Source organism: Sphingobium cupriresistens (genome assembly GCF_004152865.1).
Lineage (GTDB): Bacteria > Pseudomonadota > Alphaproteobacteria > Sphingomonadales > Sphingomonadaceae > Sphingobium > Sphingobium cupriresistens.
Genome location: NZ_SEOO01000003.1, coordinates 57672 through 169562, shown reverse-complemented (window position 1 = coordinate 169562; position 111891 = coordinate 57672). Strand labels below are relative to the sequence as shown.

Annotated in this window: 110 protein-coding genes and 1 tRNA gene (2 of these 111 running past the window's edge); 53 read left to right on the top strand and 58 right to left on the bottom strand. The window is 65.8% G+C overall.

Annotated elements, in window-relative coordinates:
- A protein-coding gene (locus EWH12_RS03320) for a MotA/TolQ/ExbB proton channel family protein (RefSeq protein ID WP_201785468.1) crosses the window boundary here: on the bottom strand, window positions 1-609 show its 5' portion. 147 nt of this gene lie to the left of the window's left edge; the window shows 609 of its 756 coding nt (coding positions 1-609); the start codon lies at window positions 607-609; its stop codon lies off the left edge, out of view.
- Window positions 610-681: 72 nt separating this feature from the next.
- Entirely contained in the window at window positions 682-1344 is a 663-nt protein-coding gene (locus EWH12_RS03315; protein WP_066599698.1) for an energy transducer TonB, read from the bottom strand.
- A gap of 254 nt (window positions 1345-1598) precedes the next feature.
- Between EWH12_RS03315 and EWH12_RS03310 the strand changes: the two genes are divergently transcribed.
- Entirely contained in the window at window positions 1599-2471 is an 873-nt protein-coding gene (locus EWH12_RS03310; RefSeq protein ID WP_207212351.1) for a hypothetical protein, read from the top strand.
- 102 nt (window positions 2472-2573) lie between these two features.
- A complete protein-coding gene (locus tag EWH12_RS03305) occupies window positions 2574-3893 on the top strand; it encodes a homoserine dehydrogenase (RefSeq protein WP_129925705.1) in 1320 nt (439 codons plus the stop codon).
- A 5-nt stretch (window positions 3894-3898) separates the two neighbouring features.
- Here EWH12_RS03305 and EWH12_RS03300 read toward each other — a convergent pair whose 3' ends face one another.
- Window positions 3899-4330: a hypothetical protein gene (locus tag EWH12_RS03300; protein ID WP_242495937.1), complete on the bottom strand. Its 432-nt coding sequence runs from the start codon at window positions 4328-4330 to the stop codon at window positions 3899-3901.
- Window positions 4331-4471: 141 nt separating this feature from the next.
- Here EWH12_RS03300 and glpX point away from each other — a divergent pair, with 141 nt between their 5' ends.
- Window positions 4472-5485 (top strand): class II fructose-bisphosphatase, encoded by a 1014-nt coding sequence (glpX, locus tag EWH12_RS03295; RefSeq protein ID WP_129925731.1) that lies wholly within the window; start codon window positions 4472-4474, stop codon window positions 5483-5485.
- 21 nt (window positions 5486-5506) lie between these two features.
- Here the strand turns inward: glpX and EWH12_RS03290 are convergent, their stop codons facing one another.
- The 7 genes from EWH12_RS03290 to EWH12_RS03260 all read right to left on the bottom strand — a co-directional run bounded on the left by EWH12_RS03290 (window position 5507) and on the right by EWH12_RS03260 (window position 14153).
- The gene (locus tag EWH12_RS03290; protein ID WP_129925704.1) at window positions 5507-5884 is read right to left on the bottom strand and encodes a MerC domain-containing protein; all 378 of its coding nucleotides are present in this window, start codon (window positions 5882-5884) and stop codon (window positions 5507-5509) included.
- Window positions 5885-5960: 76 nt separating this feature from the next.
- Window positions 5961-7742, bottom strand: coding sequence for a sensor domain-containing diguanylate cyclase (locus EWH12_RS03285; protein WP_129925703.1), 1782 nt, complete (start codon window positions 7740-7742; stop codon window positions 5961-5963).
- A gap of 74 nt (window positions 7743-7816) precedes the next feature.
- Window positions 7817-9301 (bottom strand): glycerol kinase, encoded by a 1485-nt coding sequence (locus EWH12_RS03280; RefSeq protein WP_129925702.1) that lies wholly within the window; start codon window positions 9299-9301, stop codon window positions 7817-7819.
- The gene (locus EWH12_RS03275; protein WP_129925701.1) at window positions 9298-10803 is read right to left on the bottom strand and encodes a glycerol-3-phosphate dehydrogenase; all 1506 of its coding nucleotides are present in this window, start codon (window positions 10801-10803) and stop codon (window positions 9298-9300) included. Before EWH12_RS03275 ends, EWH12_RS03280 begins: the two co-directional genes overlap by 4 nt.
- Window positions 10804-10886: 83 nt before the next feature.
- Entirely contained in the window at window positions 10887-11297 is a 411-nt protein-coding gene (gene clpS / locus EWH12_RS03270; RefSeq protein ID WP_066599673.1) for an ATP-dependent Clp protease adapter ClpS, read from the bottom strand.
- Window positions 11298-11416: 119 nt separating this feature from the next.
- Window positions 11417-12274, bottom strand: coding sequence for a phasin family protein (locus tag EWH12_RS03265; protein ID WP_066604824.1), 858 nt, complete (start codon window positions 12272-12274; stop codon window positions 11417-11419).
- 139 nt (window positions 12275-12413) lie between these two features.
- Window positions 12414-14153, bottom strand: coding sequence for a PHA/PHB synthase family protein (locus EWH12_RS03260; protein ID WP_129925700.1), 1740 nt, complete (start codon window positions 14151-14153; stop codon window positions 12414-12416).
- 143 nt (window positions 14154-14296) lie between these two features.
- Between EWH12_RS03260 and EWH12_RS03255 the strand changes: the two genes are divergently transcribed.
- The 3 genes from EWH12_RS03255 (at window position 14297) to EWH12_RS03245 (ending at window position 16726) form a co-directional block, all read left to right on the top strand.
- A complete protein-coding gene (locus EWH12_RS03255) occupies window positions 14297-15508 on the top strand; it encodes an LL-diaminopimelate aminotransferase (protein WP_066599661.1) in 1212 nt (403 codons plus the stop codon).
- A 175-nt stretch (window positions 15509-15683) separates the two neighbouring features.
- On the top strand, window positions 15684-16175 hold the full coding sequence (locus EWH12_RS03250; RefSeq protein ID WP_066599657.1) for a DUF2721 domain-containing protein: 492 nt from the start codon (window positions 15684-15686) through the stop codon (window positions 16173-16175).
- Window positions 16172-16726 carry a (2Fe-2S)-binding protein gene (locus EWH12_RS03245; RefSeq protein WP_129925699.1) on the top strand — a complete coding sequence of 185 codons (555 nt, stop codon included), beginning with the start codon at window positions 16172-16174 and terminating at the stop codon, window positions 16724-16726. The genes EWH12_RS03250 and EWH12_RS03245 overlap by 4 nt, the downstream gene beginning before the upstream one ends.
- On the opposite strand, the gene EWH12_RS03240 is transcribed toward EWH12_RS03245, so the two are convergent.
- From EWH12_RS03240 to EWH12_RS03230, 3 genes are all read right to left on the bottom strand, one after another.
- Entirely contained in the window at window positions 16711-17523 is an 813-nt protein-coding gene (locus EWH12_RS03240; protein WP_129925698.1) for a DODA-type extradiol aromatic ring-opening family dioxygenase, read from the bottom strand. The two genes, EWH12_RS03245 and EWH12_RS03240, sit on opposite strands and share 16 nt — an antisense overlap.
- A 72-nt stretch (window positions 17524-17595) precedes the next feature.
- Window positions 17596-20160 (bottom strand): HWE histidine kinase domain-containing protein, encoded by a 2565-nt coding sequence (locus EWH12_RS03235; protein ID WP_129925697.1) that lies wholly within the window; start codon window positions 20158-20160, stop codon window positions 17596-17598.
- A complete protein-coding gene (locus EWH12_RS03230; protein ID WP_408021482.1) occupies window positions 20153-20692 on the bottom strand; it encodes a biliverdin-producing heme oxygenase in 540 nt (179 codons plus the stop codon). The genes EWH12_RS03235 and EWH12_RS03230 overlap by 8 nt, the downstream gene beginning before the upstream one ends.
- A gap of 277 nt (window positions 20693-20969) precedes the next feature.
- Here EWH12_RS03230 and EWH12_RS03225 point away from each other — a divergent pair, with 277 nt between their 5' ends.
- The 3 genes from EWH12_RS03225 to EWH12_RS03215 all read left to right on the top strand — a co-directional run bounded on the left by EWH12_RS03225 (window position 20970) and on the right by EWH12_RS03215 (window position 23280).
- Window positions 20970-21848, top strand: a complete 879-nt coding sequence (locus EWH12_RS03225) for an RcnB family protein (RefSeq protein WP_242495936.1) — start codon at window positions 20970-20972, stop codon at window positions 21846-21848.
- Window positions 21849-21974: 126 nt separating this feature from the next.
- Complete coding sequence (locus tag EWH12_RS03220; protein ID WP_129925696.1) at window positions 21975-22649, top strand: prolyl hydroxylase family protein; 675 nt, start codon at window positions 21975-21977, stop codon at window positions 22647-22649.
- Between the two features lie 160 nt (window positions 22650-22809).
- Window positions 22810-23280: an RcnB family protein gene (locus tag EWH12_RS03215; protein WP_066599640.1), complete on the top strand. Its 471-nt coding sequence runs from the start codon at window positions 22810-22812 to the stop codon at window positions 23278-23280.
- 192 nt (window positions 23281-23472) lie between these two features.
- On the opposite strand, the gene EWH12_RS03210 is transcribed toward EWH12_RS03215, so the two are convergent.
- Window positions 23473-25068 carry a lysine--tRNA ligase gene (locus EWH12_RS03210; protein WP_129925695.1) on the bottom strand — a complete coding sequence of 532 codons (1596 nt, stop codon included), beginning with the start codon at window positions 25066-25068 and terminating at the stop codon, window positions 23473-23475.
- 129 nt (window positions 25069-25197) lie between these two features.
- Here EWH12_RS03210 and EWH12_RS03205 point away from each other — a divergent pair, with 129 nt between their 5' ends.
- From EWH12_RS03205 to EWH12_RS03195, 3 genes are read left to right on the top strand one after another with little or no spacing between them, the layout of a single operon-like run.
- The gene (locus EWH12_RS03205) at window positions 25198-25572 is read left to right on the top strand and encodes a PilZ domain-containing protein (protein WP_066599637.1); all 375 of its coding nucleotides are present in this window, start codon (window positions 25198-25200) and stop codon (window positions 25570-25572) included.
- A 54-nt stretch (window positions 25573-25626) separates the two neighbouring features.
- Entirely contained in the window at window positions 25627-28395 is a 2769-nt protein-coding gene (locus tag EWH12_RS03200; RefSeq protein WP_129925694.1) for an ATP-dependent DNA helicase, read from the top strand.
- Window positions 28392-28934 (top strand): SixA phosphatase family protein, encoded by a 543-nt coding sequence (locus tag EWH12_RS03195; RefSeq protein ID WP_129925693.1) that lies wholly within the window; start codon window positions 28392-28394, stop codon window positions 28932-28934. The genes EWH12_RS03200 and EWH12_RS03195 overlap by 4 nt, the downstream gene beginning before the upstream one ends.
- On the opposite strand, the gene pip is transcribed toward EWH12_RS03195, so the two are convergent.
- Window positions 28931-29872: a prolyl aminopeptidase gene (pip, locus tag EWH12_RS03190; RefSeq protein WP_129925692.1), complete on the bottom strand. Its 942-nt coding sequence runs from the start codon at window positions 29870-29872 to the stop codon at window positions 28931-28933. The two genes, EWH12_RS03195 and pip, sit on opposite strands and share 4 nt — an antisense overlap.
- A gap of 92 nt (window positions 29873-29964) precedes the next feature.
- Between pip and EWH12_RS03185 the strand changes: the two genes are divergently transcribed.
- The 3 genes from EWH12_RS03185 to EWH12_RS03175 all read left to right on the top strand — a co-directional run bounded on the left by EWH12_RS03185 (window position 29965) and on the right by EWH12_RS03175 (window position 34083).
- Entirely contained in the window at window positions 29965-30633 is a 669-nt protein-coding gene (locus EWH12_RS03185) for a 2OG-Fe(II) oxygenase (protein WP_242495935.1), read from the top strand.
- A gap of 181 nt (window positions 30634-30814) precedes the next feature.
- Window positions 30815-33577 (top strand): TonB-dependent receptor, encoded by a 2763-nt coding sequence (locus tag EWH12_RS03180; protein ID WP_129925690.1) that lies wholly within the window; start codon window positions 30815-30817, stop codon window positions 33575-33577.
- Window positions 33578-33654: 77 nt separating this feature from the next.
- A complete protein-coding gene (locus EWH12_RS03175; protein ID WP_129925688.1) occupies window positions 33655-34083 on the top strand; it encodes a response regulator in 429 nt (142 codons plus the stop codon).
- A gap of 104 nt (window positions 34084-34187) precedes the next feature.
- Here the strand turns inward: EWH12_RS03175 and EWH12_RS03170 are convergent, their stop codons facing one another.
- From EWH12_RS03170 to dnaN, 3 genes are all read right to left on the bottom strand, one after another.
- A complete protein-coding gene (locus EWH12_RS03170) occupies window positions 34188-34388 on the bottom strand; it encodes a hypothetical protein (RefSeq protein ID WP_066599610.1) in 201 nt (66 codons plus the stop codon).
- 113 nt (window positions 34389-34501) lie between these two features.
- The gene (locus EWH12_RS03165) at window positions 34502-37114 is read right to left on the bottom strand and encodes an EAL domain-containing protein (protein WP_165363560.1); all 2613 of its coding nucleotides are present in this window, start codon (window positions 37112-37114) and stop codon (window positions 34502-34504) included.
- A gap of 98 nt (window positions 37115-37212) precedes the next feature.
- Window positions 37213-38325, bottom strand: coding sequence for a DNA polymerase III subunit beta (gene dnaN, locus EWH12_RS03160; RefSeq protein ID WP_066599604.1), 1113 nt, complete (start codon window positions 38323-38325; stop codon window positions 37213-37215).
- Between the two features lie 172 nt (window positions 38326-38497).
- Here dnaN and EWH12_RS03155 point away from each other — a divergent pair, with 172 nt between their 5' ends.
- The 3 genes from EWH12_RS03155 to EWH12_RS03145 all read left to right on the top strand — a co-directional run bounded on the left by EWH12_RS03155 (window position 38498) and on the right by EWH12_RS03145 (window position 40812).
- Window positions 38498-38998 carry a hypothetical protein gene (locus EWH12_RS03155; protein ID WP_066604819.1) on the top strand — a complete coding sequence of 167 codons (501 nt, stop codon included), beginning with the start codon at window positions 38498-38500 and terminating at the stop codon, window positions 38996-38998.
- Window positions 38999-39044: 46 nt separating this feature from the next.
- Window positions 39045-40307: a dual-specificity RNA methyltransferase RlmN gene (gene rlmN, locus EWH12_RS03150; RefSeq protein WP_129925685.1), complete on the top strand. Its 1263-nt coding sequence runs from the start codon at window positions 39045-39047 to the stop codon at window positions 40305-40307.
- Window positions 40308-40389: 82 nt separating this feature from the next.
- Complete coding sequence (locus EWH12_RS03145) at window positions 40390-40812, top strand: hypothetical protein (protein WP_066599595.1); 423 nt, start codon at window positions 40390-40392, stop codon at window positions 40810-40812.
- A gap of 69 nt (window positions 40813-40881) precedes the next feature.
- On the opposite strand, the gene EWH12_RS03140 is transcribed toward EWH12_RS03145, so the two are convergent.
- On the bottom strand, window positions 40882-41391 hold the full coding sequence (locus tag EWH12_RS03140) for a porin family protein (protein ID WP_066599593.1): 510 nt from the start codon (window positions 41389-41391) through the stop codon (window positions 40882-40884).
- A gap of 362 nt (window positions 41392-41753) precedes the next feature.
- On the opposite strand from EWH12_RS03140, the gene EWH12_RS03135 reads away from it, so the two are divergent.
- From EWH12_RS03135 to EWH12_RS03105, 7 genes are all read left to right on the top strand, one after another.
- A complete protein-coding gene (locus EWH12_RS03135; RefSeq protein WP_129925683.1) occupies window positions 41754-42473 on the top strand; it encodes a cytochrome b/b6 domain-containing protein in 720 nt (239 codons plus the stop codon).
- Complete coding sequence (locus tag EWH12_RS03130; protein ID WP_129925681.1) at window positions 42470-43216, top strand: molybdopterin-binding protein; 747 nt, start codon at window positions 42470-42472, stop codon at window positions 43214-43216. Before EWH12_RS03135 ends, EWH12_RS03130 begins: the two co-directional genes overlap by 4 nt.
- A gap of 31 nt (window positions 43217-43247) precedes the next feature.
- Window positions 43248-44489 carry an SAM-dependent methyltransferase gene (locus EWH12_RS03125; RefSeq protein WP_066599586.1) on the top strand — a complete coding sequence of 414 codons (1242 nt, stop codon included), beginning with the start codon at window positions 43248-43250 and terminating at the stop codon, window positions 44487-44489.
- 112 nt (window positions 44490-44601) lie between these two features.
- Entirely contained in the window at window positions 44602-44898 is a 297-nt protein-coding gene (locus EWH12_RS03120) for a hypothetical protein (protein WP_066599583.1), read from the top strand.
- 72 nt (window positions 44899-44970) lie between these two features.
- On the top strand, window positions 44971-45393 hold the full coding sequence (locus tag EWH12_RS03115; protein ID WP_066599578.1) for a DUF350 domain-containing protein: 423 nt from the start codon (window positions 44971-44973) through the stop codon (window positions 45391-45393).
- A 4-nt stretch (window positions 45394-45397) separates the two neighbouring features.
- A complete protein-coding gene (locus EWH12_RS03110; RefSeq protein ID WP_129925680.1) occupies window positions 45398-46231 on the top strand; it encodes a S1 family peptidase in 834 nt (277 codons plus the stop codon).
- Between the two features lie 53 nt (window positions 46232-46284).
- Window positions 46285-46575, top strand: coding sequence for a DUF3297 family protein (locus EWH12_RS03105; protein WP_129925678.1), 291 nt, complete (start codon window positions 46285-46287; stop codon window positions 46573-46575).
- A gap of 38 nt (window positions 46576-46613) precedes the next feature.
- Here EWH12_RS03105 and EWH12_RS03100 read toward each other — a convergent pair whose 3' ends face one another.
- The 4 genes from EWH12_RS03100 to EWH12_RS03085 form a co-directional block, all read right to left on the bottom strand.
- Entirely contained in the window at window positions 46614-47369 is a 756-nt protein-coding gene (locus EWH12_RS03100; RefSeq protein WP_129925676.1) for a CHAP domain-containing protein, read from the bottom strand.
- A 150-nt stretch (window positions 47370-47519) separates the two neighbouring features.
- Window positions 47520-48050, bottom strand: coding sequence for a CHAP domain-containing protein (locus EWH12_RS03095; protein WP_129925675.1), 531 nt, complete (start codon window positions 48048-48050; stop codon window positions 47520-47522).
- 108 nt (window positions 48051-48158) lie between these two features.
- Window positions 48159-49229: a DNA replication/repair protein RecF gene (gene recF, locus EWH12_RS03090; RefSeq protein ID WP_129925673.1), complete on the bottom strand. Its 1071-nt coding sequence runs from the start codon at window positions 49227-49229 to the stop codon at window positions 48159-48161.
- Window positions 49230-49294: 65 nt separating this feature from the next.
- Complete coding sequence (locus tag EWH12_RS03085) at window positions 49295-49783, bottom strand: hypothetical protein (RefSeq protein ID WP_242495934.1); 489 nt, start codon at window positions 49781-49783, stop codon at window positions 49295-49297.
- Window positions 49784-49903: 120 nt separating this feature from the next.
- Here EWH12_RS03085 and EWH12_RS03080 point away from each other — a divergent pair, with 120 nt between their 5' ends.
- Window positions 49904-50311 (top strand): VOC family protein, encoded by a 408-nt coding sequence (locus tag EWH12_RS03080; RefSeq protein ID WP_066599553.1) that lies wholly within the window; start codon window positions 49904-49906, stop codon window positions 50309-50311.
- Complete coding sequence (locus tag EWH12_RS03075) at window positions 50308-50838, top strand: peroxiredoxin (RefSeq protein WP_066599550.1); 531 nt, start codon at window positions 50308-50310, stop codon at window positions 50836-50838. The genes EWH12_RS03080 and EWH12_RS03075 overlap by 4 nt, the downstream gene beginning before the upstream one ends.
- Window positions 50839-50877: 39 nt before the next feature.
- Here EWH12_RS03075 and EWH12_RS03070 read toward each other — a convergent pair whose 3' ends face one another.
- Together EWH12_RS03070 and EWH12_RS03065 are read right to left on the bottom strand one after the other, a co-directional pair.
- The gene (locus EWH12_RS03070) at window positions 50878-51792 is read right to left on the bottom strand and encodes a dienelactone hydrolase family protein (protein WP_129925671.1); all 915 of its coding nucleotides are present in this window, start codon (window positions 51790-51792) and stop codon (window positions 50878-50880) included.
- 37 nt (window positions 51793-51829) lie between these two features.
- Window positions 51830-52252 carry a gamma-glutamylcyclotransferase family protein gene (locus tag EWH12_RS03065; protein WP_129925670.1) on the bottom strand — a complete coding sequence of 141 codons (423 nt, stop codon included), beginning with the start codon at window positions 52250-52252 and terminating at the stop codon, window positions 51830-51832.
- A 324-nt stretch (window positions 52253-52576) separates the two neighbouring features.
- Between EWH12_RS03065 and EWH12_RS03060 the strand changes: the two genes are divergently transcribed.
- Window positions 52577-52762 carry a PspC domain-containing protein gene (locus EWH12_RS03060; protein WP_066599544.1) on the top strand — a complete coding sequence of 62 codons (186 nt, stop codon included), beginning with the start codon at window positions 52577-52579 and terminating at the stop codon, window positions 52760-52762.
- A gap of 332 nt (window positions 52763-53094) precedes the next feature.
- Here the strand turns inward: EWH12_RS03060 and EWH12_RS03055 are convergent, their stop codons facing one another.
- Complete coding sequence (locus tag EWH12_RS03055; protein WP_129925669.1) at window positions 53095-53835, bottom strand: DUF72 domain-containing protein; 741 nt, start codon at window positions 53833-53835, stop codon at window positions 53095-53097.
- Window positions 53836-53963: 128 nt separating this feature from the next.
- Here EWH12_RS03055 and EWH12_RS03050 point away from each other — a divergent pair, with 128 nt between their 5' ends.
- Window positions 53964-54200: a DUF2061 domain-containing protein gene (locus tag EWH12_RS03050; protein ID WP_066599540.1), complete on the top strand. Its 237-nt coding sequence runs from the start codon at window positions 53964-53966 to the stop codon at window positions 54198-54200.
- Between the two features lie 6 nt (window positions 54201-54206).
- Here the strand turns inward: EWH12_RS03050 and EWH12_RS03045 are convergent, their stop codons facing one another.
- The 3 genes from EWH12_RS03045 to recJ all read right to left on the bottom strand — a co-directional run bounded on the left by EWH12_RS03045 (window position 54207) and on the right by recJ (window position 56947).
- Window positions 54207-54878, bottom strand: coding sequence for a peptidylprolyl isomerase (locus EWH12_RS03045; protein WP_129925668.1), 672 nt, complete (start codon window positions 54876-54878; stop codon window positions 54207-54209).
- 126 nt (window positions 54879-55004) lie between these two features.
- Window positions 55005-55079 (bottom strand) — tRNA-Glu (locus tag EWH12_RS03040).
- Between the two features lie 101 nt (window positions 55080-55180).
- A complete protein-coding gene (gene recJ, locus EWH12_RS03035; protein WP_129925667.1) occupies window positions 55181-56947 on the bottom strand; it encodes a single-stranded-DNA-specific exonuclease RecJ in 1767 nt (588 codons plus the stop codon).
- 139 nt (window positions 56948-57086) lie between these two features.
- On the opposite strand from recJ, the gene EWH12_RS03030 reads away from it, so the two are divergent.
- Complete coding sequence (locus EWH12_RS03030; protein WP_129925666.1) at window positions 57087-59219, top strand: autotransporter assembly complex protein TamA; 2133 nt, start codon at window positions 57087-57089, stop codon at window positions 59217-59219.
- Window positions 59219-63439 (top strand): translocation/assembly module TamB domain-containing protein, encoded by a 4221-nt coding sequence (locus EWH12_RS03025; RefSeq protein WP_129925664.1) that lies wholly within the window; start codon window positions 59219-59221, stop codon window positions 63437-63439. Before EWH12_RS03030 ends, EWH12_RS03025 begins: the two co-directional genes overlap by 1 nt.
- Window positions 63440-63487: 48 nt before the next feature.
- On the opposite strand, the gene EWH12_RS03020 is transcribed toward EWH12_RS03025, so the two are convergent.
- From EWH12_RS03020 to dapA, 8 genes are all read right to left on the bottom strand, one after another.
- Complete coding sequence (locus EWH12_RS03020) at window positions 63488-63946, bottom strand: hypothetical protein (RefSeq protein WP_129925662.1); 459 nt, start codon at window positions 63944-63946, stop codon at window positions 63488-63490.
- A 76-nt stretch (window positions 63947-64022) separates the two neighbouring features.
- A complete protein-coding gene (locus EWH12_RS03015) occupies window positions 64023-64802 on the bottom strand; it encodes a transglutaminase-like domain-containing protein (RefSeq protein WP_066599525.1) in 780 nt (259 codons plus the stop codon).
- Between the two features lie 380 nt (window positions 64803-65182).
- Window positions 65183-66256, bottom strand: a complete 1074-nt coding sequence (gene recA / locus EWH12_RS03010) for a recombinase RecA (RefSeq protein WP_066599522.1) — start codon at window positions 66254-66256, stop codon at window positions 65183-65185.
- A gap of 123 nt (window positions 66257-66379) precedes the next feature.
- Window positions 66380-66736 (bottom strand): response regulator, encoded by a 357-nt coding sequence (locus tag EWH12_RS03005; protein WP_066599520.1) that lies wholly within the window; start codon window positions 66734-66736, stop codon window positions 66380-66382.
- Window positions 66737-66821: 85 nt separating this feature from the next.
- Window positions 66822-69206 carry a hybrid sensor histidine kinase/response regulator gene (locus tag EWH12_RS03000; protein WP_207212350.1) on the bottom strand — a complete coding sequence of 795 codons (2385 nt, stop codon included), beginning with the start codon at window positions 69204-69206 and terminating at the stop codon, window positions 66822-66824.
- Between the two features lie 70 nt (window positions 69207-69276).
- On the bottom strand, window positions 69277-69870 hold the full coding sequence (locus EWH12_RS02995) for a DUF2062 domain-containing protein (protein WP_066599516.1): 594 nt from the start codon (window positions 69868-69870) through the stop codon (window positions 69277-69279).
- A complete protein-coding gene (gene smpB / locus EWH12_RS02990) occupies window positions 69867-70349 on the bottom strand; it encodes an SsrA-binding protein SmpB (RefSeq protein WP_066599515.1) in 483 nt (160 codons plus the stop codon). The genes EWH12_RS02995 and smpB overlap by 4 nt, the downstream gene beginning before the upstream one ends.
- Window positions 70350-70410: 61 nt before the next feature.
- Entirely contained in the window at window positions 70411-71289 is an 879-nt protein-coding gene (gene dapA / locus EWH12_RS02985) for a 4-hydroxy-tetrahydrodipicolinate synthase (RefSeq protein ID WP_066599514.1), read from the bottom strand.
- A gap of 147 nt (window positions 71290-71436) precedes the next feature.
- On the opposite strand from dapA, the gene EWH12_RS02980 reads away from it, so the two are divergent.
- Window positions 71437-73488 carry a lytic transglycosylase domain-containing protein gene (locus EWH12_RS02980; protein WP_422917712.1) on the top strand — a complete coding sequence of 684 codons (2052 nt, stop codon included), beginning with the start codon at window positions 71437-71439 and terminating at the stop codon, window positions 73486-73488.
- Window positions 73489-73679: 191 nt separating this feature from the next.
- Window positions 73680-74165, top strand: coding sequence for a transcription elongation factor GreB (greB, locus tag EWH12_RS02975; RefSeq protein WP_066599510.1), 486 nt, complete (start codon window positions 73680-73682; stop codon window positions 74163-74165).
- Window positions 74166-74314: 149 nt separating this feature from the next.
- Here the strand turns inward: greB and EWH12_RS02970 are convergent, their stop codons facing one another.
- Complete coding sequence (locus EWH12_RS02970; protein ID WP_066599508.1) at window positions 74315-75184, bottom strand: LysR family transcriptional regulator; 870 nt, start codon at window positions 75182-75184, stop codon at window positions 74315-74317.
- A 107-nt stretch (window positions 75185-75291) separates the two neighbouring features.
- On the opposite strand from EWH12_RS02970, the gene bla reads away from it, so the two are divergent.
- Complete coding sequence (gene bla, locus EWH12_RS02965) at window positions 75292-76173, top strand: subclass B3 metallo-beta-lactamase (protein ID WP_129925658.1); 882 nt, start codon at window positions 75292-75294, stop codon at window positions 76171-76173.
- Window positions 76174-76215: 42 nt separating this feature from the next.
- On the opposite strand, the gene EWH12_RS02960 is transcribed toward bla, so the two are convergent.
- From EWH12_RS02960 to aspS, 4 genes are all read right to left on the bottom strand, one after another.
- Complete coding sequence (locus EWH12_RS02960; RefSeq protein ID WP_066599506.1) at window positions 76216-76401, bottom strand: hypothetical protein; 186 nt, start codon at window positions 76399-76401, stop codon at window positions 76216-76218.
- A 65-nt stretch (window positions 76402-76466) separates the two neighbouring features.
- Entirely contained in the window at window positions 76467-77780 is a 1314-nt protein-coding gene (locus EWH12_RS02955) for a methyl-accepting chemotaxis protein (protein ID WP_129925656.1), read from the bottom strand.
- A 74-nt stretch (window positions 77781-77854) separates the two neighbouring features.
- Window positions 77855-78637 carry a polyphosphate kinase 2 family protein gene (locus tag EWH12_RS02950; RefSeq protein WP_066599502.1) on the bottom strand — a complete coding sequence of 261 codons (783 nt, stop codon included), beginning with the start codon at window positions 78635-78637 and terminating at the stop codon, window positions 77855-77857.
- A 108-nt stretch (window positions 78638-78745) separates the two neighbouring features.
- Window positions 78746-80530 (bottom strand): aspartate--tRNA ligase, encoded by a 1785-nt coding sequence (gene aspS / locus EWH12_RS02945; protein WP_129925654.1) that lies wholly within the window; start codon window positions 80528-80530, stop codon window positions 78746-78748.
- A gap of 127 nt (window positions 80531-80657) precedes the next feature.
- On the opposite strand from aspS, the gene rnd reads away from it, so the two are divergent.
- From rnd to EWH12_RS02930, 3 genes are read left to right on the top strand one after another with little or no spacing between them, the layout of a single operon-like run.
- Window positions 80658-81824 carry a ribonuclease D gene (rnd, locus tag EWH12_RS02940; RefSeq protein WP_129925728.1) on the top strand — a complete coding sequence of 389 codons (1167 nt, stop codon included), beginning with the start codon at window positions 80658-80660 and terminating at the stop codon, window positions 81822-81824.
- Between the two features lie 10 nt (window positions 81825-81834).
- A complete protein-coding gene (locus tag EWH12_RS02935) occupies window positions 81835-82146 on the top strand; it encodes an I78 family peptidase inhibitor (RefSeq protein WP_422917709.1) in 312 nt (103 codons plus the stop codon).
- A 35-nt stretch (window positions 82147-82181) separates the two neighbouring features.
- Entirely contained in the window at window positions 82182-82565 is a 384-nt protein-coding gene (locus tag EWH12_RS02930) for a nuclear transport factor 2 family protein (RefSeq protein WP_129925653.1), read from the top strand.
- A 16-nt stretch (window positions 82566-82581) separates the two neighbouring features.
- On the opposite strand, the gene EWH12_RS02925 is transcribed toward EWH12_RS02930, so the two are convergent.
- From EWH12_RS02925 to coxB, 9 genes are all read right to left on the bottom strand, one after another.
- Entirely contained in the window at window positions 82582-83451 is an 870-nt protein-coding gene (locus tag EWH12_RS02925; RefSeq protein WP_129925651.1) for an RsmD family RNA methyltransferase, read from the bottom strand.
- Window position 83452: 1 nt separating this feature from the next.
- A complete protein-coding gene (gene thrC, locus EWH12_RS02920; protein ID WP_129925649.1) occupies window positions 83453-84853 on the bottom strand; it encodes a threonine synthase in 1401 nt (466 codons plus the stop codon).
- A 44-nt stretch (window positions 84854-84897) separates the two neighbouring features.
- The gene (locus EWH12_RS02915; protein ID WP_066599494.1) at window positions 84898-85545 is read right to left on the bottom strand and encodes an SURF1 family cytochrome oxidase biogenesis protein; all 648 of its coding nucleotides are present in this window, start codon (window positions 85543-85545) and stop codon (window positions 84898-84900) included.
- An 85-nt stretch (window positions 85546-85630) separates the two neighbouring features.
- Window positions 85631-86461 (bottom strand): cytochrome c oxidase subunit 3, encoded by an 831-nt coding sequence (locus tag EWH12_RS02910; RefSeq protein ID WP_129925647.1) that lies wholly within the window; start codon window positions 86459-86461, stop codon window positions 85631-85633.
- A gap of 42 nt (window positions 86462-86503) precedes the next feature.
- On the bottom strand, window positions 86504-87079 hold the full coding sequence (locus EWH12_RS02905; RefSeq protein WP_129925646.1) for a cytochrome c oxidase assembly protein: 576 nt from the start codon (window positions 87077-87079) through the stop codon (window positions 86504-86506).
- Window positions 87079-87207, bottom strand: a complete 129-nt coding sequence (locus EWH12_RS22865; protein ID WP_269076421.1) for a hypothetical protein — start codon at window positions 87205-87207, stop codon at window positions 87079-87081. Before EWH12_RS22865 ends, EWH12_RS02905 begins: the two co-directional genes overlap by 1 nt.
- A complete protein-coding gene (locus tag EWH12_RS02900) occupies window positions 87204-88112 on the bottom strand; it encodes a heme o synthase (protein WP_066599489.1) in 909 nt (302 codons plus the stop codon). Before EWH12_RS02900 ends, EWH12_RS22865 begins: the two co-directional genes overlap by 4 nt.
- Window positions 88113-88215: 103 nt before the next feature.
- Window positions 88216-89898, bottom strand: coding sequence for a cytochrome c oxidase subunit I (ctaD, locus tag EWH12_RS02895; RefSeq protein ID WP_066599484.1), 1683 nt, complete (start codon window positions 89896-89898; stop codon window positions 88216-88218).
- Between the two features lie 15 nt (window positions 89899-89913).
- A complete protein-coding gene (gene coxB, locus EWH12_RS02890; protein WP_066599480.1) occupies window positions 89914-90927 on the bottom strand; it encodes a cytochrome c oxidase subunit II in 1014 nt (337 codons plus the stop codon).
- Between the two features lie 285 nt (window positions 90928-91212).
- Here coxB and pyrE point away from each other — a divergent pair, with 285 nt between their 5' ends.
- The 6 genes from pyrE to EWH12_RS02860 all read left to right on the top strand — a co-directional run bounded on the left by pyrE (window position 91213) and on the right by EWH12_RS02860 (window position 95385).
- On the top strand, window positions 91213-91794 hold the full coding sequence (pyrE, locus tag EWH12_RS02885; RefSeq protein ID WP_129925645.1) for an orotate phosphoribosyltransferase: 582 nt from the start codon (window positions 91213-91215) through the stop codon (window positions 91792-91794).
- 5 nt (window positions 91795-91799) lie between these two features.
- Window positions 91800-92528, top strand: a complete 729-nt coding sequence (locus EWH12_RS02880; protein WP_129925644.1) for a pyridoxine 5'-phosphate synthase — start codon at window positions 91800-91802, stop codon at window positions 92526-92528.
- Window positions 92529-92541: 13 nt separating this feature from the next.
- Window positions 92542-92943, top strand: coding sequence for a holo-ACP synthase (acpS, locus tag EWH12_RS02875; RefSeq protein WP_066599471.1), 402 nt, complete (start codon window positions 92542-92544; stop codon window positions 92941-92943).
- Between the two features lie 41 nt (window positions 92944-92984).
- Window positions 92985-93869 carry a signal peptidase I gene (lepB, locus tag EWH12_RS02870; protein WP_242495932.1) on the top strand — a complete coding sequence of 295 codons (885 nt, stop codon included), beginning with the start codon at window positions 92985-92987 and terminating at the stop codon, window positions 93867-93869.
- A gap of 20 nt (window positions 93870-93889) precedes the next feature.
- Entirely contained in the window at window positions 93890-94975 is a 1086-nt protein-coding gene (locus tag EWH12_RS02865) for an AI-2E family transporter (RefSeq protein WP_129925642.1), read from the top strand.
- 74 nt (window positions 94976-95049) lie between these two features.
- Window positions 95050-95385, top strand: a complete 336-nt coding sequence (locus EWH12_RS02860) for a hypothetical protein (RefSeq protein ID WP_129925641.1) — start codon at window positions 95050-95052, stop codon at window positions 95383-95385.
- Between the two features lie 77 nt (window positions 95386-95462).
- Here the strand turns inward: EWH12_RS02860 and EWH12_RS02855 are convergent, their stop codons facing one another.
- Complete coding sequence (locus EWH12_RS02855; RefSeq protein ID WP_129925640.1) at window positions 95463-96050, bottom strand: FKBP-type peptidyl-prolyl cis-trans isomerase; 588 nt, start codon at window positions 96048-96050, stop codon at window positions 95463-95465.
- A gap of 88 nt (window positions 96051-96138) precedes the next feature.
- Window positions 96139-96345, bottom strand: coding sequence for a 30S ribosomal protein S21 (rpsU, locus tag EWH12_RS02850; protein ID WP_006957190.1), 207 nt, complete (start codon window positions 96343-96345; stop codon window positions 96139-96141).
- Window positions 96346-96570: 225 nt separating this feature from the next.
- Here rpsU and EWH12_RS02845 point away from each other — a divergent pair, with 225 nt between their 5' ends.
- Complete coding sequence (locus tag EWH12_RS02845; RefSeq protein ID WP_129925639.1) at window positions 96571-97329, top strand: class II aldolase/adducin family protein; 759 nt, start codon at window positions 96571-96573, stop codon at window positions 97327-97329.
- Window positions 97330-97342: 13 nt separating this feature from the next.
- Here EWH12_RS02845 and EWH12_RS02840 read toward each other — a convergent pair whose 3' ends face one another.
- On the bottom strand, window positions 97343-98278 hold the full coding sequence (locus tag EWH12_RS02840; RefSeq protein ID WP_129925638.1) for a toll/interleukin-1 receptor domain-containing protein: 936 nt from the start codon (window positions 98276-98278) through the stop codon (window positions 97343-97345).
- Here EWH12_RS02840 and EWH12_RS02835 point away from each other — a divergent pair.
- Window positions 98277-98963, top strand: a complete 687-nt coding sequence (locus tag EWH12_RS02835; protein ID WP_129925637.1) for a hypothetical protein — start codon at window positions 98277-98279, stop codon at window positions 98961-98963. The two genes, EWH12_RS02840 and EWH12_RS02835, sit on opposite strands and share 2 nt — an antisense overlap.
- A gap of 17 nt (window positions 98964-98980) precedes the next feature.
- Here EWH12_RS02835 and EWH12_RS02830 read toward each other — a convergent pair whose 3' ends face one another.
- Window positions 98981-100606, bottom strand: a complete 1626-nt coding sequence (locus EWH12_RS02830; protein WP_129925636.1) for a caspase family protein — start codon at window positions 100604-100606, stop codon at window positions 98981-98983.
- Between the two features lie 196 nt (window positions 100607-100802).
- Between EWH12_RS02830 and EWH12_RS02825 the strand changes: the two genes are divergently transcribed.
- The 8 genes from EWH12_RS02825 (at window position 100803) to EWH12_RS02795 (ending at window position 108997) form a co-directional block, all read left to right on the top strand.
- Complete coding sequence (locus tag EWH12_RS02825) at window positions 100803-101426, top strand: hypothetical protein (RefSeq protein WP_066599452.1); 624 nt, start codon at window positions 100803-100805, stop codon at window positions 101424-101426.
- On the top strand, window positions 101423-103045 hold the full coding sequence (locus EWH12_RS02820) for an SUMF1/EgtB/PvdO family nonheme iron enzyme (RefSeq protein ID WP_129925635.1): 1623 nt from the start codon (window positions 101423-101425) through the stop codon (window positions 103043-103045). The genes EWH12_RS02825 and EWH12_RS02820 overlap by 4 nt, the downstream gene beginning before the upstream one ends.
- 63 nt (window positions 103046-103108) lie before the next feature.
- Window positions 103109-104020 (top strand): hypothetical protein, encoded by a 912-nt coding sequence (locus tag EWH12_RS02815; protein ID WP_066599444.1) that lies wholly within the window; start codon window positions 103109-103111, stop codon window positions 104018-104020.
- A 27-nt stretch (window positions 104021-104047) separates the two neighbouring features.
- Window positions 104048-105616, top strand: a complete 1569-nt coding sequence (locus EWH12_RS02810) for a C1 family peptidase (RefSeq protein ID WP_129925634.1) — start codon at window positions 104048-104050, stop codon at window positions 105614-105616.
- Window positions 105617-105624: 8 nt separating this feature from the next.
- Entirely contained in the window at window positions 105625-106578 is a 954-nt protein-coding gene (locus EWH12_RS22600; RefSeq protein WP_242495931.1) for a hypothetical protein, read from the top strand.
- Between the two features lie 87 nt (window positions 106579-106665).
- Window positions 106666-107751, top strand: a complete 1086-nt coding sequence (locus tag EWH12_RS22595) for a RyR domain-containing protein (protein WP_242495930.1) — start codon at window positions 106666-106668, stop codon at window positions 107749-107751.
- Entirely contained in the window at window positions 107739-108506 is a 768-nt protein-coding gene (locus EWH12_RS02800; RefSeq protein WP_129925633.1) for an ABC transporter permease, read from the top strand. The genes EWH12_RS22595 and EWH12_RS02800 overlap by 13 nt, the downstream gene beginning before the upstream one ends.
- The gene (locus tag EWH12_RS02795) at window positions 108503-108997 is read left to right on the top strand and encodes an ATP-binding cassette domain-containing protein (RefSeq protein ID WP_129925726.1); all 495 of its coding nucleotides are present in this window, start codon (window positions 108503-108505) and stop codon (window positions 108995-108997) included. Before EWH12_RS02800 ends, EWH12_RS02795 begins: the two co-directional genes overlap by 4 nt.
- Here the strand turns inward: EWH12_RS02795 and EWH12_RS02790 are convergent.
- The 3 genes in view from EWH12_RS02790 to EWH12_RS02780 are tightly spaced (at most 44 nt apart) and all read right to left on the bottom strand, a layout consistent with a single transcriptional unit that may run on beyond the window.
- Window positions 108955-109545 carry an ABC-type transport auxiliary lipoprotein family protein gene (locus EWH12_RS02790; protein ID WP_129925632.1) on the bottom strand — a complete coding sequence of 197 codons (591 nt, stop codon included), beginning with the start codon at window positions 109543-109545 and terminating at the stop codon, window positions 108955-108957. The two genes, EWH12_RS02795 and EWH12_RS02790, sit on opposite strands and share 43 nt — an antisense overlap.
- Window positions 109542-110531, bottom strand: a complete 990-nt coding sequence (locus tag EWH12_RS02785; protein ID WP_129925631.1) for an MlaD family protein — start codon at window positions 110529-110531, stop codon at window positions 109542-109544. Before EWH12_RS02785 ends, EWH12_RS02790 begins: the two co-directional genes overlap by 4 nt.
- Window positions 110532-110575: 44 nt before the next feature.
- Window positions 110576-111891, bottom strand: the end of a protein-coding gene (locus tag EWH12_RS02780) for a hydantoinase B/oxoprolinase family protein (RefSeq protein ID WP_129925630.1). Its footprint extends 2263 nt past the window's final position; only the last 1316 of its 3579 coding nucleotides appear in the window; the start codon falls outside the window, past its right edge; the stop codon is at window positions 110576-110578.

Below are 111891 nucleotides of genomic sequence, written 5' to 3'. Positions count from 1 at the left end.
ACGCTGCAGGAAGTTGTAGGCGAGCACCGCGGGAACGGCGACGGCCAGACCCAGGGCGGTCATGATCAGCGCTTCACCGACCGGGCCGGCGACGGCGTCGATCGAAGCCTGACCGGCAGCGCCGATCTTGATGAGGGCGCGGTAGATGCCGATAACGGTACCGAACAGACCGATGAACGGCGAGGTCGAACCGACCGTCGCGAGGAAGGCGAGGCCGCCACCGAGCGACGAGTTGATCGCGGCTTCCGAACGAGCCAGCGAGCCGTGCAGCCAGTCATGCGCTTCGACCGGATCCTTCAGCTTGCTGTGCTCTTCCTGGGCCTTGATGCCGTCGTCGACGATCTGCTTGTAGGCCGAGTTCTTTTCGAGCTTGGCCGAGGCTTCCTTGAGCGAACCGGCGCGCCAGAAGGTCGCACGGACCTTCTTGCCCTGATTGATCACCTTCTGCTGTTCGATCAGCTTGGTGAAGAGGACGTAGAAAGTACCGACCGACATGGCGCACAGGATGAGGAACACGGTCCAGGCGATCGTGCCGCCCTGTTCCAGAGCTTCCATAAGGCCATAGGGGTTTTCCGGCTTGGGAGCCGCAGCTGCGAGATACATCAACATGTTCAAGACTTCCCTCTCAATGAGATCAAGCTAGGGCGAGGCGGCGCCGAGCGCGCGCCTGCCCGATCAGGATTATTCCGGCAGACGCCAGGTGATACGCCCGTTGTAGGTATCGGGCATCTCCGCGCCATCAGAACCCTTCGCCGGCTTGAAGCGCGCACGCCTCGGCAGCAGACGGCAGGTCGCCTCGTCGAGATCGGCATGGCCGGTCGACTGAGTGATGGTGCAGTTGGTCACCCGACCATCAGCGCCGATTTCCAGCCGGAAACCGGCCGTTCCAGAGCGTTCTTCGCGCTGGGCGCGGCTCGGATAGTCGGCATCGCTGAGCCAACCGCCCGGCGAGCTACGCGGCGAAGCGCGCGTTGCAGCCTGAGGCGGCGGCGGCGGTGCAGCCGGCGGCGGCGGCGGCGCAGCGACCGGAACCGGATTGAACACCGGCGGGGGCGTCCGAACGGTCTGAATCGGCGGCGCAGGCGCTGGGGTCTGCACAATCGGCGGCGGGGCCACGACCGGCGGCGGCTCGACCGGCTGGTCTGGCGGCGGCGGTGGCGGCTCCTCGTCCGGTGGTGGCGGTTCCTCCTTCACGTCGATCACGTTCAGCTGTTCTGCCGCCTTTTTGACATATTTCATGCCAAGACCGGTGACGAAGGCATAGCCAAGAACAGCGTGAATCAGGGCGACGATGACGATCGAGACAGTCCGACTCGATCCTTGCGAGTGGTCAGCATAGGCCATTCGGCAACGACACTCCTTAACTCATCTTACCAGTGGTTTATACAAAATCAGCCAAAAACGACCCAAGCCGACCGAGCTACCCCAATCGCCTTTGGCCCCTGCCCGTTCATTTGCTACCGCGCAAACTCCTATCGCGACGCATCGTGGCACGCAAACGCTTTATCGATTTGTTCATTTGCGGTTACCATTTCATATCGGAATGACTTGCCTGTGACATCCTTGCCACTGGCCAAAAACATAGGACGAAGCTGACGATGAAATCCGCCATCCGCCTGCGCCATTTGGGATTGCTCTGCCTCATTTCCGCCGCATCTCCCGCGGTTTTTCCCGCCTTTGCTCAAAGCGGGAAGATGGTAACGCAATCACCCACCGCCCGCTCCGGCCTGTCCTATGCCGACATTGTGGACCTGGCGGACAGAGCGCCGCTAGTGGCCAATGTGCGTATTCGCAACATCATCGCACTCAAGTCAGAACAGGCCGGATCGGTCCCGGCGGGCCATAAAAGGCTGTATGTCGAGGCCGATGTGACGGGGCTGATTCGTGGTGAAGCGGGGATCGCGCCGCTTGTAACCTATCTCTACGACGCCCCGCTCGACGCGCGGGGCAAGATCGCCAAGCTCAAAAAGGCGCAGGTCATCCTCTTCGCCCGTCCAGGCGGGCGCCCCGGCGAAATCCAGTTGATCGCGCCCGATGCCCAAATTCCCGCCACCCCCGCCGAAGTCGACCGGGTCAAGGCGGTGCTGTCGGCGCTGGTCGCGCCCCATACGCCGCCGCGGATTCTGGGCCTGGGCGACGCCTTCCATGTCGCCGGCACGGTCGCGGGCGAAGGCGAGACGCAGATTTTCCTGCGCACCGAAAATGGCGATCCGGTATCCCTGTCGATTCTGCGTCGTCCGGGCCAGGCCCCGCATTGGGCGGTGGCCCTGGGCGAGATTATGGATGAAGCCGCCCGCGCGCCGGAACCGGGCACCCTGCTCTGGTATCGGCTGGCCTGCACATTGCCCGCCACCCTGCCTCCTCGCGCTGTCCGCAGCCTGTCGGTTCAGGACGCCGAGGCCGCACGCGCGGACTATGGCGTGGTGATCGCCGCGCTTGGCCCCTGCGGGCGGACGCGCGCCACGTCGTGATTCGGGGAAGGCGCGAGCGACGCCGCGCTTTTCCTTGGACAGTTTCGCGCGGGCGGCTATCAGCGCGGCGTTCATCAGCCGCAAAAAGGAAGATACGCCGCCATGACCAATCTGCACCGCCATGCCCCGCTGCGCGTCGCGCTTGTCGGCCTCGGCACGGTGGGCGGAGGGGTGATTCGGCTGCTCAACACCAATGGCGACCTGATTGCGCGCCGCGCCGGCTGCCCGATTCAGATCGTCGCCATCTCCGCGCGCGACCGGAACAAGGATCGTGGCGTCGATCTGTCGCCCTATGAATGGGTGGACGACATGACGACGCTCGCCACGCGCGACGATGTCGATGTCGTCGTGGAACTGATCGGCGGCGCGGATGGCCCCGCCCTCACCTTGGCGCGCCAGTGCCTGACCTTGGGCAAGCCCTTCGTCACCGCCAACAAGGCGATGCTGGCGCATCATGGCCTGGACCTCGCCCGGCTCGCCGAGACGGGCGGCACCGCGCTGAAATATGAGGCCGCAGTCGCCGGCGGCATCCCTGTCATCAAGGGGATGCGCGAAGGTGCCGCCGCCAATGAGATCAGCCGCGTATACGGCATCCTCAACGGCACCTGCAATTATATCCTGACCACGATGGAGAAGGAAGGCCGGGGGTTCGACGAGGTGCTGAAGGAAGCGCAGGATCTGGGCTATGCCGAGGCCGATCCGAGCTTCGACATCGACGGCGTCGATGCCGCGCACAAGCTGACCATCCTCGCCAGCCTCGCCTTCGGCACCGAACTGGATTTCGACGCGGTCGCGACCACCGGCATACGCCACGTCATCGCCGCCGACATCGCCGAAGCCGCTGCGCTGGGCTTCCGCATCCGCCTGGTCGGCATGGCGCAGAATGGGGACACCCGTAGACCAGGGGGAGGCCTGTTCCAGCGCGTCCACCCGATGCTGGTGCCGCTCGATCATCCGCTCGCCCATGTCGATGGATCGCTGAACGCCGTGGTGGCGGAAGGCAATTTCGTCGGCCGCCTGTTCTTCCAGGGCCGGGGCGCGGGCGATGGTCCGACCGCTTCCGCCGTGGTCGCCGACCTGATCGACGTCGCCCGCGACGAATATGGCGACGCCTTCGCCATGCCGGTCGCCGCCCTGACGCCGCAGAACAGCGCAGACGCCGGCGCGCGAATCGGTCGCAGCTATCTGCGCTTCAAGGTGCAGGATCGCCCAGGCGTGCTGGCCGAGATCGCCGCCGCCACCCGCGACGCGGGCGTATCGATCGAAAGCATGATCCAGCGTGGCGCCAATCAGGACGATGGCGTTCTGGTCGCCATCGTCACCCATGCCGGCGAAGAGCGCTGCGTGCACGAGACGCTGGAGCGACTGGCGGGGTCCGACAGCCTGCTCGACACGCCCATGGTCATGCATATTCTCGACTGATATGCCTAATGCCGCCCGGCGCCCTGGATGCGTTCGGGCGGCGGTGGCGACAGGTCGGCATCGGGATCGACGATCGCCTGCACGCCCCTGGCCAGCGCGCCGATCATCTGGAACACCGGCAAGCCGCCAGTGCAGCCGGCGCCCTGTCCGCCGACCACGCCGCAACTGCCCTGTCGTACGGCGACGGCCGAGGCGCGCGGCGCTTCTCCCCGCAACGGCGCGGCGCCGCCATCGCTGGCACGGGGTAAAGGCAGCCGCTCGCGCGCATTGCGCTCCGCCCGCGTGCCGCACACCACGATCGCATCACCGCTGCGGTCGCACGGACGGACTGCCTGCGTCTTGGCCCGGTAGGCGGCCATCAGCGCATCCTCGCCTGTATCCTGCGCATGAGCGGACGATGCCATCGCCAGCGGGGCGAAAAGGAGGAACCGGGTCATGATGCCAGAAAAGCAGCCAATCATGGCCGCATCATGTCGCGGCCAATCGTTGCGCCATGGATCATGGCTCCGGCCTCCTCGCTCGACAAGAACCGACGAGACGCCTATCGGATCGATCGATAAAAAAGGCAGAGGAAAATGATGGTGCAGGCAAGCTCGACTCTGGATCGCGTCCTGGTGCTCGAAATGGTCCGCGTCACCGAAGCGGCCGCGATCGCCGCATCGAAGCTGATCGGCCGCGGCGACGAAAAAGCGGCCGACGCCGCCGCCGTGGAAGCGATGCGCCTCGCCTTCAACGACCTTTATATGGACGGCACCGTCGTCATCGGCGAAGGCGAGCGGGACGAAGCGCCTATGCTTTATATCGGCGAGAAGGTCGGCAACGCCATCGGCACCGGGCCGCGGATCGACATCGCGCTCGATCCGCTCGAAGGGACCACTATCACCGCCAAGGCCGGTCCGAACGCCCTGGCCGTGCTGGCCATTTCGGAAGAAGGCGGCCTGCTCAACGCGCCCGATGTCTATATGGAAAAGCTGGCGATCGGCCCCGGCTATCCCGACGGCACGATCGACCTCAAACAGTCGGTGCGGGAGAATGTCGAATCGGTCGCCCGCGCCAAGGGCGTCGATCCGCACGAAATCATCGTCTGCGTGCTGGACCGGCCCCGCCACGAAAAGCTGATCGGCGAACTGCGCGCTATCGGTTGCGGCATCATGCTGATCCCCGACGGCGACGTCGCCGGGGTCATCGCCACCACCGACCCGGAAACCACGATCGACATCTATATGGGATCGGGCGGCGCGCCAGAAGGGGTGCTCGCCTGCGCCGCGCTGCGCTGTGTCGGCGGCCAGTTCAAGGGCAAGCTGCTGTTCCGCAACGAGGATGAGAAAGGGCGCGCCCGCAAATGGGGCATCACCGATCTCGAAAAAATCTATGACCTCAATGAACTGGCGAAGGGCGACTGCATCTTCGCCGCGACCGGCGTGACCGACGGCTCGCTGCTCGACGGAGTCAAGCGCCTGCCCGGCGGCAAGCTGACCACCGAGAGCGTGGTGATGCGCGCCAGCACCGGCACCGTGCGCTGGGTGAAGGGCGAGCATCGGATCGACACAAAAGCCGCTGAACGAAAAAAGGGAGCCATTCAGACTCCCTGACCTCACATATTGCAGCCGATTCTAACGGCCGGCGCGATGGTTGAGGTCGTGGCCCAGCGCCAGGATGCCGACGCCGATCAGCGTATAGACGCCTTCCTGCAACCCATGGTCCATGGTGAGCGCGCCGGCCATCACCCCCAGCCCCAGCGATCCGATCGCCGCGGGCATCATATAGCCATGGACCAGCGCGCCATGGCCCAGCGCCACCGCGCCCAGCAGGATCGCCAGCACCAGCCCGGCTTCGTGGAATATAGGGCTGTCGAACATGCCCCCCGCCGATGCCAGCAGGCCCAATATCACCGCCGTGGCGAAGCAATGGGCGACGCACAGCCCCGACAGCGCGATCGCGATGCGATCGATCCGGCCGCTCAACAGGGCATGGCGCAAGGTCAACTTCATGGTCGCGATTACATAGGCCAGCCGACCGTAAGTTACAACATAACATTGTAATTTTTCCGCGGGATCGCGCGGCCGATCAGGCCGCCAGACGCAGGCAGTTGCGGCCGCTATGCTTGGCGCGATAGAGCGCCTTGTCCGCCGCCTCCAGCAGCGTCGAACGGTCCGACGCGCCATCGAGCGCGACCAGCCCGGCGCTGAATGTCACGCTGATCGCCAGCGACGCGCCAACGGCGATCGGCTCGTCCAAGATGGCGCGCAGCCGTTCGCACATCATGCTGGAGCGGTCGATGTCGCTGTCGAGCAGCAGGATGGCGAATTCCTCGCCGCCCAACCGGCCGATGCTGTCGCCCGCCCGCAGGCCGGGCCGCAGCCGTTCGACGAAGGCGCTCAGCACCCGGTCGCCCGCGCCATGGCCGTAGCGGTCGTTGACCGATTTGAAATGGTCGATGTCGATCAGCAGCAAAGACGAACGGGCGCCGGAGGCGGCGCGCGCGATCTCGTGATCCAGCTTGTCCAGAAACGCCCGGCGGCTATCCGCCCCGGTCAGCGAATCGCGCGCCGCGACCTGTTGCAGCGCGCGTTGGCGCGCCTTGTGCCGCGACATGTCGCGGATCATGCTGACGACGCCACTTGGCAGGCCGCGCTCGTCGATCATGGCGCGGCTCACCATTTCGCACCATTCCAGCCCGTCGGTCGTCACCAATGGCCGGAATTCGACCTTCTGCGCCGTACCCGGCTGCTCCAGCGCGCGCCGATGGGTGGCGATCACCACGGCCCGATCCTGCGGATCGACCAGGTTGGCGGCGGCCTGTCCCAACAGCAATTCGGGCGCGCAACCAATCTGCTCGGCGGCGGACAGCGATGCATATTGGATGACGCCATCGATGCTGATGTTGAGCACCACGTCGCCGCTATATTCGGCCATCGCGCGATAGCGCGCCTCGCTCTGCTGCAACATCTGGAACAGCCGCTTGCGCGCCGCCAGCTCTACCGCGACGGGCATACACAGCAGGAAGCTGAGCGCGAGATAGAATTGGAAGAACTGAATGCGCTCGCCGGGCGACCCGACGACCCATGTCAGCGGGCCGATCCCGGCCATCGTGGCGCCACCGCCGATCGCCGCCAGCAGGATGACCGCCGCCGCCGATCCCATATGACCGACGCGGAACGCGATCAGCATCAGCGGCAGGAGCGGCGCGAACAGCAAGGGATAACGCGCCCAGAAAAAAACATGCACGGTCGTAAGCGCGAACAGGCCGAGCAGTAGCACCGCTTCCAGCTTGGCGCGGGACGATGCCTCATCCATCCACCGCCGAAATTCGCCCTGAAACGCCATGATCAGGATCGGCGCGCAGGTCAGCCCTCCCAGCACATGGCCGGTATACCATTGCACGAAGGAGGGCCAGAAGGACACCGACGTCAGGGCCGAGGCGACCAGCGCCGCGGCCAGACCAGCGACGATATTGGCCACGCCGCACAGCGAGACGACGAAGACGATCAGCGGCCGGATGGCGCCGATCACCAGCCGGTCGATGACGAACCAGCGACACATGACCGCCACGATCAGCGATTCGGCGATATTGATCGCCGCCATGGGCACGGCCGCCGCCGGTCCCATGCCTACCCAGGCGGTCGCCGCCGCGCTGGCGACCCCGCAGGCGATGACGGCACGAGGCCAATGCGCGACCCGCGAAGTCAGCAACTGCGCCATCAGAAAAGCATTGGCGCACCAGATAAACGCCAATCCGCCCTCGAATCGGGACAGCATCAGGGCCAGCGACGCCACGACGAAATAAACGCAGCCGGTCACGACCGGTGCGATCCATAAGGAAGGTTGGCGAAGGGCGGTATGCGGCATGTCGCTGGCGATGCTAGGCGTTCATCGTTAATATTTGCTCACGATCGCCGTGTCGCCATGGAGGAAAACAGCCGCTAATCCGTAGCGGCTCCCTGCGCCGCCTGCGCCAATAACGCGCGCCACCCCGCCAGCCTTTGCGCCCGTACCGGCGCGGCGAGAACGGGCGCGAATCGCATCCCTGTCGCCGCCATGCCAGCCGCCGCGGCCAGCGAGGGGAACAGGCCGGCCCCGACCCCCGCCAGCATGGCCGCGCCCCGCGCCGTCGTCTCCACATCGCCAGGCCGTTCGACGGTCAGGTCCAGCATGTCGGCCACGTCCTGCGCGATCCAGTCATTGGCGCTCATTCCGCCATCGATCCGCAGCGACCGCCAGGGCGCGCCATCAGCGGCAAAGGCGGCAGCGAGGTCATGCAGCTGATGCGCCATCGATTCGAGCGCTGCCCGGACGATATGCGCCCGGCCGGCGCCATGGGTCAGCCCGACGATCATGCCGGTCGCCTCCGGCCGCCAGTGCGGCGCGCCCAGGCCGGACAAAGCGGGCAGCAGGAAGACGCCGCCATTGTCGGGCACGGAACGGGCGATCGCATCGGTATCGGCCGCCGCCGCGATCAGGCCGATCCGGTCGCGCAGCCACTGGATCAGACTGCCCGCGACGAAGATCGATCCCTCCAAGGCATAGTGGCGCCGCCCCGCTATCTGATACAATATCGTGCCCAGCAGCCGCTGGGCGGACGTCGGCGCCGCCTCCCCCACCGGCGCCAGCACGAAAGCGCCAGTGCCCAAAGTCGCCTTGACCGCGCCCGGCGCCAGGCATCCTTGCCCGATGGTCGCCGCCTGCTGGTCCCCCGCCAGCCCGCAGACCCGGATCGGCCCACCCAGCCATTCCGGCAGGGTCGCGCCGAAATCGCCCGCATTATCGACGATCTCCGGCAACGCCGCCTGCGGGACGCCGAACAGGGCGCACAGATCCCTATCCCATCCCGCCCCGTCAAGCGCCATCAACTGCGTCCGGCTGGCATTGCCGGCGTCGCTGATATGCAGCCCGCCGGTCAGCTTCCACACCAGCCAGCTTTCGACCGTGCCCAGCGCCAATCCGTCCCCGGCCGCCGCGACATCGGGGCGGTGGTCGATCATCCAGCGCATCTTGGTCGCGGAGAAATAGGGGTCGATGACCAGGCCGGTGCGCCGCTGGACCAGCGGCTCATGACCCGCTTCCCGCAAGGCCGCACAGTGATCGGCCGTGCGCCGGTCCTGCCACACGATCGCCCGGCCGATCGGATCGCCCGTCCGCCGGTTCCAGGCGACCGTCGTTTCGCGCTGGTTCGCGATGCCGATCGCGGCGACCCGGTCCGCGCCACCGGCCCGATCCACCATCCGCCGGGCGCAGGCCAGCGTGCGGGTCCAGATTTCCGCCGCATCATGCTCGACCCAGCCGGGCTGCGGATAATATTGGGTCAGGTCCGCCTGCGCGGTCGCAATCCGCGCGCCGTCGGGGGCATAGAGCATGGCGCGGGTCGATGTCGTGCCCGCGTCCAGCACCAGCAACAGCCGCTCGCTCATAGCCTCTCCTCCAGCCACCGCTCCAGCCGATCGACCTGCGCCCGGTCCAGCCGCAGCCCCAGCTTGCTGCGCCGCCACAGCATGTCCTCACTGGTCTGCGCCCATTCACGGGTCACCATATGCGCCGCCTCCGCTTCCGTGAAGCCATGGCCGAAGTCCAAACCCAGCGCCGATGCATTGCGGGCCGCCCCCAGCCAGACCCGCGCCTGGGTGCCGTAGGCGCGTGCGATCCGGTCAACCGTGGCGGACGCCAGAAAGGGATAGTCGCGCGCCAGACCGGCGGTCAGGTCCGCAAGGCCGGTCATGGGAAAGTCGCCGCCGGGCAAGGGCGCATGGGCGGTCCAGTCGCCACCCTGCAACATCGGCAGATGGGGCTTGAGTAGATTGACCGCCTCCGCCGCCAGATGACGATAGGTGGTGATCTTGCCGCCGAAGACGCTCAGCAGCGCTGGCGCGCCAGCCCCCCCGTCCAGTTCCAGGCGATAGCCGCGCGTCGCCGCTTCGGGCCTCGCCGATCCGTCATCGACCAGCGGCCGCACCCCGGCATAGGACCAGACGACATCGGCCGGCGCGATCGATCGCGCGAAATAGCGATTCGCGCCCTCGCACAGATAGGCGATCTCCTCGGCGCTTGCGGCCACATGGTCCAGCCCGCCGTCATGATCGCGGTCGGTCGTGCCGATCAGCGTGAAGTCGCGTTCATAGGGGATGGCGAAGAAGATGCGGCCATCGGGCAGTTGGAAGAAATAGGCGAAGCCGTGATCGAACAGGCGCGGCACGACGATATGCGATCCGCGCACCAGCCGCATATGCCGGTCGGTCGGCCGTTCGGCGCGGTGGAGCAGGTCCAGCACGGCCGGCCCGGTGGCGTTGACCGCCGCGCGGGCGTGGACAGTCTCTTCCCCGCGCTTCGACCGCGTCACGATCCGCCAATGGCCATCGGCGCGCGCCAGGCGGATGACGGTCGTCCGGGTGCGCACGTCCACGCCTCGATCAGCGGCATCGCGCGCATTGAGCACGACCAGCCGGGCGTCGTCGACCCATCCGTCGGAATAGCAATAGCCCGGCCCGAATCGGGCCTTCAACGCCACGCCCGCCGGATGGCGACGCAGGTCGATCGCCTGCGTCGCGGGCAAAGCGCGACGGCCGCCTATATGGTCGTAGAGGAACAGGCCCAGCCGCAGCATCCAGCGCGGCCGCAGCCCCTTGGTCCAAGGCAGGACGAAACGCATCGGATGGATGATATGCGGCGCGATGGCCCAGAGCCGCTCGCGCTCGGCCAGCGATTCGCGCACCAGAGCGAACTCGCGATGCTCCAGATAGCGCAGGCCGCCATGGATCAGCTTGGTGGATGCCGACGATGTGCCGCTGGCAAGGTCGCCCTGTTCCAGCAACAGCACGCGCGCGCCGCGCCCGGCCGCGTCGCGGGCGATGCCACAGCCATTCACCCCGCCGCCAATGACGGCCAGGTCATAGATGTCGGCTCTTGGCGCGTCGCTCACGCCTGCCGGTGTAGGATGGGCAGGCGCGCGAGGGAACCGCGAAAACTATGCCCGCTCAAGAACCGATTAACGCTTGGCCCCGGTCAGGCCTTTTCCAGCGTGCATTGCAACGGATGCTGGTTTTGCCGGGCGAAATCCATCACCTGGTTCACCTTCGTCTCGGCGACCTCATAGCTGAAAATGCCGCATACGCCGACGCCCCGCTGGTGGACATGCAACATCACCCGCGTCGCTTCCTCCATGTCCATGCGGAAGAAGCTTTGCAGCACATGCACGACGAACTCCATCGGGGTATAGTCGTCATTGAGCAGCAACACCTTGTAGAGCGAAGGCTTTTTGGTGCGGGTGCGCGTCCGGGTGGCGATTCCGACGCTGGGACCGCCTGGCCCCTCGCCCTGATCGTCCGGATGCTGGCCGGCCATCGCAACGGGGCCTGCATGGGATGTGGTAAGGCTGTTCATGATGCTCAAGGATATGGCGATTTGCCGCGCCATGGCAAGGGGCCGAAAAGCCCATCCGGCCGGTAGGACGATATTTCAGCGTTATGGCAAAGGGGCGCCGCTTCCGTGATGGAAGTGACGCCCCTTTGCTACGATAGGGAAAGCGTGGCCGATCAGGCGGCCAGCGACTTCACCTTGTCGGTCACCAGCGTCACGCGCGCGGTCAGCGGCTGAGCGATGTCACCGGCCAGCTTCATCATCGCTTCGCTGCTCTTGGCGGCTTCCTTGGTGAACTCGTCGAAGCTGCTCGAAAACATCTGGCTCTGCAACTGGAAGAATTCGGTCGGCGTCTTGACGGTCGAGAAGGTCTTGAACGACGCGGTCGCCTTTTCAAAATTCTTGCGGCTGTAATCGACGGCTTCCTGGCCCATGGTCTCCATGGCCTTGGCGGCGATCTTGCCGGACTCGACCAGCGCTTCGACATTGCCCTTGGCGATGTCGCTCAGCTCTTCAATCGCCTTGGTCGATTTCTCGACGCTGGCCTTGGCCTTCTCGTTCATGTCGGCATAGGCCGTTTCGAACTTGGCTTTGGTGTCTTCGGCGAACTTCTTACCGGTTTCGATGACATCGTTCATGATCTTGGTTCCTTCTGCGGGCAGCGGCTGGGTCGCAATGGTTTCGGCCTTGGCCAGGCTCTCTGTAATTTCGGGTTCGGGCGCGGCGTCCACCGCCGTCGACGCGGCGGCGATCGCGACGGGATCAACCTGTTCGGTCGGGATCTCGGCAGTTGACGAAGGCGTCGGAGCGGGCGTCGGCGTCGGCGTGGGGGCAGGCGTCGGCGTGGGCTCTTTCTGCGGATTGGTGTCAATCGGCTTCACCGCGGCCGAAACCGCTTTTTTGGGCGCGGGCTTCTTTTCAGCCGCGCCACCGATCGCCGCTTCCGCCGCCTTGAGCGCCTCGCTCGCCGACAGGGTCGACGAACCGGGCTTGGCAAGCGGGCTGCTCTTCGGGGTCTTTGGGGTAACAGCCATGACCATCCTCCGTTTGTTGCAGTGCACAATAAGGGTTTTGAAAGCGCCTTGCAAGGCTTATTGTGCACCGCAACAAAATTGAAACGGACGGTTGGACGGCTTTTCGGCACTATTGGCCGAAAAGCTTATATTATGGAACTTAGCGCGCCTTTACGTAGCGTCCGGGCGCATCTTCGATCGCCTTGAGACGGCCTTTCCCCGGCTGCCGCGCGCCCTTGGCCGGCACCGTGCGCGAATCACCCCGTTCGATCCAGGCGCGCCAATCCGGCCACCAGCTTCCCTTGGTTTCCTTCGCCATCGCCAGGAAATCCTCCAGCGTCGGCTGCGCCTCGTCCGCCACCCAATATTGATATTTGTTCGCTGCGGGCGGATTGATGACCCCGGCGATATGTCCAGACCCCGCCAGCAGGAACCGCACCGGGCCGGACAGATTTTCCGTCAGCTTCCATACGCTTTCCAGCGGGGCGATATGGTCCTCCCGTCCGGCCTGCACATAAGCGGGGGTCTGGATCGTCTTGAGGTCGATCGGCGTACCGTCCACGCTGATGGCGCCGGGCGCGACCAGCAGATTGTCGCGATACAGCCGGGTCAGATAATCCTTGTGCCAGCGCGCCGGCAGGTTGGTCGTGTCGCCATTCCAATAAAGCAGGTCGAAGGGCGGATAATCCATGCCCAGCAGATAATTGTTGACGACATAGTTCCAGATCAAGTCGCGCCCGCGCAGCAGGTTGAACGTGACGGCCATATAGCGCCCGTCCAGAAATCCGCCCGACGATAGCTGATCCACCAGCTTCATTTGCTCGTCGTCGATGAACAAGGTCAGGTCGCCGGCCTTGCTGAAATCCACCTGCGCGGTGAAGAAGGTCGCGCTCGCCACCTTGTCCGCCTGCCCCCGCGCCGCCAGCAGCGCCAGCGTCGCGGCCAGCGTCGTCCCCGCGACGCAATAGCCGATGGTGTGGACGCTCTTCACCTTCAGCAGGTTGCGCACCGTATCGATCGCATCGACCTGGCCCTTAAGGATATAATCGTCCCAGACCAGATCCTTCATGGAGGCGTCGGCCGACTTCCACGATACCAGGAACACGCTGATCCCCTGATCCACCGCCCATTTGACGAAACTCTTTTCCGGCGACAGGTCGAGAATGTAGAAACGGTTGATCCAGGGCGGGAAGATGATGAGCGGGGTTTCCAGCACCGTCGCGGTCGAAGGGGCATAATGGATCAGCTGGTAGAGCGGGGTTTCGTGAATGACCTTGCCTGGCGTCGCGGCGATGTTGCGCCCCAACTCGAATTGCGTGCCGTCGGTATGGGTCAGTTGCCCCTTTTCCATGTCGGCCAGCATGTGCTTGAGGCCCTTGACCAGATTCTCGCCGCCGCTCTCGATCGTCTTCTGCACGACGGTCGGATTGGTGAGCGGGAAATTGGCGGGCGAGAGCGCGTCCAGCATCCCGCTGGTGGCGAAACGCAGCTTGGCCTTGGCCTTGGGATCGACGCCATCCACCGCGTCCGCCAGCCGGGTCAGATAGTCCGACACAAGCAGATAGCTTTGCCGGATCAGGTCGTAAAAGGGATGCTGCGTCCAGGCCGGGTCGGCAAAGCGTCGGTCCTTGGCGGCCGCCGGGCTGTCCGCCGGCGCCGGGTCGGGCTGATCGCGCAGCAATCCGCCCGAATCGAGGAAACGCTGCCACAGCGCCAACCCTTCATCCGCGAAGCTGGTCTGGATGCGCGCCACGGTTTCCGGGTCGAAGGGCAGCACGCGGCCCGTCGCGCCCGCCGCCTGTTCCAGCATCAACTGCTGGGCGCGGCCGATCACCTCGGTCCATTGCTGCATCTGCTGGAGCGTGGGCAGGTGAGGTTCCATGACGTCGGCTTTATCCATGGCCACCTTGCTCCTCCTGGCATCATTGCGTCGCGCCGCTTTCGCTGGCGCGTCGCAATCGGGCGAGTTATAGCCAGATTGTGACATGCCAGCGGCGCGTTGCGCACTATTCCCTACAGAGAGCTTTCAGGAAAGCCCCTATAATGTCCGAAGAATTTTACCGCATGAAGCGCCTGCCGCCCTATGTCATCGCCGAAGTCAATGCGATGCGAGCGGCCGCCCGTGCGGCGGGAGAGGATATTATCGACCTGGGCATGGGCAATCCCGACCTGCCGCCGCCGCCGCACGTCATCGCCAAGCTGATCGAGGTGGCGCAGAAGCCAGACGCCCATGGCTATTCCCAGTCGAAGGGCATTCCCGGCCTTCGCAAGGCGCAGGCCAATTATTACGGCCGCCGCTTCGGCGTCGATGTCGACCCGGAAACCGAAGTCGTCGTGACCATGGGGTCGAAGGAAGGGCTGGCCAGCCTCGCCACCGCGATCACCGCGCCGGGCGACGTCGTGCTGGCCCCCAATCCCAGCTACCCGATCCACATGTTCGGCTTCATCCTGGCGGGCGCCACGATCCGGTCCGTGCCAACGACCGCGGACGAAAATTATTTCCGCGCGCTCGACCGCGCCATGGCCTTCACCGTGCCGCGCCCGTCGATCCTCGTCGTCAACTATCCGTCCAACCCGACGGCCGAGACGGTCGACCTCGCCTTCTACGAACGGCTGGTCGCCTGGGCGAAGGAGAATAAGGTCTGGGTGCTGAGCGACCTGGCCTATTCCGAATTATATTATGACGGCAATCCGACGCCCTCCATCCTTCAGGTGCCGGGCGCGAAGGATGTCGCGATCGAATTCACCTCGCTGTCCAAGACCTACAGCATGGCCGGATGGCGCATGGGTTTCGCCGTGGGCAACCGCAAACTGATCGCGGCGATGACGCGGGTGAAATCCTATCTCGACTATGGCGCCTTCACGCCGATCCAGGCGGCCGCCTGCGCCGCGCTCAACGGGCCGCAGGACATCGTCGAGAAGAACCGCCTTCTCTATCACAAGCGCCGCGACGTGCTGGTGGAGAGCTTCGGCCGCGCCGGATGGGACATTCCGCCTGCGCGCGCATCGATGTTCTGCTGGGCGCCGTTGCCGCCGGCCTTGAAGGAGATGGGGTCGCTGGAATTCTCCAAACAGTTGCTCACCCATGCCAAGGTCGCGGTCGCTCCGGGCGTTGGCTATGGCGAGGATGGCGAAGGCTTCGTCCGCATCGCCATGGTCGAGAATGAACAGCGACTGCGGCAGGCGGCGCGCAACATCAAGCAATATCTGAAATCCATGGGCGTCAATGCGCCCTCGTCCAAGGGCGTGGCCTGATTGCAGGACGCGGCGTGTTCCCGCGAAGCGGGAATCCAGTTCAGACGACAGGACTGGGTTCCCGCCGTCGCGGGAACACCTGCTTCGTCTAAACAGGGCGTGCAATGGCATTCCGTCATGCTCTTGCCCCGTCTTCCGCGATGAAGGATAGCTGCGTCGTGAGAGGTGCCGCGCAATGATCCCCCTGCCCCAGGTCAGTCAGGTCGCCCAGACCATCCAATTGGCGCTTGCACCCGTCTTCCTGCTGGCGGGCATCGGCGCGTTCCTGAACGTCTGCGTCAGTCGCCTCGCCCGCATCATTGATCGGGCGCGCTCGGTGGAGGCCGCGATCCTGACCTCGCGCGGCAAGGAACATGACCGGATGGTCGCGGAAATCCGCGTGCTCGACCGGCGGATGAGCGTCGTCAACAGCGCCATCTTCCTGTCGGTCGCGTCCGCCTGCGCGGTCTGCCTGGTCGTCATCCTGCTGTTCGCGGGCAATCTGTTCGACGCGCATCTGGGCACGCCGATCGCCGCCCTGTTCAGCTTGGCGATGCTGTTGCAGGCGGGCGGTTTCGCCACTTTCATCCAGGAAATCCGGCTCGCGTCGCAGATCATCCATATCCGCAACGAAGTCCTCTATCACAAAGCGGAAGAGGCGGATGCGGCGATCGAAGCGCTGCCATGACCCGCTTCACCGTCAACGACCGGCCTGTCCAATATCGCATGGACCCCGAAACGCCGCTGCTCTGGGCGTTGCGCGATGCATCGAACCTGACTGGCGCCAAATATGGCTGCGGCACCGGCGATTGCGGCGCCTGCACCGTGGATATCGATGGCGAGGCGGTACGATCCTGCCAGGTGACGATCGGCAAGACCGAGGGCCGCTTCGTCACCACGATCGAGGCGCTGTCGCCCGATCGCGGCCACCCGCTGCAACAGGCGTTCGCGGCCGACAATGTGTCGCAATGCGGCTATTGCATCCCCGGCATGATCATGGCCGCGTCGGTGCTGCTGCGGCGGACCAACGACCCGTCCGACGAAGAGATCGACGGGGCGATCACCAATATCTGCCGCTGCGGCATCTACCCCCGGCTGCGCGGCGCGATCAAGCGGGCCGGCCGGATCATGCGCGGGGAAGATCAGGTGGCGGCCGCGCCACCGCCGGGCATCACCCCGGAGGATGCGGCCCGGACCGTCCCGGCGCTCGGCCGCCCGCCGACTCAGCCGAAACGGTAGCCCGACACCGACCAGCCCATGACCGAACTGCGATGGTCGCAGGTGGCGGCATCGTCGCCGCCCGCGCCCAGCGCCACCATCAACGGCAACAGATGCTCCTCGCGCGGATGGGCGAAACGGGCCTGCGGCAATGCCTCCCAGGCGGCGACGCGGGCCGCCCTGCTCTGCGGATCGGTATCGGTCACCGCGGCGGTCAGGGCATAGTCCCAGGATGTGGACGGCCCGATCGCCTGCGGCCCGCGCACGCGCAGATTGTGAAAGCTCATGCCCGACCCGACGATCAGCACGCCTTCGTCACGCAAAGGAGCAAGCGCACGCCCGGCCGCGATATGAGCGGCCGGATCGAGATCATGGCGCAATGACAACTGGGCGACCGGAATGTCGGCATCGGGCAGCGCGACCTTCAGGGGCACGAAGACGCCATGGTCCCAGCCGCGCGCTTCTTCCTCCGCCGTGGCGAAGCCCGCATCCGCCAGGAGGCTGGCGGCGCGGCGCGCCAGATCGGGCGCACCCGGCGCGTCCCAGCGCAGCGTATAGGTGTGCGACGGAAAGCCATAATAATCGAAGAGCAGGGATGGGCGTTCCCCTGCATGGACGGTGAAGGCCTGCTCTTCCCAATGGCCCGACACCAGCAGGATCGCGCGCGGCCGTTCGGGCAGGGTTGCGATCAGCCCGGCGAGATAATCCTGCATCGGCCGCCATATCGGGTCGCTATGCGCATGGTCGGAATCGGCCGGGTCCATGAAGAAACAGGGACCGCCGCCATGGGGGATGAAAAGGGTAGGCTGTGTGGACATGGCGCATAGATCGGCAAGCGCGGGGCGGGCCGCAATCGACGATGCGGAAACTGTCCGTTTCGTTGTCTCAGGTCAGCCCGCTGCGCCGACGACCGGCGTCAGCGCCTGCGCCAGAGTCGCGCCGGAATAAGGCTTTTTGAGCAGCGTAACTCCTTCGAATCGCGCCGGCAGTTCCAGCCCGTCGCCATAGCCAGTCGCAAAGATGAAGGGGACGCCACGCTCCGCCAGCAATTCCGCGATCGGCAGGCTGTTTTCATGACCCAGGTTGAAGTCGAGCACCGCCAGATCGACCGGCTGGATCGCGATCGCCTCGCGCGCGCGACCCACGCTTGCGACGGTCATCACCTCCGCGCCCAAGTCGCGCAGCGCATCCTCGCCATCCATGGCGATAATCATATTATCCTCGACCAGCAGAACATTGCGCCCTTTCAGCAGGCCGGGCTCGACCGCGGCGACCGGCTTTGCGCGATCGCTTCCCACCACGTCGGGCAGCACCGACACGACATGGGTGGACGGAATGCAGAAATTCGCCTCGATCCCCGCGAGTCGATAGTTGATTTCGGCATGGCCACCCAGATCATAGGGAATGGACCGTTCTATCACCGTCGAACCGAAGCCGCGCCGCGTTGGCGCGACCACCGCCGGGCCGCCGCTTTCGGTCCAGTCGATCAGCAGGCTGCCATCCCCGTCCACTCGCCAGGCGATCTTGACCGACCCATTGTCCGACAGCGCGCCATATTTGGCGGCATTGGTCAGCATTTCGTGGATCACCAGCGCCAGCACGGTGAAACAGCCCGGCGTCAACAGCACATTGGGACCAGACAGCTTTACCCGGTCGCTGCGTTCGCCCAGATAAGCGCCTGATTCGACCTCGATCAGATCATAGAGGCGCGCCGGGCTCCAGCGATCGGCCGTGATCTGGTCATGGGCGCGGGCCAGCGCATGGACCCGACTTTCCAGCGTACCGATAAATTCGTCGACCGATTGCGCGCTGTCGCGCGTCTGCGACAACAGCCCGCGGATCAGCGACAGGATGTTGCGGACGCGGTGGTTGAGTTCGGCGATCAACAGTTCCTGCTTCTCATGCGCCCGTCGCCGTTCGGCATCGGCCGAATCGGACAGGCGCAGGATCACCTCCAGCAGCGCGGTGCGCAGCGCTTCGGCCACCCGCAGTTCCGCCGGGGTGAAGGCCAGCGCGGTGCCCTTCACCAGTTGCGACCATTGTTCGAAACTTTTGCGCGGCGTCAGCCGCGGCCCGTTGGGACCATATTCGATGGCTTTTTCGGGATTGCCGGCCCAGCGCACCGATCGCAACTGCTCGGCCCGGAACAACACGACATAGTCGCGCGGTCGGCGCGACAGCGGGATCGCCAACAGGCCCGATACGCGGTCGGCATAGGCGGCCGCGTCGGGCAATACCGCCGACAGATTGGCGGTAGTATAGACCTGACTGGCGGCCACGCGGTTCATCATCGACACGATCGCGGCGAAGGCAGGCTCGTCGGGGGCAAGGCCCGAAAAGGTCATCTGCCCGTCAATATAGACGCCCACGCCATCGGCGGGGATCGTGTCGAAGATGATGTCGCCCAGCCAACGGGCGTTGGACAGCAGATCATGGTCCTGCGCCACCGCCGACAGCAGCCGGTCGGCCACCTGCCGCGCCTTGCCTTCATAGGCGGCGGTTTCGCCACGCTCGCGACTTTCCAGCATCATCGAGAATATCTGGCCGAACAGTTCGGCCGCGCTGCGCTGTGCGAAGGTCGGCAGGCGCGGCGCATAATGGTGGCAGGCGAACAACCCCCACAATTTGCCTTCGACGATGATGGAGATGGAGAGCGACGCGCCCACCCCCATATTGCGAAGATATTCAATATGGATCGGCGACACGGCGCGGGTCAGGCACAGCGACATGTCGAGCGCCGCACCATTGGGGTCGAGTTGCGGAACGATCCGCACCGGCGGCGCTTTCACGTCGGCGATCACGCGAAAAATATTGCGCATATAGAGCGCACGCGCCTGCGCGGGAATGTCGGACGCAGGATAGTGAAGGCCAAAAAAGCTGTCGATACCCGGTTTCAAAGCTTCGGCGACCACTTCGCCGTCCCCGGCATCGGCGAAACGATAGACCATCACACGATCGAAGCCGGTCAGCGCCCGCACCTGCCGCGCACCGTCGCGCAGGAAGGCGGCCATGCCATCGGCCTGGGCCAATCGCGCCACCATCGAACGGACGGTGCTGCTCGCCTCCATCTCGCCATGCGCCGCCGGCTCCGCCTCCACCACCACCAACGGGCCGGAAAAATGGACCGCGACGTCGAAAGCCGGGCCGCCCGCCATCAAGGGAATCGAAAACAGGCGTTCGACCGAATCGGGGCCGCGCAGCAGGGTGATGCGATTACGCAGCGCGTGGATCGCCTCCCCATCCAACAGGGCGTGGATGGGCTTGCCCAACATGTCGTCGGGCGACAGGCCGATAAACTCCGCGCTGTTGGCCGATACGCGCGACACCAGCCAGTCGGCGGTCAGCGCGATCAGGAAGCCGAACGGCTGAACCGCCCCCAGCACATGGATCGGTTCCCGATCGCAATTGGTGAGATCGACCGCGAAGGTCGCGTTGGTCGCTTCGCGATCAGCCATGGCCAACCACCTGAGAGGCTCGGCCCGCCTGCGCGAAAAGGGCGAAGGCGGCCTGCGCGCCCTGCACGGCGTCGTCCAGCCAGCCTTCGCCGCCTTCCATCGCGGCGCTGTCGAGCGCCTGCTGGAAGGCTATCCATTCGCCCTTGCCATGCGCGGCCGACAGATAGGCCTTGGGCAGGCCGGGCGCGACCTGGCGCGACAACATGGCGCCGCCCAGCCGCGATCCTTCCAGCGCATAGCGCAAGCCCCAATGAAAGCCATCGGTACGGCTTTGCGCCAACGGCAAAGGGTCGGGAACGGGCAGGTCGAGCGCCGCGAGGTCCTGCGCCAATAGCGGCAACCGTGGCGCGTCGGGGCGTGCGGCTGGCTCCAAGCCGCCGAGCGCCCTGGCGTGCGCAGTCAAAAAAGCGCGATAATCGACAGCCGAATCGAGCGCAAAGCCGGCATAGATCGCGTCAACCACCTGATGGGATTCCATCGTCGCGGCGCGCAGGGCCTGGCGGGTCTGGCCAGCTTCGGGAATTCTCGTCACTCGTCAGTCCTATAGGCAGTTACGCGGCGGCGCACTGATCTGGATCAGCTTTTGGCAGGGTTCCGGGAGTTCGTCGCCAATGCGACACGCACCAACGGACACTGGTCGCATGAATGGACCCTCTCTATCGTCTCCGGCCGATTCTTTCAAATCGCTGTCTGACGGGTTCAGCATCACGACATCGCGGCGGTTCTAAATGAGGATTATGAGGGAGCGTAGTGCCCCCCGGCCAACGAAAGTCACGACGATGTTGAGGAAGATGATGCTGGCGGGTCTGATGACCGCAACGCTGCTGAGCGGCGTCGCCCCGGCCTATGCGCAAAGTAACCAGGAGCAGCGCGGCAACCGCGGTGGCGAGCGCGCCGGCCGCGTGGAAAGCGGCGGCGGCATGTCGCGCGGCAACCGCATGAACCAGCGTGGCGAGGCGCAGGTGCGACGCGGGCAGCAGCGCGCGGCCGTGCGGCCCGCGCCCCAGATGGCGGCGCCGCGCCCGGAAGTCCGCCCTGAGCGCCGCATCGATCAGCGCCCTCAACAGCGCGCCAATCCGCAATGGCGCAGCGACCAGAACCGCCCCGGCGCCCTGGCGCAACGCGAAGCGCGGCAGGACCGGCGCGACGATCGCCAGCAAAACTGGCAGGATCGCCGCAACGACCAGCGCGAAAACCAGCAAGACTGGCGCAATGACCGCCGCGATGCGCGACAGGACTGGCGCAGCGATCGGCGCGATGATCGCAGGGACGACAGGCGTGACGATCGCCGTTGGACCGACAATCGAGGCCAGAATGGCGCGAACTGGAATAATGGCCGCCGTTATGACGACCGCACCCGCTGGAGCAACCAGCGGCGCTGGGACAATGGCTGGCGCCAGGATCGGCGTTATGACTGGAACAGCTATCGCAACCGCTATGGCGACCGCTACCGCATGGGCCGCTATTACGCGCCGCGCGGCTGGGATTATGGCTATCGCCGTTTTTCGGTCGGCATCGTGCTGAGCAGCCTGCTCTATTCCAACAGCTACTGGCTGAATGATCCCTATAGCTACCGCCTGCCGCCCGCCTACGGCACGCTGCGCTGGGTTCGCTATTATGACGACGCGATGCTGGTCGATATTCGCGACGGCTATGTCGTCGATGTGATCCACGACTTCTTCTGGTGACGCCGCGGCGGCCGCCGCGTTGATATCAGAACCCCCTCCCTGAAGTGGCCTTCAGGAAAACTGGCCCCGGCGCGGAAACGCGCCGGGGTCTTTTCAGGACGGTCGCCTCTGTGGCAGGACGCGGACATGAGCCAGGAAAAGGATGATGACGGCATCGCGTCGCTGCTGCGCGCCGGGATTGGCGACGATGTGCGCAAGCGGCTGGACCGCAACCCCATGGTGCATCGCATCGACGCCCCGCTGCTCGACATCTATGGCCGCCAGGATTTCCTGAGCGCGGAAGAATGTGCAGGCCTGCGCGCGATGATCGACGCGGACGCCAAGCCGTCCACGCTCTTTTCGGGCAGCGCGAACGCGGACTATCGCACCAGCCATAGCTGCAACCTCAATCCCTGGGACAAGCTGGTGCTGGCGGTGAGCGACCGTATCTGCGCGCTGACCGGCCTGTCCGCCCGCCATGGCGAAACGCTCCAGGGGCAGCGCTATGCGCCGGGACAGGAATATAAGGTCCATTGCGACTATTTCCCGGTCACCGCCAGCTATTGGCCGCAGATGCGCGCCAGCGGCGGGCAGCGGACTTGGACCGCGATGATCTATCTGTCGCCGGTGGAGGCGGGCGGCGAAACCCACTTCCCGCAATGCGAATTCATGGTGCCGCCGGTCGAGGGCATGATCCTGATCTGGAACAATATGGACCGCGACGGGGCGCCCAACCGCTTGAGCCTGCATGCCGCACGCCCGGTCGAACGGGGCGCCAAATATGTCGTCACCAAATGGTTTCGCGAGCATCCCTGGGGCTGAACCTTGTCGGTGGCCGGTTACACTTTGCGACATAAATGACTGAAAACTGACAGCTTCATTTCCGCGCCGTTCAGGCGCCGGGCCGCATAACCCCTTTCCAGGCGATGGAACCCGATCTTGCCGGACAGGTTCAACCGCCACAGAATATGGGAGAATTTCTATGCGTAAACTCATCATTCTTGGTCTGCTTGCCGCCACAGTTGCACCCAGCGTCGCGTCGGCCCAATCCTATGGCGAAGCCCGCCGCAGCGAACGCAATCTGCGCGAGGAAAAGCGCGATCTGCGCCAGGCGCAACGCTATGGCGACCGTCGCGATGTGCGCGAACAACGACGCGATGTGCGCGACGCCCGCCAGGAAGCGCGCGAAGACTGGCGCGACTATCGCCGCACCCATCGCAGCGTCTATCGCGGCGGCAACTGGCGCGCGCCCTTCCGCTACAGCCAGTGGAACGCCGGTGCGCAGCTGCGTCCGGCCTATTATAATTCGCGCTATTATATCGCCAATCCCTACCGCTATCGCCTGCCTCGTCCGGGCGTGAACCAGCGCTGGGTCCGCCATTATAACGACGTGCTGCTGGTCAACGTCCGTACCGGCCGCGTGATCACGGCCCACCGCAGTTTCTTCTGGTAAAAGCCAAGGGCATAAAAACGGCCCCGGACGGATCGTTCGGGGCTGTTTTTTTATATTCCCCCGCTTGGCCGCGCCGCCCGTTTCCAGGCGCACGCGGCCGATGATGCGCGCAAGGCGCATCACCAGTCCGAAAGGGGGGTGGACCGATGCGCAGAACGCCCCATGATGGCAGAATGTTCCGCGTCGCCAGCCTCAGGCGGCAAGCGCCTGCGCGATCAGCTTGCGGCTGTTTTCTATGCCGTACAGCGCAATGAAACTGCCCATGCGCGGTCCCTGATCCGCGCCCAGCAACGTCTGGTAGAGCGCCTTGAACCAGTCGCGCAGTTCGGCAAAACCAAACGTCTCGTCCTTGCCGATGGCATAGACGATATTCTGGATATCTTCGGCCGATGCGCTTGTCGGCAGCGCGGCCAGTTCCTTGTCCAGTTGGCGCAACGCCGCTGCCTCATTGACGTCTGGCGCGCGACGTCGGAGGGTCGGCGCGACGAAATCGCGGTGATAGGCCAGCGCATGGCCGATCAGCGCGTCCAGTTCGGGATAGGTTTGCGCGCTGGCGCCGGGCGCGTAATTTTGCAGATAGGACCACACCTGTTCGCGGCTGGCATCGCCCATCACGCCGACCAGGTTCAACAGCAGGCCGAAAGTCACCGGCAATTCGCCCTGCGGCAACTGGCCATTATGGATATGATGCACCGGGTTGCCCAGTTGCTGTTCGACCGCCTGCTTCGCGTAATTGCCGCGGAACTGCCAATATTCGTCCACCGCGCGCGGGATGACGCCCATGTGGAGCTGCTTCGCCTTCTTCGGCTCGCGATAGGCGTAGAAGGCCAGACTTTCCTGCGGGCCGTAGGTCAGCCATTGTTCGAGGCTGAGGCCATTGCCCTTGGACTTGGAGATTTTCTCGCCCTTTTCGTCGAGGAACATCTCATAGTTGAAGCCTTCGGGCGGGCGGCCGCCCAGCGCACGGCAAATCTTGGACGACTGGGTCACCGAATCGATCAGGTCCTTGCCCGCCATTTCATAATCGACGCCCAGCGCATACCAGCGCATCGCCCAATCGACCTTCCATTGCAGCTTGGCCGCGCCGCCCAGAATCGACTGTTCGATCGCCTCGCCGTCATCGACGAAGCGCACGATGCCCGCTTCGGCGTCGATCACCTCGACCGGCACCTGCAACACGATACCGCTCTTTGGGCTGATCGGCAGGACGGGCGAATAGGTCGCCTGCCGTTCCTTGCGCAGGGTCGGCAGCATGATGTCCATGATCGCCTGATAGCGACGCAGCACCTGGCGCAGCGCCCCATCGAACGCACCGGCCTGATACCGCTCCGTCGCCGACACGAATTCATAGTCGAAACCGAAACTGTCGAGGAACGCCCGCAGCCTCGCATTATTGTGATGGGCGAAGCTTTCATACTTCTCGAACGGATCGGGCACCTGCGTCAGCGGCTTGCCCAGATATTCGGCGAGCATCGCCTGGTTCGGCACATTGTCAGGCACCTTGCGGAACCCATCCAGATCGTCGCTGAACGCCACCAGCCGGGTGGGAATATCCGACAGCGCATGGAAGGCGTTGCGGACCATGGTCGTGCGCAACACTTCGTTGAAAGTGCCGATGTGCGGCAGGCCCGATGGGCCATAGCCGGTTTCGAACAGGATATGCCCCTTGTCCGGCGCGCCGCCCTCTTTCTCGTCAAGCTTGTAGCGCTTCACAAGCTTGCGGGCTTCTTCATAAGGCCAGGCCTTGGATGCGGTCGCGGCGGTACGGAGGATGTCGGACATGGTCATGCAACGCCCCCTAAACCCGGAAAGGGCGAAAGAAAACGGATATTGGCGGCAAATCCACGTTAAGAATCGTTCTCAATTTAAGATTTCATTAACCTTGCGGGTCGATAATTGACGAGATTTGGAGGCGATATGCAGATACAGCGCAGCCGCGAACGCATTGCCGTGGACATTCCCATCGTCGTCACGACGGTGCTGGACAGTCTGGAAGGCATGATCGTCGATCTGAGCGAAGGCGGGGCGCAAGTCGTGGGCTGCACCTTGCCGGCGCGCTCGCAATGTCAACTCGATCTGGATGGCTTCATCGTCTTCGGCACGGTCCGCTGGGCCGAGGAGGACCGGATGGGCATTCGCTTCCCCTATGAGCTGAGCGACGGCCCGCTTTACGAACGGCTTGAAATGGCCCGCGCCGCCAAGCGCGCGCCGGTCGCCTTCCAGCCGCGTGCCCAGACCGGTTTCGGTTCCGCCAGCCTGGGCGGCGGCGGTTTTGGCCGGCGCACGGGCTGAACCGTCCCATATTTCAGGTTTTCCTTTTGTTCCTGTTCGCCTAAGCCCGGACAGGTGATCGATCCCGCCACCCTGCCCGCGCTCCACGCCAGCCATGGCGGCATCTGGTTGCGCGAAGGCGACCGCACCCAGGCGCTGGCCAAGGGGCAGGCGATCGCGCGCACCGCCGAAACCCCGGTACTGCTGCTGAACGCGCCCCTCACCGGCCAACGGCTCGGCTATCCCGAACTCAATGGGCTCGACCTGCTCGAACTCTGGGCCTTTCTCCATCCCGCGCGCTTCCTCGTGCCCACGCCCAAGGGGCTGGCCGCGGCGCTCGGCTTGCCCGCGCCGGCCAGCGAGTCGGACATCCCGGCACTGTTGCAGCAGGGGGCAGCGTTGCTGCTGGGCCGACTGGACGCGGCCGACTGGACCGAGCGGGAGGGCGGCTGGACGGCGGCGCAGGCGCTGCATCGACTGCGCTGGCCCTGGTCGCCGCTGGTCGCGCCGCGCATCGCCCGGCCTAGGCAAGCGGAGCGCTGGCTCTTTTCCAAACTGCCCGAATGGGAGGAGGCGCAGCCCCGCCCCGCCCCGCGCACCGTCAGCCTGAACGAGGAGCAGATATTAGCGCGACTGGACGCGCTGACCGGCGCGGGGGCGGAACCGCGCCCCGGCCAGCGCGCCTATGCCGCCGCCGCCAGCACCGCTTTCTTGCCCCGCAAGCATCGCGACCAGCCCAATATGCTGCTGGCCGAAGCGGGCACCGGCATCGGCAAGACATTGGGCTATCTCGCCCCCGCCTCCCTCTGGGCAATGCAAGCGCAGGGCACGGTCTGGGTGTCCACCTATACCAAGGCGCTGCAACGCCAGCTCGACCGCGAATCGCTCCGTCTCTTTCCCGATCCCGCGGTCGCGGCGAAGCGGGTAGTGGTGCGCAAGGGGCGGGAAAATTATCTCTGCCTGCTCAATCTGGAAGATGCGTTGCAGGGCGGCTTTGCCGGTCGCGCGGCGATCCTGGCCCAGTTGGTGGCGCGCTGGGCCGCGTTCAGCAAGGATGGCGACATGGTCGGCGGCGACCTGCCCGGATGGCTGCCCACCCTGTTCCGGCGCAACGGCTCCACGGCCCTCACCGACCGGCGCGGCGAGTGCATCTATGCCGGCTGCCCCCATTATCGCAAATGCTTCATCGAGCGGTCGGCCCGCGCATCGGCCGACGCGGACATCGTCATCGCCAACCATGCGCTGGTGATGATCAACGCCGCGCGCGGCCGCGAAACCGGCCAGCGCCCGCAACGCATCATCTTCGACGAAGGCCATCATCTGTTCGACGCCGCCGATTCGACCTTCTCCGTCGTCCTGTCGGGTCAGGAGGCGATCGAACTGCGCCGCTGGATCATGGGACCGGAGGGCGGATCGCGCGGACGGCGGCGCGGGCTGGCGGCGCGCCTGTCCGACCTCGCCAGCTATGACGAGGAAGGCGGCCAGGCGATTCGCGCGGCGGTAGACGCGGCGCAGGCGCTGCCCGCCGACGACTGGTTGAAGCGGGTGGTGGCGGCCGAGCCGTTCGGACCATTGGAAACGCTGCTCGCCGCGGTGCGCGGCACCGTCTATACCCGCGCGGAAGCGGCGGGCGAGGCGGATGCCGGCTATGGGCTGGAAACCGAACTGGCCGAACCCGACGGCGCGCTGGTCGAGGCGGCACAGGAGGCCGCACTGGCGCTCGACGCGCTGATCAAGCCGCTGGTGCGTCTGTCCCGACGGCTGGAGGCGGTGATCGAGGATGCGCCCGACTGGCTGGACGGCGCGGCGCGCGCGCGGGTCGAGGGCGCGATCGCCTCGCTCGGCTGGCGGCGCGACCTGATCGCGGCCTGGCTGGCGCTGCTCGCGCGCGTTGGGGGGCCGGCCGACCCCGACTATGTCGACTGGATGACGGTGGACCGGGTCGAAGGGCGCGAGTTCGATATCGGCATCCATCGCCACTGGCTCGATCCCACCCGCCCGCTCGCCGAAACCGTGCTGAAGCCCGCACAGGGCGTGCTGTTGACCTCCGCCACGCTCAAGGGCGGCGGTGACTGGTCCAATGCGGAGGAGCGCAGCGGCGCAACGCATCTGCCCTATGGCGCGGAACGGTTCGAGGCGGCCAGCCCGTTCGACTATCCCGGCCGCGCCGAAGTGCTGATCGTCACCGACATCAAGCGCGGCGATATAGCGGCGCTGTCCGGCGCCTATGGCCGGCTGGTCGAGGCGGCGGGCGGCGGGACGCTGGGGCTGTTCACCGCGATCCGGCGGCTGCGCGCGGTCCATGCGCGTATCGCCGACCGGTTGGCGCGCGCGGGCCTGCCCCTCTACGCCCAGCATGTCGACCCGATGGATACCGGTACGCTGGTCGATATCTTCCGCGACGATCCGCGCGCCTCGCTGCTGGGCACAGATGCTTTACGGGACGGCGTTGACGTGCCGGGGCATTCGCTGCGGCTGGTGGTGATGGAGGGCGTGCCCTGGTCCAAGCCCACCGTGCTGCACGCCGCCCGCAGACTGGCGGGCGGCGGCAGCGCCTATGACGACCGGCTGATCCGCGCGCGGCTGGCGCAGGCCTTTGGCCGCCTGATCCGACGGGCCGAGGACAAGGGCCATTTCGTCATCCTGTCCGCCGCCATGCCCAGCCGCTTGCTGAGCGCCTTCCCGCCCGGAACGCCGATCCGCCGCCTGACGCTGGACGAGGCGATCATCGCCGTCAGCGGGGCGTCGCATCGCGAAACGCTTGGCGAAACCGGCCTGTTCGGGCATCAGGGGGGCGAATCCGGCCTGCCCCGATCAGGGACTCCCGAACAGGAGAGACAATGAAGCGCCTGACCCTGTTGCGCCACGCCAAATCGGACTGGGACGATCCGGTGGCGCGCGATTTCGACCGGCCCTTGAATCGCCGCGGCGAAAAGGCCGCGATGTTGATGGGCCAGTTCGCCGCCCAGCGGAAGATGCAGTTCGACCTGCTGGTCGCCTCCCCCGCGGTGCGGGTGATGCAGACGCTGGAAACCTTCTTCGCGGGCTATGGCCAGACGCTCGACGCGCGCTGGGACCGGCGCATCTACCTGGCGTCCGCGCCCACCCTGTTCGACGTCGTGCGCGACCTGCCCGACAGCGCCGACAGCGCGCTGTTGGCCGGGCATAATCCGGGGCTGGAGGAGCTGATCCTCGACCTCGTCCCCGACGACGGCGTCAATCCGCTGCGCGAGGATGTGGAGGTCAAATTCCCGACCGCCAGCATCGCCGTGCTCGACTTCGCCATCGACCGCTGGGGGCAAGCAGGCGAGAAGTGCGCGACGCTGAGCAGCTTCACCCGCCCCCGCGACCTCGATCCCGCCTTGGGGCCGGGCACGCGCTAGGCTGCAAAGCCGTCGGTCGCGCGGATCAGCGCGTCCATTATGCCCGGTTCATTATAGGCGTGCCCCGCCCCCTCGATCATTTCGAAGCGCGCCTGCGGCCAGGCGCGATGCAGCGCCCAGGCGGTTTCCGCCGGGCAGGCCATGTCGTAGCGGCCCTGCACGATGACGCCGGGAATGTCCGCCAGCTTGCCCGCGTCGCGGATCAGCTGCCCGTCCTCCAGCCAGCCGCCATGAACAAAATAATGATTTTCGATGCGGGCGAAGGCGAGCGCGAAATCGTCGGCGTCATGGGTCGCCGACAGCGCCGGGTCGGGCAGCAGGCGGATCGTCTCCCCCTCCCACACGCTCCACGCCCGCGCGGCCGCGATCTGCGCCGCCCGGTCCGTGCCGGTCAGCAGGCGGCGATAGGCCGCCACCAGATCGCCCCGTTCCGCCTCCGCTATCGGCGCGACGAACCGCTCCCACTTGTCGGGATAGATGCGGCTCGCGCCCGCCTGATAATACCAGTCGATCTCGCTCTGCCGGATCGTGAAGATGCCGCGCAGCACCAGTTCGGTGACTCGCTCGACATGCGCCTGCGCATAGGCCAGCGCCAGCGTCGATCCCCAACTGCCGCCGAACACCAGCCACCGCTCCACGCCCATCATCACCCGCAGCCGCTCGATATCGGCGACCAGATCCCAGGTCGTGTTGGCGGTCAGATCGGCATGGGGCGTCGATCGGCCGCAGCCGCGCTGGTCGAACAGCAGCACATCGTAGCGCGCCGGGTCGAACAGGCGGCGATGATCGGGCGATATGCCGCCGCCCGGCCCGCCATGCAGGAACACGGCCGGCTTCGCGCCGGGCGTGCCGGCCCGCTCCCAATAGATATGATGGCGGTCGCCCACGTCGAGATGGCCGGAGGCGAAGGGAGCGATCGGGGGATAAAGGGTGCGCATCCCGCCATCCTAGAAAGCCGCAGCGGCGAAGAAAAGCTTTGACCGCAAGCCATGGGATGACGCCCCGCTGCGATAGGCTCATCCTGGCACCCATGGACCTCACAGATCTCGACCGCCATGGCGCCGCGCGCCTGCCTGCGCTCCTCACCCCCGACCAATGCGCCGCGATCGTCGCGCTATGGGACGATCCCGCCGCTTTTCGCAAGGAAGTGGTGATGGCGCGCCATGGCTATGGGCGTGGGCGCTATCGCTATTGCGCCTATCCGCTGCCCGATCCGGTCGCGGCGCTGCGGGACAGCCTCTATCCCGTACTGGCGGCGCAGGCCAATCGCTGGGCGGCGATGCTGGGGACCGGCGACGTCTATCCGGCGCGCCATGCCGATTTCCTGGTCCGCTGCGCGCTGGCCGGGCAGGACAAGCCGACCCCGCTGCTGCTCCGCTACGAGGCAGGCGACTGGAATGCGCTGCACCAGGATGTCTATGGCCCGCATATCTTTCCATTGCAGGTCGCGATCCTTCTGTCGCAGCCGGAGCGCGACTTTACCGGCGGCGCCTTCGTCCTGACCGAGCAGCGGCCGCGGATGCAGTCGCGTCCCGAAGTGGTGCCGCTGGGCCAGGGCGATGCGGTGATCTTCCCGGTGCGCGACCGGCCGGTGACGGGCGCGCGCGGCGTGCATCGGGTGCAGATGCGGCACGGCGTCAGCCGCTTGCTGTCGGGCGTGCGCTATACGCTGGGCATCATCTTCCACGACGCGGCCTGACATTGCAGGGTCAAGACCCCGGCCTCAGCCCACGTTCAGCCGGCCCCATTACATCTTGCGACAAATATCGCTGGTCGTTGCCAATATCTTGCGACAAGCGGCTGCTAGTCCGGGAATCAGGTTCGGTTTTTCTGTGGGGGTTTTCGTGCGTTTTTCCGCTTGCCTATTCAGTGTCGCGCTCATGGCCGGCGTCGCGCCCGGCGCGCTGATGGCCCAGGAGGAGAAGAAGGCCGCACCCCCCGTCGAAATGGACGAGGGCGAAGAAATCGTCGTTACCGGCCAGCCGCAGCGCGGATCGGTGATCGGCGACGTCCAGCCCGAACAGCAATTGTCGGCCGCCGACGTGCGTGCTCTGGGCGTCACCTCCATTGCCGAACTGATCAGCGAATTGTCGCCGCAGACCAACGGATCGCCGGTCATCCTGCTCAATGGCAAGCGCATCTCCAGCTTTTCCGAGATTCAGGACATCCCGTCCGAAGCGGTGGCGCGGGTCGACATCTTGCCCGAACAGGTCGCCCTCTCCTACGGCTATGCGCCGACGCAGAAGGTGGTGAACATCGTCCTGCGCCAGCGCTTCCGCGCCGAAACGGCCGAAGGACGCGCGGGCACGACGACCCAGGGCGGGCGGGAAAATGGCAAGGTGGAGGCCGGGCTGCTGCGCATCCAGGGCGACAATCGCTTCACCCTGAACCTGCAATATAGCCGCGCGGCCGCGCTGCTGGAAAGCGAGCGGGGCATCACCGCCACAGCGCCGGGCCGCCCCTATGCGCTGACGGGCAATATCGTCGGCACGGGCACGAATGGCGAAATCGATCCCTCGCTGTCCGCGCTGGCGGGGCAGAGCGTCACCGTGGCCAGCGTACCCGGCAGCGCGGCGGCGGGCGCGCCGACGCTCGGCGATTTCGTCGCGGGCGCGAACGCCGCCAGCGTCAGCGACCTAACCCGCTATCGCACGCTCAGCCCGGAGACGGAGAGTTTTTCCGCCAACGCCACCCTGGCCCGCGCGCTGGGCGGGGTGTCGGCGACGCTGAACGGACGGCTGGAACTGTCGGACAGCGATTCGCTTCAGGGCCTCTCGCAGGGCGCGTTCGATCTGGCGACGGGCAGCCCCTTCTCGCCCTTTGCCAATGACGTTATCCTCTATCGCTATCTGGCGCAGGGCGGCGCGTTGCAGCAGCAGACCAAGGGCACGACCGGCCATATCGGGCTGACCCTGAGCGGGCGGCTAGGCGGGAGCTGGCAATGGTCCTTCACCGGCAATGGCGACCTGTCGATCACCCGCACCCGCACCGATCGCGGCATAGACACCGGCGCGATCCAGACGGCGCTCGATGCCGGCGACGCCAGCGTCAATCCCTATGGCAGCTTCGCCCCCGCGCTGACCGCCACCCGCCTGACCGACCGCGCCCGCGCGGAAAGCCGGGCGGTGCAGGGCGACCTGCTGGTCAGCGGGTCGCTGTTCGACCTGCCGGCGGGCGATGTCATGACATCGATCCGGCTCGGCGCATCGGCCAATGGCTTTGAAAGCCGGTCGGTCCGGTCGGGCGTGGCAAGCGGCAATGACTATAGCCGGGAGATCGGCAGCGGGCAGATCAGCATCGACCTGCCGCTGACCAGCCGGTCGAAGGGCGTGTTGGGCGCGGTGGGCGACATCGGCGTCAATGTCAACGCCGCGGCGCAACGCTATTCGGACTTCGGCACGCTCTCGACGCTGGGCTACGGCCTGCGCTGGGAGCCGGTCAAGGCGGTGCAATTGTTGCTGTCCGCCAATCAGGATCGCGCCGCGCCCACCGGCACGCAGATCACCGATCCGCAGATCGTGACGCCCAACGTGTCGGTGTTCGACTATGCGACCGGGCAGACGGTGTTCGTGTCGCAACTGTCGGGCGGCAACGCCAGCCTGCGCGAAAGTGTGCGCGATCAGTTCCGCCTGAGCGCCCGGATCAAGCCGTTCGAAAAGCCCAATCTGACGCTGACCGCCACTTATCTCAACAGCCGCACCAGCAACCCGATCGCCGCTTTCCCCACGCCCACCCCGGCGCTGGAGGCGGCCTATCCGCAGCGCTTCGTGCGCGACGCCGACGGCAATCTGCTCCAGATCGACGCACGGCCGATCAACTTCCTGTCGTCGCAGAGCGAGCAGCTGCGCTGGGGCTTCGACCTGTCGATCCCGATCAAGTCGCATGTCCAGAAGCTGGTGGAGGCGTGGCGCGCATCGGGCGGCAAGCCGGAGGACCGGCCGCCCGAATTGCAGGCGCTGTTCGGCAACCGCGGCCCGCGCGCACCCGGACAGGAAGGCGGCGGCGACCGGCCGCGCGGTGAGGGCAACAATGCGGGGCCGGGCGGCGGTGGGCGGCCGGGTGGCGGTGGCCCCCGTGGCGGTTTTGGCGGGGGTCGTGGCGGCGGCCAGGGCGGCGGGCGCATGACGTTCAGCCTCTATCATACCTGGCATCTGACCGAGAGCATCGCCATCGCGCCGGGCGTGCCGCAGCTTAACCTGCTGGACGGCGACGCCACCGGATCGTCGGGCGGCCAGCCCCGGCACGAGATAGAGGCGCGGGTCGGCTATATGAACAACGGCATCGGCGCGCGGCTGGGCATCGACTGGGAAAGCGGCACCCATGTTGATGGCGCGTTGACGGGCACGGCAGGCGGCAGTTCGCGGCTGAACTTCGGCAGCCTCGCCACCGCGAACCTGCGCCTCTTCGCCAATCTGGGGCAGGTTCAGGGGCTGGAGCGCAAAATCCCCTTCCTGCGCGGTGCGCGGGTGTCGTTCAACATCGACAATATCTTCAACCAGCGACGCGAGGTTACCGACGCGACCGGGGCGACGCCGCTGCGTTACCAGCCGGGCTATCTCGACCCGCTGGGCCGGACCGTGTCGATCAGCTTCCGCAAATTGTTCTTCCCCAATTTCGCGGCGGGCAACCGGCCGCGTAGTTAAACCCGCATTAGGGACGTTAAAGGCTGTCGTTCCCCGGCCGTTATGAGGAGGTGTAACGGTTTGGGGAGACGCCTGTGATGAAGCCCGTCAGGATAGTGGTGGTCGACGATTCGCTCACCATCCGCGCAATGATCGAGACGCTGCTGGAGCGCGACCGGCGGATCGAGGTGGTCGGCATCGCCCGCAATGGCGAGGAGGCGATCGACATGATCCGGCTGGAAAAGCCCGATGTCGTGACGCTGGACATCGCCATGCCGGGCAAGGATGGCCTGGCGATATTGGACGAGATCATGGACATGGAGCCATGCCCCGTCATCATGCTCTCCAGCCTGATGCGCGACGGCGCGCCGATCGTCGCCGAAGCGATGGACCGGGGCGCGGCCGCCTGTTTCAACAAGGCGATGATCGTGCGCGAAGCCACCCGCTTCATCGGCCTGATTCGCGACCTGGGTCGCGGGATGATCGTGGCGGACGCCGCGATGGAGCCGGTGGCGATCGCCGCCTGATCGCGCGCTTCGAACAATGAGCAACGACGAAGGGGAGGCGCATCATCTGCGCCTCCCCTTCGTCATTTCATCATGCCGGACAGGCCCGGCGTGCCGAGGGTGGATCAACGCGATGGTTTGGAACCCGCCAGCGCCATCGCCTGCGCCGATCCGCTCGCCGGTTTGACCGGTGCGTCCTTGCCGGAAATGACATAGGCGCTCAGGGCCGCGACCCCCAAAATCATCGCCATGCCCAAGATGGCAAGATTGCCGACGCCACGACGGCGAGCCGGTGTTTTGAGATTCTGATCATCGAAATTGCGCATCGACCGTCCTCATGCTGACATTGCGTCGAGCATACTCGCTGGACAGTTGCGACGTTCCCGTCGGGCACTGTGACATTTTGTTGCCAAGCGGCGCTGGCATACCGCCGTCACCCTCACCCCGCCATCGACTTGGGCGCATTGCGCAGGGTGCTTATATCGACCGACCCGGCGAACTCCACGCCCATCCGATCATCCTTCGACCAGCGGCTGGTCGCATTGACGAACTGATTTTCGGCCAGTTCGATCGCGAACAACGTGCCTGCGGGCACATTCCACAATCCTTCGATCAGCGCGCCGGTGGCGGAGATGTTGCGAACGCGGCCGGTATAGACATGACCGTCATGATGGATCGCGATGGTGCGCAGCATCGTCTTGCGTTCGGGCCGGCTGGACTGGAAGCCGTTGGCGCTGGCTGCGGTGCCCTTGCGGCGCTGCCCCGCCAGCACATCGGCGGCGGACATCGGCCGGCCGTAGATATAGCCCTGGATATGGCTGCACCCAAGCTGGCGGATCAGCGCCAGTTCGTCCTGCGTTTCCGCGCCCTCTGCCGTCGTATCCATGCCCAGCGCTTCGGCCAGGCTGACGATCGCCTTGATGATCGCGCTGTTGCGGCTGCCCTTGGTCGCGGCGCCGCGCACGAAGCTCTGGTCGATCTTGATCTTGTCGAACGGCGCCTTCTTCAGATAGCCGAGCGAGGAATAACCGGTGCCGAAATCATCCAGCGCCAACCGGACGCCGATCGCCTTCAACCGCGTGAACATCGCGTCGGTCCCGTCGTCGTCGTTCAGGAACACGCTCTCGGTGATCTCCAGCTCCAGCCGTTCGGGCGCCAGTTGCGCGCCCGCCAGCGCGTTCATCACCGTGGACGGGAAGCCGGGGTTGGCGAACTGGCTGGGCGAGACGTTGACGGCGACGCGGATGCCGTCCTGCCAATCGGCCGCGTCGCGGCAGGCGGTGTGCATCACCCATTCGCCGATCTGGCCGATCAGCCCGCTATCCTCCGCGATCGGGATGAACAGCGCCGGGGAAATCGGCCCGCGCACCGGATGGTTCCAGCGCAGCAGCGCTTCATAACCGGTAATCTGCTCGGTCTTGGACGACACCACCGGCTGATAGACCAGATGCAGGCCGTCGGCGGCGAGCGCCCGGCGCAGATCCTCCTCCAGCGCGCGGCGATCCTCCGCATCGGCATGCATGTCCGACGAATAGAAGCGATGGACGCCGCGGCCATTGCCCTTGGCCGCATAGAGGGCGAGGTCGGCGTTGCGGATCAGCGCATCGGCGGTGACGCCGTCCTGCGGGCAGCAACTGATGCCGATAGATACGCCGATGACCACGGCGGTCCCTTCGATCATATAGGGTTGCGAGATCGACGCGATGATCGCTTGCGCCAGCTGGGCCAGCGCTGCCTGATCGTGGCGGCCGGGCAGCAGCAGCTTGAATTCGTCGCCACCCTGACGCCCCACCAGCCCCTTGTCGCCAACCACGCGCTGCAACCGCTGGCCGACCTGCCGCAACAGCGTGTCGCCGGCCGGATGGCCCAGCGTGTCGTTGACGATCTTGAACCGGTCGAGGTCCAGCATCATCAATGCGCATTCGCCCTGTTTGCCGCGGCGGTCGACTACCGCCTGCTCCAGCGAGCTGAGCATCTGGATGCGGTTGGCCAGGCCCGTCAGCGAATCGAACTGGGCCAGGCGCGTCACTTCCGCCTGGCTGCGGCGCATTTCGGTCAGGTCGGTGCCCGACCCACGGAAGCCGTGAAACTGACCATATTCGTTGAACACCGGCTGGCCGGAAATCGACCACCACCGTTCTTCCTTGGCAAGCGCAGCGCAGACGGGCAGTTCGGAAAAGCCGGTGCGGGCGGACAAATGAAAGCCCAGCGTGCGTTCGCCGTCGCCCTGCTTCTTGTCGCCGGGCCGGACGATTTCCGTGATCGGTCGACCGATCAGTTCATCACCGGGCGCATCCAGCGTCTTGGCCAGCGTGTCGGATATATAGGTGAGGCAGCCCAGCCGGTCGGTTTCCCAGAACCAGCCGCGCCCGCTGCGCTCATATTCCTGCAACAACCGGTCGGAACGCTGGGCACGCAGATCCTGGCTGTGCCGAGCGATCGCCTGGTCGCGATCCGCGGTCGCCTGCCGCAGCGTCGCGACCAGCATGACGATGACGCAACTGCATAGCAGGCCGATCTGGACGACCCCGGCCTTTTCCGCGACCGACACCAGCAATGCGCCCAGGAAATAGCTGATCCCCAGCAACCGCCGGTCGCCGAAGATACACACCGCCAGCAGCGCCACCGCCAATTCGGGCACCGCCGCCAGGAACAGCGCATCGGTCGCCGCCTTGGCCTCATATCCCAGCCACAAGCTGAAGGTCAGACCCGACAGGAACACAAGTGGGAGCATCATCCAGTTCTGGACATGCGGCATCTGGCGCTGAAACCAGGATCGGCGCGGCGCAAGCATCAGGGCCCCGTCGATCGCCAACATGGAAGCCATCAGGCCGACCTGCACGACGTCGCCGGAGTAGAAGGGCAGATTGAGCAGCGCGATGACGCAGATCTTGGCCAGCAGGATCAGCGGCCATAGTCGCGCGATATGGATGAACGCGCCGGAAATCCAGGACGCCGACACCTCGGTCCCGCTTTCAGACAGGCCGAGCGCGACCATCAGAGTCATCGGGCGGGACGGACTATCGGTAAGGGATGCGCGCAACAGGGCCATGCGCTTGTTGGTAACCCAAACTCCTTGCCAGAGAATTACTTCCGGCCCGTCATGACGATCCATAATCGTGCAGGCCTAAACCTGCACCAAAAGGAAAGTCAGACGCGCATGGGCATCAGCACATAAAGTGCCGGGCTGGCGTCATTTTCACGAATCAGCGTCGGCGCAGCCGCATCGGCCAGATGCAGTTCGACAAGATCGCTATCGATCTGCCCCAATATATCGAGCAGATAGCGCGCGTTAAAGCCGATATCGAAGCCCTCGCCCTGAAAAGCGCCGGGCACTTCCTCGGCCGCGGTGCCATTTTCGGGGCTGGTGACGGACAGGGTGATCTTGTCCTTGTCCAGGCTCATCTTCACCGCGCGGGTCTTTTCGGTGGCGATGGTGGCGACGCGATCGACGCCCTCCTCGAAGCTGCGCGGGTCGATCTTGAGCAGTTTGTCATTCGCGGTAGGGATGACGCGGCTATAATCGGGGAATGTGCCGTCGATCAGCTTGCTGGTCAGGATCGCGCTGCCCAGGCCGAAGCGGATTTTGCTTGCGGACAAGGCGATGCCGACCGAACCGTCCACCTCGTCGAGCAGCTTGCGCAGTTCGCCGATGCACTTACGCGGGATGATGATGCCGGGCATCCCCTCCGCGCCGTCGGGACGGGTCACGGTGACGCGGGCCAGGCGGTGGCCGTCGGTCGCCGCGGCCTTCAGCACCGGCTGGTCGTCATCCGTCACATGAAAATAGATGCCGTTCAGATAATAGCGCGTTTCTTCGGTCGAGATGGCGAAGCGCGTCTTATCAATGATCTGCTTGAGCGTCTCGGCCGGCAGTTCGAAGCGGGTCGGCAGGTCGCCCTCCGCGATCACCGGGAAATCGTCGCGCGGCAGGGTGGACAGGTTGAAACGGGCGCGACCAGCCTGGATCAGCATCTTGCCTTCGGCCGCCGCAAGCGACACCTGGCTGCCTTCGGGCAGTTTGCGCGCAATGTCGAACAGGGTGTGGGCCGAAATGGTGGTTGCCCCGGCCTGTTCCACCTGCGCCGACACGCTTTCGACGATCTGCAGATCGAGATCGGTCGCCATCAGCTTGATCGCGCCATCGGCCGACGCCTCGATCAGCACGTTTGACAGGATGGGGATGGTATTGCGCCGCTCGACCACCGACTGGACGTGGCTCAGGCTCTTGAGGAGCGTTGCGCGTTCGATGGTGGCCTTCATGTCCCTGTTCTGTCCGTTTCTTTTTAAGCCGATAGCCGGAGATTCGGTCGAATCCCGGCGACAATGATGGATGCTTCTTCATAACCGCTATGACGGGTTGGGCAAGCACCGCCTTCGCGCTTTTGATCGGGCCGGGGTTGCAAATGGGGACAGCATGGGCTTTGCCCGCATCATGCCTCGCGTCATCGCCCTGCTGATCCTGTCGCTGCTGGCGGCTTCACCGGCCATAGCGCGCGATTCGCTGGGTATTTTCGAGGGTTGGGGCGCTTTTCGCGATCCCGGCGCGGGGCAGAACGGGCCGCGCTGCTATGCCATCGCCCAGCCCGCCGCGCGACGGGGCCAGATGCCCAAGGGGTTCGCCTCGATCGGCACATGGCCGCGCCGGCGGGTGCGCGGGCAACTGCATATCCGCCTCAGCCGGGCGCTGGCGGCCAAGGCGCGGGTGACGCTGACCGTGGGCGAGCGCCGCTTTGCGCTGGTCGCCGGGCAGATGGATGCCTGGGCGCCCGACGCCCGCGGCGACGCGCAGATCGTCGCGGCCATGCGATCGGCCAGCAGCATGAGCGTCGCGGGCGTGGGCGCGGACGGGCGCGGTTTCGCTGACAGCTATGCGCTGCGCGGCGCAGCGACGGCGATGGACGCGGCGGCGCTGGGATGCGCCAGACTGCGTTAGGCGCGCGCCACTTCCAAAATCGGCAAAAATCGGTTAGAGGCGCGCGATGCAATCAGCCGCCAGCCCGCTCATGCCGATTCCCGGCCTTATCGACCCTGTGCCCGTGCCGCGCGCGGTGACGCCGCGTGAAGACGGGCGTATCGACCTGATGGGCCTGTCGCGCCCGCAGATCAAAGCCGTGCTGGAAGAGGCCGGACTGGACGTAAAGGCCGCCAAGCTGCGCTCCAAGCAGCTGTTCCACTGGCTCTATCATCGCGGCACCACCGAATTCGACGCCATGACCGACCTGGCCAAGCCGATGCGCGGCTGGATGGCCGAACGCTTCGTCGTCGGCCGCCCGCAGGTGGTCGAGGCGCAGGTGTCAAGCGACGGCACGCGCAAATGGCTGCTGCGGTCGGACGACGGCCAGGACTATGAAATGGTCTTCATCCCCGATGCGGATCGCGGCACGCTCTGCGTATCCAGCCAGGTCGGCTGCACGCTCAATTGCAGCTTCTGCCACACCGGCACGATGCGGCTGGTGCGCAACCTGACGCCGGGCGAGATCGTCGGCCAGGTCATGCTGGCCCGCGATTCGCTGGGCGAATGGCCCAAGGGCAATATGGCCGTAGCGAACGACGTCGATGAGGACGAGGACGCGCCGCAATATACATCCGACGGGCGGATGCTGACCAACATCGTCATGATGGGCATGGGTGAGCCGCTCTATAATTTCGACCATGTCCGCGATGCGCTCAAGCTCGTCATGGACGGCGATGGCCTGGCCTTGTCGAAGCGGCGCATCACCCTGTCGACGTCAGGCGTGGTGCCGATGATGGCGCGCGCGGCCGAGGAGATCGGCGTCAACCTGGCCGTCTCGCTCCATGGCGTGACCAAGGCCGTGCGCGACGAACTGGTGCCCTTGAACCGCAAATATGGCATCGAGGAACTGCTCCAGGCCTGCGCCGACTATCCCAAGGCGAACAATGCCCGGCGCATCACCTTCGAATATGTGATGATCCGCGACAAGAATGACAGCGATGACGATGCGCGCGAGTTGGTCCGGCTGATCCGCAAATATAAGCTGCCGGCCAAGGTCAACCTGATCCCGTTCAATCCTTGGCCGGGCACCGATTATGAATGTTCGACGCCCGACCGCATCCGCGCGTTCAGTTCCATCGTGTTCGAAGGCGGCATCAGCGCGCCGGTGCGCACCCCGCGCGGCCGCGACATCATGGCCGCGTGCGGCCAGCTCAAATCGGCGAGCGAGAAGAAGAGCAAGGCGGAAATAAAGCGCTTGGCCGAAGAGAAGCAAGCCGCGCTAGGATGATCGCGGGACGATAGAATGCGCCACGGGTGCAGGACAAGAAGCCCCGCCAGCGATGGTGGGGCTTTTCTTTTGCGGGAAGACGATGACCGATGACGAAATCGATGCGCTGGCGCAGGGCTTTTGCGCCTGCGCGCTGCCGAAGGAGCGCTGGACCCATCACGCGCATTTCGCGACCGCCCTGTGGCTGATCCGCACGCGCCCGGATGTGCAGCCCGAACGGGACATGCCCGACATGATCCGCCGCTATAATGAGAGTGTCGGCGGCGTGAACAGTGACAGCAGCGGCTATCATGAGACGATTACCCTGGCCTCCCTGCACATGGCGCGCCGCCTGCTGGCCGGGCTGCCGGACGATGTGACGCCGGCGACCGCCTATTCCGCGCTGATGTGCTCGCCGCTGAAGAACAAGGAATGGCCATTTTCTTACTGGTCACGCGATCTATTGATGGCATCGCCAGCCCGACTGACATGGGTGGAACCCGACATCCGACCGCTTCCTGCATAACAGGTCATATAGAAAAAGGGCGGCCCTTTACAGGACCGCCCTTCCTTGATTCCGACCTTTTGAGAGGGATCAGAAACGGAAGCCGATGCCGACCACCGCGGCGTCGCGGCCGCCGATGTTCTGCTCATATTCGGTGCGCTGATATTCAGCCGAGATATAGGTGTTCGGGGTCGCCGCGAACTCCAGGCCGCCACCGTAGCGCACGCCTTCCAGGCCAACGCCGTCGCCGTCGACTTCGAAGCGGGTCGACGTGTAGCCGACCTTGCCGAAGGCAAGGACGCGGGGCGTCACGACATAACCGGCGCGCAGCGAGGCGGTGATGTCACGGCTGACGTCCAGGTCGCTGTCGTCGACCGTGGTGTCGCCCAGGCTGACTTCGACACCGCCGACGATGCGGGGCGCGAGCGCGAGGTCGTAGCCGGCGTTGACGCCGTAGGAGAAGCCTTCTTCGCCGCCGATCTTGTCATAACCCAAGGTGACGCCCGCGCGCGGCCCGGTGAAGGGCGCTGCGTCCTGAGCGAAAGCAGGAGCGGAAACAACGGTGGCAGCAGCAATGGCTGCGAAAATCACAGTCTTCATAAAGTCCTCATTTATTATCTAGTCGCCGTGATTGAGACATTCATCCGGCGTTCAGGTTCGATGCAAAGCAATCATGAACTTATTCTCACGACAACTCCTGCGACTCTTCTCTCCATTATCGGGAGATCAAGAACATGATCTGCATCATGATCACGCAGCCGCCATCTAGGATCGCAAGATTGAGTTGCAAAGGGGGTCAGACTTTATTTCAATCAATTTCAGGACTTGTGTTGCAAAAGTGTGACAACGCCCGCGCTGCCCGGTCGAGCGATCCCGATGCGGCCATTCGCGACGGGTTGTAACCAAAACGAGCCACGGACCGAATATTGGACTATTGCGACAGATGGGATAGGATCATCATCATGGACAGACCGACCCCCATGGAAGCCGGTGTCGTCAAACGCCACCGCCTGTCCACCCGCTTATGGCATTGGCTCAATGCGCTGCTGCTCTATGTGCTGTTCACCAGTGGCCTTGGCATTTTCAACGCCCATCCCCGCCTCTATTGGGGGCAATATGGCGCGAATTTCGATGTGGCCTGGCTGACGTTGGAACGCTTCCCCGGCTGGATCACCCTGCCGGGCCATTACAGCCTCGCCCTGTCGCGCCACTGGCATCTGGCCGCCGCGCCGCTTTTCGCCTTCGCCTTGCTCGCTTACATGCTCTGGAGCCTCGCCAATCGGCACATCGCCCGCGACCTCGCCTTTCGCCGCGGGGAACTGGCCCCGCGCCATGTGTGGCAGGATATCAAGGACCATGCCCGGCTGCGCTTCCCCACCGGCCAGGCGGCGCTGCGCTACAACGTGCTGCAAAAGGCGAGCTATATCGGTGTGATCTTCGTCATGCTGCCGGTCATCATCCTGACCGGCCTCACCATGTCGCCAGGCATGAATGCGGCCTGGCCCTGGCTGCTGGACCTGTTCGGAGGACGGCAGTCGGCGCGATCGATCCATTTCATCACCGCCTTCGCGCTCATCGCCTTCTTCCTGGTTCACATATTGATGGTCGTCCTCGCCGGACCGCTGAACGAGGTGCGCTCGATGATCACCGGCCGCTATCGCGTGCCGGAGGATCGGCCATGATCCTGACCCGCCGCCATCTGCTGCTCGGCGCGACCGCAACGCTGTCCGGCTGCGACCGGCTGGCGCGCAACGAGTCGTTTCGCGAGACGCTCTTTTCCGCCGAGAATTTCCATAAATGGGCGCAGCGCGGCCTGATGGCGCCCGACGCGCTGGCGCGCGAATTCCGGCCCGACCAGATTTCCCCCGTCTTCCGCGCCAACGGCACCGCCAATCCCAATACGCCCGCCTATAAGGCGCTGTGGCGTGGCGGCTTTGCGGACTGGCGGCTGAACGTCACCGGCCTTGTATCGCGCGACCTGTCGCTGTCGTTGTCGCAGTTGCGCACGCTGCCCCACCGCGAACAGATCACCCGCCATGATTGCGTCGAGGGCTGGAGCGCGATCGGCAAGTGGCGCGGGGTTCGCCTGAAGACGATCCTAGATGGCGCGGGGCTGCGCAGCAACGCGCGCTATATCGTCTTTCGCTGCGCCGACGACATGGGTGGCGGGCGGCCCTATTATGAAAGCATCGACCTGGCCGATGCTTTCCATCCCCAGACCATATTGGCCTTCGCGCTCAACGACCGGCCGCTGTCGGTCGCCAATGGCGCGCCGCTGCGGCTGCGGGTCGAACGCCAGCTGGGCTATAAACAGGCCAAATATCTGATGGGGATTGAAGCGGTCGACAGCCTGGCCGCAATCGGCAAAGGCAAGGGTGGTTTTTGGGAGGACCATGCCGACTATGATTGGTATGCCGGCATTTGACGTTTGCGTAACGACATGACAAGGTCGCGGAATGAAACTGTTTGAATTGGTTCTCAAGCGGTTGGTCTCACGCGGTCGCCTGACCGTCTACTACGCCAACGGCAAAACGATCACCGTGGGTCAGCCCGACCCCGCCTTTCCCGACCTCGCGCTGCGCTTCAAGGACGGCCGGGTGCCTTTCGACATCGTCAAGGATCCGCGGCTGGGCATGGCCGAAGCCTGGATCGACGGACGGGTGGCGATCGAAGGCGGCGGCATCATGGAATTCCTGTCCATGATCCGCGCGAACAATCCTTGGGAACAGGGCAAGTCGATCGAAACCAAGAACCTGCTCAAGCGCAGCGTCGGCAGCGTGCGGCAAAAGCTGTGGCGCGCCAACCACAAGGCGCGGTCCAAGGCCAATGTTGCTCATCATTACGACCTGTCGGGCGCTCTCTACGCCCTCTTCCTGGACCGCGATCGCCAATATAGCTGCGCCTATTATCCCGATGCGGACAATGAGGCCGGGATCGGGCTGGAACAGGCGCAGGAAGACAAGAAGGCGCATATCGCCGCCAAGCTGCACCTGAAACCGGGCATGACGGTGCTGGACATAGGCTGCGGCTGGGGCGGCATGGCGCTCTACCTGCACCGCACCTGCGGCGTCGATGTGACCGGCATCACCCTGTCGGAAGAGCAGCTCAAGGTCGCGCGCCAGCGGGCCGCCGATGCGGGCGTCGCCGACCATGTCCGCTTCGAACTGATCGACTATCGCGACATGAAGGGGCCGTTCGACCGGATCGTGTCGGTGGGCATGTTCGAACATGTAGGCACCGCCCATTTCCGCACCTTCTTCGACACCTGCCGCAACCTGCTGACGCCGGACGGGGTGATGCTGGTCCACACCATCGGCCGCATGGGCGGGCCGGGGGTGACCGACGCCTTCACCCAGAAATATATCTTCCCCGGCGGCTATATCCCGGCCCTGTCGGAAATGATCGCGGGCAGCGAGGGCACTAGGCTGATGGTGACGGATGTGGAGGTGCTGCGCATCCATTATGGCCTTACCATCCGCGAATGGTATCGGCGGACCATGGCGCACAAGGCCGACATCGTCGCCCTCTATGACGAGCGCTTCTTCCGCCTGTGGACCTTCTACCTGGCCGGGGCGGCGACCGTGTTCGAACATGGCGGCATGGTGAATTTCCAGGTCCAGTATAGCCGCGACCGCCGCGCGCTGCCGATCACCCGCGACTATATGCAGGAAGCCGAGGCGGCGCTGCGGGGGCGCTGAAAAGCCTGAACCGTCGCTGACATGTCCATTCGCGGACGGTTCAGTCGGCGCGATGCATTCTCCCTTTCATGCTCCCTCCCGTGACGGGCGGGATCTGTGAGGAGAGAAAGACATGAACCTGTTCTGGAAGGGCGCGGCCGCGTTAAGCCTCGCCATCACCGGCCTTGGCGCAGCAGCGGCCCCGGCCCAGGCGCAATATTATGGCGGGTCCGGCTGGCGCGGCGACCGTGATGGCCGCTGGGACAACAGGCGCTGGGACGATCGCCGCCACTGGCGCGGCGACCGGCGCGATTGGCGCGGGCATCGCGGCCATTATCGGACCGCCTATCGCTATCGCACGCGCTGCTGGACCGAATGGCGCTACGACTATTATCGCGACCGCGACGTGCGCGTGCGCATCTGCCGATAACGCCAGCGGCTATATTTCACCCGTGACCCGCCCCGATTGAACCTTGGGGCGGGTTACGGCATTGGGGACGGCATGACCGATCCCATGCCCGTGATTCAAAGCCTGTTGTCGGGCCTTCCCATCCTGTTGCTGCATCTGGGCAGCGCGACGCTGGTCTGGCTGGCGGCGCTGGGCCTCTATATGTGGATCACCCCGCATGACGAATTCGCGCTGATCCGCGGCGGCAACGAAGCCGCAGCGATCTCGCTCGGCGGCGCCGCGATCGGGCTGGCGGCGCCGTTGGGCTTCTGCCTCGCCGGGTCGGTCAATGTCTGGGACATCGTCATCTGGGGCAGCGTGACATTGGTGCTGCAACTCGTCGCCTTCCGCCTGGTCGATTTCCTGCTCGGCACGCTGTCGGCGCGAATCGAGGCCAACGAGCGATCGGCCGCGATCTTCCTGGCGATGATGAAAGCCGCGATCGCCTGCCTGACCGCCGCCGCGGTCGCGGGCTGAGGCGATGGCGAAGCGCGGCTGCGGCTGCCTGCCCTTCGCGTTCGGGGGCCTGTTGCTGGTCGCGTGGCTCGGTCAGGACATGGCCGTGCCGCCGCTTAAGGTCGAACAGTTCGACCCGCGATCGCCGCGCCGGCCGATGCCCGACTGGAGCGATGAACAGTTCGTGATCGAGGATAATCCCAACGGGCCAGCCGATTCGATGGGCACCGCCTTTGCCGTCGACCGCGACGGCGCCTGGCTGACCGCCCAGCATGTCACCCATGGCTGCACCCGCGTGGGCCTTGAGGATGGCCGTTTCGCGCGACCGGTGTCGCGCGTGATCGAAAGCGTGGAGGCGGACGCCGCGCTGGTGCGTGACGGCATAACCAGTCCCGCCGCCCTGCCGCTGTCCAGCCGCATCCCGCAACCCGGCACGCCGGGCTTTCATATGGGCTTTCCAGCCGGCCGACCGACATTGGTCATGTCAGAACTAATCGGCGAGGCGAGCGCGCGGCGTGGGCGCAGCGACCTGACCCAGCCGATCCTGGCCTGGGCCGAAAAGGGCCGTATCCCTGACGGAGACGGCACCTTGTCGGGGATAAGCGGCGGGCCGGTTTTTGCCGAAGACGGCCATGTCGTGGGGGTCAACAGCGCCTCGACCGACCGGCGCGGGCGCATCCTGACCACCGCGCCCGACGCCATCGCCCGGCTGACGGCGGCCAGCCGCGCGGTGGATGATCGCCCGGTCGCCTATCCCTTCGCGGGCCTCGCCGACGCGGAAAACCGCTTCACCGCCTGGCTGGACGCGGGCGTCATTCGCCGCATCTTCTGTGACGTCGATGAAAAGCGCGGCGGTTGACGGACGGCGACCCCAGGCGCTAGGCGCGAACAAACTTTCCAGGGAATATCACCATGAGCGACACGCCCCCCGATCATCTGTCCACCAATCCCAAAAGCCCCCATTTCGACATGGAGGTGCTGCAACGCGGCATCGGCATCCGGTTCAAGGGCCGCGAGCGCAAGGATGTGGAGGAATATTCGATCTCAGAGGGCTGGATTCGCGTCGCCGCCGGCAAGAGCCGCGACCGTCACGGCAATCCGCTGACGATCAAGCTGACCGGCGAAGTCGAAGCCTGGTTCGAAAATCCTGCCGAGGGTATCGAAGACAAGTCTACCGAAGACAAGCCGACCGAGGCCGAATAAACAAAAAGGGGCGCCGACGAGAGCGCCCCTTTTTTGTATCAGTTCATCACCGCCTCGCGCCGCACATCGGCGATGATCGCGCTCAGCGTCCGTTGCGACGGAACCGCGTCGGCATATTCAACGACGAAGGGATCGGCCTCCAGCCGCGGTACGGCCTTGCGCGCCCAGGGCGCTGGCCTGGCCTGCGCGACCTGGATCATGCGCGGGCTGGCCATGACCGGCGTTACGCGCGGCTCCCGCAACATCCGCGGCAGCCCCTGTTCGTCCCACATATCCGAATCGACCTTGGCGAAACGCACGCTCGCGCCCAGTATCGGGTCGGGGGTGAAATCATGCAGCCGGGCCTTGGCCGGATAGATGAAACCGAAGGTCGGGTTGGTGCGCGCGCCCATTTGGCCCGTCGGGCTATGCCACACCCTCACCTGACTCCAGTCGCCATCCTCCGACACGTCGATCGCCAGCACATCCTCCTCGATCGCGCCGGGGACGGACCAGTTGGCGTGACGGATCAGTACGCGGCGGTCGTCCAGCACCTTGCTGATGACCGCGACATGGCCCAGCAGCATCGGACCATTGGGCCGAAAAGCCAGCACCGCACCCTTTTTCGGCTTGGTCCCGCGCTTATATTGACCATCCGCCTGATCCCACCAAGTCAGCGCATCGCCCTTGATCGCCACGCCCGATACGATCCGGGCATAGGGCACACATTGCAGCACCGCCGCCCCCCAGGAGGGCGCGGCCGCCAGACCGGACAACAGCAGCCATGCCGCAGTCCGGCGTATCGCTCGAAACATCTTATGCGATCCCGATAACAAGAATCGCCCCACCAAGGATGACCCTAGGCCGCCATGGTTTGAGAAGAGGTTAAGCCTGCATCAGCGATGTAAGGGTTTGGAAAAAAGCGATCGATCCGCGCCGCAGGCGTTGTCGATCGCGCGCCGCGATCAGAAAGCGGCGCGCACCGCAGCGCCGCCGGTCGCGTCGGCCGACGCGATCTGGACGGGCTGATCGATGGTCTTGGACGGCTGGGCGTAGATGAAGCCGCGCGCCGGGTTGGAACGCAGGCCCAGGTCGCCGATCGGACCATACCATACCCGGACATCGGTCCAGTCGTTATTGGCCGACACGTCGATGGCGCGAACGTTGCGCTCGATGCCGCCGCGATAGGACCAGTTGGCGTGGGTCAGCAGCACTTCGCGGCCGCTGACCACCTTGCTGACCATGGCGACATGGCCGACCGGCATCGAACGGCTGGCGGCGAAGGCCAGGACGGCACCGACGCGGGGTTCATGACCACGGTCGTAGCGCCCTTCGGCCTGGCCCCACCAGGTATTGGCGTTGCCGTGGATGTCGATGCCGGAAACCTGCCGGGCGAAAGGAACGCACTGGAGTGTGCCGGCGGTGGCGGGAACAGCGAAAAGGGTCGAGAGCGCAAGAATAGACGCCGCGAAAAACGCGCGAAAACCAACGACCATGTGATTGCGACCCCGACTTATTTTGTAGGCTTGAACCCCGATGCCGGTCTTAGGGCAGACGCCGGACGGATGGACAAGCGTGGGGCGACGAGTCGTTTCGTCGATGCGTTATGCTGCGGAACGAAAAACCTGCCCGGCCGTTACCGTCAATCGGGTTGCATCATCCAGATCGTTGAAAAGACTGGATTCTGTACCCGTCATCCACACCTGCCCCCCGGTTTCCCGCAATCGTTGGAATAATGCGCTGCGGCGGGACGGGTCGAGATGAGCCGCAACCTCATCCAGCAGCAGCACGGGCGGCTGGCCGCGCGTGGCCGCCACCAGCGCGGCATGGGCCAGCAGGATCGAGAGCAGCAGCGCCTTCTGCTCGCCGGTCGAACAGAGCGCAGCGGGCTGATCCTTGGCGATATGGGTGACGGCCAGGTCGTGGCGATGCGGGCCGGACAGGGTGCGCCCCGCCGCCGCATCGCGCCGCCGCTCGCGCGCCAGCCGATCCGCCAGCGCGTCGTCGCCGGCATCCTCGCCTTCGATCGCGATCCGCGGCCGGGCGAAGGGTTCGTCGGGCTGGTCCGCCAGCATCGCGTTCAACCGCGCCACCAGATCGGCGCGCGCACCCGCCAGCGCTGCACCATGCTCGCCCATTTGCGCCTCCAACGCCGACAACCAGGCCGGGTCGGCTCGGCGCGGGTCGGTGAGCAGCCGGTTGCGCGCCCGCATCGCCGCGTCATAGCGGGCGCTGTGCATCGCATGGCCCGAATGCAGCGCCAGCGTCAGCCGGTCGAGGAAGCGCCGTCGCCCGCCGGGACTGTCGAGGAACAGCCGGTCCATCGCCGGGGTGAGCCAGACGATCGCCAGATGGTCGGCCAGCGCGTTGGCGGAGGAGGCCACGCCGCCGATCCGCACCTGTCGCCGTTCCGGGCTGGCGGCGGCGACGCCGGTGCCCAACACCACGCCGTCCACTTCCGCCGCGATGCCGAAGCCTCCGCTCCCCTCCTGCCGCGCCATGGCGGACAGCGGCGCGCCGCGCAGCCCGCGACCGGGCGCCAGCATCGACACCGCTTCCAATATGTTGGTCTTGCCCGCGCCATTGTCGCCGGTCAGCAGGACGAAGCTATGGTCGGGCAGGATCAGCGCGTCCGCATGATTGCGGAAATCGCTCAAGGTAAGGCGGCCGATCATCGCGTGGCTGTAGCGGGCAGAAGGCGGAGGGGGAAGGGGCGGGTGTCAAAGCAACGCCTCGCCCTTCAACAACGCTTGCGCGTAACCGCCGTCCCGTCATTGACGATGGTCAGCGCCTTGCCGTCCGGCGACGTGCGCAACGCCAGGGTGCGGGTCCAGCTCTGGCCTTCGCCGGTGAAGGCCGCTTCCACAGCGGCGCGGCCATCCTCGCCTGCCGTCACGCTCTGCACCGTCCCGACGCTTTCGTGGAACAACAGCCGGTCGGGGGTGACGGTCAGTTCCAGATCGGCGCTGCGATCGCCGCATCGATCCTGCGTGCCGGTCCAGTTGCCCTGCATGGCGGCGGGGATCAGGCCGACGGGAGCCGCTTCGGGCGGGGGCGTGTCGATCTTCGGCGGCGATTCCACCGGCGTAATCGCATTGGCGGCAGGCGGCGCTTCCTCCACATTGGGCAGCGTCTGGTCCAATATGTTGGCGACGACGCCGGGCTGGTCGGCGCTCTTGTCCGACGCCTGGTTGCAGCCGGCGGCCAGCAACAGGGACAGAAGCGTCACGGGTGGACATGATTTCCGCATGTAAGGAGGAACCGGCCAGCGCGCCGCCGGTTCCCATGCATGACTCGGCCCTGCCCGCATGATAGCGTCCGGGCGTTCACATAATGGGGAGTCGATGCCATGCCGGTGCTGGGAATGGGAGGCCTGTTCTTTCGCGCGCGCGATCCCGATGCGCTGGGGGCGTGGTATCGCACCCACCTGAATGTCGGCGGCGGCTGCGTGGTCGATCCGGCGGACACGCCCAATGAATGGATCTGGCAGCCGCGCGGCGGGCCGATGGTGTTCGCCCCGTTCAAGGCGGACAGCGACTATTTCGCCGCCGACAAGGCCTTCATGCTGAATTTCCGCGTGTCCGATCTCGATTCCCTTCTGGACCGCTTGCGCGCCGCAGGCGTTGCGATCATCACCAAGCCCGAATGGGACGATCCCGTCCTCGGCCGTTTCGCCCGCATTCATGATCCGGAGGGCAATGCGATCGAATTATGGGAACAGCCCGATCACCGTCCGACCCAAGGAACCGACCTATGAAGCGCCTGTCTCTTCTCCTCGCCGCCGCCGCCGCCCTGAGTTCCAGCGGCGCGATGGCCGCCCTTGCCGTCGGCGCCAAGGCGCCCGACTTCACCACCCGCGGCGCGCAGGCGGGCAAGACCTTCACCCTGACCCTGTCGCACCAGTTGAAGCGCGGGCCGGTGGTGCTCTATTTCTTCCCCAAGGCGTTCACGCCGGGCTGTTCGGCCGAAGCGCGCGAATTTGCCGAGAATATCGACAAGTTCAAGGCGGCCGGCGCGACGGTCATCGGCATGTCGGCCGACCCCGTGGACGATCTCGTCGCCTTTTCGACCAAGGAATGCGCGGGCAAGTTCGCCGTGGCGTCGGCCGGGCCGGCGATCGTGACCGGCTATGACGTGGCGCTCAAGATGCGGCCGGGCATGACCGATCGCACCTCCTATGTCATCGCGCCGTCGGGCCGGGTGGCCTTCGTCCATAGCGAAATGAACTATGCCGAGCATGTGAAGACCACGCTCGCCGCGGTCGAGGCGATGAAGCAGAAATAATAGGGCCGGGCTCCTGCGAACACAGGAGCCCGGTTTTTCTCACCGCTTCACATATGTTCCAAACCAGTCAAGCGTCGCGTCCCACGCGGCCTTGGCGGCGGCTTCGTTATAGCTGGGGCGATAATCGGCCATGAAGCCATGGTCCGCGCCCTCATGGACGGTGATGGCGTCGGGCGGCGACTTGCCCGCCTTGACCAGCGCCGCGCGCATCGCCTCCACGTCCGTCAGCGGTATGCCCTTGTCCAGTGCGCCATATTGGCCCAGCACCGGCGCCTTGAGCTTGCCGACCTCCTCGATCGCGCTCAGCGGCTGCAAGGGCGTCTTGTCCGTCACCAGCCGCCCATAATAAGCGACGCCCGCATCCAGATCGGCGCTATGCGCGGCATAGAGCCAGACGACCCGCCCGCCCCAGCAGAAGCCGGTGATGCCGCGCCGCGTCGCATCGCCGCCATGTTTTCCGGCCCAGCCATAGGTGGTGTCGATATCGGCCAGCACCTGCGCGTCGGGTGCTTTGGACACGATGGTGCCGATCAATTGCTTGAAATCAGCGACCTTGGTCGCGTCGCCGTGGCGGGCGAACAGGTCGGGCGCGATGGCGTAATAGCCCGCCTTGGCGAAACGGCGGCAGATGTCGCGAATCCATTCATGCACGCCGAAAATCTCATGCACCACGGCGATGACGGGCGCGGCCTTGCCGCCCGCCGGGCGCGCGACGAAGGCGGGCATGGCAAAGCCGTCGCTGGCGGGAATCGAGACATTCTCTTCCGTCAGCCCTTCGGCGGAGGTCTGCACCGCGCTGCTGGCGATGGGGCGGCAGGCGGCGGCGAAACCGGCCGCGAAGGCTCCGCCCGCCAATATGTGCCGACGCTGGAAGCCGGTGGTGCCGACCCAGTTGCGGTCTTCCGCCAGCCGCTCCGCGGGGGCCGCGTCATCCTGTTTGCGATCGGTCGTCATCGGCGCCTGTCTCCTGTGCATCCCCCGACGCGGCAGACTAGTCGTCCGGGGTCTGCGCGCAAGACAGGAAGTCGCCATCGGCGACAGGGGGCAGGCCAGCTGTGTCGCGCGTGTAGAGATAGACCCAGGCCTCCACCGGCCCGTCCGCCGCCTGCACCGTCATCGCCTCGCGGCGATATTCATGGGGCTGGGGGTGATGGGGCGCGCATTCCTCATAATCGTCCAGCACGACCAGGATCGCCGCGGCGTCGCTCAGTGCGAAGAGGTCGCCCCGCACCCTGCCCGTCGGCCCGGCCACCAGCCCCGGATAGTCGGCGACCCGGTAGAGCGCGCCGCCGACCGTAGCCGGGCCGACCAGCCGCGCCACCTGCCGCAACCAGCGCGCCATCTCCCCGTCAAAGGCAGCCCGCAGCGTGCCATACACGAATAAAAAAGCAGGTCCCGCCACAGCGTCAGGCATATTTCACCAACCTGCGGGAAAATATCCCAATAGCGAGTCTATTCGCCAGCCTAGCATGATGCCTTATTGGCAAAGAATCTGGGATTTCCGCCAAAAATCGAAACTGGCACGGCATCTGCTAGTCCTGTGGGCATCAAGGTCGGAATGATCCGGCCATCACATCAGGGAGTATCCACCATGTCCATCGCCAAGATCCAGCACGCCGCTGTCGCCCTTATCGGCGCTTTCATCGTCGCCAGCCTGTTCGTCAGCGCGGCGATCCCGGTGTCGCCGATCGCCTGATCGCGCGCGCCCTTCCCATCATTTCAGCAGAAGGCCAGACAGATGAGCAACAGCTTCACCCTCGACCGCAACAACGGCAAGATTATGGGCGTATGCGCCGGCGTCGCCAACCGCACCGGACTGGACGTGACGCTGCTCCGCGTCGGACTGGTCCTGCTGACGCTCTGCGCATTGGGACCGATCGGCGTCGTGGCCTATCTGCTCGCGGGCTGGCTGGCGGAGGGCTGATGATCGCCCGTGATCGGTTCACGACATCGCCAAATAGAGAGCAAATAAAAAGGCCGCTCCGGTCAAACCGGGAGCGGCCTTTTCGCATCCTGACGAGTCGGGATGCAGTGCGCGCGCAACGCGCAATCAGGCATATAGCACCGAATAGAAAGTCAGCATCTGAACGCCGACCGCAATGGCCAGCACAGCGCCCTGAAAGGCCTGCCGCATATTTTGCTCCATCTTTGCAAGAATTGTCACCCATCTGGGTGTGAGCGGGCCAATAAGCCCGTCATATTCTTGTAACAATCGCAAAGCACGGCATACCGATTGCACTAAATGCAACAGGCCTGTTACTGCAAAGCCACGATCATCGCCTGCGCCGCCGCCGGGTTGCGCTCCTTGGCGCCGCTAATGAAGAAGGCGAAGACATCGCCCTGCCCCGCGGCCGCCCTGGCCCGCCCGGCCCAGTCCGCGATCGCCGCAGGCGGATAGCCGGTCGCTTCGTCCGCCTGCGCCCGCATCAGCCGCATATAGGCAAAGCCGACATCATGGCCGGCGATCGCGGGATAGTCGTCATGGTCCGCCAGCACCACCGCGGCCCCGGCGTCGCGCGCCATCGCCAGGAAGGCCGGGTCGTCGAAACTCTCGTGCCGCACCTCCAATGCGTGGCGCAATGGCACCCCATCGACGCTCGGCGGCAGTAAGTGCAGGAAGGCGCCGAAATCGTCCGGGTCGAAGCGCTTGGTCGGCATGAACTGCCACAGGATCGGCCCCAGCCGGTCGCCAAGTTCGGCGATCCCCTGGCTGGTGAACTTGGCGATGGAATCACCCGCCTGCGCCAGCAGCTTGCGATTGGTGCAATAGCGCGACGCCTTGACCGCAAACCGGAAGCCGTCCGGCACCGCCTTCGCCCAGCCGGCAAAGGTCGCGGGCTTCTGGCTGCTATAATAAGTCGCGTTGATCTCGGTCGCGGTCAGATGTTCGCCGACATAGGCCAGCTCGTCCTTCTGCCGCAGTCCCACCGGGTAGAAATTCCCGCGCCACGGCTCGTAGACCCAGCCGCCAATGCCCACCCTGATCCGTCCAGCCATGCGCCCTCTCCTCCGTCGCCGTCCTGATCGCGGCAGCCTGATCGTCCGGGGCGATCAGAGCCAGCGGAAAAAGCCATTGGCCGTTGTTGCGAACGACTCTTAACTAGGTCGCGACCAAGGAGACGCCCATGTCGCTCGACCTCATCAAGACCGGCACCTATCTGTCCATCCACCTGACCGTTGGCTTCACCGTCGCCTATGCCATGACCGGGTCGATCGCGCTCGCCGGCGGAATCGCGCTGGTGGAGCCGGTGATCAACGCCGTCGCCTTCTTCTTCCACGAACAGGCGTGGAAGAGGGTTCAGGCCCGGCCGCCGCGCGAGGGCGGCAGGCGATGGGTGCGCGATCGGGCGGTGTTCGCGTAGAGATGTCTACTTCGCTGTCCGTTTGTTGAGGCCGATCAGCCACGGCTTCACCCCGCGCGTGGGCTTGGGCGCGCCGTCCAGTCGCCGGGCGCGCAGGATGCGGATCGGCTTGACGATCATCTGCCCGCGCATCGGCCCCGACCCGCAACAGGTCGGCACCGACAGAATTTTGCGCACCACATCCATGCCGCCGACGACATGGCCGAAGGCGGCATAGCCGATATAGTCGCCGCGCGCGTCCATGTTGGGCGTCGCACCGATGGTGATGAAGAAATTGCCCATCGCCGAATTGGGCCGGTTGGGCCGCGCCATGGAAAGGGTCGCATCGCGATGCAGGATGCCGGTCCGGCTGGTCGGCTCATGCGGGATCGGCGGCAGCGAGCGACGGGCGTCGGTGTCGATCCCGCCCTGGATCAGGCCATAATGGGGATCGCTCTTGCGCCGCGCCGCCCGATAGAAGGTGACGCCGTCGAAGCGGCCGTCATCGACATAGGTCAGGAAATTGGCCGAGGTGCGCGGCGCCCGCTTCTGGTCCACCGCGACGGTGATCGTGCCGGCCGAGGTTTCGATCGCGACGCGGGTGAAGCCGGGGGTGGGCTGATTGGCCGGCAGCGCGACGGAGAGGACAGGCCACAGGCCGAGGATCAAACCAAGGACGCACAAGACAAAAGAACGCATCGGGCAATATATACTCGGCAAGGACGGCGGGCGTCCAAGGCTAAAGCCGACGCACGCACCCCGCAACCGCTGGGCGAAGGATTTGTCGATGAAGGGAGGTGAAAAGCCCCTCCGCCGGAGCGGAGGTGGTGATCCCAACGGGATTCGAACCCGTATCGCTGCCGTGAAAGGGCAGTGTCCTAACCGTTAGACGATGGGACCTCATGCAGCGACTGACCGGGCAGCGCTGCGAAGCGAGGGCGCAATTAGGCGGGGACGGCAAAAGGGTCAACCCCCAAAAGGCAAGAAAATGACAATCCTGCTTAATCCGCCCAGGCGGCGTCCTCCAGATGCAGTTCGGCGGCCGGGCGGCTGCCCCAGTCATCGATCTTGGCCTTGCCCGCGACCCACAATTTGCGGTCGCGCGGCGCGCCCAATATCGCCTGGCCCAGATCGGTTTCGGCCTGGCGGAAGGCGATCGTCTTGATCGACCGGCCGTCCTCCCCGCTCATGATCGCGCGCAAATGGCCGTTGCCCACGACATCGGCCTTGATAACGCGCATAGGCCCTGCGGCGATCAGCGGAGCAGGCCAGCCCGCGCCATAGGGGCCACCCTGCTCGATCGCCGCGACGAAGTCCGGGTTCACCCCGGCAGGCGCCAGCACCGCGTCGATCAGCAGCGCCCGGTTGTCGCGCGCCTTGGCGACCGCGGCGGACAGCCGGTCGTCCAGAAAGTCGGCGAGCGCATCGACCCGGTCGGCCGCGACCGTCAGCCCCGCCGCCATGGCATGGCCGCCGCCCGCGACCAGCAGGCCGCTATCCTTGGCCGCCATCACCGCCGCGCCCAGGTCCACCCCGGAGACGGAGCGGCCCGACCCCTTGCCCATGCCGTCTTCATCGATGGCGATGACGATGGCGGGCCGGCCGGCCTTTTCCTTGATCCGGCCCGCAACGATGCCGATGACGCCGGGGTGCCAGCCCTGGCCGGATATGACCGCCACGGCGCGATTGCCCTGCGCGGCCAGCAAGGCTTCGGCCTGTTCCTGCACCGTCGATTCGATGGCGCGGCGTTCCTCATTATACTGGTCGAGCTGCGCGGCGATGCTTGCCGCTTCCACCGGGTCTTCCGTTGTGAGCAACCGCACGCCCAGATCCGCCTGCCCGACCCGACCGCCCGCATTGATGCGCGGGCCGAGCGCGAAGCCCAGATCGTGGCACAGCGGCGCACGGGTCAGGCGGCTGGCGTCGATCAGGGCGGCAAGGCCGATATTATGGCGCTTGGCCATCACCTTCAGCCCCTGCGCCACGAAGGCGCGGTTGAGGCCCTTCAATTGCGCGACGTCCGCCACCGTGCCGAGCGCGACGATGTCGAGCAATTCCATCAGCGCCGGCTCGCTGCGGCTGGCGAACCAGCCGCGCGCCCGCAGCACCCGCACCAGCGCCGCGCCGAGCAGGAAGGCGACGCCGACCGCGGCGAGATGGCCATGCACCGCCGCGCCGTCATTCTCGTCCAGCCGGTTGGGGTTCACCAGGGCAAAGGCTTCGGGCAGCGAGGTCGAGCATTTATGATGATCGACCACGACGACATCGACGCCGGTCGCCCTGGCCATCGACAGCGCCTCGAACGCCTGCGCGCCGCAATCGACGGTGACGATCAGCGTCGCGCCCTCCCCCGCCAGCCGCACCAGCGCCTCGCCCGACGGGCCATAGCCTTCCATCAGACGGTCGGGGATATAGGGTTTCGCGTGCAGCCCCAGATCGCGCAGCAACCGGATCAGCAGCGCCGCGCTGGTCGCACCGTCGACGTCATAATCGCCGAAGATACGGACATCCTCGCCGCGCTGCACCGCGTCGGCCAGCCGATCGGCGGCGGCGTCCATGTCACGGAACAGGCTGGGGTCGGGCATGAACTGACGGATGGTGGGATTGCGGTGCGCCTCGACTGCGTCGCGCGGACACCCCCGCGCCAGCAGCAATTGCGTCACCAGATCGTCGGGCAGATAGGTGGCGTCGCGCCCGTCGGCGTTGCCGCCCCGCCAGCGCCAGGGCTGGCCCGAAATCGATCGCGAGATATTGAGCGCAAATGTCATGCAAAGCCTCTAGCCTTCCGCGAGTCCCGTGGGAAGCGCGGCAAATCCTGTTGTAGGTGGAACCGAGGCAACTTGTTGAGCGTATTGCCTCTTTACCGCGCGTGTGGAATGCACGGTGCAAAGGGGGCATCGTAGGTTCATGACGAGACGACAGGCATATCATGTCCGGCGCATAATGGCCGTGGCGCTGATGACAGCCTCGTCCCTGCCGCTGATGGCCCAAGCCCAGTCGACGCCCGTACCCGATCCCAGCCTTCCTTATGAAGCGACCCAGGGCGAAGAGCCGATCCTGCCCGACGACCAGTTCGAGGCGCGGTTGCCCAAGGCAGGGACTCCGGACCAGGCCAATCCCGACGCGCCCCTGCCCTCGATCGAGAGCTGGATCGACCAGCAGATGCCGCAGTCATCGAACGCGCCAACCGAATTGCCACCGGCGATCGATCCAGCCGAGGAACAGGAACTGGCCCAGCCGCTGCCGCCGCTCGACAGCGTGACCGTGCCGACCAATGTCGCGGACAATAATAATGCAAACGCGAAGCAGCCCGACATACGCTACGCCACCAGCATAGAAGGCTTTGGCAAGACGGGTCTGGAGGACGAATTCCGCGCCGAATCCGCGCTGATCGACGGCAAGGGCAAGGCTGAAACCGCAGCCATGGTGCAGGCGCGCGCGCAAGAGGATGAGAAGCTCGCGACGCGCCTCTTCTATTCGCAGGGCTATTATGACGCGACGGCGCTCGCCAGCCTGGACCAGGCCGGTGACGGGACGCTGAAGGCGGTGATCTCCGTAACGCCGGGCAAACGCTACAAGATCGGCGACATCGTCATCAATGCCGGGCCGACGGTGCCGCCCGGCCTGGTCCGCGACAGCCTGCCGCTCAAGACCGGCGATTATATCGTCGCGACCCTGGTCGAAGGCGCGGAGGCCAATATCGCGTTGAAGCTGCCCGAAAATGGCTATCCTTTCGCAAAGGTCGGGGACCGCGACATATTGCTCGATCCCGCGACAGTGACGGGCGACTATACGCTGCCGGTGGATACCGGCCCGCGCGGCACGTTCCGCAAGATCATCACCAGCGGCGACAAACAGGCGTTTGGCGCCGATCATATGGAGGTCATCAAGCGCTACAAGCCGGGCGAACTCTATGACAGCCGCAAGGTGGACGATCTGCGCAAGGCGCTGGTCGCGACGTCGCTATTTTCCAGCGTGTCGGTGGAGCCGGTGCAGACCGGCGAGGCGGGGCCGGACGGCACCGAATATGTCGATCTGGCCGTCGCGCAGGAAGCCGGGCCACCCCGCACGCTGGCGGGCGAAGCGGGCTATGGCACCGGCCAGGGCTTCCGCGCCGAGGCGACATGGACTCATCGCAATCTGTTTCCGCCAGAAGGCGCGCTGATCCTGGGCGCGATCGCAGGCACGCAGGAACAGGGCGCATCGGCGACCTTCCGCCGGTCCAATGCGGGGAAGCGCGACAAGACGTTCCAGACCGGCATCACGCTCAACCATCAAAATTACGACGCCTATGAAGCATTCACCGCCGGGCTCAACATCGGCTGGGCGCGCCAATCGACGCCGATCTTCCAGAAGCGCTGGACCTACAGCTATGGCGCGGAAATCCTGCTGACCAACGAGCAGGTGGTGATCGACCCGGCCACCGCGGACAAGACGCGGCGCACCTATTTCATCGGCGGTCTGCCGGTGCAGATCGGCTATGATCGCTCCAACGACCTGCTCAACCCGACCAAGGGCTTCCGCGCCAATCTGCGCGCCGAACCGGAAGGGTCGTTGCAGGGGAATTTCTCGCCCTATCTGCGCGCCAGTTTCGACCTGACCGGCTATTATCCGGTGTCGGACAATCTGGTCATTGCGGGACGGGCCAAGGTCGGCACCATCACCGGGGTCAGCCGCGGCGATGTCGCGCCATCGCGGCGCATCTATGCGGGCGGCGGCGGATCGGTACGCGGTTTCGGCTATCAGGAACTGGGGCCGAAGGACGCGAACAACGATCCGATCGGCGGCCGGTCGGTCAATGAATTTGCGGTCGAGGGGCGTTATCGCTTCGGCAATTATGGCGTCGTCGCCTTCGTGGACGCCGGTCAGGTCTATGAAAGCTCCATGCCGCAATTTTCCGACATGCGCTACGGCGTCGGCCTGGGCGGCCGCTTCTATACCAATTTCGGTCCGTTCCGCGCGGACATCGCCATGCCGATCAACCGGCAGCCCGGCGAGTCTAAATTCGCCCTCTACATCGGCATCGGGCAGGCTTTCTGATGGCGCAGGACGACATCATGCCCGCCGTTGACGACGCGACCCAGACGATCGTCATCCGCGAAAAGCGTCCGCTGTGGCAAAAGATCGCGATCGGCGTCGTCGGCCTCGTCATCGCGCTGGGGCTGTTGGCCGGCGGGCTGCTGCTGGGCCTCAATACCCAGCCGGGCAAGAAATTCCTGATCCAGCAGATCGCCGCGCTCCAGATGGAATCCGGCATGAAGATCGAGGTCGGGCGGATTGACGGGTCGATCTACAGCGACATGACGATCCACGATCTGGTGCTGCGCGATCCCAAGGGCGTGTTCGCAGTCAGCCCAAAGGTGCATGTGATCTGGCGCCCGTTCCGCTACGTGAATAATCATATCTCGGTCAGCCTGCTGGAAACGCCGCTGGTCGTGCTGGCGCGCAGCCCGCAGTTCAACGTCGTCGCCAGCGATCCCAACGCCCCGATCCTGCCCGACCTGGACATCGACGTCGACCGGATGAAGATCGGCAAGTTCATCCTGGCCAAGCCGGTGATCGGCCAGAAGCGCGAGATCGCGATCGACGGCGTCACCCATATTGCCGATGGCCGGGCCATCCTGTCCGCCGATGCAGTCGTCGACAGCGGCGACCGGCTGCAGGCGAAGCTGGACGCGGTGCCCGACCAGAACCGCCTGGCGATGAGCGGCACGCTGACCGCGCCCAAGGGCGGCGTGATCGCCGCCATGACCGGCCTGACCGACGGCGTCACCGCGACGCTCGACGGCAAGGGGACATGGCAGGCGTGGGACGGGCGGGTCGTCGCGACCTCGCCCAAAGGTGAATTGGCCAACATCGTCTTGTCGGCGCGGGACGGCAATTTCACCGCCAAAGGCCCGTTGCGTCCAGGCCTCGTCTTCGCCGGCACGGTCGATCGCCTGACCGCGCCGCAACTGGACGTCGATCTGTTCGCCGGGCTGAACGAGCGGCGCGTCAATATCAAGGGCACGTTGCGCTCGCCCGCCATGAGCGCCGACGCGCAGGGGCTGATCGACCTCGGCAAAAGCCAGTTCAGCGCGCTCAGGATCAACGCCGCGCTGCTGACGCCCGGCGCGATCATGGAGAAGGTGAAGGGTCGTGACGTGCGCGCCTCCATCATCCTCGACGGGCCGATGGCGACGCCGTTCATCGATTATGACATTACCGCCAAGAGCCTGGCGTTCGACGCCACCGGCATCGAGAATCTGAAGGCCAGCGGCCGGGCGGTGATCGACAGCGATCGCATCCGCATTCCGATCAGCGCCACCGCCACCCGCGTCACCGGCCTCAATGCCGCAGCGGGCGGCCTGCTGCAAAATCTGCGGGTGAAGGGCGATTTCGCCTATGCCGCAGGCAAGCTGATCAGCGACAATCTGAAGATCGACAGCGACCGGGTGGACGCCACCGCCATCGTGCTGGCCGACCTCGACAATGCGCTCTATCGCGGGGCGCTCAAAGGTCGGGTCAACGATTATAAGATCGACGGAGTCGGCATCGTCAACCTCAATACCGATGTCGAACTGGTGCCCGGCCCCAAGGGCGGCTTTGGCCTGTCGGGCCGCTTCGGCGTGCGCACCGCGCGCTGGGAGAATGCCTCGGTCCGCGATTTCCTGGGCGGCAATGCGGTCGCCAGCGGCAAGATCGGCATGACGCCGGAGGGCAAGTTCACCCTCGCCGGCCTGAAAGGCGCAGCGCCCAACTTCACGATCCACAGCGGCTCCGGCAGCTATGACACCGACGGGCAGGTCGCGTTCGATGCGACGGCGTCCTCCAAACAATATGGGCCGCTCGCGCTGACCGTTCGGGGCACGATGGAACGGCCGCAGGCGGTGTTGCGCGCGGCGCGGCCCAATGTCGGCGTGCAACTGACCGACGTGGTGGCCAAGCTGAATGGCGAGGCGGCAGGATACCGGCTGGAAGCCACCGGCGGGTCGCCCTATGGGCCATTCTTCGCCAATGTGTTGATCCGCACGGCGAAAGGCCCGCTGACCATCGACGTCACCAAGGCGCGCTTCGCCGGGGTCGACATGAACGGCCGCATCCAGCAAAGCACCGCCGGCCCCTTCACCGGGCAGCTCGCCATGAACGGCTCCGGCGTCACCGGCGCGATCCGGCTGGCCGCCGTGGGCAAGGTGCAGGGCGTGGACGTCAACGCCACCGCCAGCAACGCCAAACTGCCGGGCGAGGCCGATGTCGTGATCGGCCGGGCGATCGTCACCGCCTCCATGCTGCTGACCGATCAGCCCCAGATCAAGGCGGATGCGCAGATCGCCAACGCCGCCTATGGCGCCTATGTGGTGCGAAAGGCGCGGGCGCGGATCGACTATCAGGGCGGACGCGGACGCGCGCAACTGGTCGCCGACGGCTCCAGCGGCGTGCCCTTCTCGATCGCCGCCAACGCCGCGCTGCGCCCCAACCTCTATGCCGTGGCGTTGCAGGGCAAGGCGGCGAACATCGACTTCCGCCTGGCCCAGCCGGCCATCATCCGCAGCGAGCCGGGCGGCTATCGCCTGGAACCGGCGACTTTGGTGCTGCCGCAGGGCAAGGTCGATCTGGCCGGGCGCTTCGGCGACACGACCGTGGCGCAGGCCCGGTTCAAGGATTTCGACTTGGCCATCGCGAACATTGCCGCGCCGGGCCTAGGCATTGGCGGCCGAATGACCGGCACACTGGACTATGCGCAAAAGGGCAGCGCCTTCCCGACCGCAACCACCCGGTTGGCGATCAACGATTTCCGCCGCTCCAGCCTGACCGCCGTGTCCGACCCGGTGTCGATGAATGTCGAAGGCAAGCTGTCTTCGGCCGGTGGCGACCTGCGCGGCCTGATTCGCGAAGGCAGCAGCACGCTGGGCCGCTTCACCGCCACGCTGGCGCCGCCGGGCGCGGGCGCAAGCTGGGCCGAGCAGTTGCAGAATGCCCCGCTGGGCGGCGGCATCCGCTATGCCGGGCCGGCCGATGTCCTGTTCTCCTTCGCCGGGCTGGCCGATCAGCAGTTGACCGGCGGCCTCGCCGTGGCGGCCGACTTTAGCGGGCGGCTGAGCGATCCGCGGCTGAACGGCGTGGTCCGCGCCAATGCGCTGACCTATGAAAATGAGACGTTCGGCACGCGCGTTACCCAGATGAAGCTGGATGGCCGTTTCACCAACGATCATCTGGAGATTCGCGATTTCTCCGGCCGGGCGGGCGAGGGTACGGTGCAGGCGTCGGGCAATGTCGGGCTGGCCGCCGCGAGCGGCTTCCCGATGGATATCGCGGTCAAGTTGAACCGCGCGCGGCTGGCGCGCAGCGAAGCGATCACCAGCGTCGTCAGCGGGACCATCAATATCAGCAACAGCCCGGCCAATGGTGGCCTGATCAAGGGCGACCTGAGCCTGCCCGAAACCCGGTACAAGGTCGCCTGGCAGGGCGGGACCGAGATCCGCCAGCTTGCCGGCGTGCGGCGCAAGGGCGCAGGCGGCGACGCGCTCGACCAGCGACTGGCGGCGCGCAAGGCGGCGGCCAAGCCCGCCGACTGGAAGCTGGATATCCGGGTGAAGGCGGACAACGAAATCTACGTCACCGGCATGGGGCTGGATTCCGAATGGAAGACCAACATGCGCGTCACCGGAACGACCGCCAATCCGCGCGTCGTCGGCAGGATCGAATCGATCCGCGGCCGCTACAGCTTTTCGGGTCACCAGTTCGATCTGGAACAGGGCGTGATCACCTTCAACGGGCCGATGTTCAATCCCATCCTGGCGATCAAGGCGCAGACCCGGATCGACACGGTGACCGCGGGCATCCAAGTGACGGGGTCGGCGCAGCAGCCGGACATAGCCTTCATCTCCACGCCCACCTTGCCGCAGGACGAAATTCTCTCGCGCATATTGTTCGGCGACAATGTCGCCAACCTCTCGCCGATGCAGGCGGTGCAACTGGCGGCGGCGCTCAACGGCTTGCGTGGCGGCAGCGGCGGATTGAACCCGATGGGCAAGTTGCAGGGCGCGTCGGGCATCGACCGGATCGGCATCGTTGGCGGCGACGACACGACCGGGCGCGGCACCTCGCTCGCAGTCGGCCAGCATATCTCCAACAATATCTATGTGGAGGTCATCACCGACTCCAAGGGCTTCACCGCCACCCAGTTGGAGATCGCGCTGTCGAAAACGCTGAGCCTGTTGTCGAAGACCGGCACCAATGCCGGGTCGTCGGCAAACCTGCGCTATTCGAAGGACTATTGAGCGTAGCGCGACGGACGATCGTCAAGGTGAAACGGCAGTCGCCGTTGATCAGGGCAGCGTCCGGGGGACACCCAGCCTTGTCCATGCTTCACGCGCATCGAGCAGTTCGCGATCGCTGGCGGGCGTGTAGAAGCGTCGATCGAACCAGAAGGCGCGCTGCGCTTCCGGCTTGCCGGAGCGGGTTCCCGGATCACGCACCATATGTTGCCGGATTTCGTCCAGTGACAGGAGATAGCAAGTTGGGCTGCGCGATAGCGCGTCCGCAATTAAGACCCACCATGGCGTAACGATCGCTTCGGGCTGAAGCCCCAGGCGCACATCGTTGGGCGTGGGGCTATGGGCCTTTACCTGAATGGAATGAACGATCCGCTCACATTGCGAGACGGCGTAGAGATCGGCCTCACGGGCGTTGCGGACGGTGAGCATCACGTTCCAACCATGTCGCGACAGTTCGCGCGCGACATGATGGACGCCGGCGTTGCCCGTCAATTGGCGTTCGTTGCTCATGCCCGGTCCCTAACAGGCATATCTTTTTCAAATATATAACCGCCTTTCAACCCGATGGCCGAGGCGAGCGGACGGTCTATGCTGCCGTTACCGTGATCGACTGGGCGTTCATCATCGCGCCGCCGAAGACGGTCATGAAAGCGATGTCGGTGGCGTCGCGGCCGACGGCGATGCGGACCATGGTTTCGACCGGCGCGAGGCCGGTAGAATCGACGATGCGCCAGGCGCCGTCGAGCCAGACTTCGACTACCGCATGGAAGTCCGGCGGATCAAGGCCCAGCGCATAGACCGATACCAGCCGGGCGGGAATGTCGCGCGATCGGATCAGCGCGGCGGTCAGATGGGCGAAATCGCGGCAGACGCCCTGCTGGGCGACGAAGGTGTCGGCCGCAGTGGTCGTAATGTCCGAACTGCCCGGCACATAGACGAGATTCTCGTGCACCCAATCGACCAGCGCCTGCACCAGCGCACCGCCCTCCATATCCGGGAAATGGCTGCTGACGAAGCTGCCGAAACGGTCGGCCTCGCAATAGCGGCTGGGCCAGATGAAGGGCAGCACCTCTTCGGGCAGGCTGGGCAGCGGGCTTTTGGAGAGGTTGGCGATATCGACTGGCGCGCGATCGACCTCCACCGTGGCGCGATAGGTGCTGAGCATCCGGCCGGTGCCGGTGCGGGTCCAGGTGCGGCGGCCGATGCCGCTGCCGCCTACCTTGTTGGTCAGCGGCCCGGCATTGTCGATGATGTGCGACTGGGAAACGACCCGCTGGTCGGGCAGCCCGGCCGCCTCGACCGCGAGCAGCACGTCGGTCGGTTCGGCAAAGTCATAGTCGAGGATCGCTTCAATGGCGACGCGCATGGAATGGGTTCCGGTGTGAGAGGGGACGGGTCGAATCGGCGCGTCCGGGACAGCATCGGGAGGCTGCACGGCGTTAGCAAGAAGTCTTGAACGGCCGCAGGATGGGACAAGCAGAATGGGGCGGCCTTGGTGGATTGATATAGCGGTGGCCAGATGGCCTGGCCTGAAAAACCTGCCTGCGCTTTATGTTCCGCCGCCTGGACGGAATTCATGTGCCGGGAGATGACGGAAGCGAGGGCACGTCCCCCTTTCGTCTGCGCGGTCACGGTAAAAGGCCCGTCGCGCGCGGACGCGGCGGGCCTTTTCAGAGCGTGATGCGCAAGGCGAGCGAGAGCCGGTGAACCGCGCCCCGGCTGATCCGGCCGGGGTTGTTTCAGGGCTTATTCGCCATCATCCTCCGCATCGGGTCCGGTGATCATCTTTTCGGCGACTTCTTCGGTCTTACCGCGGATGGCGTTTTCCAGCTTGTCCGCCAGTTCGGGATGTTCCTTGAGGAAAGTCTTGGAATTTTCACGGCCCTGACCGATGCGGATCGAGTCGTAGGAGAACCAGGCGCCCGACTTCTCCACGATCCCGGCCTTGACGCCGAGGTCGAGAATTTCGCCGATCTTGGAGATGCCTTCGCCATACATGATGTCGAATTCGACCTGCTTGAAGGGCGGGGCGACCTTGTTCTTGACCACTTTCACGCGGGTCGCGTTGCCGACGATATCGTCGCGATCCTTGATCTGGCCGGTGCGCCGGATGTCGAGGCGGACCGAGGCGTAGAATTTGAGCGCGTTGCCGCCGGTCGTGGTTTCCGGGTTGCCATACATCACGCCGATCTTCATGCGCACCTGGTTGATGAAGATCACCATGCATTTGGAGCGCGAGATCGAGCCGGTCAGTTTGCGCAACGCCTGGGACATGAGGCGCGCCTGTAGGCCGACATGGCTGTCGCCCATCTCACCCTCGATTTCCGCGCGCGGCACCAACGCCGCGACGGAGTCGATCACCAATATGTCGATCGCGTTGGAGCGCACCAGCGTATCGACGATCTCCAGCGCCTGTTCGCCGGTATCGGGCTGCGACACGATCAGTTCGTCGATATCGACGCCCAGCTTCTTGGCATAGCCCGGATCGAGCGCATGTTCCGCGTCCACGAAGGCGGCGGTCCCGCCCGCCTTCTGCGCTTCGGCGATGGCATGGAGCGCCAGCGTGGTCTTGCCCGAACTTTCCGGGCCGTAAATCTCGATGATGCGGCCCTTGGGCAGGCCGCCGATGCCGAGCGCAATGTCGAGGCCGAGCGAGCCGGTAGAGATCGCTTCGATCTCCAGCTTCTCGCGGCTGCCCAGTTTCATGGCCGAGCCTTTGCCGAAGGCGCGGTCGATCTGCGCAAGCGCCGCGTCCAATGCTTTCTGTCTGTCCATTGTCCCGTTCTTCTTGGAATCGATGAGTGAGAGCATTGCGGTCATCGGCCAGTCCTCTGTCAAGCGGAACGCATGGGTTCCGTGCGCCTGGACGATGATGTATCCTGTTTGTTCTTAAAGAACAAGAGGGGAACGGAAATTTCCTATCCCGCCGCAATCCAGCCAAGCTTATGCGCCCAAAACCTTGCCCAAGGCACGCTCGACCGCCCCGATGGTGAAAGGCTTGGCCAGGGTCGGCCGATCGGCGTGGCTGGGCGGCAGATCATCGGCCATGCCGCCGGTCGCGAAGATGAAGGGAATGTCCATCTCCACCAGGATATCAGCCACAGGCCAGCTTTTTTCACCCTGGAGATTGCAGTCCACCAGCGCCGCGTCGAACCCGCCCTCGCGCGCATGGGCGCAGGCTTCGTCGACGGAGGCCGCAACGGCGTGCAGCCGATAACCCAGCGCGTCGAGATAATCCTCCAGCATCATGCCGATCATCGCTTCATCTTCGACAATCAATATGCTCTTGCCGTCCGACACGCTGCGTAATCCCCGTTGATGCAGCCGACTCGCTAACCGATCACCACCCACTTGCCCAGCATATTCACCTTGATCCCGCGCAAGGTCATTTTGGCGCCGGATGCATGGCCAGCGCGTCGCGTGCGGCCTCCGCCAACTGGCTGACCGAGAAAGGCTTTGGCAGGAAGGCGACATTGGCGATGTCGATCGATTTGCGCAGCTGTTCCTCGGCATAGCCCGACATGAACAGCACCGGCAGGTCGGGATAGGCGCGGCGGGCCTGGGCGACCATCGCGGGGCCGTCCATATTGGGCATGACGACGTCGGAGATGAGCAGGTCGATCTTCTCCGGGCCGTTCAGCACCTCCAGCCCCTGTTCGCCGTCATTGGCGGTCAGCACCTTATAGCCCTGCCGCGTCAGCGCGCGCTCGGCGACGGCGCGGACCATATCTTCGTCCTCCACCAGCAGGACGGTGCCGGTGCCCCAGGTTTCGGGCCGGGGCGCGGGCGCCTTCACCGGGGCCGGCTGCTGCGCGTCGGCGCCGGCATAGACCGGCAGGTAGATGACGAAGCTGGCGCCGCGGCCCAGTTCGGATTCGGCGAAGATATAGCCGCCCGATTGCTTAACGATGCCATAGACAGTGGAGAGGCCCAGCCCCGTACCCTTACCCAGTTCCTTGGTGGTGAAGAACGGTTCAAAGATCTTCGCCAATATGTCGGGCGGGATGCCGAGACCCGTGTCGGACACGCGCAGCGCGGTATAATCGCCCGCCGGCAAAATCTGCTGGCGCATTTCGCGCACCTTGATCGCAGGGACGGCATAGGTCTGGATATTGACGGTGCCGCCTTCGGGCATGGCGTCGCGGGCGTTGACCGCCAGATTGACGATCACCTGCTCCAACTGGCCCGGATCGGCGCGGATCGCGCCCAGATTGCGGCCATGGGTCACGTCCAGCTTCACATTTTCGCCGAGCAGGCGTTTGAGCAGATTGGACACGTCGGCGACGATATCGGGCAGCTGCAAGATTTGCGGCCGCAACGTCTGCTGACGCGAGAAGGCCAGCAACTGGCGGGTGAGGCCCGCCGCGCGATTGCTGTTCGACTTGACCTGCTGGATATCGTCATAGTCGCTGTCGCCCGGCGTATGGCGCATCAGCATCAGGTCGCAATGGCCGATGATCGCGGTCAGGATATTGTTGAAATCATGCGCGACGCCGCCGGCGAGCTGACCGATCGCCTGCATCTTGGTCGCCTGCGCGACCTGGCGCTTGAGTTTGGATTCCTCGCTATTGTCCTTGAGGCTGAGCAGCACCGCCGCTTCGCCCAGCCCCCGCACCCCCGCCAGGCTGAGCGCGATCGGATCATCGGGCGTGTCGCGCATCCGCACCGCGATGTCGCCGGACATTTGCGGGCCGACGGCGAAGCGGCGCACCGCGTCGGCGACCGCCGCCTGATCCTCCCGCACGACCAGATCGCCGGGATAGCTGGGCTTGTCGCCAGACTTCAATCCCGCGACCCGCGCAAAGGCGTTGTTGACGAACAGGACGCGCCCGTCCCGATCGGCCATGGCGAGGCCGAAGGGCAGCAGCGACAACAGGGTTTCGATATAGGACAGCGCGGACGTGCCGCCGCCGCCCGCCGGCTCGTCGATCAACAGCAGCAGCATCGGCCCATCCTGCATCGACGCTTGCGCGCCATTGGGCTGGGCCGCGCGCTTCAACGGCACCTGGAGCAGGCGCAGCGGCAGGCCGCCCTGCTCCTCGCGCGCCAGGAACAGCCGTCCCTTGTCGTCCACCCGCATATGGGCGGCGAAGTCGCGCCCGACGATATTGGCGTCGATCCGCCCGGCGGCACGCAGCAGGAAGGCGCCATTGGCGGCGCGGATGCGCCCCTCCCCGCCGATCAGCACCGCCATGATGCCTGCTTCGCCAAGCTGGCGGCCCGCTTCCCCGGTGAGGAAGCGGTTGACGTCATCGAGCGCGCTGGGCTGCCGCACCGGCGAAAAGCGCCAGAGCAGATAATCTTCCGACCGGCCGGTGCGGGCGACATCGACGTCGAGGCGCAGCGCGCCCTGCGCCACGCCCTCATGCCTGGCCTCGCCATCGCGCCAGGCGGCGCGGGCGGCGGCGGAGAGGGCGTCGTTGAGCGCCGCGTCGGCAGTGACGGCGGGCGGGGTCGGGTAGCCGGGAAACCATTCGCCGAACAGGTCGCTGGCGCAGACCAGCCGTCCGCCCCGGTCGGTGACGGCGATCGCCATGCTCGACGCATCGGCCGCGGCGCGGGCCACGGTCCAGTCGGGCGTAGCCTCCCGGTCCGAAATCTGGGGCGGATAGAGATGCTGATACCAGGTCAGCAGCGCTGCTGCGGTCAGGATCGTCGCGGCGAAACCGGCGGCAAGCGGCCAGCTGCCCACCGCGTAGAGGACGAGCGCGGCGGAGGCCAGGGCGGCGAGGATCAGCAGCGGCAGCGCCAAGCGCGAGCGCGGCTGCATCAGCCAAGCCTCTTCACCTCTTTTCAACCCGACACCTCTGACACGAAACTGGACCTGAATGTTCCGCCGATCAGACGCCGGCGGCCTTCTCCAATGCGCCGCTTTGATGGACCTTGCCAATCCTCAATTTGCGCGCCTGCCATTTCCGCCCCATGCGGCGGCGCCAGAACCAGTCTGCGATGACATAGCCGATGACGGCGCTGGCGAGCGAGATCAGGAAGAGGCCGAGCAGCATCGCGGGCGCCGCTTCGGACAGGAGCCATGTGGTCCACTGACTGACGGTGGCATGGCCATCGACCAGCGCCATGAAGCCGGTCGCGTCGGCGCTGCGGCCCAGCATCCAGTTGCCCAGCCAGACCGACACCATCAGGATCAGCGGCGTGGTGGCGGGATTGGAGAGGAAAGTCATCGCGGCGGCGACCGGGATATTGGCGCGGAACGGCAGCGCCAGCAACGCCGCGCCGGCGATCTGCACGCCGGGGATCAGCAGGAAGATGCCAACGAACAGGCCCAGCGCCACGCCGCGCGGCACCGACCGGCGGGTGAAGCGCCAGAGCGAGGGTTCCAACACGCGATGGGCGACGGGGGCCAGGACGCGGCTCTGTTCCAGCGATTCGCGGGTCGGGCAATTGGCGTGCCACCAGCGGGTCAGGCGGCTCATCAGCCCTTGTCCCGCATGATGCGCTGCTGGTCGCGCTTCCAGTCACGATCCTTGATCGTCTCGCGCTTGTCGTGATTCTGCTTGCCCTTGGCCAGCGCCAGCTCGATCTTGGCGCGGCCGGTGCTGTTGAAATAGATCATCAGCGGCACCAAAGTCATGCCCTTGCGCGACACGGCGCTGTGCATCTTCTCGATCTCGCGCTCGTGCAGCAACAGCTTGCGCGGCCGCTTGGGCTCGTGATTCTCGCGGTTGCCATGGCTATATTCGGGGATGTTGCTGTTCACCAGAAACACCTGGTTGCCCTTCACCTCGGCATAGCTTTCGGCGATATTGCCCTCGCCCCCGCGCAGGGCCTTCACCTCGGTCCCCTGCAGAGCGATGCCGGCCTCGAACACGTCCTCGATGAAATAGTCGAAGCGCGCGCGCCGGTTTTCGGCGACGATCTTCTTCTTGTCGAAGGTTGCGGGACGGGGGCGGGCCATGACTGTCTAACTACTCATTTCATCAAAGGGGGCCACATCATATGGGCCACCAGCCGCAACTTTACACCAGGCCCGCAATTTCCAGCGCGCGATCGACCGCGGCCCGGCTCGATTCCGACGGCCAGGTGATCGGCAGGCGGACGTCGCTGGGCATATCTGCGCGAACGCGCGTGAGCGCATATTTAACCGGGCCGGGTGAAGAATCGCTGAACAGGGCGTCGTGCAAGGGATAGAGACGATCCTGCAACGCCAGGGCGCCATCCCAATCATGCGCTGCGCAGGCCGCCTGGAAATCGGCGCACAGACGCGGCGCGACATTGGCGGTGACGCTGATGCACCCCTTGCCGCCCATCGCGTTGAAACCCAGCGCCGTTTCGTCATTGCCCGAAAGCTGGCAGAAGTCGGGACCGCAAGCCAGCCGCTGGGCGGTGACCCGCCCCAGATTTCCGGTCGCGTCCTTGATCCCGACAATCGACTGATATTCCTCGGCCAGACGATACATGACCGGCACGCCGATGTCGGTGATGGTGCGGCCGGGCACGTTATAGAGGACGATCGGCAGGTCGCAGCGTTCGGCCAGCCAGGCGAAATGCTGATAGACGCCATCCTGATTAGGCTTGTTATAATAAGGCGCGACGACCAGCGCGGCGTTCGCGCCAGCGCCCTGCGCCGCATACATATGTTCCAGCGCGATTCGGGTGTCGTTGGACCCGCAACCCGCGATCACCGGCACGCGCCCGGCGGCCTGATCGACGCAGATGGCTATAACGCGATTATGCTCCTCGACCGTCATCGTGGCGCTTTCGCCGGTGGTGCCGCAGGGGACGAGCGCGCTGGATCCTTCCGCTATCTGCCAGTCCACCAGCGCGCGAAACGCCGCCTCATCGACCAGCCCGTCGCGAAACGGGGTCACCAGAGCCGGAATCGAGCCCGAAAACATGATTAAACTCCTTCAAATCTCCGGGCGGCCGGGGCATGATCGTTCGAGCCGGGCGCTATAGCGCGTCATTCAGGGCCTGATAAGGATGCAATTGCGATTATGTCCAGCATGCGCGCCACAACCCATGTCGAAAGTTATCTGATCCGCATGCCCATCATCGCCCTGTTGCTCATGACCGCCGGCGCCGGCGCCCAGACCGAGACGGTCCAGCGCGTGCCGCCCGAATATCCGACGCAGGGGCCGGTCGTGCAGCCGCTGCCCGCGCAGGACGGTCAGGGGTTAGGGGGCCCCAGCCCCTGGCAACAGGCGCAGGGCCGGATCGGCGTGGCGCAGGATGGCGGCATCGCAAGCACGATCAGCCAGTGGCGCGCGCTGCAACAGAGCGATGGCCTGGGCTTTTCCACCTATGCCAGCTTCATCGTCGCCAATCCCGGCTGGCCGGGCGAGGACCGAATGCGGCGGCTGGCGGAGACGGGGATCAATCCCGACAGTTTCGATCCCAGCCAGGTGGCGGGCTTCTTCGCACGCTTCCCGGCGCGCACCGCGACCGGTCATGCCCGCAACGCCGTGGCGCTGATGCAGCTCGGCCGGATGGACGAAGCCCGGATCGCCGCCCGCAACGCCTGGGTCGGCGGATCGCTCAGCCCCACCGACGAGGCGCGGCTGCTGTCGCTGTTCGGCTCCACCCTGACGCCCGCGGATCATGACCAGCGCGCCGATGCGCTGCTCTGGGCCAATGACAGCAATGGCGCGGCGCGGATGATCGCCTATGTCAGTCCCGCCCGGCGGCCGGTGTTCCAGGCGCGAATCGCGTTCCGGCGCAAGGCGCCCGACGCGGCGATGCTGATGCAAGCGGCCGAAGCCATGGGCGCAAGCGATGCGGGCTTCATCGCCGACAAGGCGGTGTGGTTGCGCGACAGCGGCAATTGGGTCGCGGCACGGCAATATCTGGCGAACCGCAACGCCGTCACCTACCGGCCGAGCAAGCCGGAGGAATTTTACGAAGTCCTGCTGGGGCAAGCCCGCGCCGCCGCCAACGACAGCCAGTGGAGCTTCGCCTACGGCATCGCCAGCAAGATCGACGATGCGGTGCCGCCCGGCGCAGACGTCAGCGACCAACCGATCGGCGTGCGCGACGATTATACCAGCCTGGCCTGGCTGGCGGGCAGCACCGCCTTCTACAACCTCAATCGCCCGACCGACGCGGTGACGATGTTCCGCCGCTATGCCGATGCGGCCAAATCGCCCCAGACCAAGTCAAAGGGCTATTATTGGGCCGGTCGCGCCGCGCTCCAGTCCGGTGACGCGGCCAGCGCCAACAGCTATTTCAATCAGGCGGGCGTCTATCCCGACCAGTTTTACGGGCAATTGGCGCTGGAGCGGCTGGGCCGAACGATCCCCGCCCCCGCCACGGTCGAGCGGCCGGTGCCGATTTCTGCGGCCGAGCGCGCCGCGTTCGACAATCGGACGGTGGTGCGCGCGGTGCAGGCGCTGGGCCAGATGGGTTATTGGGAGGATCAGAGCAAATTCGCCCGCGCCATCGCCAACAATGCCGATAGCGACACCGACCATTATCTGGCGGCCGAACTGGCGCAGAAGATCGGCCGTCCCGACATGGGCGTGATGGTCGGCCGCCGCGCCGTGTCCAGCGGCCTGAGCGGTTACGGCCAGAGCGCCTTCCCGCGCGTGCCCGTGCCGGCGCAAGCCCAATATAGCTGGACCATGATCCACGCCATCGCGCGGCAGGAAAGCCAGTTCGACAAGCAGATCGTGTCCCATGCGGGCGCTCGCGGCCTCATGCAGTTGATGCCCGGCACCGCGCGCGAGCAGGCAGGCAAGATGGGCATGAGCTACGCACCCGCCTCGCTGAACGATCCAAGTTACAACATCATGCTGGGGTCGGGCTATTTCCAGCGAATGCTGGACTATTATGGCGGCAGCTATCCGCTGGCGGTGGCGGCCTATAATGCCGGGCCGGGCAATGTGAACAAATGGGTCCGCGCCAATGGCGACCCGCGGATGCCGGGCGCGGACATGCTGCGCTGGATCGAGCAGATCCCGATTTTCGAGACGCGCAACTATGTGCAGCGCGTGCTGGAAAACGCCGTGGTCTATGAGGCGATGAACCCGGAGCGGGCGAAGTTCCGGGGGACCAATGCGGTGCTGAGCCGTTATCTGGGCAAGCAGACGCCGGGGTGATTTTTGGTTCGCGCGGAGACGCGGAGTCGCGGAGGGTTTTGAGGCCGCTGCGCGGCGGTTTCTTCGGCAGAAGGCCGCTCCCCAAAATCTCCGCGCCTGCGCGTCTCCGCGCCAATCCGTTTCTCTGCCATCTCTGCGCCTCTGCGCGAACAAAATTGCGCAACCACCCCGGCAACGGATAAGGCTGCGCCATGACCGTCCCCTATCCCAACTATATCTCGCCCGAAGGCTTCGCAAAGCTGCGCGCCGAATATGACCATTTGCTGGGCACCGAACGGCCGCGCATCGTCGAGGTGGTCAGCTGGGCCGCGGGCAATGGCGACCGCAGCGAGAATGGCGATTATCTCTATGGCCGCAAGCGGATGCGCGAGATCGATTTTCAGCTGAAACGCCTGTCGAAGAAGATGAAGGACGCCAAGGTCGTCGATGCCCGGCAACAGCCCGACAAGGGACGGGTCTATTTCGGCGCGACCGTCACCATCGCAGACGAGGACGACAATCACCGCACCGTCACCATCGTCGGCAATGACGAGACGGATGTGGACGCGGGGCGGATCGGCTGGGGATCGCCCATATCGCGCGCGCTGCGCGGGGCGGCGGTGGGCGACCTGCGCCGCGTGCGCCTGCCGGCGGGGGAGAAGGAATATGAGGTGATGGCGATCGCCTATCCCGCGTGATTGAGACAACAAGTTGGACAGTTGTGGCGGTTTTGCGCTTTTCGTGATTGCATGGAAGCAATCGGCTATTTCATGGTCGCCAGGCACGAATAGAGCATAGCGATCCCGTCAAACCATCCATTGCATTCTCTGCGCCTATGCGCGAACGATCAGACCCCGGCCGCGGCGATCAGCCAGCGCCGGAAATCCGCCATCGCTGGACTGTCCGGGCGCGACATCAGGCGGGTGAGCCAATAGCCGCCCAGATCGACCGCCGTGGCGAAGGGCTGGACCAGGCGACCGGCGCGCAGATCCGCGTCGAACATAGCGGGCGGGGCGAGGGCGACGCCCAGTCCGCGCAGGGCCGCCTGCACCATCAGGATCGAACTGTCGAACAGCGGCCCGCGCAGCGGCGGACAGAGGGCGCTGGCCGCCGCGAACCAGCGCGGCCATTCGTCGGCGCGATAGGAACGCAGCAGGGTTTCACGCGCGAGCGCGGCCGGATCGGGCAGGCGCGCTGCGACGTCAGGCGTGCAGAGCGGGGCGAGCGGCGCGCGCAGGACCGGGTCGGCATGGGTGCCATGCCAGGCGCCGTCGCCGAAGCGGATGGCGAGGTCCAGCCCCTCCCCCGCCAGATCGACGCGGTTGTTATTGGTCATGATGCGCAGATCGACATGGGGGCAGGCCCGTTCGAAATCCGCCAGCCGATCCAGCAGCCAGCCGGAGGCGAAGGTGCCGACGACGCCCAGATTGAGGATTTCGCGCGGGCGGCCGCCCTCGATCCGGTCCAGCGTCGCGCCGATCCGGTCGAGCGCGTCGCCCATGACCGGCAGCAGCGCGCGGCCTTCGTCGGTCAGCATCAGGCCGCGGGGCAGGCGGCGGAACAGCGGCGCGCCCAGTCGCGCCTCCAGCCCCGCCACCTGCTGGCTGACCGCGCCCTGGCTGACGCACAGTTCGATGGCGGCTTTGGTGAAGTTGAGATGGCGCGCCGACGCCTCGAAGGCGCGCAGGGCGTTCAGGGGCAGTTGAGCGCGGTCCATGGGGCAAGAGCCATAAGCCTGGCTCATGGCTCTGTCGAGAAATGTTGCTTTGCGAGCGGCCGTCCGACAGGGCAACTTCGCCTTCAAGAAGCAATGGAGGCAGGATCATGCGGAAAACGGTGGCATTCGCTATCAGCCTGGCTGGGATGGCGACCATGGGTGCGGGCAATCCCGGCGGCGCCGCATCGCCGCCGGTCGCGCCCGATCATGCCAAGTGGATGGAACCGCAATCGCCCGCCCGACTCTACGGATCGACCTATCTGGTCGGGTTCGGCGACCTGAACGTCGCGATGATCCGCACCAGCGCGGGGCTGATCCTGATCGATGGCGGCGTTCCGGAAGGGGTGCCGGAGATTGCGGCGCATCTCCGCCAGCTCGGCCTGTCGATCAAACAGGTGAAACTGATCCTCTCCACCGAGCCCCATTATGACCATGCCGGCGGCATCGCCGGGCTGGCGCGGGGCAGCGGCGCGACCGTGATCGCCAGCGCGGCCGGGGCGGCGGTGCTGCGGACGGGGGGCGGCGACCCCGACGATCCGCAGGCGGCGTGGCTGGATCGCTTTCCCGGCGTCGCGAAGGTGCGGCGCGTGCGCGATGGGGAAGGGATCCGGCTGGGCGATACCGCGGTCACCGCCCATGCCACGCCAGGCCATACGCTGGGCAGCATGAGCTGGAGCTGGAAGAGTTGCGAGGGGAAGGATTGCCGGACGATCGTCTTCGGTTCCAGCCTCAATCCCATCGCGCCCGATGGCTGGCGCTTCGCCGATCCGGCGCACCGGCCGTTCGTCGACGCCTTTCGCACCAGCTTCGCGCGGGTGAAGGCGATGCGGTGCGACCTGCTGATCCCGTCCCACCCGGCCGACGACCAAGCCGACAGGCTGGCGCGACTGGCCAGGGCGCGCACGCCCAATCCGTTTCTCGATCCCCGCGCCTGCCGCGCCTATGCGCAGCGCGCGGAGGACGCGCTGGCGAAGAAGCTGGCGGAATAGAGACGCTCGAACTCCTGCGAAAACAGGAGCGCAACCGCTCTTTCATTCGTGCGGGCGCAGCGCCTGGTTGAGACTGTCGAGCACGGCATCGATCGGTTCGGTCACGGTGACGCTGCGCCCTTCGCCGAAGCGGATGCGGGTGCCGTTGCTGACCGAGGAAACGAAGGTGACCTGCGCAGGGTTGATCGCGGTCTGGGTGCGATCAGTGCCGACGAACATCACGAGCATGGCGTCCTCTCCTTATTATGGAACCATAGCCTAGCGCGTTTCGGCGCAGACGCCAGAGGGATCGTTCAGGCGGCGCGAATGGCCGCGATGAAGCCGCCCGCGCGCCGTTCCAGCCGATGCGCTTCGTCGGCCAGGGCGTCGGCGACGTCGCGCATCCCCCGCGCCGCCAGGACGGTGGCCTGGGCATTGTCGCTGATCTGGCGCGCGCCGGTGCGGATATGGGCGCTGGACGATCCCGCCTCCGCCACACTGTCCGCCATGGTCCGGCTGAAAAGACTCTGCCGCGCCACCGCCTCGAACACCGCCGCCGACAGCCGGTCGGCGCGGGCCATGGTGGCGTCCATATGGGCGTGACCGGCCGCCACTTCGCCGATGGCGGTGCGGATATGGTCGATCCGCCCGGCTATGCCGGCCGCGGCGTCGCGGGTCTGCTGGGCAAGCGACTTCACCTCTCGCGCGACCACGGCGAAGCCCTGCCCCGCCTCCCCCGCACGCGCCGCCTCAATCCCCGCATTGAGCGCCAGCATGGCGGTCGCGCGGGCGATGCTGTCAATCAGCGCAATGACCTCGCCGATGCCGTCGGCCTCGACTCGCAGCGCCGTGCTGCGTTCGACCCCGGACCGGCTGCGCGCCGCCGCCTCCGCTATCGCTGCGCCCGCCGCCTGGGCCTCGGCCTCCATCGCCCGGAACAACTGCCCCAATTCCGCGCCGCCCGACGCCAGGTCGGCCAGCCGCTCGGCCGTCTGCGCCGCGGCGACGGCCATGGCGGCCGAATCGGCGCCGTCGCCTGCGGCCCGCTCCGCCGCCTGCCCCGCCAGCGCGGACAGCCGCTGCGCCATCGCCGCCATGTCGGCGATCATCGTGGCGATATCCTGACGGAAGGCGGCGCTTTCCTGCGTGATCTGCTCAACCCGCGCGGTCCGCGCCAGCGCCAGTCGCGCGTCGCGATCGGCCGCCAGCCGCAGCAGCAGCCCGCCGCCGAGCACGCCGCTATAGACGCCAGCGTCGGTGACGATCAACCCGTCGCAGCCCGCGCCCTGCGCCGCGAACAGATCGACCAGCGCCTCGACGCTGGCGGTGCGATCGACGGTGGCGCAGGGGCGGACATGATCGTCCAGCCGCCCGCCGAAACTGGGATTGCGCAGCAGCGCGTGACCGAAGGGGTTGAACAGGATACGGCGCATGTCGCGCTCGTAGATCGCGCCCACCGGCCGGTCGCGCGTATCCAGCACCGGCAGCAGGCGCAGGCCCGAATCGCGCTGGAACCAGTCAACCGCTTCACTGAGCGGCTGGCCCAGGCGCACGACCGGCGTCCGCTCCGCCAGGGGCAGACCGGGGACGACGGACGGATCGGGCATGGCGATGGGCGCAGCTAACATGGACAGCGGCTTAGACGGTCAATGGTAAATGCGCGGTTAGAATTTCATGACAATTTTGTTACAAGTAGCTGATTTCATTTGGATTTATAGCCAAATGCGTCCTGCGCCAGTTTGACCACGGCAGGGTCCGCATCGGGGAAATCCATCGGCACCAGCTTTTCCAGCCGATCGGCAACATAGGTCAGGGCCGCGATCCGGCCGGCCTTGCGGTGGTTATTGTCGATTACCTGCCAGGGGGCGTGCTTGCTGTCGGTTTTCTTGAACATGGCGTGCATCGCGTCGAGATAGTCGGCCCGCCGGGCGCGGTTGCGATAATCGTCCGCGCCGGTCTTCCACCGCTTCCACGGCGTATCGAGCCGCTGGGCGAGCTGTTCGTCCTGGGTTTCCTGGGTGATATGGACGAAGAGTTTGACGAAATTGACGCCATCCTGCGCCAGTTGCTTTTCGAAGGCGTTGATCTCGTCATAGCCGCGCTTCCAGTCGGCCTTGCTGCAAAAGCCCTCGACCCGCTCAACCAGCACGCGGCCGTACCAGCTACGGTCGAAAATGCCGATATTGCGGCTGGCGGGCAGGCGCGTCCAGAAGCGCCAGAGGAAATGATGGTCGCGCTCCTCCTCATTGGGGGCTGCGATCGGGTGGACCTGATAATAGCGCGGGTCCCAGTCGGCGCTCATCCGCTTGATAATGCCGCCCTTGCCCGCGGCGTCCCAGCCCTCCAGCAGGACGACGCTGCGCTTGCCGTGCAGGATGTGCGCGACCTGAATCTTGGCGAGGCGCCGCTGGACCGCTAGGAGGTCGGCGTCATAGTCGCCTTTATATTTCGCGCCCTTTTCGTAGTCGGCAAGGTCGATGGTCAATGCTCCACTCCCGTTCGGTTCGAGCTTGTCGAGAAACTTGTTCTTGATACGCCTTCTCGGCTTCGCTCGAAGGCTACTCGAACCGAACGGAACTGGAAAGTATAGGGATCAGGCCTTCGCCTGCGGCTCCACGACGCGGACATGGAGTTCGCGCAGCTGCTTGAATTCGGCGGCGCTGGGGGCGCCCATCAGCAGGTCTTCGGCGCGCTGGTTCATCGGGAACAGCGTGATTTCGCGCAGATTCTGCGCGCCGCACAGCAGCATCACGATGCGATCGACGCCCGCCGCCATGCCGCCATGGGGCGGCGCGCCGTACTGGAAGGCGCGGTAGAGGCCGCCGAAGCGATCCTCCACATCCTGCTGGCTGAGGCCCACCAGTTCGAACGCCTTGACCATCAGTTCGGGCGACTGGTTGCGGATCGAGCCGGAAGCGATTTCATAGCCGTTGCAGACCATGTCATATTGATAGGCGTTGATCGTCAGCGGGTCCTGATTGTTCAGCGCGTCCAGCCCGCCCTGCGGCATGGAGAAGGGATTGTGCGCGAAATCGACCGACTTGGTGTCTTCGTCATATTCGTAGAAGGGGAAGTCCACGATCCAGCACAGGTCGAAGCGGTCCTTGTCGATCAGGTCCAGCGTTTCGCCGACGCGGGTGCGCGCCAGGCCCGCCAGCTTGGCGGCCTGCGATTCCTTGCCCGCTGCGAAGAACACGCCGTCATTGGGGCCGAGGCCGAGCGCTGCGATCAGCTTGCCGGTCGCTTCCTCGCCGTGATTCTTGGCGATCGGGCCACCGGGAACGCCATCCTTGATGTTGATATAGCCAAGGCCCGAATAGCCCTCGCCCCGCGCCCAATTGTTCATCTCGTCGAAGAATTTGCGGCTGCCAGCCCCTGCGCCGGGCGCCGGGATCGCGCGGATCACGCTGCCGCTGTCGACCAGCGATGCGAAAATACCGAAGCCGGACCCCACGAAATGTTCGGTCACGTCGGTGATGAGGATGGGGTTGCGCAGGTCGGGCTTGTCGCTGCCGTACTTCAGCAGCGCCTCGGCGTGCGGGATGCGCGGGAAGCTGCCTGCCGGGGTGACGGGCTTGCCGTCGGCGAACTGTTCGAACACCTGGGCGATGACCGGCTCCATCGTGTTCCAGACATCTTCCTGGGTCACGAAGCTCATTTCGAGGTCGAGCTGGTAGAATTCGCCGGGCAGACGATCAGCGCGCGGATCTTCGTCGCGGAAGCAGGGGGCGATCTGGAAATAACGGTCGAAGCCCGCGACCATCAGCAACTGCTTATATTGCTGGGGCGCCTGCGGCAGGGCGTAGAATTTGCCAGCATGGATGCGGCTGGGCACCAGGAAGTCGCGCGCGCCTTCGGGGCTGCTCGCCGTCAGGATCGGCGTCGAATATTCGGTGAAGCCGATGCCTTCCATGCGGCGGCGCATGTCGGAGATGATCTTCGTGCGCTTGACGATATTGGCGTGCAGCGTTTCGCGGCGCAGGTCGAGGAAGCGGTAGCGCAGGCGGATATCTTCGGGATAGTCCTGTTCGCCCGCGACCGGCAGCGGCAGTTCGGCGGCGGTGGACAGGATGGTGACGCTGTCGGCCACGATCTCGATCTCGCCGGTCGCCATGCGCGGGTTGATGGCTTCGGCGGCGCGGGCGACCACATGACCGTCGATCGTCACGACGGATTCGAGGCGGAGCGATTCCAGCGTACGGAGCGGATCGCTGTCGGCCTTCGCCACCACCTGCGTAATGCCATAATGATCGCGCAGATCGACGAACAAAACGCCGCCATGGTCGCGCTTGCGATGCACCCAGCCCGACACGCGGACCTCAGTCCCGACATCGGCCGTGGTCAGGGCGCCGCAGGTGTGGGTGCGATAGGCGTGCATGGCGTTTTGGTCTTTCAGCTTCGTTTTACGGAAATGACAAAGTGTTGCAGTCCCGCTATGGCCTATGCTGTCAAGCATTGACCAGTCCGCCGGACGCGGGCCAGCCCATAATAAGATCGAAGACCATATGCAAATTCATCCGCTGATTACCGACAGCAAGACGCTTTCCGATTTCTGCGCCCGCATCGCCAAATCGCCCTATATCGCCGTCGATACCGAGTTCATGCGGGAAAACAGCTATTGGCCCGAACTGTGTCTGGTCCAGGTTGCCGACCCGAACGAGGCCGCCGCGATCGATCCCAAGGCGCCCGGCATCGACCTGAAGCCCCTGCTCGACCTGATGTGCGAGAATGAGGATGTTCTGAAGGTCTTCCATGCCGGCGGGCAGGATATCGAGATCGTCCACAACCTGACCGGCAAGACGCCGCACCCGATGTTCGACACCCAGATCGCGGCGATGGCGCTGGGGCTGGGCGAGCAGATCGGTTACGGCAATCTGGTCGATGCGTGGATGGGCGTGGTGCTGGACAAGGGCGCGCGCTTTACCGATTGGGCGCGGCGGCCGCTGGACAAAAGGCAGATCGACTATGCGATCGGCGACGTCACTTACCTGATCCAGATCTTCCCCAAGATGCTGGAAGAATTGCGCAAGACCGGGCGCGGCGACTGGCTGGACCAGGAAATGGAGCGGATCAGCGATCCGTCCCATTATGAAAACGACCCGCAACAGGCGTGGCAGCGGGTGCGGATCGCCAGCAAGAAGGCAGACGTACTGGGACGGCTCAAGGCGCTGGCCGCCTGGCGCGAGATCGAGGCGCAGGACAAGAATCTGCCGCGCGGCCGCATCGTCAAGGACGAAACGCTGGCCGACATCGCCAGCCATCCGCCGCGCACCCAGGAAGAATTGGGCAAGGTGCGCGGACTGAGCGCGACCTGGCGGACCAACGATATCGGCGCGCGGCTGATGAACGCGCTGGCCAAGCACCAGCCGCTGGGCAAAGACGAGATGCCGGAGCGCGATCCCAAGCGGCCGGGGCTGGGCAAGGACGGCGCGCTGGTGGCCGACCTGCTCAAGCTGCTGCTGAAAATCCGCTCGCGCGACATCAATGTCGCGTCGCGGCTGATCGCGCGGACCGACGATATCGACGCGCTGGCCGCGGGCGTGCGCGAGGGGCTCTCGATATTGGAGGGCTGGCGTTATGAACAATTTGGCCGCGACGCGGTTGACCTGGTCGAAGGCCGCATGGCCTTTGCGGTCAAAAATGGCCGGTTGAAGATGACGCGCACGGAATAGGAGAGCGGCGATGAAGCGGGCTGGGCGGATGGTGATTGCAAGCCTGATGGCTCTGTCCCTGGTCGCGTGCGCCGGGGCGAACGGGCCGGGACCGGCCACCCCGCCCGTCAGCGCCGAAGGACCATGCCGCAATGATGGCCTGGACAGCTTCGTCGGACAGAAGGCGAGCGCCGAGGTTGGCGCGGCTTTGCTCAAGGCGTCGGGCGCGAAGACATTGCGCTGGGGCGGGCCGGGCATGGCGATGACGATGGATTATCGCGCCGATCGGCTGACCGTGAGTTATGACGCGGCGATGGCGATTATGTCGGCCCGTTGCGGGTAATCAAGCCACGTTCGCTTCGAGAGCTTTATCTGGAAATGACCCCCACCGCCGATCTCGCCATCCGCCTGGCGCGCGCGTCCTTCAACCGGGCGCTGGCCGAGGCGGATCTGACCGCCATCGGGCCGCTGCTGGCGATGGATGTCGTCATGGTGACGGGCACCGACAGCGCGGTCATTGCCGGACGCAAGGCGCAGTTGATGGCGTGGAAGCGCGAGTTCGCTGCCAAGCCGCGCATGATCTATACCCGCACGCCCGAAACCATCGTCGCGTCGCCCGTGGAGCCGATCGCGATGGAGCATGGCGTCTGGCAGGGCGTCGTGCATGGTGCAGCCCAAGCATCGGGGAGCTACAGCGCCAAATGGCGTGAAGTCGGCGGCGCTTGGGTGATCGAGGCGGAAATCTATCTGACGCTGGCCTGAGCCAACCGCACATAGCTTACCGTTTCCAGCGCGCCCAGATCGCCGTGGGCAGCGCGATGCCGCGCGCTTCTTCCCGCACAGCCAGTTCGCCCGCCTCGACCGTGCCGGGCAGGTCTGCGAAGGCCTGGCGCAGCAATTCGCCGATCGCCAGCGCCGACATGCGCACCGCATAGACGGTCAGGAACAGGAAACGGCTGTCCGCGTCCAGCAGCGCCCGGCAATTGGCGATCAGACCGGGCAGGTCTTCCTCCAGCCGCCACACTTCGCCGTCGGGACCGCGGCCATATTTGGGCGGGTCGAGCAATATGCCGTCATAGCGGCGATTGCGGCGCACTTCGCGGGCGACGAATTTGGCGGCGTCCTCCACGATCCAGCGGACCGGCTTGTCCGCCATGCCCGACAGGTCGGCATTGGCGCGGGCCTGCGCCACCGATTTCTTGGACGCATCGACATGGACCATGCGCGCGCCGCCGGCCGACAGGGCCAGCGTGCCGACGCCGGTATAGCCGAACAGGTTCATGACCTCGGCATCGGGTTTATCCGCATAGGTGGCGCGCAGATCGTCCCAGATCGGCGCCATGTCGGGGAAGAAGCCGAGATGGCGGAATGGGGTGCAGCTCGACTGGAAGGTGACTTCGCGCCAGTGGAGCGGCCAGCCTTCGGCCGGGACCGGCTTTTCATAATACCAGCGGCCGCCGCCATCCTCGTCCGATCCGGGGATGAATTCGCCGTCGGCGCGCCAGTCGGTCGTCGCGGGCTTCCACATCGCCTGCGGTTCCGGGCGGATGAAGCGGAAGCGGCCATAGCGCTCCAGCTTCCGCCCGTCGCCGCTGTCGAGCAGGCCGTAATCGGACCATGGCTCGCCGATAAGGGTCTTGAGTTCCAACTTAGCCGCGCGGGGTCGCGCGTTCGGCGACATAAGCGGTGACCGCCTCGAACGTGCCAGGCAGCTTGGCGTAGCTTTCCTCGCGCGAGAACAGGTCGCCGACGCGCGCGGGAAGCGGCGGGCGGGTGCCGGTCGCGCGTTCGACGGCGTCGCGGAACTTGGCGGGGTGGGCGGTCGCCAGCGTGACCACCGGGATGGAGGCGTCGATGCCCGCTTCGCGTGCGGCGGCGAGGCCGATCGCGCTGTGCGGGTCGAGGATCTGGCCTGCGCCGTCATAGGCCCAGCGCATCGCGGTCGTCATGCCGTCGGCATCGACGCGGGCGGAGCTGAACAGATGCGCCGCGCCGTCGCGCTGGGCATTGGTCAGGCGCATCGCCTTGCTCGTTTCGAAGCCGCGCATCTGGTCGGCCAGCGCCAGGCCGTCGCGGCCGCCCGCGTCGAACAGCAGCCGTTCGAAATTGGAGCTGACCTGGATGTCCATGCTGGGGGTGGCGGTCGGCACGACCTGGCCCTGGCTATAATCGCCTTCGGACAAGGCGCGGTGCAGGATGTCGTTGACGTTGGTGGCGACGATAAGCTTCGCGACGGGCAGGCCCATCTTCGCGGCCACATAGCCCGCGAACACGTCGCCGAAATTACCGGTGGGGACCGAGAAGGCGACTTCGCGTTCGGGCGCGCCAAGGCGAACGGCGGCGTAGAAATAATAGACGACCTGCGCCATCAGCCGCGCCCAGTTGATGCTGTTCACCGCAGACAGGTTGAAACGGCTCTTGAAGGCGGCGTCGTTGAACATCGCCTTCACCAGCGCCTGCGCATCGTCGAAGCTGCCCTCGATCGCGATATTATAGACGTTGGGGGCCAGCACGGTGGTCATCTGGCGGCGCTGCACGTCCGACACCCGCCCTTCGGGATGGAGCATGAAGATGTCGATCTTTTCGCGGCCCGCCACCGCGTCGATCGCCGCCGACCCGGTGTCGCCCGACGTCGCCCCGACGATGGTCAAATGATCGTCGCGGCGCGAGAGGAAGCGTTCGAACAATTGGCCAAGCAGCTGGAGCGCGACATCCTTGAAGGCGAGCGTCGGGCCGTGGAACAGTTCCAGCAACCAATGCTGATGGTCGAGCTGAACCAGCGGGGTCACGGCCTGATGGCTGAAGCGGCCATAGGCGGCGGTGCAGAGTTCCCGCAGTTCGTATTCGCTGAGCGATCCCGCGACGAAGGGCGCCATGACCCGAACGGCGGTTTCGACATAGGAGAGGCCGGCAAGGGCGCTGATCTGATCGACGGTAAAGGCCGGCCAGCTGGTCGGCAGATACAGGCCGCCATCGGACGCGAGCCCCGCCAGCGTGACGTCTTCGAAACCGAGCGCGGGCGCGGTGCCCCTGGTGCTTTGATATTGCATAATGGGAAAGCGCGGTAACGATCCGCGCGCGCGGGAGCAAGCGTTTAGGAGGATTTCGGCCCGTTCCGGCGACGCAGCGCCAATATGTAGATGATGACCGCGACGCCAGCGAAGAAGAACCATTGCACCGCATAGGCGAGATGGTTGTTGGGGACGTCAGCGGCGCTGGGCGGCGCAGCGGCCTTGAGGCCCGCCGGGGCCTGGCGCGCGATCAGCATCGGGCGCAGGGGCGTCACCTTGCCGCCGATCCGCGATAGCAGGGCGCGGTGGTCCGGCTCCTCCGAAATCCAGCCTGATACCTGCCCGCCGGTCCAGTTCGGCTTGTCGTCGGGCTTTTGCCCCACGCCGATCGCGACCAGTGCGCCCGGTCCCTCCGCCCCGGTCGAACATTGCGCGATATGACGATAGCCGGTCGATCCGTCGGCGGCGCGACCCGCCTCGATCCGCCAGCCCACGACGCGCAGGCAATGGACCGACGAGGGGCGGAACAGGATGTCGGGCGCGACCGGCGGCAGCATCGGGAAGGCGACGGCGGAGCGGCCGGGATTGGCCGCGGCCAGCGCCAACGCCTGTTCCTTTTCACCGCGGCGCTGGAGTTGCCAGACGCCCAGCGCGATCATCGTCAGCACCGCGAGCGCGACGATGATCGTGGCGATCAGCGGGATTCGGGCGGGTGCGGGCTGATCGGTCATGGATATCCTTGTAGCGATCGACAGGGCAAAAGAAAACGGCCGGAGCATCGCCCCGGCCGTCTTGTCGTCAGTGACTGACGGTCGTTCAGCCGCCGTGGACCGGCGCGCCCCAGCCGCCCCACACATAGATGGCGACGAACAGGAACAGCCACACCACGTCGACGAAATGCCAGTACCAGGCGGCGGCTTCGAAGCCGAAATGCTGGCGCGGGGTGAAGTGGCCCTTATAGACGCGCACCAGATTGACGATCAGGAAGATCGTGCCGACGATGACGTGGAAGCCATGGAAGCCGGTCGCCATGTAGAAGCCCGAGCTGTAGGGCGACCCGCCGAACGGGAACGGCGCATGGGCATATTCATAGGCCTGGATCGACGAGAAGAGCAGGCCGAGCAGGATGGTGCACCACAGGCCCTTTTTCAGGCCTTCGCGGTCGCCATGGATCAGCGCATGATGCGCCCAGGTGACGGTGGTGCCCGAGCAGAGCAGGATCAGCGTGTTGAGCAAGGGCAGTTCGAAGGCGTTCATCACCTCGATGCCCTTGGACGGGAACAGCCCTTCGATCGGCGCGAGCGCGCTGGGGAAGAGCGAGAAGTCGAAAAAGGCCCAGAACCAGCCGACGAAGAACATGACTTCCGATGCGATGAACAGGATCATGCCGTAGCGCAGGTGCAGCTGCACCACCGGCGTATGGTCGCCGGCATGGGCTTCGGTGATCACATTGGCCCACCAGCTATAGAAGGTGAACAGCACGCCAGCGACGCCGAGCAGGAAGACCCAGCCGCCCCCGGCGGGCAGCGCGTCGGGATGCATCCACATGATCGCGCCAAATGCCATGACCAGCGCCGACATGGAGCCGAAGAGCGGCCAGATGCTGGGCGGAAGGATATGATAATCGTGGTTCTTGGCGCCTGCCATCGTCTCTTCCCTGTTCGCGGTTCGCGTTATCTGATGCTTGCCTTAGCTTGGCTTCTTGTCCTGCTCAACAGGATAGAAAGTGTAGCTCAAGGTAATTTGCTGCGTGTCCTTGTTGTCGCTGTCCTGCAAAATCTTCGGATCGACAAAATAGAGCACCGGCATGCGGACTTCCTGGCCGGGCTGGAGTGTTTGCTGGGTGAAGCAAAAACACTGGATCTTGGTGAAATAGGCGCCCGCCTGGGTCGGCGTGACGTTGAAGCTGGCGGTGCCGGTCACCGGCTTGTCCGACATGTTCCTGGCGATGAAGATCGCCATATCCTTGCGCCCGATGGTGACGGTATCCGTCCGATGTTCGGGGTAGAATTGCCAGGGCATGCCGGGCTGGACATTGGAATCGAACCGGATCGACATGGTGTGGCCGACCGCCGCCTGCACCTGAACATCGGCAGACGCGCGCTTGGTCGTGCCGCCAAAGCCGGTCTGTTCGCAAAAGATGCGGTAGAGCGGGACCGAGGCGAAGCCCAGGCCCAGCATCGCCAGCCCGACCGTCGCCATGGCGACCAGCGTGCGCCGGTTGCGGCGATCGCGATCGAAGGGAGAAGGCGGAAGGGTGGCCATCAGTTGCCGCCCATCTTGGCGATGGTGATGCCGTAAAAGAGCAGCACGAGCGCGCCGAGCAACAGGCCCATCACCAGCGCGCGGGACTTTTGCCGCGCCCGAACCTTTTCCAGCTCTTCGGGCGTCATGCGAGCAGCCAGCGGTCGACGACCACCGCCCCGAACAGCAGGAAGAGATAGAGGATCGAATATTTGAACAGACGCTTTTCGGGCGCCATGCGGGCCGGGTCGCTTTCGCGCCGGCGGTAGACCTGGAAGGCGAAGACGGCGAAGAGCGCAGTGCCCAACAGCGCCGCCGTGCCATAGACCAAGCCGGTCAATTGCAGCAGCACCGGCGCCATCGCCGCGACCGCCATGATCGCGGTATAGGCCCAGATCTGGCGGCGGGTGACGACCTCGCCCGATACGACAGGCAGCATCGGGATGCCGGCGGCGGCGTAATCGGTCTTCACGAACAGGGCGAGCGCCCAGAAATGGGGCGGCGTCCAGAAGAAGATCAGCATGAACAGGGCGACGGGCAGCGCGCTGATGTCGCCGGTCACCGCCGCCCAGCCGATCACCGGCGGAAAAGCGCCGGCCGCGCCGCCGATCACGATATTCTGCGCCGTCCGGGGCTTGAGCCAGATGGTGTAGACGAAGACGTAGAAAAGGATGGAGACGGCCAGCACGGCAGCGGCGAGCCAGTTGGTCGCCATGCCGATCAGGATCACCGAGAAGAAGGAGAGGCCCACGCCGAAATGCAGCGCCGATTGCCGGTCCATCCGGCCAGCGGGTAGCGGGCGGTTGGCGGTGCGCTTCATCTTGGCGTCGATATCGGCCTCATACCATTGATTGAGCGCCGCGGCGGCGCCCGCGCCGATGGCGATGCACAATATGGCGGTGAAGGCGAGGATCGGGTGGATATGCCCCGGCGCGGCGAGCAGACCGCACAGGCCGGTGAACACGACCAGCGTCATCACGCGCGGCTTGGTCAGCGCGACGAAATCGCGCCAATGGGCGGGGAGCAGAGCTTGGTCGAAAGTCACACTGGTCATGTCATGTTCCGGCTCCGTCGCGATCCATCACGGCGCACGGAGCAAAATGCCACCACCGGGGCGGACATGATATCCGCCCCGGCTTTGTCAGTCGATCATGCCATCAATGATGGCCGTTATCGTCGATCACCGGCAGGGTTTCGAACTGGTGATAGGGCGGCGGGCTGGGCAGGGTCCATTCCAGCGTCGTCGCGCCTTCGCCCCAGGGATTGCCGACCGCCTTCTTGCCGGCCGCGAGCGACCAGATCAGGTTGATGAAGAAGATCAACATGCCTGCCGCCATGATCTCATAGCCATGGCTGGCCAGTTCGTTCCACTTTTCGAACGCGGCCGGATAGTCCGGATAGCGACGCGGCATACCCGACAGGCCCAGGAAGTGCATCGGGAAGAACAACAGGTTCACGCCGGCGAAGAACACCCAGAAGTGCAGATGGCCAAGGAACTCGTTGTACATCTTGCCCGACATTTTCGGGAACCAGTAGTAGAAGCCGGCGAACAGGCCGAACACGGCGCCCAGCGAGAGGACGTAGTGGAAGTGCGCGACGACATAATAGGTGTCGTGCAGCACGTCGTCGACGCCGCCATTGGCCAGCACGACGCCGGTGACGCCGCCCACGGTGAAGAGGAAGATGAAGCCCAGCGCCCAGACCATCGGGGTCTTAAAGCTGATCGAGCCGCCCCAGATGGTCGCGATCCACGAGAAGATCTTGATTCCGGTGGGCACGGCGATGACCATCGTCGCGGCGGTGAAATACATTTTCACGTTCACCGACATGCCGGTGGTGAACATGTGGTGCGCCCACACGACGAAGCCGACGACGCCGATCGCGACCATGGCGTAGGCCATGCCGAGATAACCAAAGACGGGCTTGCGGCTGAAGGTCGAGATGATCTGGCTGACGATGCCGAAGCCCGGCAGAATCATGATATAGACTTCGGGGTGGCCGAAGAACCAGAAGAGATGCTGGTAGAGTTCGGGATCGCCGCCACCGGCCGCGTCGTAGAAGGTGGTGCCGAAGTTACGATCGGTCAGCAGCATGGTGATCGCGGCGGCCAGGACCGGCAGCGCGAGCAGCAGCAGGAAGGCGGTGACCAGCACCGACCAGACGAACAGCGGCATCTTGTGCAGGGTCATGCCCGGCGCGCGCATGTTGAGGATGGTGGTGATGAAGTTGATCGCGCCCAGGATCGACGACGCACCCGCGATATGGAGCGACAAGATCGCCATGTCGACGGCCGGCCCGGCCGAACCGCTGGTCGAGAGCGGCGCATAGACCGTCCAGCCCGTACCTGCGCCATTGCCGGTGCCGCCGGGGACGAAGGTCGAGCCGAGCAGCAGGGCGAAGGCGGGGATGAGCAGCCAGAAGCTGACATTGTTCATCCGCGGGAAGGCCATGTCCGGCGCGCCGATCATGATCGGCACGAACCAGTTGCCAAAGCCGCCGATCATAGCGGGCATCACCATGAAGAAGACCATGATGAGGCCGTGGGCGGTGATCAGCACGTTCCACAGATGATAGGCCTGGTCCAGCGTCGCTTCCGGACCATCCATCATCATGGCCCATGTGTGCAGATACTGGATGCCCGGATGCGCGAGTTCGGCGCGCATCAGGCCGGAAATGCCGCCACCGATGATGCCCGCGATAATCGCGAAGATCAGGTAGAGGGTGCCGATGTCCTTGTGGTTGGTGGACATGAACCAGCGCTGGAAGAAGGCTGGTTTATGATCGGCATCGTGATGATCGTGGGCGTGGTCGCCGTGATGATCTGCGGTGATGGTTGTCATGGCTTCCTACCCTGATCAGATTTTCTTGTCGGCGGCGGGGGCTGCGGGCGCGGCGTCAGCCGTCTTTTCCGCAGCCGCTGCGCCGGCGGGCTTGCCGCCCTGCGACAGCACCCACTGGTCGAACTGGGCCGGGGGCAGCGCTTCGATCGCGATCGGCATGAAGCCGTGGCGGGCGCCGCACAGTTCCGAACACTGGCCGTAATAGACGCCCGGCTTGTCGATGGTGAAGCTCTTCTCGTTCAGGCGCCCCGGAACGGCGTCCATCTTCACCCAGAGCGAGGGCACGGCGAAGGCATGGATCACGTCGGCGCCGGTGATGATCAGCTTGATCGGACGGCCGGCGGGCAGGACCAGACGATTGTCGGGCGCGAGCAGATAAGGCTCGCCATTGGCCTTCGCCTTGTCTTCCGGCAGCATGTTCGAAACGAATTCGGGAATGCCGTTGTCGGGATATTCATAGCCCCAATACCATTGATAGCCGGTCACCTTGACGACGACGGCATCCTTGGGCGCGGGCTTATACTGGTCGGCCAGCAAGCCGATCGAGGGGACCGCGACGACCAGCAGGATCACGACCGGCAAGACGGTCCAGATCACCTCGATCATGGTGTTGTGTGCGGTCTTCGACGGGATCGGATTGGCGCTGCGGCGGAATTTCCACATCGCGTAGATCATCAGGATCAGGACGAAGATGGAGATCGCGAAGATCAGCGGCAGCAGCATCACGTCATGCAGCCAGCGCGCGGTATGGCCGGTTGACGTGAACTGCTCCTGCAGGGTGAATTCGCCCGGCTTGGGCATACCGACGCCTTCGGTCGGCTTCATCCGCGGCGGCGCGGCCACCGTGGCGGCGGGCGCAGCTTCAGCAGCCGGCGCGGCGGCGTTGGCCGATTCGGCCGGCGCGGCGGCATTGTCGGCAGCCGGCGCGGCCGCGACGGCATTGTCCTGCGCCAGCGCATGTCCGTTCATGCCAAGCGCTGGCGCAAAGGCCAACAACCCGGCGAGAACGAGCGATTTCACCTTTTTCATAGCGTCTTCTTACCCCGTAACCCCTTGGCGCCGCTGCAACGAAGACGCGCAAGAAGCGCATGATCCTCGTCCGGTCGGTTCTGCCGCGGCTTATAGGCATGGTTTCCCCATGCCTCAAGCACGCAGGAGCAGATTTTCTTCGCTGTTGCAACGCTCCCTCTGGCCGCCTATTTCGCTGGTCCGCGCACAGGGGCGCGATCATGGCGCGCCACAGGTGCGTCATGCTGACGGATTGGCGGGCCGCGCGAACAGGCGACGGGCCGCCCGACATGGATATATGACGGCATGACAGATGAGGAAGTATTGGCGGAATTCCGGGCGGCGGGGGCGCTGCTCGAAGGACATTTCATCCTGTCGTCCGGGCGGCGCAGCGCCAATTATCTGCAATGCGCGCGCGTGCTGATGAACGCCGAACGGGCCGGCAAGCTGGCCCGCGCCACGGTGCAGAAATTACCGCGCGAAGTACGGCAGGAGATCGATCTGGTGGTGTCGCCGGCAATGGGCGGCCTGATCATCGGTCATGAAGTCGGCCGCGCGCTGGACAAGGATGCAGTGTTTCTGGAGCGGCCGGAGGGCGTGTTCGAACTGCGTCGCGGTTTTGCGATCACGCCGGGGCAGAAGGTGCTGATGGTCGAGGACGTCGTGACCACCGGCCTGTCGTCGCGCCAGGCGATCGAAGCGGTCGAGGCGGAAGGCGGCATTGTCGTCGCCGAAGTCGCGCTGGTCGACCGGTCGGCGGGCGAAGTCGATCTGGGCGTGCCTTTCTACCCGCTCGTCTCCATCAACTTCCCGGTTTATGAAGCCGATGCGGTGCCGCCCGAACTGGCGGCGATCCCGGCGATCAAGCCCGGCAGCCGGAAGCAATAGGCCTTATGACCACGCCCCTGCGCCTTGGCGTCAATATCGACCATGTGGCGACCATCCGCAACGCGCGGGGGGGCGAGCATCCCGATCCGGTCAAGGCCGCCCTGCTGGCGGTGAAGGCCGGGGCGGACGGCATCACCGCCCATCTGCGCGAGGACAGGCGGCATATTCGCGACGCGGATGTGGCGACGCTGATGGCGGCGCTGACCGTGCCGCTCAATCTGGAGATGGCCGCGACGCAGGAGATGCTGGACATCGCCCTGCGCTACCGGCCGCACGCCGCCTGCATCGTGCCGGAAAAGCGCGAGGAGCGCACGACCGAGGGCGGGCTGGACGCCGCCGGGCAGTTCGAGACGTTGAAGCCCGTCGTCGCGGCGCTGGCCGATGCGGGGATTCGCGTCAGCCTGTTCATCGAGGCGGACGCGCGCCAGATCGACGCAGCGATCCGGCTGGGCGCGCCGGTGGTGGAATTCCACACCGGCGCCTACGCCCATCTGAGCGGCGAGGCGCGCGCGGCCGAACTGCGCCGGATCGCCGACGCCGCCGCGCTGGCGGCCAAGAACGGGATCGAACCCCATGCCGGCCACGGCCTGACCTTCGACAATGTCGCCCCGATCTCCGCCATTCCGCAGGTCGCCGAACTCAATATCGGCCATTTCCTGATCGGCGAGGCGTTGTTCGGCGGGCTGGAGGGCAGTATTAGAGAGATGCGGCGGCAGATGGAGCTGGCGCGGTGAAAGTGAGGGGCGCGTGATCATCGGCCTCGGCTCCGACCTCTGCAATATCGAGCGTATCCAGAACTCGCTCGACCGGTTCGGACAGCGCTTCGAACAGCGCGTCTTCACCGAGGTCGAGCAGGCCAAGGGCAATCGCCGCCCCTTCACCAAGGCTGGGACCCTGGCCAAGCGGTTCGCCGCCAAGGAGGCTTTCTCCAAGGCGGTCGGCACTGGGTTCAAGGCGGGCGTGTTCATGAAGGATATCGGCGTGGTCAACGCCCCGTCCGGCGCGCCGACGCTCAAGCTGACCGGCGGCGCGCTGGCGCGGCTCGAATCGATGGTGCCGGCGGGGCATAAGCCTGTCATTCACCTGACGCTCACCGACGATCATCCATGGGCGCAGGCCTTCGTCATCATCGAAGCCCTGCCCCTGTGACCGATAATGCGAACGACACTCCCCCTAGCGAAAGCCCGCCCGTGACGGCCATCGACCTGCCCGAAGAGACGATCCTTTCCGATGCGCCACAGGGGGACGACGCGCAGCGATCCGCCGTCAACTGGTGGCAGGAACTCAAAAGCATCGTCCTGCTGATCCTGGCCGTGCTGGCCTTCCACAGCTTTGTCGCCAAGCCCTTCTACATTCCCAGCGAATCGATGATGCCGGTGCTGCTGACCGGCGACCGGCTGGTCGTGAGCAAATTTCCCTATGGCTGGTCCTATGTCTCGCCCAGTTTCCACCCCCTGCCCTTCCTGAAGGGTCGGGTGCTGGGCCGCCTGCCCGACCGCGGCGACATCGTCATCGTGTCGCCCCAGAATCGGCGCGAGGATTATATCAAGCGGGTGATCGGCCTGCCCGGCGACATTATCGAGGTGCGCGGCGGCCAGGTGATCCTGAACGGCGTGGCGGTGAAGCAGAAGATGCTGAAACCCCTGCGTCTGGCCGTCGATGGCAACGCCCCCTGCCCGCCGCTGCAATTCCCCGGCGCATTGGTGACGGGCAAGGACGGCAGGGACTATTGCGAGCTGCCGGTGCGGCAGGAAATCCTGCCCAACGGCAAGACCTATGTCACGATCGACATGGGGCCGAGCGCGCTCGACTGGTATGGCCCGGTGCGGGTGCCGGCCGACCATGTCTTCCTGATGGGCGACAATCGCGACAATAGCGCCGACAGCCGCGCGCCGCTGGAAGAAAACGGCCTGGGCGGGCCGGTGCCGTGGGAAGCGATCGGCGGCCGGGCGGAGTTCATCACATTCAGCTTGGACGGCGATGCGACCTGGAACCCGCTCAGCTGGGTCCACGCGCTGCGCAGCGGCCGGGCCGGGAACAGCCTGCGTCCACAGAGCGTTGCACCCCCGCAATGATTTGAAAGGGGCATAGGGTTTTGAGCGACGCGCAGGCATTTCATGTCGAAGAACCCGGTCCCAGCGAAGTCCGCAGCCCGCTCGTCCAGGAGGAATTGAAGCGCGCGGGCGTCTGGTTCGCGCTCGCCATCGCGGTGGCGCTGGTCGTCATTCTCGCGCAACCGCTGATGCTGATCATGGGCGCGCTGGTGCTGGCGACGATGATGGATGGCGGCACCCGCCTGCTGGGCCGCATCCTGCCGATCTCGCGCGGCTGGCGGCTGACGATCGTGCTGCTCGGCGCGGTCGCCTTCATGGCCTATACCTTCTACCTCACCGGATCGAGCCTGGCGGCGCAGGCGCAGGCGATGCGCACCATCGTCGAGGCGCAGGTGATGCGCATCGGCGGCTGGATGCAGCAACTGGGCATCAGCGCGACGCCGTCGGACCTGAAAGGCCTGGCGACCCAGGCGATGAGCAGCATGGGCCGGGTCACCGCCGCGGTCGGCACGGCTGTGGGCGCGATCACCAGCGGCGTGATGATGCTGGTGCTGGCGATCTTCATCGCGGTCGAACCCAAATTATACGAACGCGGCGTCGCCTGGATGCTGCCGATCGAAAAGCGCGCCCATTTCTACCGCGTCGCCGACAAGATGGGCTGGACGCTGCGCCGGTTGATGTTCGGGCGGCTGATCGGCATGGCGGTGGAGGGCGTGGGCACCTGGCTGCTGCTGTGGGCCGGTGGCGTGCCGATGGCGGGGCTGCTGGGCATATTGACCGGCCTGTTCGCCTTCCTGCCCAATATCGGGTCGATCATATCGGGCGTGCTCATCATCCTGGTCGGCTTTTCCGGGGGGACCGACACCGGCCTCTATGCCTTTGGCGTCTATATGGTGGTGCAGATCATCGACGGTTACCTGATCGTGCCGATGGTGGCGAAGCGCGCGACCGACCTGGCCCCGGCGCTGGTGCTGGGCGCGCAGATATTGTTCGGCGCATTGTTCGGCATCATGGGGCTGTTCCTGGCCGATCCGATCGTGGCGATGATCAAAGTCTATCTGGAGGAACGCTCCAAGGCGATGAAGGAGCGGAACCCCGCTGTGGTCGTGCCGGAGCCTGCGGCCTGATGGCGCAGGGAACGGGATGGCCTGTTCCACGGTTGGAATTATGATAGGTTCATAAGATTCGAGAGGATGCCATCATGACCGTTCCGTTGGACAAACAGAAGAAGCTGCATTTCGACCTGAGCAATGTCGGCCTGCGCGCCCATGCGACCGCGGCGGGACTGCTGCAACTCTGTCAGGAGTTGCGCCGCGTCGGGGTGCTGGACGAACCCGCGATCGAACGGATCAAGGGCGCGATCGCCTGCGACATCGAAGTCTCCGCATCCCGATCGGTCGCCACGGCCGCCTATCGCCGCGACATCAAGGCGCGACTCGACAAGCTGTTCGCCGGGGAAGAGAGGGTCGGCAGCGCCGATGCGCTGGCCTTTGGCCTGAGCGCCGAGGATGACAGCGTGTGCCAGGGTCACGCCTGATCCGGGCCTGATCCGGGCCAAGAAAAAGGGGCCGTGATGACCGGCCCCTTTTCGCGATTGGTTCTGGCTTAACCAGCTTAGTTGCCCGGCTGCGGCCCGGCGCCCGGCGGCATCGCGCCCTGCGGCCCGCCCTGCTGTTGCTGCATCTGCTGCTGCAACTGCATCAGTTCGGCCTTTGACTTGAAGTCGTGCAGTTCGACGTCGAACACCAGCACGGACCCTGCCGGGATCGGGCCGGCCGCCTGGTCGCCATAGCCCAACTGCGGCGGAATCCAGAGGCGGTACTTGCCACCCTTCTTCATCTTCTGTAGCCCTTCGGAGAAGCCCGGCACGACGCCGTCGATCGGCATCGGCGCCTGCGGATTCTCGTCGAACACCGTGCCGTCCAGCAACGTGCCCTTATAGCCGACCAGCGCCACGTCGGCGGGGGTCGGGCTGGCGCCCGCGCCTTCCGTCAGAACCTTATATTGCAGGCCCGATTCGGTGGTCACCACGCCGTCCGCATGGGTGTTTTGCGTCAGGAACGCCGACGGCGAGGCTTCAACGCCCTGCTGCCCCGCCCACGCGAGGCCGCCAGCCGCCAGCGCAATCGCGGCGACACCGATCCAAAGGCGCGTCAGCGACCCCTTGGCGATAGGACGAAGGGGTACGGCCGTCGTGGACATGGCGCATGCTCTCGCAAATTAAGGGCAGGGTGTTCGGCAGAATATGGGGCGGCGATGGCGCAACGGCCGGAGACCGCCCCGATAGCGCTTACTTCGCGCCGTCGCGCTCGGCGCGCTTGCGATCCATCTTGCGGGCGCGACGCACAGCGGCAGCCTTTTCGCGGGCGCGCTTTTCCGAAGGCTTCTCGTAGTGACGACGCAGCTTCATTTCGCGATACACGCCTTCACGCTGCAGCTTCTTCTTGAGCGCGCGAAGAGCCTGGTCGACATTGTTGTCGCGAACGATGATCTGCATAAGTCCGTTAATCTCCAATCGAAAACGAGCGGTTCGCCGGGATTTTCACATCCTTCCCGACGGGCCGACCGAATAGCAAAGCCAGTGAGTCGTCGCAGGTCGCCCTACGCCATGTGGGCGGCGCCCTATCAGCAGGCCCGCGCAAATTCAACCCTAAAGCCTTCATACTCGACAAGCCGAGCATGTGGGCGGATAGTGGCGGCATAAAAATAGTGGAGGATCGCCATGGCTACAGCCGCCAAACGCCCCGATATGCCCGCCGCCGAATGGGCAGCGCGCCAGCAGCTTGCCGCCTGCTACCGTATCTTCGACCATATGGGCTGGTCGGAGCTGATCTACAACCATATTACGCTGCGCGTACCGCAGGAAAACGGCGCTTTTCTGATCAATCCCTTTGGCCTGGGCTATGACGAGGTGACCGCGTCCAACCTTGTCAAGATCGACATAGACAGTCAGGTGCTGGACGGCAGCCCCTATCCCGTCAACCGTGCGGGCTTCACCCAGCATAGCGTGTTTCACCGGCATCTGCCCGACGCCCATTGCATCATCCACACCCATACGACTGCGGGGATGGCGGTGAGCGCCTGCGCCGAGGGGCTGAAACCGATCAGCTTCTATGCCGCCGCCTTCATCGGACGAATCGCCTATCATGATTTTGAGGGCATCACGATTCGCGCCGATGAGGGAGAGCGGCTGATCGCCAATCTGGGCGACCGGCGCGTTATGCTGCTGCGCAATCATGGGACGCTGGTGATGGCGGGGAGCCTGCCCGAAGCCTTTCTGACCCACTGGCTGTTGCAGCGGGCCTGCGAAATCCAGGTCGCGGCCGGCGCGGCGGGGACGCCGATCGATATTCCGGCCGAGGTGATCGCGGTGCATCAGCGCGACCTGAGCGCCGTGCAACTGCCGGTCGGGCCGGGCGTACCGGATTTCCAGACGATGGTGCGGCGAATCGACCGGATCGATCCGAGTTGGCGGGACTAGGGCGCGGATCGGCTCACGGCCGCGGGCAGCTTTCGCCTTCGGCCACCATGCGGCGCACCTCCTGCGCGGCGACCTGGGCCAGCCAGGCGCGGCGCTCCGCCTTGTCGGCGTTCTGCTCCGCCAGTTTGCGCGCGGCCTGCGCCTCGTTGCGCTGCTGCACCGCCATCCGGGCATAGGTGAAGGCGGCGATCGACAGGCCGCTCAGCACCAGGATCAGCAGCAGCGCGGCGACGGAGAGGGCGGCGGCGATTCGTCGGCTGCGGCGCTGGTCACGGCGATAGAGCGCGGCATAGGGCGCGCCGAGCAAGCCTGCGATCAGCTTGAGCTTGACGACATGGCGCTCGTTCTTCTGCAAATCCGGCGCCAGCGGTTCGAGCGGCTGGCTGCGATCCAGTTCGCCCGCCGCGTCCAGCGCGAACAGCAGGGACGCGGGGAAACAGTCGGTGTCGGGATCGCCGGGCACGCCAGCGGCGATCAACGCGAAGACCGGCGCGTCGGGATTGCAGCGCTTGAAGGACCGGATTTCCTTGTCCACCCAGACCGATCGCGCCGCCGTGGGCGAGCAGATGACGATCAGCGCGTCGGACCGGGCGAGCGCGCCCTGCAATTTGGGGCCGAGTTCGGCGGCCCCCGCCAGTTCATCCTCGTCGCGGAAGATCGGGCGCAGCCGGGCGGGGATCGGGCCGCGATCGCCCGCCGTTCCCACCAGCCCGCTTGGCACGCGGTAATTTTCGATCGCGCGGTGCAGCCAGCGCGCGACCTTCATGTCGGCATGGCTGTAGCTGATGAAGGCGGCGTAGCGTCCTTCGCCGCCGACCGCGCCGACCAGCGCCGACAAGTGCTTGTGCGCATAGCCCGCCAGTTCCGCGCCGCCCGCAAGCACTGGCTTTCCCACCGCTGCGGCGGTATCCACAGGGGACGAGAAGATCTTACCGAGAGGGTTGGACATGATGCGGAAATTCCTGATCGCGGGTGTGGCGATGATGGCGCTTTATGGTCCCGTCGCAGCGCAGGAGGCGGTGCCGCCGCCAGCCACTCCTCCACCAGTCGTCCCTGCGGCCACGCCCCCCGCCGCGCCCGCCGATCCCTTCGCCCAGGCGATCGCCGCGCGGCAGGTCGCCGACTTCGCCCGGCGCGAGCGTGATCCCCATGCGATGCTGACCGCCGCGCGGATGTTGCAGCAGGTGCCGATGACCGATGGCGCGACCCCGGCGCAGGGCGACGCCGCCTTTTCCCCCGACGCGCTGTTCGCCGAGGCGAAGGCGCTGGCGCGCGACGATCAGGCGCTGTTGCTGCAAATCCGGCTGGCGCAGTCGGCGTCGGGCCGCGGCGTGGTCGCCTCCGCCTTCGGCAAGGGGCTGGTGCGGCGCGTGCTCGACGTCAATCCGCGCAACGCCTATCGCTTCAACGTCACCGCCAAGGGTGGCGAGCCGCTGCGCATCGGCGCGATCGGCGATATCGGCACCAACATGTATATCCGCCTGCTCGATGCGTCGGGCAAGCAGCTCTGCCTGGACGACAATGCCGATTACGCCCCGGTCTGCGCCGTCACGCCGCGCGCGTCGGGCCAATATCGGGTCGATATCGGCAATAAGAGCGCTGCCAGAAGCCGGACCGTGATCCTGAGCAACTGAGGCGCGCGGCGGCATCGTCAGTTGCCGGTGTAGAGTTCGCCGATCGACAGGCTGGCCTGCGCCCCGGCCCTGGCGATCAGGTCGCGGATCGGGCCGACCAGCCGGGCGGCGGCGCGCTGGTTCTCGACCGTGCGCAGCAGCAGGCGGAAATCGTCGGGCGGTCGCGGCGTCACCAGCGCAACGACATGGTCCGCGCCAAAGGGCGGAATGACCTGGCTGTCGAGGACGGGCAGCAACTGGCCGGCGGCCAGTTCGCCCTTCCCGTCCGACGCGGCGACCGGGAAGAGTCGTTGCACCGTGCCGTCGGACGCGATGTTGAACACGGTCGCATAGTGCGGGCCGGGCGCAACCGCGCCATCCCCCGTTTGCGCCTGAACCGGGGCCAATGCCAGCGTGACCGGCGCACCGGACGGATAGCGCGCGCCATTGTCGAGCGGGCCGACCATCAGCCGCGCGCTGCGTTCCGACAGGAGCGGACGCAGCGCCTCCAGCGCCGCCCATTTGTCGATGACGCCGCGGACCTGCGCCGGGCTTTTCACATTCTGCGCCACGATGTCGCCGGTGCGGCGCAGCATCGCCTGCGCCCGCGCGTCCCACACAAAGTCTGCGCCCTGGCCATCGGTCAGAATGCGCCAGGGATGGTCGCCGCTGACGCTGGCGCGCGCCTTCAGGTCCGCGACATAGAGTCCGGGCAGCGGCGGCGGGGCCGGCGGCGCGGGTGGCGGCGGGACGGTGGCGAACAGCCCCTGCCCTTCCCGCCCCGGCGGGATGACGGTATTGCTTTCCTGTCGCTGGCCGCTCAGCATCCGCACCTGGACGTTGAGATAGGCGCCCAGTTCGCCGATCGACAATATGCCGTCGCCATCCTGGTCGGCGGCCATCCCCTTCCCGTCGGCGCGCGCCGTGGTCACGCCCTGTTCGAACGACCAGGTCAGGAAGCCGCGGGTCGGCGCGCCTTCCACCGGCAGCGCATTTTCCCAGGCGATCTGATCGTCGCGCGCCGCACTGATATAATAGAGGTTGGGCAGGTCGTCGCGGGTGGCGCTGACCGGGGCGGCGTCACCGGACGCCAGCACGCTGGCGAAGCGCGGGGCCGGGCGCGACCCCAGCTCCACATTGCGCGCGCCCAGCGTCAGCCGCGGGGTCATGCCCATGGCGCGCGGATCGACCGACCGATGCAGCGTGCCGGAATGGCAGGTATCGGCCATCATCAGCACCTGCACCCCCTTCGGCACGTACAGGGACAGCCAGGTGTAGAAATCCTTGTCGACGATGAAGCGCTCGGCATCCTTTACGTCGGGATCGAAGCCGGGCAGCGGCAGGAACTGGTCGGTATCGCCGTCGCGCGTACCCTTGACCGCGGCTTCGGCCAGCGCGCCATGGCCGGTATAATAGAGAAAGATCCAGTCGCCCGGCCTGGACCGCAGGCCCAGCGCATGGAGCGCGGTTTCGACCGTGGTGCGGCTGACGCCGTCATTGCGCAGGACGGTGACGTCGCTCGCGCCCTGACCGCGAATCAACGCCTCCATGGCCGCCAGATCATTTTCCGGCCCCACCAGGTCCATGATCAACTTGGACTGAAACTGCCACGCCCCCACCAGCAAGGCGCGCGTTTCAGCATGGGCGTAACCTGGATTAGTCATTATTGTGACAAAGCCGGTCAATACTGTTGCCCAGAGTCCACGTCGCCCCTTCGACATTGGGATTCCCCCGCGCTTTTTTGTTGCCTCAATAGCTATATATCCATAGTCTCAGAAAGGTAATCGGGGCAATAACTATATCTTGACTCGGAGCGGACAAATGGCCGTGTTGCGTTGCACTATAGTCGTTGCTTCTTTTATGCTTTTTGCAGGTGGAGCGGCAAACGCCCTGACGCAGGCGGATAACGCTCCGCCGTCCGAACCAGCCGCTGTGGAGGGCGCGGCGGGCCGTGGCGTGCGAATATTGCCGCCGGAGCCGCCCGCGCCAAAGCCTGTTGCACAGGAGCCACAGGCGCAGCAGCCCGTCCACGCCGTCAATCCCGGTCCCGCTGTCGATCCCGGCCGGCAGGCGCCGGTCGCCGCCGCGCCAGTCGCGCCCGTGCTCAAGAGTTGCGATCGCCCGGTGGCGAAGCCGACGCTGCGCTTTACCGATCCGGCCCGCTTCGATCGCGCGCTCAAGGCCAAGCTGCGGCGTGGCCGCCCGGTGGTGGTCGATCTCGACACCCCCTATCCGGCCGACAATGAAGCGCCGCTGCCGTTGGGCGCCTGGCTGAACGAGGTCAAACAGAGCGGCGGCGCGGTCAGCGTCGCTCCCTATTGCCAGAAGGGACGCGGTTTGGGCGGCTTCTTCGCCAAGCTGTTCGGAGGCGGCCCGGCCGAACCCTATAGGGCCGCGCGCCGCTATGACGCGGTCCTGCATGTCGACGGGGTCGATCAGGTCGTGACCCAGGTCGAGTTCGCGCCGCGCAAGGCGACAAAATGAACCGTCCACATCCGGAGGGCGGCCTGATCCGCGCGCTTGCGGCGATGTTGGCGCTGGCGCTGCTCGCGCTGGCCGGTCCCGCGCGCGCGGCGGAAGAGCCGCGGCTGGCGCTGGTGATCGTCAACGGCGCCTATCAGGCCTTCGACAAGCTCGGCTCCACCTATGCCGATGGCGACAAGGTCGCGACCGCGCTCAACGCCACCGGCTTCACCGATGCCAGCGGTGACGGTCCGGTGCAGGTGCGCCGCGACCTGTCGCGTGAGGCGATGTTGCAAGCCGTCGCCGATTTCCGAGCGAAGCTGGCTGCGGCCGGGCCGAAGGCGTTCGGCACCCTCTATTTTTCCGGCCATGGCGCGGCGCTGGGCAGCTATGGCGACGTCATGCTGCTGCCGGTCGATGCCGGCCGCGACCTGACGCCCGAAAGCGCCACGCTGACCCGCGCGGCGCTGACCCATAATCTGCTGGGATCGGGCGCGAAGACGGTGCTGATCGTGCTCGACATGTGCCGCAACGTCCTGCCCGCGCCGCCGCCGTCGCTGACCCAGATGATCGCGGCGGAAACCGGGACAGAGGCCAGCGCGGTGGGCGAACTGGCGGGCAGCAAGGGGTTGCGCCGCATGGTGCGCGCCACCGCCGCCGCGATCCGGCCCGACCAGGGCTATCTGGTCGCCTTTTCCACCAGCGCCGACCAGGTCGCCTTTGACGACGGCATCTTTTCCAAGGTGCTGGCCGAGGAAATCCGCCGGCCGCAGCAGAATATCGCCGATGCGCTCAAGCGCGTGTCGGACCGGGTGGCGCTGTCGTCGGGCAAGAATTTCCAGAAGCCGACCTTCGACTATGGGCTGCAAGGCGCGCCGCCCTGCTTCATTTCCTGCGACCGGGCGGCGAGCGATCGTTTCTACGATTGCGCCAACTGTCCCTGGATGCGGGCGATCCCGGCCGGGCTGACACCATTCGGGTCCCCCCTCTCGGAACCGGGGCGCGGCGGGGATGAGGCGGTGCAGGCCGAAATGAGAATCGACCGACCCTTCGCCATCGGCGTCTATGAAGTGACGATCGCAGAATGGAATGCCTGCGTGCGCGACAATGCCTGCACGAAGCTGGGCAATTGGTCCAAGGACAATCCCAATCCGCTGATCCCGGCGACCGACATCAGCTATGAGGACGCCCAGGCCTTCGTCGCCTGGCTGACGGTCCAGTCGGGCCGCGCCTATCGCCTGCCGAGCGAGCAGGAATGGGAATATGCCAGCCGCGGCGGCGCGCCGTCGGCCTTTCCCTGGGGCGACGATATCGGGCCGTCCATGGCCAATTACGATCATACCGCCCGCTATCACGGATCGGATACCGCCCCCTATCGCGGCTATCCCGAAGCGGTGAACAGCTATCCCGCCAATGCTTTCGGCCTCAACCAGATGCAGGGCAATGTGTGGGAATGGACGTCGGGCTGCACCGATACGTCCTGCCGCGCGCGGATCATGCGCGGCGGATCGTTCGAGAGCGCGCCCGATGCGCTGCGATCGGCCAATCGCTTCACCGTCCCGCCCGGCAAGCGCCGGCAGGACGCAGGCTTGCGCGTCGTGCGCGACCTGGAGCCGGACGAGATCGGGGGATCGTCCTGACGCGGAATATCTGAGGGTTTGCGCGGGAAATGGGAAGCCGGCGCATCAAGAGGGGTAATATCGATGAAGAAGTTTCTGATCGCGGCCGCGGTGGCGGCGCTCGTGCCGGGTACGGCTTTTGCCTCGCCTTATTATGCCAGCATCGGCAGTCCCAACAGCCTGCAGCATACGGCGGTCACGACCGCGCTCAATCTCAACGATCTCGACTATGACGACGACCCGGACACGCCCGGTTTCGACATGGAGGGGGATGCCGACACGATCGGCGGCGCCTTCACCTATTGGGGCGGCGCAGGGGCCGAGGGCCAGCGCTACGAATTGCGCTACCAGAAGGCGTTCCGCCCTTCGGAGGGCAGCCGCGCCCGCGTGCTGATCGATCCGATCCTCAATGTCCTGCACGTCAATGACGGCCAGACCACGATTCTGGGCACGCTGTCGACGGGCGTCGAAATACCGGTGCAGCCCAACTGGCTCATCACCCCGCGCGTCGCCTATGGTGTGAGCGACAATGACGGCTATTTCGGCGCCAGCAACGAAGTGCTGACCCTGTCCGCCACCAGCCGCTACAAGATCGCGCAGGTGGGCCGCGGCGACCTGACCATCGGCAATATGGTTGGATGGTCCACCACCACCGATATCGGCATCGGCAAGAAGCTGCCCTTCTATTTCAAGGAGGATGTCTGGGCGTTCCGCAACGGCATCGCCTATCAATTGCCGTTCAAGGGACGGATGTTCGGCGGGCGGCAGGGATCGATGCGCGCCAGCTACACCTGGACCAAGCTGACCGGCGATCCGCAAGCTTATGAAAATGTGCATGAAGCGGCGCTGAGCGTGGGCATCCGCACCCGCGAGGTTGAGCAGAAGAGCCGGGCCGAGCAGTTGCGTATCGGCCTGATCTACACCCATGGCACCAGCAGCTTCTCGCATGATTTCGATTATGACGCGGTGACGCTGACCGTGGGTTACCGCTTCTAAAAAAGCGCATCAGGGGAGGAACGGGTGATGACAGGTCGTCTCGTCACATGGGGAAGCGGCGCGCTGCTGGCGCTGTCTGGTGCGGGCCTTTCAGCGCAGCAGAGCGACGACGCGCTGTTCATGACCGGGGCGGAGCCCGTTTCTCCCGAAGATTATGCCAAGCTGCCCAAACAGGGGCGGTTCCGCGCCTATCTGCCCAAGCAGGTGGACCTGTCCAACGCCTATCCGCCGCCCGGATCGCAGGGTCCGCAGCCCAATTGCGTCGCCTGGGCGACCACCTATGCCGCGCGCACCTTCCTCAATTTTCGCGACAAGAATGTGCAACCCGACGAACCGGCCGACCAGATGAGTCCGGCCTATGTCTATAACCGGCTGCGCCCGGCGGGATCGCCCTGCACCGGCACGATCAGCATCGTCCAGGCGCTGACCCTGCTCAAGAATGAGGGCACGGTCAGCCTGGCCGAATTTCCCGACGACATGACCAAATGCGCCATTCCTGCGGCTGAGGGGCTGAAGGAGAAGGCGGGCAATTTCCGCCTGCTCGACTGGCGCGCGGTCGACCGGGAGGTCAAGGACGACTGGCGCACGCCGATCGTGCTGGACGACGTCAAGGGCGCCCTGGCGCGCGGCGCGCCGGTGATATTCGCCATGCCGGCCCCCGCAGATTTCAAGGCGTTTCGCGGCGACGGCGTCTATCGGCGCGCGGAAAAGCCCGAAAGGGCCAATTATCACGCCATGGCGATCGTAGGCTATGACGAGGATCGGCAGGCCCTGCGCATCATGAATAGCTGGGGGCCGATCTGGGGCGACAAAGGCTATGCCTGGATCGATTATGCCACCTTCAAGCTGCTGACCGGGGAAGCCTATTCGCTCGAAGCGCCGGTCGCCCCGGCCGCGCCCGGCACGCCGCCCCCACCGCCGCGCAGCGACGCCCAGATCTTCGCCGACCAGATGGCGGCCATGCCCTGCGGCGCGGTGTCGGTGCAGGGCAAGAGCGTGACCGGCTTTTCCGGCGACCTCAACGCCATCGCCGCGCTGCGCGAAGCGTCCGCCAGGGCCGACCCGACCCGCAGCTTCGCGGTGCGCCACCTGCCCTGGCCGCAATGCGAGGCGGCGCTGACGCTCGCCGCACCGCTCTCCCGCGATGGGACCAGCATCGTCGCGCTGACCGCGGACGGCAAGGATCGCAGCGGCGACCCGGTGGTGATGCAGGAGAATGAGATTTTCGGCGTCAGCGCGACGACGAGCGCGGCGCGGCCCTATCTCAGCATCATCTACCTTCAGGCCGACGGCAGCGCGGTCGAACTGCATCGTGGCCATCCCGAACCCGACCGCAAGGGCGTGCGGCGCGTCACCATCGGCCTGTCGCAGGCGGCGCAACGCTATCAGGTCGCGCCGCCCTTCGGCCCCGAACTGATCGTCGCGCTGGCGTCGGCCAAGCCGCTGTTCGGCGATGACGAGGTGGTGAACGGCACCGAGCGACAGTTCCTGACCAGGCTGCGCGCCAAGCTGGCCGGGCGTCAGGGGGATAGCCAGAATAACAGTCAGGGTGCGGGCGTCTCCGCCGCCTTCGTCCGGCTCCAGACCAGCAACTGACCCCGGCCATGGGGGGCCAGCCACAGAAGAGCATCAGGAGCCTGCACCTGCCGCCGGTGGCGCCGGTCGTGCGCTTCGGCGCGATGGCCCTCGCCTTCCTGCTGGGCACATGGGGTTTTGCGCAGGCCTTTGCGCAGGCCGGGATCGTATCGACCGTCATGCAGGATGCGATGCGCGCGATGCGGCTGATCGTCGGCAGCTTTCCGCAGGTGCTGGAGGGGCGCGACCTGCCGCTCGCGCTCAACATCGCGCGCTGGGCGCTGCCGCTGCTGACCTTCTGGTCGACGGCGGCTTTGGCCTGGGAGCAGTTGCGCAACCCGCTGCGGCTGGCGCTGATCCGGGCGCGGGGCGAACATCTGGTGATTGCGGGCGACGAGGGCGGGGGCCTTGCCGCGCAGGCGGCGCGCGGCGCGCTGGCGGACGGACGGCGCGTGCTGCTGTGGCCGCAGGACCGGCGCACGACCTGGATCGGCGACGCGCTGGAGGCGGGCGCGGCGGAGGTGGAACAGGGCGTGGCGCAGGAGAGCGCGGCCGCGCTGGCGCTGGACAAGGCGCGCGCGGTGCTGCTGCTGTCGCGGGAGGCGCGCGGCAATATCGCGCTGGCGTCCGCCGTGCTGGCGCAGGCGGCGGCGGTGCGGCCGGCGGGCGATCCGATCGACATCATCCTGCGCGTCGACGACCTCGACCTGCGGCGCAGCGTCGAGCAGCGGTTCGAACATGGCGACCGGCGGACGGCGCGCGTGCGGTTGGCGGCGCTGCCCGACATCGCGGCGCGGCAATTGGCGCTGGCCCGGCCGATCGACGGATTCACCCGCGCGGGACAGGTGGGGCGCGGCGTGTTGGTGATCGGCTTCACCCCGCTGATCGAACGCTATCTGCTCCGCACGCTGGCGGGCGGCCATTATCGCGACGGCGGCAAGCCCGCTTTCGTTATCCACATGGCCGACGCCGCGCAGGGCTAGGCGGCGTTTCGCGCGCGCAATCCCGGCGCGGACGCGCTGTCGCCGCTGCGCTTTGTCGAGGCGCGGCCCGACCCGGCCGGGATCGGCATGCTGATCGACGCCCATGTCGCGGCGTCCGGCGAGCCGGTGGCGATCCTGATCGATCTGGACGACGACGACCGCGCGCTGGCCGTCGCGCTGGCGGTCGATGCGCGCTATCGCGCCGCCGCCCTGCCCGCCCCGCCGATCCATGTGCGGATGGCGGGCGCGCACGATCATCGCATCGGCGCGGGCATCTTCCCCTTCGGCGGCCTGTCCGACCTCGCCGACCCCGACATGCTGTTGCAGGACCGGCACGACGCGCTCGCCCGGTCGATCCATGATTTCTACCTGGAGGGGCGCTTTGCCGAGGGCGAGCGGATCGGCGCGCGCGCGTCGATGCAGGAATGGGAAGACCTGCCCGAAAGCTTCCGCGACGACAACCGGCTGGTCGCCGACTGCTATCAACTCAAACTGCGCGACATCGGCGCGCGGCTGGTCGAGGGAGCCGGACCGTCGCTCAGCCTTTCCCCCGACGAACTGGAGGAATTGTCGCGCGCCGAACATGATCGCTGGATGGCGGCGAAGCTGGTGCAGGGGTGGACCCATGGCGCGGTGCGCGACGACGCGCGGCGGCTGCATCCCGACATCGTCCCCTATGATGACCTCAGCGAAGCGATCAAGGATTTGGACCGGGAGCAGGTGCGGATCATGGCGCGGCTGCTGAGCGCGTCGGGCCGACGGGCGTTGCGGACGCTGACGGTGGCGCTGTTGCCGGGCGGCGAGGATAGTGCGCCCGATCCGGCCGCTTTGGTGGCGGCGTTGCGCGCCCATTATCCCGACCGCGCGCCGGTGTTTGTCGGCGATCTGGCCGATCGCTGGTCGCGCCATTTGCTCGGCCCGTTGCAGGCACAGGGGCAATTGGTACAATTGGCATTGGCTTGCCATGTGCAGGCGATCCTTGACCCCCTGCCGGCCGGAGAAGCCCCCCGCGCCGCGGCGCTGGTGCAAGGCGCGGACGCGATCCATGCGGGCGGCATGACGGCGCTGGCGGCGCGCGCCGACCTGCTGCTGGCGAGCGATCCCAGCCCCGATCCGCGCGCCATCCGCATCGACCCGGACGGCGCGATCGGCCGCGCGCCATGGACGCGCTGAGAGGCGGACCCAAGCTGCTGGCCGCGATCGGCGCGGGGGCATGGCTGACCATGCGCGCGGCGCTGGGCATGGGTCGTCGCCTGATCGCGGGCGATGCGCTGGCGCAGCGGCAACTGGCGGACGGCTTGCCGCTGCATGTCTGGCGGCCATTGCGCACGCTGCTGCCGCTGGCCGCACTGGCCGGGATCATCGCCGGGATCGGCGCGGGGCGGCTGCTGACGCTCTATAATGCGCAGATCCCGGTGCTGAGCGGGCTGGCGGAGATTTTGCTGCGCGACATCGTGCCGCTGCTGGTCGGCCTGTTCGCCTGCGGCAGCGTGTCGGTGGCGCTGTCGTCGCGGCTCGGCGCAATGGCGCTCAACCGGGAAATCGACGCGCTGGAGGCGCTGGGGCGCGATCCGGTCGCCCATGCGCTGGGGCCGGCGCTGGCCGCGGTGCTGCTGTCCGCGCCGATCCATATGCTGCTGGGGGGTATCGCGGCGGTGATCGGCTGCGGGGTCCCGCTGGCGCTGATCGCCAATGTCGGCTGGCCGCTATGGTCCGGCTTCGCCTTTTCCCACGAGGCCGCCGCCGCGATGCTGACCGGCATCGCCAAACTATTGCTCTATGCACTGATCGCCTTTGGCGTGGGCAGCGCGGTGGGGGCAAAGCCGGTGCGGTCACCGGCCGATATCGGGCGGCGCGCGACCACCGCCTTTACCGCCGGATTGCTGGGCATCTTCAGCGCGGCGGCGCTGTGGACGGCTTTGCTGTGAGCGCGCTGCTGGCGTTCGAGGGGGTGAGCCTGGTGCTGGGCGGGACGCGGCTTCTGGATCAGGTCGACCTTGCCATCGAAGCCGGCGATCGGGTCGCGATCCTGGCGGACAGCGGCGCAGGCAAGAGCTGGCTGTTGCGGCTGGCGATCGGGCTGGTCACGCCCGGCAGCGGCACCGTGCGCCTGATGGGCGTGGCGCTGGACGTCGCGCCGCCGGATGTGCGCCGGTTGTTGCGCGCGCGGTGCGGCGTGGCGATGCAGGGCGGGTCGCTGCTCGGCGACCTCAGCGTCGAGGAGAATATGCGGCTGGCGATCGGCACCGGCGACTGGTCCAAGCGGCGGCGCGGGGAGCGGCGGATCGACCGGCTGCTGCTGCTGCTGACGCAGGACCGGGCGCTGGCGGGGCGGCTGTGCGAGCGGGTCTACCGGCTGGAGCGCGGGCGCCTCATTCAGCAGGACGCGGCGGTCACGGTGCCCGACGCGACATCCTGAACGAAGGCGACGACCGCCTGTTCGATCGCGCCCTGGAAGGCAGCGGCGCGGACGGTGCCGGCGGCCGATGCGATCGGCCGGGTCGCGCAATAGCGGCCGGCCCAGATCGCTTTGCCTTGGGCCACCTGCGTCACGTCGAAGGCGACGACCGCCTGTGCGTTACCCGTTGCGCTCAGTTCCTCGAACCGGTCGAGCGTCGCCACCACGCGCCGGTCGGCGGCGAGCGCCAGCGACGGGCCGGTGACGGTGGCGAAGCGGGTGCGTAGCCCGGCGACCAGCGCGCGGGCCAGACTGTCGGCGGGCGGCTCTTCCCAGAAATAGGTGGCGGCCTGATGGATTTCGCCCGGTGCGGCGGCATCGACATAGGCGTAGCGCATCCCGCCCGACAGACCGCGCGCCTGCACCGCCGCGACCGTGAAGCTGGGGGCGGCGACCGGCCGGCCGGGCGCGAATTGGGGCGACAGGCGCATGGTGACCGGCGCATCGCCCGGCCTGAGCGCGGCGCAGGCGGGGAGCGCACAGAGCAGCAGCAGGGCGATCGGCTTCATTTCTGTCCTCCCGGCGGCGGCGGATCGGCATAGCGCTGGCCGCGGATCGCATAGGTGGGATCGCCCGCCAGCCGCTCGCTCAAGGCCCCCAGACTGCTGCTGGTGCGCTCCAGATTGGCGCTGGTCGCCACCAGCGAGGCGGACGCGCCCTCCAATATGCCGCGTACTTCCCCGGCGCTGCTCTTGCCCTCCGCCAGCAGCCCGGCGATGCTGGCCTGATTTTGCGCCACCAGAGACCGGGTTTCGCGCAAGATGCCGTTGAGCGCCGCAACGTCGATTTCGGACGCCCGGCCGGTCGCCTGCCGCACATGCGACAAGGTCAGGGCGATGTCGCCCCGGCCCGGCGTGAAGCTGCGGTCGAGCTGCGTGCTGAGGCTATTGAGCGCGGCGAGCGTTTGCGTGGCGTTGCGGGCGACCTGCGCCATGTCGACCGCCGATCCGTCACCCTGCAACAGGCCCGACAATTTCTGCGCCATGGCGTTAGCGGTGCGGGCGACATTGGCCGCTTCCCCGATCGCGAGGGCTGCGGTTTCGAACAGGTCGGCGGGGCGACGGCAACCGGGCAGCGCACCGGCGGCCTCCCGGCCCGGCACCGGATCGCAGCCATAGGCGCGGCGGGCGGCGGGGCATTGGGCGCTGCCGGTTTCCAGCGCCACCAGTTCGATGCGCGGCGCGGTGAGCGGATTGGCCGAGGCGACGGTGGCGAAGGAGCAGGCGGACGGCTGCCATTTGCGGTCGATGCCCATGGCGACGGCGAAGGTGCGGCTTTGCCGGTTGAGGTCGATCGACCGCACCGCCCCGATCGGCGCCCCCCGGAAATAGACCTGGACACCCGGCGAGACGCCCTCGACATCGTCCAGGGTCGTGGCGATCACCCGCTGGCGGAAGAAAGGATCGGGCACGAGCGCCAGGATCGCGACCATGCCCAAGGCGAGCAGCGCGGCCCCCAATCCCCATCTGATCTGCGTCGTCGAGTCCGGCGTCATGCCCCACTCCCCCTGTAGCAGAACAGACCTGCGCGGGCCGCTTGTCAAGCGTCTCCAACATCGCCAAAGCCGCCGCCGCCCGGCGTTTCGATGACGAAGGCGTCGCCCGCGCGCAGCGATGCCGTAGCGGTCGGGCCGAGCGGTTCGACGCTGCCGTCGGCGCGCTCCACCCGGTTGCGACCGACGTCCCCCGGCGCGCCGCCGTCCAGGCCGAAGGGCGGCACGATCCGGCGGTTCGACAGGATGCCGGCGGTCATAGCCTCCAGGAAGCGGACGCGGCGCAGCGCGCCTTTGCCGCCATGGTGACGCCCCGCCCCGCCCGATCCGGCGCGGATCGAAAATGCCTCCAGCAGCACCGGGAATCGGGTTTCCAATATTTCGGGATCGGTTAGGCGGCTGTTGGTCATATGCGTCTGGACCACGTCGGCGCCGTCGAAATCGGGACCGGCGCCGGAGCCGCCCGCGATCGTTTCATAATATTGGTGGCGGTCGTTGCCGAAGGTAAAATTGTTCATCGTTCCCTGTGCGCCCGCCATGACGCCCAGCGCGCCGAACAATGCGTCGGTCACCACCTGGCTGGTTTCGACATTGCCCGCGACCACGGCGGCGGGATAGCGGGGGCGCAGCATGGAGCCGTCGGGGACAAGGATGGTGATGGGCTTCAGGCACCCGTCGTTCATCGGGACCGCCTCATCGATCAGGGTGCGCACGACATAGAGGACGGCGGCGCGCACGACCGAGACGGGGGCGTTGAAATTGCCTGGCAATTGGGCCGACGACCCGGCGAAATCGATGGTCGCGGCGCGGGCGGCGCGAGCGACATGGACAGCGACATGGACAGTTGCACCGCTATCCATGGCATAGGTGAAGTGGCCGTCGGACAGGCGATCGATCAGGCGGCGGACGGCGGCTTCGGCCTGGTCCTGCACATGGCCCATATAGGCGGCTATTGTTTCGTTACCGTAACTATCACTGATACGGCGCAATTCGCTCGCGCCCTTGGCGCAGGCGGCGATCTGGGCGGAGAGGTCCGCGATATTCTGGTCGATATTGCGCGCGGGCCATGGCCCTGCGCCGAGCAGGTCGCGGATGGCAGCTTCCTGAAACATGCCGCGATCGACCAGCAGCATATTGTCGAGGACGATGCCCTCTTCCTCGACGGAGGTGCTGCCGGGCGGCATCGATCCGGGGGTGATGCCGCCGATATCGGCATGATGGCCGCGCGCGGCGACATAAAAGGATGGGGTGACGAGATCGCCCGCGAACACCGGCATCACCACGGTGACGTCGGGCAGATGCGTGCCGCCATCATAGGGGGCGTTGAGGGCATAGACGTCGCCCGGCCGCATCCCGCGCCCGT

Excerpts from the sequence above, each read along its gene's own strand:
- EWH12_RS03315 (WP_066599698.1), bottom strand. The coding sequence starts at position 1,344 with ATGGCCTATGCTGACCACTCGCAAGGATCGAGTCGGACTGTCTCGATC.
- EWH12_RS03310 (WP_207212351.1), top strand. The coding sequence starts at position 1,599 with ATGAAATCCGCCATCCGCCTGCGCCATTTGGGATTGCTCTGCCTCATT.
- EWH12_RS03305 (WP_129925705.1), top strand. The coding sequence starts at position 2,574 with ATGACCAATCTGCACCGCCATGCCCCGCTGCGCGTCGCGCTTGTCGGC.
- EWH12_RS03300 (WP_242495937.1), bottom strand. The coding sequence starts at position 4,330 with ATGACCCGGTTCCTCCTTTTCGCCCCGCTGGCGATGGCATCGTCCGCT.
- glpX (WP_129925731.1), top strand. The coding sequence starts at position 4,472 with ATGGTGCAGGCAAGCTCGACTCTGGATCGCGTCCTGGTGCTCGAAATG.
- EWH12_RS03290 (WP_129925704.1), bottom strand. The coding sequence starts at position 5,884 with ATGAAGTTGACCTTGCGCCATGCCCTGTTGAGCGGCCGGATCGATCGC.
- EWH12_RS03285 (WP_129925703.1), bottom strand. The coding sequence starts at position 7,742 with ATGCCGCATACCGCCCTTCGCCAACCTTCCTTATGGATCGCACCGGTC.
- EWH12_RS03280 (WP_129925702.1), bottom strand. The coding sequence starts at position 9,301 with ATGAGCGAGCGGCTGTTGCTGGTGCTGGACGCGGGCACGACATCGACC.
- clpS (WP_066599673.1), bottom strand. The coding sequence starts at position 11,297 with ATGGCGCGGCAAATCGCCATATCCTTGAGCATCATGAACAGCCTTACC.
- EWH12_RS03265 (WP_066604824.1), bottom strand. The coding sequence starts at position 12,274 with ATGGCTGTTACCCCAAAGACCCCGAAGAGCAGCCCGCTTGCCAAGCCC.
- EWH12_RS03260 (WP_129925700.1), bottom strand. The coding sequence starts at position 14,153 with ATGGATAAAGCCGACGTCATGGAACCTCACCTGCCCACGCTCCAGCAG.
- EWH12_RS03255 (WP_066599661.1), top strand. The coding sequence starts at position 14,297 with ATGTCCGAAGAATTTTACCGCATGAAGCGCCTGCCGCCCTATGTCATC.
- EWH12_RS03250 (WP_066599657.1), top strand. The coding sequence starts at position 15,684 with ATGATCCCCCTGCCCCAGGTCAGTCAGGTCGCCCAGACCATCCAATTG.
- EWH12_RS03245 (WP_129925699.1), top strand. The coding sequence starts at position 16,172 with ATGACCCGCTTCACCGTCAACGACCGGCCTGTCCAATATCGCATGGAC.
- EWH12_RS03240 (WP_129925698.1), bottom strand. The coding sequence starts at position 17,523 with ATGTCCACACAGCCTACCCTTTTCATCCCCCATGGCGGCGGTCCCTGT.
- EWH12_RS03235 (WP_129925697.1), bottom strand. The coding sequence starts at position 20,160 with ATGGCTGATCGCGAAGCGACCAACGCGACCTTCGCGGTCGATCTCACC.
- EWH12_RS03225 (WP_242495936.1), top strand. The coding sequence starts at position 20,970 with ATGACCGCAACGCTGCTGAGCGGCGTCGCCCCGGCCTATGCGCAAAGT.
- EWH12_RS03220 (WP_129925696.1), top strand. The coding sequence starts at position 21,975 with ATGAGCCAGGAAAAGGATGATGACGGCATCGCGTCGCTGCTGCGCGCC.
- EWH12_RS03215 (WP_066599640.1), top strand. The coding sequence starts at position 22,810 with ATGCGTAAACTCATCATTCTTGGTCTGCTTGCCGCCACAGTTGCACCC.
- EWH12_RS03210 (WP_129925695.1), bottom strand. The coding sequence starts at position 25,068 with ATGACCATGTCCGACATCCTCCGTACCGCCGCGACCGCATCCAAGGCC.
- EWH12_RS03205 (WP_066599637.1), top strand. The coding sequence starts at position 25,198 with ATGCAGATACAGCGCAGCCGCGAACGCATTGCCGTGGACATTCCCATC.
- EWH12_RS03195 (WP_129925693.1), top strand. The coding sequence starts at position 28,392 with ATGAAGCGCCTGACCCTGTTGCGCCACGCCAAATCGGACTGGGACGAT.
- pip (WP_129925692.1), bottom strand. The coding sequence starts at position 29,872 with ATGCGCACCCTTTATCCCCCGATCGCTCCCTTCGCCTCCGGCCATCTC.
- EWH12_RS03185 (WP_242495935.1), top strand. The coding sequence starts at position 29,965 with ATGGACCTCACAGATCTCGACCGCCATGGCGCCGCGCGCCTGCCTGCG.
- EWH12_RS03180 (WP_129925690.1), top strand. The coding sequence starts at position 30,815 with ATGGCCGGCGTCGCGCCCGGCGCGCTGATGGCCCAGGAGGAGAAGAAG.
- EWH12_RS03175 (WP_129925688.1), top strand. The coding sequence starts at position 33,655 with ATGAAGCCCGTCAGGATAGTGGTGGTCGACGATTCGCTCACCATCCGC.
- EWH12_RS03170 (WP_066599610.1), bottom strand. The coding sequence starts at position 34,388 with ATGCGCAATTTCGATGATCAGAATCTCAAAACACCGGCTCGCCGTCGT.
- EWH12_RS03165 (WP_165363560.1), bottom strand. The coding sequence starts at position 37,114 with ATGGCCCTGTTGCGCGCATCCCTTACCGATAGTCCGTCCCGCCCGATG.
- dnaN (WP_066599604.1), bottom strand. The coding sequence starts at position 38,325 with ATGAAGGCCACCATCGAACGCGCAACGCTCCTCAAGAGCCTGAGCCAC.
- EWH12_RS03155 (WP_066604819.1), top strand. The coding sequence starts at position 38,498 with ATGCCTCGCGTCATCGCCCTGCTGATCCTGTCGCTGCTGGCGGCTTCA.
- rlmN (WP_129925685.1), top strand. The coding sequence starts at position 39,045 with ATGCAATCAGCCGCCAGCCCGCTCATGCCGATTCCCGGCCTTATCGAC.
- EWH12_RS03145 (WP_066599595.1), top strand. The coding sequence starts at position 40,390 with ATGACCGATGACGAAATCGATGCGCTGGCGCAGGGCTTTTGCGCCTGC.
- EWH12_RS03140 (WP_066599593.1), bottom strand. The coding sequence starts at position 41,391 with ATGAAGACTGTGATTTTCGCAGCCATTGCTGCTGCCACCGTTGTTTCC.
- EWH12_RS03135 (WP_129925683.1), top strand. The coding sequence starts at position 41,754 with ATGGACAGACCGACCCCCATGGAAGCCGGTGTCGTCAAACGCCACCGC.
- EWH12_RS03130 (WP_129925681.1), top strand. The coding sequence starts at position 42,470 with ATGATCCTGACCCGCCGCCATCTGCTGCTCGGCGCGACCGCAACGCTG.
- EWH12_RS03125 (WP_066599586.1), top strand. The coding sequence starts at position 43,248 with ATGAAACTGTTTGAATTGGTTCTCAAGCGGTTGGTCTCACGCGGTCGC.
- EWH12_RS03120 (WP_066599583.1), top strand. The coding sequence starts at position 44,602 with ATGAACCTGTTCTGGAAGGGCGCGGCCGCGTTAAGCCTCGCCATCACC.
- EWH12_RS03115 (WP_066599578.1), top strand. The coding sequence starts at position 44,971 with ATGACCGATCCCATGCCCGTGATTCAAAGCCTGTTGTCGGGCCTTCCC.
- EWH12_RS03110 (WP_129925680.1), top strand. The coding sequence starts at position 45,398 with ATGGCGAAGCGCGGCTGCGGCTGCCTGCCCTTCGCGTTCGGGGGCCTG.
- EWH12_RS03105 (WP_129925678.1), top strand. The coding sequence starts at position 46,285 with ATGAGCGACACGCCCCCCGATCATCTGTCCACCAATCCCAAAAGCCCC.
- EWH12_RS03100 (WP_129925676.1), bottom strand. The coding sequence starts at position 47,369 with ATGTTTCGAGCGATACGCCGGACTGCGGCATGGCTGCTGTTGTCCGGT.
- EWH12_RS03095 (WP_129925675.1), bottom strand. The coding sequence starts at position 48,050 with ATGGTCGTTGGTTTTCGCGCGTTTTTCGCGGCGTCTATTCTTGCGCTC.
- recF (WP_129925673.1), bottom strand. The coding sequence starts at position 49,229 with ATGATCGGCCGCCTTACCTTGAGCGATTTCCGCAATCATGCGGACGCG.
- EWH12_RS03080 (WP_066599553.1), top strand. The coding sequence starts at position 49,904 with ATGCCGGTGCTGGGAATGGGAGGCCTGTTCTTTCGCGCGCGCGATCCC.
- EWH12_RS03075 (WP_066599550.1), top strand. The coding sequence starts at position 50,308 with ATGAAGCGCCTGTCTCTTCTCCTCGCCGCCGCCGCCGCCCTGAGTTCC.
- EWH12_RS03070 (WP_129925671.1), bottom strand. The coding sequence starts at position 51,792 with ATGACGACCGATCGCAAACAGGATGACGCGGCCCCCGCGGAGCGGCTG.
- EWH12_RS03065 (WP_129925670.1), bottom strand. The coding sequence starts at position 52,252 with ATGCCTGACGCTGTGGCGGGACCTGCTTTTTTATTCGTGTATGGCACG.
- EWH12_RS03060 (WP_066599544.1), top strand. The coding sequence starts at position 52,577 with ATGAGCAACAGCTTCACCCTCGACCGCAACAACGGCAAGATTATGGGC.
- EWH12_RS03055 (WP_129925669.1), bottom strand. The coding sequence starts at position 53,835 with ATGGCTGGACGGATCAGGGTGGGCATTGGCGGCTGGGTCTACGAGCCG.
- EWH12_RS03050 (WP_066599540.1), top strand. The coding sequence starts at position 53,964 with ATGTCGCTCGACCTCATCAAGACCGGCACCTATCTGTCCATCCACCTG.
- EWH12_RS03045 (WP_129925668.1), bottom strand. The coding sequence starts at position 54,878 with ATGCGTTCTTTTGTCTTGTGCGTCCTTGGTTTGATCCTCGGCCTGTGG.
- recJ (WP_129925667.1), bottom strand. The coding sequence starts at position 56,947 with ATGACATTTGCGCTCAATATCTCGCGATCGATTTCGGGCCAGCCCTGG.
- EWH12_RS03030 (WP_129925666.1), top strand. The coding sequence starts at position 57,087 with ATGACGAGACGACAGGCATATCATGTCCGGCGCATAATGGCCGTGGCG.
- EWH12_RS03025 (WP_129925664.1), top strand. The coding sequence starts at position 59,219 with ATGGCGCAGGACGACATCATGCCCGCCGTTGACGACGCGACCCAGACG.
- EWH12_RS03020 (WP_129925662.1), bottom strand. The coding sequence starts at position 63,946 with ATGAGCAACGAACGCCAATTGACGGGCAACGCCGGCGTCCATCATGTC.
- EWH12_RS03015 (WP_066599525.1), bottom strand. The coding sequence starts at position 64,802 with ATGCGCGTCGCCATTGAAGCGATCCTCGACTATGACTTTGCCGAACCG.
- recA (WP_066599522.1), bottom strand. The coding sequence starts at position 66,256 with ATGACCGCAATGCTCTCACTCATCGATTCCAAGAAGAACGGGACAATG.
- EWH12_RS03000 (WP_207212350.1), bottom strand. The coding sequence starts at position 69,206 with ATGCAGCCGCGCTCGCGCTTGGCGCTGCCGCTGCTGATCCTCGCCGCC.
- smpB (WP_066599515.1), bottom strand. The coding sequence starts at position 70,349 with ATGGCCCGCCCCCGTCCCGCAACCTTCGACAAGAAGAAGATCGTCGCC.
- dapA (WP_066599514.1), bottom strand. The coding sequence starts at position 71,289 with ATGTTTTCGGGCTCGATTCCGGCTCTGGTGACCCCGTTTCGCGACGGG.
- EWH12_RS02980 (WP_422917712.1), top strand. The coding sequence starts at position 71,437 with ATGCCCATCATCGCCCTGTTGCTCATGACCGCCGGCGCCGGCGCCCAG.
- greB (WP_066599510.1), top strand. The coding sequence starts at position 73,680 with ATGACCGTCCCCTATCCCAACTATATCTCGCCCGAAGGCTTCGCAAAG.
- EWH12_RS02970 (WP_066599508.1), bottom strand. The coding sequence starts at position 75,184 with ATGGACCGCGCTCAACTGCCCCTGAACGCCCTGCGCGCCTTCGAGGCG.
- bla (WP_129925658.1), top strand. The coding sequence starts at position 75,292 with ATGCGGAAAACGGTGGCATTCGCTATCAGCCTGGCTGGGATGGCGACC.
- EWH12_RS02960 (WP_066599506.1), bottom strand. The coding sequence starts at position 76,401 with ATGCTCGTGATGTTCGTCGGCACTGATCGCACCCAGACCGCGATCAAC.
- EWH12_RS02955 (WP_129925656.1), bottom strand. The coding sequence starts at position 77,780 with ATGTTAGCTGCGCCCATCGCCATGCCCGATCCGTCCGTCGTCCCCGGT.
- aspS (WP_129925654.1), bottom strand. The coding sequence starts at position 80,530 with ATGCACGCCTATCGCACCCACACCTGCGGCGCCCTGACCACGGCCGAT.
- rnd (WP_129925728.1), top strand. The coding sequence starts at position 80,658 with ATGCAAATTCATCCGCTGATTACCGACAGCAAGACGCTTTCCGATTTC.
- EWH12_RS02935 (WP_422917709.1), top strand. The coding sequence starts at position 81,835 with ATGAAGCGGGCTGGGCGGATGGTGATTGCAAGCCTGATGGCTCTGTCC.
- EWH12_RS02930 (WP_129925653.1), top strand. The coding sequence starts at position 82,182 with ATGACCCCCACCGCCGATCTCGCCATCCGCCTGGCGCGCGCGTCCTTC.
- thrC (WP_129925649.1), bottom strand. The coding sequence starts at position 84,853 with ATGCAATATCAAAGCACCAGGGGCACCGCGCCCGCGCTCGGTTTCGAA.
- EWH12_RS02915 (WP_066599494.1), bottom strand. The coding sequence starts at position 85,545 with ATGACCGATCAGCCCGCACCCGCCCGAATCCCGCTGATCGCCACGATC.
- EWH12_RS02910 (WP_129925647.1), bottom strand. The coding sequence starts at position 86,461 with ATGGCAGGCGCCAAGAACCACGATTATCATATCCTTCCGCCCAGCATC.
- EWH12_RS02905 (WP_129925646.1), bottom strand. The coding sequence starts at position 87,079 with ATGGCCACCCTTCCGCCTTCTCCCTTCGATCGCGATCGCCGCAACCGG.
- EWH12_RS22865 (WP_269076421.1), bottom strand. The coding sequence starts at position 87,207 with ATGACGCCCGAAGAGCTGGAAAAGGTTCGGGCGCGGCAAAAGTCCCGC.
- EWH12_RS02900 (WP_066599489.1), bottom strand. The coding sequence starts at position 88,112 with ATGACCAGTGTGACTTTCGACCAAGCTCTGCTCCCCGCCCATTGGCGC.
- ctaD (WP_066599484.1), bottom strand. The coding sequence starts at position 89,898 with ATGACAACCATCACCGCAGATCATCACGGCGACCACGCCCACGATCAT.
- coxB (WP_066599480.1), bottom strand. The coding sequence starts at position 90,927 with ATGAAAAAGGTGAAATCGCTCGTTCTCGCCGGGTTGTTGGCCTTTGCG.
- pyrE (WP_129925645.1), top strand. The coding sequence starts at position 91,213 with ATGACAGATGAGGAAGTATTGGCGGAATTCCGGGCGGCGGGGGCGCTG.
- EWH12_RS02880 (WP_129925644.1), top strand. The coding sequence starts at position 91,800 with ATGACCACGCCCCTGCGCCTTGGCGTCAATATCGACCATGTGGCGACC.
- EWH12_RS02860 (WP_129925641.1), top strand. The coding sequence starts at position 95,050 with ATGACCGTTCCGTTGGACAAACAGAAGAAGCTGCATTTCGACCTGAGC.
- EWH12_RS02855 (WP_129925640.1), bottom strand. The coding sequence starts at position 96,050 with ATGTCCACGACGGCCGTACCCCTTCGTCCTATCGCCAAGGGGTCGCTG.
- rpsU (WP_006957190.1), bottom strand. The coding sequence starts at position 96,345 with ATGCAGATCATCGTTCGCGACAACAATGTCGACCAGGCTCTTCGCGCG.
- EWH12_RS02845 (WP_129925639.1), top strand. The coding sequence starts at position 96,571 with ATGGCTACAGCCGCCAAACGCCCCGATATGCCCGCCGCCGAATGGGCA.
- EWH12_RS02835 (WP_129925637.1), top strand. The coding sequence starts at position 98,277 with ATGATGCGGAAATTCCTGATCGCGGGTGTGGCGATGATGGCGCTTTAT.
- EWH12_RS02840 (WP_129925638.1), bottom strand. The coding sequence starts at position 98,278 with ATGTCCAACCCTCTCGGTAAGATCTTCTCGTCCCCTGTGGATACCGCC.
- EWH12_RS02830 (WP_129925636.1), bottom strand. The coding sequence starts at position 100,606 with ATGACTAATCCAGGTTACGCCCATGCTGAAACGCGCGCCTTGCTGGTG.
- EWH12_RS02825 (WP_066599452.1), top strand. The coding sequence starts at position 100,803 with ATGCTTTTTGCAGGTGGAGCGGCAAACGCCCTGACGCAGGCGGATAAC.
- EWH12_RS02820 (WP_129925635.1), top strand. The coding sequence starts at position 101,423 with ATGAACCGTCCACATCCGGAGGGCGGCCTGATCCGCGCGCTTGCGGCG.
- EWH12_RS02815 (WP_066599444.1), top strand. The coding sequence starts at position 103,109 with ATGAAGAAGTTTCTGATCGCGGCCGCGGTGGCGGCGCTCGTGCCGGGT.
- EWH12_RS02810 (WP_129925634.1), top strand. The coding sequence starts at position 104,048 with ATGACAGGTCGTCTCGTCACATGGGGAAGCGGCGCGCTGCTGGCGCTG.
- EWH12_RS22600 (WP_242495931.1), top strand. The coding sequence starts at position 105,625 with ATGGGGGGCCAGCCACAGAAGAGCATCAGGAGCCTGCACCTGCCGCCG.
- EWH12_RS22595 (WP_242495930.1), top strand. The coding sequence starts at position 106,666 with ATGCTGATCGACGCCCATGTCGCGGCGTCCGGCGAGCCGGTGGCGATC.
- EWH12_RS02800 (WP_129925633.1), top strand. The coding sequence starts at position 107,739 with ATGGACGCGCTGAGAGGCGGACCCAAGCTGCTGGCCGCGATCGGCGCG.
- EWH12_RS02790 (WP_129925632.1), bottom strand. The coding sequence starts at position 109,545 with ATGAAGCCGATCGCCCTGCTGCTGCTCTGTGCGCTCCCCGCCTGCGCC.
- EWH12_RS02785 (WP_129925631.1), bottom strand. The coding sequence starts at position 110,531 with ATGACGCCGGACTCGACGACGCAGATCAGATGGGGATTGGGGGCCGCG.